This window comes from Streptomyces sp. NPDC017095 (assembly GCF_044332325.1).
Classification (GTDB): Bacteria; Actinomycetota; Actinomycetes; order Streptomycetales; family Streptomycetaceae; genus Streptomyces.
Genome location: NZ_JBIROU010000002.1, coordinates 1 through 112,248 on the forward strand (window position 1 = coordinate 1; position 112,248 = coordinate 112,248).

Sequence of the window (112,248 nt, forward strand, 5' to 3'; positions counted from 1 at the left end):
CCCAGATCAAGTGGGGCCTGGACTACATGAACTCCCGCTACGGCAGCCCGGCCCAGGCCTGGAACTTCTGGCAGGCCAACGGCTGGTACTGAGCCACGCCCGCCGTACCGAAAATCACCCTCGCCTCTTTCGGTTGCACTCCGGGAGCGCGACAAGGATCACACCGACCAGCAGGCATGGCGGCGCGTGAGCGGGCAGACGTACCTGCGTAGCCGTGCTTTCGCTGCTGTACGCACGTAAGCGCGTACAGGGCGTAGGGGGCATCTGCCGCCTATGGTCGATTTCCGGCCCGGCGTACGTCACCGCCGCCGTCTCGGGCCGTCACTGTCCCCGTCGAAAGGTAGGCGAGCCCCGTTTTGGCGTCCGTCACTGCCGTCACCCCGCACCTGAAGACCCGGCGGGCCGCCACGGCCCGCGATGTCACCGTCACCGACCCGGCACTGGTCAAGCGCGCCGTCAAGGCGGCCGCGCTCGGCAACGCGATGGAATGGTTCGACTTCGGTGTCTACAGCTACATCGCGGTCACCCTGGGCAAGGTCTTCTTCCCGTCCGGCAACCCCACCGCGCAGTTGCTGTCCACGTTCGGTGCCTTCGCGGCGGCCTTCCTGGTCCGTCCGCTGGGCGGCATGGTCTTCGGGCCGCTGGGCGACCGCGTGGGCCGCCAGAAGGTCCTCGCCGTCACCATGATCATGATGGCGGCCGGCACGTTCGCGATCGGCCTGATCCCCTCCTACGCGACGATCGGCGTCGGCGCGCCGCTGCTCCTGCTGGCCGCCCGGCTGGTGCAGGGCTTCTCCACCGGCGGCGAGTACGCGGGCGCGACCACCTTCATCGCCGAGTACGCCCCCGACAAGAAGCGCGGCTTCCTCGGCAGCTGGCTGGAGTTCGGCACGCTCGCCGGCTACATCGGCGGCGCCGGCCTGGTCACGCTGATGACCGCGCTGCTGTCCACCGACGACCTGCTCTCCTGGGGCTGGCGCATCCCGTTCCTGATCGCGGGCCCGATGGGCATCATCGGCCTGTACCTGCGGATGCGCCTGGAGGAGACCCCGGCGTTCGCGGCCGAGGTCGAGAAGGCGGAGGCCGCGCGGCCCAAGGTGCCGCTGCGCGAGATGGTCGCGGGCCAGTGGAAGGCGCTGCTGCTGTGCATGGGCCTGGTGCTGGTCTTCAACGTCACCGACTACATGCTGCTGTCGTACATGCCGAGCTACCTCACCAGTGAGCTGAAGTACGACGAGACCCACGGCCTGCTGGTCGTGCTCGGTGTGATGGCCCTGATGATGATCGTCCAGCCGTTCGCGGGCGCGCTGACCGACCGTGTCGGCCGCCGTCCGGTGATCGCGGCGGGCTGCGCGGGCTTCCTGTTCCTGTCGGTGCCCGCCCTGCTGCTGATCCGCGACGGCAGCCTGGTCGCCGTCGCCCTGGGCATGGGCGCGCTGGGCCTGCTGCTGGTCTGCTTCACGGCCGCGATGCCGGCCGCGCTGCCCGCGCTGTTCCCGACGCGCGTGCGCTACGGCTCGCTGTCCATCGGGTTCAACGTGTCCGTGTCCCTGTTCGGCGGCACGACCCCGCTGGTCGTGACCGCGCTGATCGGCGCGACCGGGAACATGATGATGCCCGCGTACTACATGATGGCCGCGGCCGTCGTGGGCGGCTTCGCGGTGTGGCGCATGTCCGAGTCGGCGGGCCGCCCGCTGCCGGGCTCCGCACCGGCCGTCGAAGGCCGCTAGACGGAACTCCGGGGCAACAGCGGAGCGGGCGGGGACCTCGGGTCCCCGCCCGCTCCGCTGTGCTGAGACCATCGAAGTGGGCGGGGCGGAACAGCCTCCGCAGGACACTCGGGAAAGGCGGCAGGCGCTATGAACGGGTCGCGGCTCTGGGACGACGTAGACGACTACTTCACCCGCCACCTCACACCGGACGACGAGGCGCTGCGCGCGGCCCTGCGGGACAGCGAGGCCGCCGGGCTCCCCGCCATCGCGGTCTCGCCCCCGCAGGGCAAGCTCCTCCAGCTGCTCGCCCAGACCCAGGGCGCCCGGCACATCCTGGAGATCGGCACCCTCGGCGGCTACAGCACGATCTGGCTGGGCCGCGCCCTGCCCGAGGACGGCAGGCTGATCTCGCTGGAGTACAGCGCCAAACACGCCGACGTGGCCGTCCGCAACATCTCCCGCGCCGGTCTGGAGCGGATCGTGGAGGTGCGCGTGGGCCCGGCCCTGGAGTCGCTGCCCAAGCTGGCCGACGAGAACCCGGCCCCGTTCGACCTGGTCTTCGTCGACGCGGACAAGGCGAACAACCGCCACTACCTCGAGTGGGCGCTGAAGCTGACCCGGGGCGGCAGCCTGATCGTGCTGGACAACGTGGTGCGCGGCGGCCGGGTGACGGACCCCGCCAGCACCGAGCCGGACGTGCTCGGGACCCGCGCCGCCGTCGAACTGATCGCCGCCCACCCGCGGCTGACCGGCACGGCGATCCAGACGGTGGGAACCAAGGGCTACGACGGATTCGTGCTGGCCCGGGTCGTGGACTGACCCACCTCGTGGAAGAAGCCGACGTTGACGCTGCGCGGCGCGGTGCGGTCCTGGATCACGATCTCGCCGGACCCGCCGCGGGGCAGCGCCACGGTCGCGCCGTAGCCGAGGGGCTGGGCGTGCGGACCGTGGGCGAGGCGGACCTCGGAGGCCGGGTCGGGCTGGGAACCGCGCCGCCAGGTCAGGTGCCAGGTGCCGTCCTGGCCGCACCGGAACTCCAGGTGCACGCGGGAGACGAACAGCCAGTCCTCGGGGGTGACCAGCCGGCACACCGCCGCGTCCCGGCCGACCCGCAGCACCGCACCGGGCTCGCTGGGCACCTCGGCCATCGACATGCCGGCCGTGGCACCCGCGTCCGCGCCGGAGACGGCGGCCATGGTGAGTTCGAGCACGAGCGCTCCCCCTGAACGTCCTGGTGCGGCGGGCGGATCGCCGTACCGCCGCCGCATGATAAAACGCCCGGCGCGGTCCCGTCCGGCACAATGGGTCCATGACCGAGCGAAAGCCACCCGGCGTGCCGTTCGACTCCTTCGTGGACAAGCAGATCCGTGACGCGCAGCAGCGCGGGGAGTTCGACGGGCTGCCGGGCGCGGGCGCGCCGCTGCCGGCCGACGTCTACTCCCCCTACGACGAACTGTGGTGGGTGAAGCGGAAACTGGCCCGGGAAGGGCTGGCCGTGCTGCCGCCCGCCCTGGCGCTGCGCAAGGAGGCGGAGGACACGCTCGCGGCGGCGTACGCGGCACCCTCGGAACGGATCGTCCGCAAGCTGATCGAGGACGTCAACGTCAAGATCCGGGACATGATGTTCAAGCCGCCGCCCGGCCCGCCGCTGGGCCGGAAGCCGTACGACGTCGAGGAGGTCGTACGGCAGTGGCGGCAGCGCAGGGCTGCCGCCGAAGGTGCCGCGGGCGCGCCGGACTCAGCCGTGTAGCAGCCGGCCTGCCAGTTCCCGGTAGTCGCGCAGGGCGAGCCGCAACTGCTCGGTGTCGGCACCGGTCCCGCGTTCCTCGCCGCCCTCCCAGGACATCCGCAGCGTGCGGCGCCGCCGCGTCACGGCCTCGCTGAACCGCGCGGCGATCTCCTCCAGGGCGCGGTCGGCCTCCTCGACAGCGGCCCGCGGCTCGTCCACGAACCCGCCGACCACATGCCGCATCCGCTGCTCCCACTCCTCCGCTTCCTCGCGCGCCATCAGGGGCGCGGCCTCGGCGGACGCCGGGCCCGAGGTGCCGCCCGGGGCGGGGGCGGCGGCTCGGCTCTGGTCCGGGGAGACGCCGGGGGCGGGTGTGCCACCGGCCTCCGCGGTACCGCCGGGCACCGGGGAACCCTCGGCGCCGTGCCCGTTGCTGCCGCCGGAGACCGGCGAGCCCTCGCCGCCCTGCCCGTAGCTGCCGCCGGAGACCGGCGAGCCCTCGCCACTCTGTCCGTAGCTGCCGCCGGAGACCGGCGAGCCCTCGGTGCCCTGCCCGTAACTGCCGCCGGAGACCGGGGAACCCTCGCCGCCCTGCCCGTAGCTGTCGCCGGACGCCGTCGCCTGGTCGGGGGCCGGGGTGCCGCCGAAGGCGATCGCGGCGTCGGAGGCCGCGGTGCCGCCGGGCGCCGCCTCGGCGCCGCGGGCCGGGGCACCGCCCGCCCCCGTCGCACCGCCCGCGGACTGCGGGCTGCCCGGGGCCGCCGGCCAGGCGTCCGGGGCCGCGGACTCCGTCGTGCTCCGTTCGCGCTGGCTGGTTTCGCCGGGAGACGGTGCTCCCAGGCCGTTCTCAGGCATCCGGTCCTCCTCCGAGATCGCCGCCCGCTCCGCCCGGTGACTGCCGGTGAATCCCTCGTCGGCAGCCGGGCCCAGGCCTTCCGTACCAGGACTCAGTCGTTCCGTACCGTGCCGCTGCCCGCCGCCCGGGGCCGTGCGCGCGGACCCGGCCGCGCCCGCCGGTCCCGGCGGCGGTGGTGGTGTGCCGTCCTGCGGGGCACGGTCGTCGCCCGTCAGTCCCTCCCGGCCGGGCCCGGCCGAGCCGGGCGGCCGGCCCCAGTGTTCTCCGGGAGCGGGCTCCCCGGGCAGCCGTTCGCCGGCCCGGGGCGCGTCCGGCGTCCGCCGCCCCGGCACCGCGTCCCCCGGCGCCCACTCGTCCCGGGAGCCGCCGCGCTCCGGGCTGCCGGGTCCGCGCTCCTCCCGCGCGGCGCGTTCCCCGGGGCCAGGCGCCCACTCGGCCTGCGTCCGGTCCTCGCCGCCTTCCGCTCGTCGGGCCGAGCGGCGGTCGTGGGACGGGTCGTCCGTTCTGTCCGGCATGACGCTCAGCTCTCCTTCGGCCGGCCGTGGTGGGCCGCCCACGGGGTGTGGGAGCGGCCGTGGGAACGGGCCGGGGTGGCGGCGGGCCGGCCGGCGCCGCCCCGCGCGCGATGGCGGCCGGACTCCGCGCTGGTCAGCTCGTCGAAGAGGGCGCGCGCGCCGAGCAGCGCCGCGCGCAGTTCCTCGGTACCGCTGCCGGTGCCGTGGGCGGCCCGGTGGACCTGCCGGTAGCCGTCGACGTGCTCGGCGTGGTGCACGGACAGCGCGGCGAGCTGCTCCTCGTACCGCCCGCCGTCCGGGTAGCCGCGCGTCGCGGCGAGTTCCGCGAGCAGCCGGTCGGCCTCGGCCACCGCCTCCCGCGGGGAGTCGACGAAGCGTTCCTGGACGGCCGTCCAGCGGTCCGCGTAGCGCTGCCGCTCGGCCCCGTCCAGCGGCCGTTCGCGCAGGTCGCCGTGGCGCTCGACCCGCTCGGCCAGCTCCCGCTCGGCGGCCTTGGTGTCGCCGTCGTGCAAGGCCACGGTCCGCTCGTACTCGGGCCCGAAGCGCCGCTTCAGGCCGGGCCCGCCGCGCCGACCGCGGCCGCGCAGGACGAGGAGGGTGGCCGCGCCGAGGACCACGACCGCCGCGATCACGATCAAAAGAATGATCAGCCCTGTGGACATGGTTGCCTTCCGGTCGGACCGGCCCCGCCGGCCGGTACTCCTGTCGGGTGACCCGGAACCCGGCCCACAAACGGTGTCCGCGCCCGCACGGCACGGGATATCCGGTTGCGGACGGCACCCGGCGGCTCCCGACAATGGCCGGCATGACGTGGACGATCAGCCCGGAGCCGTACGACTCGCCGGCCGCCGCCGCACTGTGGCGGGCGTACTACACGGAGGTCAGCGACCGCTGGTACCTGCTGCACGAGGGGCGCCGCACCGACCCGGACGAGCTGGAGCGGGAGATCGCGGCCGCGACGGGCGCGGACCTCGCCCCGCCGGCCGGGTGCCTGCTCGTCGGCCGGTACGCCGGCGCACCGGCCGGGACGGCGGGCGTACGGCTGCTGGACGCGGACACGGCCGAGCTGACCCGGGTGTTCGTGCTGCCGGGCCTGCGCGGCCGGAACGGGGCCGCGCTGCTCGTGTCCGCCGCCGAGCTGCGCGCCCGCGAGCTGGGCGCCCGGCGGATCGTCCTGGACACCCGCGCCGACCTGACCGAGGCCCGCGCCCTGTACGCCCGCCTCGGCTACACCGAGACCGCCCCGCACAACTCCGCCCCGTACGCCGACCACTGGTTCCGCAAGGAGCTGGGGACGGACGCGGCCGGGCGGCCCGGGCGCACGGAGGTTGTCAGCTGACCTTCGCCACCGTGCCGTTGTGCGGACGCTCGCGTTCCGCGCCGCACAGTTCGCCGGTGAGGTCGTGGACCAGCCGGCCCAGGTCGTCGGAGCGGCCTGGCCGCCACCAGTCGCCGAGCAGTTCGGCCAGGGACTCCTCGCGGGCCGCGGCGAGCCGCTCGGCGGTCTCCCGGCCGGTGTCGGTCAGCACGAGGTCGGGGCCGCGCCGCTCGGCCAGCCGCCGTTCCTCGACCTGGCGGGCGGCGGCCATGACCGCCTGGAGCGGGACGGAGCTGCGCTCGGCCAGCATGCCGGGTTCGACGGAGCCGTAGCGGCGGATGCGCAGCAGCAGCCAGCCGGCGGCGGGCAGCAGGTCGTACCCGGCCCGTTCGGTGATCGTCCGGTAGACCTCGCGGCGGCCCTCCCGGGTGCCGAGCAGGGACAGGGCCCGGCAGCACTCGTCGTAGGAGGAGCGTTCGACCGGGTTGGGAGGGATCGTCTCGGAGACGTCGGGCGCGGTGACCGAGCCGCGCAGCCGGTCCTCCTTCAGGAACCAGGCCAGCACGAAGGCGAGCAGGGCGACGGGCGCGGCGTAGAGGAAGACGTCGGTGATGGCGGACGCGTACGCGTGCAGGGCCGCGGGGCGCAGCGCGGGCGGCAGGGCGGCGATGCCCCGCGGGTCCGACTCCAGCGCGCCGGCGCTGACGCCGGGCGGCAGGCGTACGCCCCGGAAGGCGTCGGCCAGCTTGTCGCCGAGGCGGCTCGCGAAGACCGTGCCGAAGACGGCCACGCCGAAGGAGGCGCCGATGGAGCGGAAGAAGGTGGCGCCCGAGGTGGCGACGCCGAGGTCCTCGTAGGAGACGGCGTTCTGCACGATCAGCACCAGGACCTGCATGACCAGGCCGAGTCCGAGGCCGAAGACGAAGAAGTAGACGCTCATCGCGGCGGTGGAGCGGTGCTCGTCGAGCCGGTGCAGGAGCAGCAGGCCGAGGGTGGTGACGGCGGTGCCGGTGACCGGGAACACCTTCCAGCGGCCGGTGCGGCTGACGATCTGCCCGGAGACCGTGGAGGACAGCAGCAGACCGAACACCATGGGCAGCATGTACACGCCGGACAGGGTCGGGGAGACGCCGTGCACGACCTGGAGGAAGGTCGGCAGATAGGTCATCGCGCCGAACATGGCGAAGCCCACGATGAAGCTGATCACGGACGCCAGGGTGAAGGTGCGGACACGGAACAGCTTCAGCGGCAGCACGGGTTCGGCGGCCCGGCGCTCCACGGCGACGAACGCCACGGCGAGCAGGACGCCCAGCACCGCGAGTCCGATGATCCGCGCCGAGTCCCAGGCCCAGGTCGTCCCGCCGAGCGAGGCCACCAGCACCAGGCAGGTGGCGACGGCGGCGATCAGGAAGGTGCCCGCGTAGTCGATGGTGTGGCGGGCGGTGCGGTGCGGGATGCGCAGTGCCACGGCGATCACGGCGAGCGCGACCAGGCCCACGGGCAGATTGACGTAGAACACCCACCGCCAGCTCAGGTGCTGGGTGAGCAGCCCGCCGAGCAGCGGTCCGAGCACGCTGGTCGCGCCGAACACGGCACCGAACAGGCCCTGGTAGCGCCCGCGTTCACGCGGCGGCACGAGGTCGCCGACGATCGCCATGGACAGCACCATCAGCCCGCCGCCGCCCAGTCCCTGCAACGCCCGGAAGCCGATGAGCTGGGGCATGTCCCGGGCGGTGCCGCACAGTGCGGAGCCGATCAGGAAGAGGACGATGGCGGCCTGGAACAGCCGCTTGCGGCCGTACTGGTCGCCCAGCTTGCCCCACAGCGGCGTCGCGGCGGTCGACGCCAGCAGATAGGCGGTGACGACCCAGGAGAGGTGTTCCAGGCCGCCGAGGTCGCTCACGATCGTCGGCAGCGCGGTCGACACGATCGTCTGGTCGAGCGCGGCGAGCAGCAGCCCGAGCAGCAGCGCGCCGATCGGGACGAGCACGCTGCCCGGCACGTGTTCGCCGCCGCCGGTCTTCCGTGCCGTGCCGTGCGTGTCCAGGGCCATGCAGACCTCCCGGGGGCTCGGGTGCACCTTCCATCGTGATCGGGGTCACCACTTATGGCCTGTCGAGTCCTGCGGATCCGCGCCGAGTCCCTGCGCGGGTGGCGCCGGTCCGCCTATTCTCTTCAGTTCCCGAGGGGAGGGGGCCGTACGCGTGACCGGGAGGCAGGGCAGCACGTGCCCGGAGTGCGGGGCGCCGCGGGAGGCGGACCGCACGCCGTCGTGCGACTGCACCGAGCGGGCGGCCGAGGCGCTGCGCGAGACGCGTACGGCGGAGGCCGCGGCGGCGGAGGATTTCGACCCGCTGCGGATACGCCCGTACGTCGACGTGGTCGCGCCGCCGGCCGAGGAGCCGCCCCCGGCGGTCCCGCCCGCGTACCCGCCCCCGGCCGCGGTCGTCGCTCCCCGGAGCCCCGGGCCCCCGCCGGACGCGCCCGGGACGCCCCGGCCCCGGCGCCGCTGCCGCCGTAGCGTGCTGCTCGCGGCCGGCGGCCTGGGCGCGGCACTGGCCGTCGCGGCCGGGCTCGCGCTCTCCTCCTACCACGCGCCGGACCGGGGCCGGGCGGCCCAGGAGGTCAGGGAGAGCATCCCGGACGCGCCCACACGGACCCCCTCCTCGCCACCGCCCCCGCCGGCGGCACCGCCCGCCGCGCCGCCGCGCGCCCCGCTCTCGTCCGCCCCGGCGACACCCGGCCCGGACCCGTCGTCCCCGACGGCCTCGCCGTCGCCCAGCCCCACGCTCTCCCCCACCGCCTCGCCGTCCCCGTCGTCCGCCCCGGCCTCCGGCACCCCGGAACCCACCCCCGCCACGGCACCGGTCCTGCGCCCCGGCGACACCGGCCCGGAGGTCACCGAACTCCAGCAGCGCCTGCGTCAGCTGAACCTCTACGGCGACCGGATCGACGGCACCTACACCCGGCCCGTGGAGGACGCCGTGCGCAACTACCAGCTGGCCCGGGGCGTCAGGGGCGACACCCTGGGCGAGTACGGCCCGGCGACGAGAAAAAGCCTGGAGTCGGAAACGACCGCCCCCTGACCGGTCCCGCGAAACCACCGGCGGGCCCGCAAGGACCCCGCACCCGGCGCCCGGCCCCGCACGCACGACCGACGGCGGGCCCGCTCGCCCGGCGACCGGCGACCGCTCCGCCTATCCCCCGACCCTGCGGGCCGTCAGCCGACACACAACCACAGCAGCCCGTCGACGCCCGCACCCGGCCGCCCACCCGGCGACCAACGACCGGTCCCCACCTGCCGCCGGACCGCGACCGGTCAGCCGGCACGCAGCCGCAGCGTCCCGTCGACGCCGTCTCCACCCGCACCCGGCCCGCACCCGGCAACCAACGACCAGCGACCAGCGACCAGCCCGCCTGCCCCGACCCCGCGAGCCGACCCGTCACCCGATACGCAACCGCAGTGTCCCGTCGGTGCCCGTTTCCACCCGTACCCCCGTGAGGTCCCGTACCGCCGCGTCCGGGTCGTGGGGGACCGCTCGCGGGCCGATGCCCACCACGCGCATCCCCGCGGCGCGTCCCGCCGCGATCCCCGCGCCGGAGTCCTCGAAGACGACGCAGTCCGCCGGGTCGACGCCCAGCTCGGCCGCGCCCTTGAGGAATCCCTCGGGGTCGGGCTTGCTGGCGCCGACCGACTCCGCGGTGACCCGGACCTCCGGCAGGGGCAGCCCGGCGGCGGTCATGCGCACCGTCGCCAGGGCGAGGTCCGCCGAGGTCACCAGCGCGTGCGGCAGCCCGGCCAGGGAGGCGAGGAACGCCCCGGCGCCGGGCACCTCGACCACGCCGTCGGTGTCGGCGGTCTCTTCGGCGAGCATGCGGGCGTTCTCGGCGACGTTCTGCTCCACCGGCCGGCCGGGCAGGAGCAGGGCCATGGACGCGTGCCCCTGCCGGCCGTGGATGACCTTGAGCACCTCGTCGCCGTCCAGACCGTGCCGCGAGGCCCAGCGCCGCCAGACGCGCTCGACCACGGCGTCCGAGTTGACGAGGGTGCCGTCCATGTCGAGCAGGAGGGCGCGGGCGGTGAGGACGGTGGGCGTGGCGGTGGCGGGCATCGGCAGCTCCAGGGAGGAGGGCCCGGGTCGGGAGCGACGGCGGGAGGAACAAGGCGGCTCCGCCCGCCGGTCAGGGTAAACGGGCGGAGCCACTTTGTTTCTCCACGGTACAAAACCGGGCCGGTTCCCGCCACCACCACCGGCGAGGGTTCACGCGCCGTTCGCCCGGGCAGCCGTCCGTTTCCCCCGCGGCGGGCTCAGCCGCGCACCGCCTCCCACAGGCTCCACACGCCGAGCGCCAGCATCAGCACCGCCGCGATCTGCGTGATCAGCCGCAGCGGCACCCGCTTCATCAGCGCCTTGCCGCCGACGATGCCGAGCCCGGCGACGGCCCACAGGCCGAGCACCGCGCCGAGACCGACCGAGATCGGGTCGTCGTAGCGCGCGGCGAGGTTGGCGGTCATGATCTGGGTGAGGTCGCCGAACTCGGCGACCAGGATGAGCATGAAGCCCGTGCCCGCGACCTTCCAGAAGGACTGGTCGGCGGGCTTCTTGACCTCTTCCTCCTCCTCGCCCTTCTTCAGCAGGAGCACCGCGGCCCCGCCGAGGAAGAGGACGCCGGTGAGGGCGTGCACGATCTGCTGCGGCAGCAGGGTGAGCACGCTGCCGGCGGCCACGGCGAGCACGACGTGCAGCAGGAAGGCGGCGGCGACGCCCGCGAAGACGTACGAGGCGCGGTAGCGGGTGCCGAGGACGAGACCGGCGAGCGCGGTCTTGTCCGGCAGTTCGGCGAGGAAGATGACGCCGAAGACGAGCGCCGTCACGGTGATGCTGATCAAGGGTCCTCAATCGGTCGGGCTGCCCCGCCGAGAGTGCGGTACGTCACGCGATGACACCTCGGCACGGCAGCGCACTCGGCGCCCGTGCCGGTGGGACACGGGCGTGCACTGCTTGCCGAAGGTCTCGCTGGCGGAGCCGCGCGCGACGCGTGGCGATCCGCCTCCGGGCGCCGGCTCAGGCTCGCTGAGCAGTATGTCGACGGTCCGGCGAAGAGCTACTCCCCTTCTGCGCTCCCCATCGTACGGGATGTGAAAGTTCGGTCGTCAACCTTGTCATGACATGAACACGTCACTAGATTCTCACCGGGCGCTCACCCTCCGGCAACACCGCACCTGAAGCATTCCCTCGCCCGCACTCCAACACCCCCACCCCTCAAGGGAGTTCACGCATGTCCGGATTCTACGCGCGTCGACGGACGGGCGTTCTCGCGGCCCTCACCGCCCTGCTCGCCTCCGTCGCCCTGCTCAACGCGCCGAGCGCCTCCGCCGCCCTGCCCACGCCGGTCAGCGCCGCCACCGCGCGGACCTACCTCTCCCAGCTCACCGTGGCCACCGAGAACCGCACCGGCTACAGCCGCGACCTCTTCCCGCACTGGATCACCATCAGCGGCGCCTGCAACACCCGCGAGACGGTCCTGAAGCGGGACGGCACGAACGTCGTCACCGACTCCGCGTGCGCCGCGACCAGCGGTAGCTGGTACTCCCCGTACGACGGCGCCACCTGGACCGCCGCCTCCGACCTCGACATCGACCACCTCGTCCCGCTGGCCGAGGCCTGGGACTCCGGCGCGGGCAAGTGGACCACCGCGCAGCGGCAGGCGTTCGCCAACGACCTGACCCGGCCGCAGCTGATCGCCGTGACCGACAACGTCAACCAGGCCAAGGGCGACCAGGACCCGGCCACCTGGGTGCCGTCGCAGTCGGCATACCTGTGCACGTACGTACGCGCCTGGGTGCAGGTGAAGTACTACTACGACCTCTCGGTGGACTCCGCCGAGAAGAGCGCGCTGACGAACTACCTGGCGAGCTGCTGAGCCCGGCCGGGTCCTCAGGAAGCCGGGCGGCGGCGCATCAGACAGCCCGCCGCCGCGCCGGCGGCGAACAGCGCGGCCACCGACACCCCGGTCGCCAGCCAGGTCGCGCCCAGCCACTGGGCGCCGTAGTAGCCGAGGGCCACGCTGTAGGCGGCCCAGGACAGGCCGGCCAGGGCGGACCAGGGCAGGAAGTCGCGGGCGCGGCGGTGCGCGGCGCCCGCGCAGAAGGAGACGACCGAGCGGCCGGCCGGGGCGAAGCGGGCCAGGACGACCAGCGCGCCGCCGCCCCGGGCGAGGGCGTCGCCCAGCCGTTCCTGGGCGCTGGTCAGCCGCCGGGAGCGGGCTATCGCCCGGTCCAGCCGCGCACCGCCCCGCCAGGCCAGCCGGTAGGCGACCAGGTCGCCGAGGACCGAGGCGGTCGCGGCGGAGAGGATCAGGGCCAGGATGTCCGGCACGTCGTGCGGCACCTTGCCCGCCGCGCCGGAGCCGGCCGCGGCGGCCGTGCCGGCCGTGATGACGAGCACCCCGCTCGGCAGGACCGGCAGGAACACGTCGAGGAGCACCGACACGGCCACCACGGCATAGATCCATGGCCCGGCCGCGAGCGACCCCACGCTTTCGAACACCACGACTCCCGTCACTCCCCCGTTTGACGGCTGTACAGCGTACGCGGGGGTGTGACGGGAGTTCCGGGCGGGGTTCGCGGGACGGTCAGACCGCGACCGGGGTCTGCTCCGCGGTGGCGGCGCCGGCGGCCGGGCGCCGGCCGAGGAGCCGGTCCACGCCGAAGGCGCCGGAACCGGTGAAGACCAGCAGCAGGAACGCCCAGCAGAACAGCACCGACAGCTCGCCGCCGTTCTGTATCGGCCACAGGGCGGCCTGCTGGTGCACGTCGAAGTAGGCGTAGGCCATCGAGCCGGAGGCGATCAGCGCGGCGCCGCGCGTGCCGAGGCCGAGCAGCACCAGGGCGCCGGCGACGAGCTGGATCACGGCCGCGTACCAGCCGGGCCAGGTGCCGGTCGCGATGGTGCCGCCGTTGGTGCCGGCGGCGCCGCCGAGGACGCCGAAGAGCGAGGCGGCGCCGTGCACGGCGAAGAGCAGGCCGAAGACGATGCGGAAGAGCCCGATCGCATACGGCTGAGCGGAATTGAGGCGTGCGGACATGAGGATGACTCCTGTTCGGTGTCTGTCAGACCGGCTGGGGACGTACGAAAACCGGTCATGGGGACGGCGGTACCGAATGGAGCCACAGGTTAGGCGAACCTAAAGAGTGCTTGCAAGTTCAACATTTGGCCATAACGTGTCGCCCGCAGGGGCCGGCGGGACGCCCGCGCCGCTAGGGAACACTTCCTGAACGGTCGGCACGTCCCCGCACCTCCAGGCCGCCCAGCAGCTCCGCCGTGGCGCGGGCGACGGCGTCCACCGCCGCGTCGAAGACCTCGCGGTTGTGGGCGGCGGGGGCCCGGAAACCCGAGACCTTCCGCACGTACTGCAGCGCGGCCGCGCGGATCTCCTCGTCCGTGGCCTCGCCGGGCAGGGCGGGCGGACGCAGTGTCTTGATGCTCCGGCACATGCCCCCAGTCTCCCGCGCACCCCGTCTTCCTGGGATGATCCCCGCGAAGGCGGCCACCGATCCCCGGGGCCGACCGTCGAAGGGAACCCCTCCATGACGCACCCGCTCACCGTGGCCGTCCTCGGCCCCGGCGGCACCGGCGGCCTGCTCGCCGCCCTGCTTTCCCGCGCCGGCCACCGCGTGCTGTGCCTGGCCGGAAACAGCACCGCCGCCACCCTGCGCCGCACCGGCATCACGGTCCGCAGCGCGCAGTACGGCGACTTCACCGCCCGCGTCGAGGCGGACACCGAGCTGCGCGAGCCGGTGCACGCCTGTCTGATCACCGTCAAGCACACCGCCCTGGACGCCGCCCTCACCCGGGTGCCGCCCGCGGTCCTCGGCGACGCCCTGGCCGTACCGCTCCTGAACGGCGTCGAACACCCGGCGGCCCTCCGCGCGCGCTACCGCCCCGACCGGGTCGCCCCGGCCGTGATCCGCGTGGAGTCCACCCGGGTCGCGCCGGGCGTGATCGAACACGGCAGCCCGTTCACGGAGATCGACCTCGCCGGGGACACCGTGCCCCGGGACCGGCTGGAGGCGCTGGCCGGCGCGCTCGCGGAGTGCGGCACGACCGCCCGCGTGGCCGGGGACGAGACCGCGGCGCTCTGGGCCAAGCTGGCCTTCCTCGCCCCGTTCGCCCTGCTCACCACCCGGTACGGCGTTCCGCTCGGCACGGCCCGCACCCGGCACCGGGAGGAACTCCAGGCGCTGGTCGCCGAGGCCACCGCCGTCAGCCGCGCCTGCGGCGCCCCCGCCGACCCGGACCGGACCCTCGCCCGGTACGCCGCCTTCCCGCCCGCCGCCAAGTCCTCCATGCAGCGCGACGCCGAGGCCGGCCGCCCGCTGGAACTCGACGCGATCGGCGGCGCCCTGCTGCGCGCGGCCGCCCGGCACGGCGTGCCGGCACCGGTGACGGACCGGCTGGTGCGGGAGCTGCGTGCAGCCGGCCACTGACCCGCCCCTCCGGCCCCGGCCCCCCTCCGTACGGAGGCCGGGGCCGCCTGCGTGCGAGGGGCCGGGGCCGCCTGGCGTCCGGGGGCGTCGCCGCCTCACCCGTCCGGCTGAACCTCGCCCCTCGGAGCCGCCGGTCCTCGCTCCCGTAAATCGAACAGGCGTAGCATTGTCGTGTGGCTACGACCTATGAATTCCCCAGTGACCTCCTCGCCGGCCAGGAGGAGCTGCATCAGGTCCGGGCCGAGCTGTCGGCCCTGCTCAAGCGGCTGCCCTGGTCGGTCGAGCCCCTGGACGGCTTCAGCGACGACACCGGCTGGCGCAGGACGGAGCGGCCCGCGTCCCCCGGCTGGACGGAGGACGAGCAGGCCGAGGTGGAGAAGCTGCGGCGGCGCGAACACGAGCTGGCGGTGTTCGTCAGCACCCACCGCTTCTGGGCCGAGGTCGCGGCAGCGGACCGCGTGGAGGTCCGCAGCCGCCTGAAACACGCCCACGAGGAGCCGGCGGAGCGGAAGTAGGGACACGACGACGGCCCCCCGGAGACTCCGGGGGGCCGTCGTGATGTCCCTGAGCTGGGCCTTGCCGGCCGGTGGGCGCGGACGGTTTCGAACCGCCGACATCCTGCTTGTAAGGCAGGCGCTCTACCCCTGAGCTACGCACCCGGGACAGGTCGACAGCCTACATGGCCGCACGGGCCGCACCGCAAACAGCGGACGGAAGATCGGGGCGCCCGGAGGCGAACTGACCGGCCCGGGTGTTCGTCTTCCCCGGGTGGGGGAGGTGGGAGAATGGCACCACCCAGGGCGGACCACCACGGGAGAGGGTTGTGACGGTGACACCGGGCAGGTCAGCGGCACCGTCGTACCCGCCGCCGCCCGCCGCCCGGACCCGGCGGAGCCGCTCGGCGCTCCGTGACGCCCTCGCCCTGCTCGGACTGCCGCTGCTGGCCGCGCCCGTGCTGGCCGCCGCGTTCGCCGGCGGCGGCACCCGGCGCTGGTTCGGCGGGCGGGCGGAGAGCCAGCGGGCCGAGGCGCAGGCCGCGAAGGACGCCGCCGCGGCGGCCTTCTACGAACTGGACACCGCCCAGCGGGACCTGCGGATTTCCGTGGAGACCATCGCCGCCGTCGACGACTCCCCGGCCGCCCGGCGCGCCGTCTCCGGTTTCGAGGCCCTCGGGCAGCGCATCGACGAGGCCAGCCGGCAGTACATCGAGGCCGTCGACGCCCATGATCTGGACCGGCACGACCTGGAGCCCGGTACGGCGGCGCGGGCACGGACGGAGCTGACCGCGGCCCGGGACGAGCTGCTGCGGGCCCGGCAGGAGCTGGACCGGTTCGGCGGCTCGCTCGGGCCGCTGCTGGACAAGGCGGAGACCCGGCTGGCCCGGCTCGCGCCCGCCGTGGAGCGGGCCCGGCAGTCGCTGCTGGCCGCGAGCAACGCCCTGGACGCGGTACGGCAGCAGAACCTGCGGGCCGACGAGCTGGCCGCGCGGCTGGCGGCCCTGGCGCCCGAGCTGACCCGGCTGAACCAAGGCGCCGGACAGCACGGGGTGCCGGCGACGCTGGAGCGGGCCGAGCGGGTGCAGCGGGAGGCCGGGGCGATCCGGGCCGAGGCCGAGCGGCTGCCGCAGCGGGCGGCCGAGACCGACCACCGGCTGGTGTCGCTGCGCACCCGCGCCCAGGCGCTGACCACCCGGGCCGGACAGGTGGAGCCGGTGCTGAGCGAGCTGCGGCGCCGGTTCACGGCCGCCTGCTGGCAGGACCTCCAGCAGGTGCCCGGCCAGGCCGGAGAGAACGTCCGGCAGGCCGAGCTGAAGCTGCAGGAGGCCCAGGCGGCGCGGGACGCCCAGCGGTGGGCGGACGCCACCGCGCTGCTGGCCACCGCGCGGGCGCTGCTGAACGCCACCGACGAGGCCGTCTCGGCCGCCGGCGACCGGCTGGCCCGGCTGAACGCCGTGCAGAAGGACCCGCAGGCGGAGATCGAGCGGACCCGGTTCGCGATCCGCGACGCGCAGCGGCTGGCCATGGCGGGCCGGACCACACCCGACCCGCGGCACGCCCGGCCGCTGGACGACGCCGTGGCCCGGCTGGAGCGGGCGGTCGGCACGCTGGAGGGCCGGCACCCGGACTACTGGCACTTCCTGACCGAGACGGAAGAGGTGCGGCGGGCGGTGGCGCGGGTGGTCACGGGCATCCGCGAGGAGCGCGGGCACGCGTCCTGAGCAGGGTCCCGGGCGTGGCGCCGGCCTGGGACCGGGGCCGGCCGCGCGTGTTGCCGGGGGGCCGGGTCTGTCGGATATTGAAAACGGACGGATGGCCTCCGCTAGCGCCCGAGGGAGACGGAGATGGCCACACACGCGGTCCGCACGAGGAACGCCGGGGAGAGCCGGCGGACGCGACTGGACGACCACCTGCCCGTCGACCACAAGCTCAACCGGGTCTACCGGATCGGCGCGGGACTGATCGGCGCGTTCCTGGTGGCCTTCGGCATCCTGGGCCTGATCGACCAGATCGGTTTCTTCAGCACGGGCGGCAACACGGTCGCCGGTCTGAACAGCAACGGCGCGCTCAGTGTGCTGTCGATCTGCATCGGTGCCGTGCTGCTGGCCGGCATGGTGATCGGCGGGAACTTCGCGTCGACCCTGAACATGGTCCTCGGCGTGCTGTTCCTGCTGAACGGCTTCCTGTTCCTCGGCCTGCTGGACACCACGAGCAACTTCCTGGCGTTCAAGATCCAGAACGTGTTCTTCAGCTTCATCGTGGGCCTGCTGCTGATGACCTTCGGCATGTACGGCCGGGTCGGCCACGCCCTGCCGCACGACAATCCGTACTGGCGGGCCCGCCACCCGGAGTCCTCTCCGCCCCAGCGGCGGCACGAGCGGGAGGACGTCCAGGAGTGGCGGGGCCCGCGGCCGGACCCGGGCCGGGCCCGGTAGGGGTCCGTCAGGTGCGGTAGGCGTAGAACGCCGCCTTCGGGTACGAGGCGACGAGGCTGGCCACCGACCGGTTGTAGGTGTTGGTCGAGTGGTAGCTCACGTACGGCACGCCCCGGCTGTCCCGGTAGGTGACGATCATCGAGTGGTCCTTCGAACCATCCCGGTTGAAGTCCATCTGGAGCACGTCGCCGAGGTCCAGCTGGTAGACGTTGGCGAGGCTGGTGGCCCGCTTGGAGGACAGGGCGAACCAGGAGAACTCGTTGACGCCGACGAAGGAGTCCGACTGGATGTCGGAGTTGCCGAACCACTTGTGGAAGTCGTTCGTGTAACCCGGCACGTGCTTCCAGCCGCCCGCCTTCAGGGCCTGGCTGACGAAGTTGGTGCAGTCGCCGCCGGCGCCCTGCCCGTTGAAGTCCGGGTAGGCGGGGTTGTAGTTCTTCCAGTACTTCTGCGCGTAGGCGACCATCGCCTTGTAGTCGTAGCCGGTCGCGGAGAAGTTCTTGCGGTTGGCGGGGGCCGGCCAACTGGTGGCCGCTCGGACCGCGCTCGGCGGGCCGTCGTCCTCGGCGGTGGTCCGGGCCTTGGCCACGGACGGCGTGGCGACCTGGTTCACGGCGAGGTAGCCGTCGTCGGTGTCGCGGATGCCGGTGAGCTGCCAGCCGCCGTGCCGGCCGGCCGTGAAGGTCAGCTCGTGGTGCGCCTGGAAGCCGGTCGTCCGCGCGCCGGCGGCGGCGGCCTTGTCGTACGTCAGCGTCGTGGTCTCGGTGACGGCGACCTTGGCGTGGCGGCCCGTCACCCGCGTGGCGTCGAGCGTCACCTTGGTGCTGCCGGCGCGGTAGGTCTCGCCCAGCCGGGCCAGCCGGCCGCGGCGCTCGCGCAGCTCGTCCAGCGCCGTCCGCTGCTGCCGGTCCTGCCCGCCGGACAGGCGCACGGTCCCGGAGAAGCCGGCCGTGCGCCGGGTCTCCGTCTTCGCGGCGCCGTCCACGAGAGCCTGCGTGCGGTCGGTGAAGACCGCGTCGGCCAGCCGCTGGAAGGTCGCCTTGGTGGCCGCGTCCACCGTCGGGTCGTCGGTCACCGCCGCGCCGGCGCTCCAGTTGGGCACCAGGGCCACACCGGCGACCACCGAGGCGGCCGCGGCGGTCACTATGGCGGTACGACGCCCCTTACGGCTCAGTTTTCTTGATCTCAATGATGTTCCCCTCTACGCCGGTACACCTACCGGGCGAGGGGCATCTTCGCATGACGCGGACGCCGGTTGTGAAGAGGGTTGCACAAGTGGAACCAGCGCTGCTGACTTGTTACTTGACGACCGCCGACCAGTCCGGTGCCTGGGCCGGATCGAGGCTGCGCAGCGCGGCCAGCGTCTGCGGTTTCTGCGCGTCGAGCCAGTCGGCCAGCTCCTTGAAGGACACGCACTTGACGCCCTTCTTGGTGCAGACGTTCTTGACCACCTGGTCGATGGCCTTCATGTAGATGCCGCCGTTCCAGTCCTCGAAGTGGTTGCCCACGAACAGCGGCGCCCGGCTGCCGTAGTAGACCCGGTCGAAGCCCGCCATGTAGGAGTCGACGGTCGCCTGCTCCCAGCCCGGGAACTTGGCGGGATCGCCCTGGGTCTCACCACCGGACTGGTTGTACAGGAAGTTGAAGTCCATGGACAGTCCCTGGTACTTGCCGTCCTCGTACGGCAGCATCTGGAGCGGGAAGTCCCATACGCCCTCCTTCTTCGAGGGCCATATCTGGAAGTCGCCGGGCGAACTGGCGTCGTAGCGCCAGCCGTAGCCGTAGCGCTTGAGGGCCTTCAGCAGGTTCGGCTGTCCCTCCAGGCAGGGCGCCCGGCCGCCGACGACCTCCTTCTTGAAGTCGAACGGCAGCGGCGGCACGTCCGTCCAGCCGGTGTTGGTCTTCCAGTGCTCCGTGAAGTCGAAGAACTGGTCGATCTCGCTCTTCCACTCCTGCACGCTCCAGTCGCCGCCGCCCTTGGCCTCGCAGAAGTGGCCGTTGAAGTGGGTGCCGATCTCGTTGCCGTCCTCGTACGCCTTGCCCAGCTGCTCCAGCGTGGTGCGGATGTGGTCGTCGGTGGCGTAGTCGATCGCGGCGTCGCCCGCGGAGTGCATCGGGCCGTGGTACAGCGCCTTCTTGCTCTTGGGCAGCAGGTAGATGCCGGTGAGGAAGAAGGTCATGTGCGCGTTGTACTCCTCGGCCAGCTCCCGGTAGTGCGAGAACAGGTGGTCGCCGCCCTCCAGCGCGCCGTCCCAGGAGAAGACCACGAACTGGGGCGGCTTCTCGCCGGGCTTGAGCGGTACGGCCTTCAACTGCCCTTTCTGCGGGCCGGTGTAGGAGGTGGAACCGTCGCCGAGGACCTTGGTCCTGCCGTCCCACTCGGGCGTCGGGCCGGGCTTCGGCGGCACGGCTCTGGGCTTCTTGCCGGCCGCGGCGGCCGGCGTGCCGCTGCCCTCCGAGCCGGACAGCGCGAGGAAGCCGGCCACCAGCGAGGCCACGACGAGGAGGGCGGCCAGGGTCAGGACCTGGGGGCGGGTGGCGCGGGGCGCAGCGCGGCGGCGGGGGGCTCGACGGCGGCCTGACGACGACATCTTGCGAGGCATGCGCGGCTCATTCTGCGGGAGGGAGGGTGGGCGGGCCACGGCTCAGCCGAGACCCGTCGCGGCCGACCAGAGGGCATACGGGACGCTGTGGGCGGAGGTGCCGGCCAGTCCCTTGAGCGGCAGCGGCTCCAGGGACTCGGCCAGGTCGATCCGGTAGACGACGACCGCGGTGGAGACGGAGTCGGCGGTGCCGACGTACCAGGCGGCCGTGTCCTTGTCGGTGGTGCCGGCCTTCCCGGACACCCCGGAGCGGCCGGCCGCCGCCTCGGGGTGGGCGGCGCGGAAGGAGTCGGTGAGCGCGTCCGTGACCGCCTGGGCCGTCTGGGCGCCGACCGCCCGCTTCGGGTGCGGGGTGGCCAGCGGGACCGGGGAGCCGTTGCGGGTGATCAGGCGCACCGAGTACGGCTCGGTGTGGTCGCCCTGGGCGGCGAAGGTGGCGTAGCCGCTGGCCATCCGGATGGCGCTGGGCGTGGAGTTGCCCAGCGACAGGGCGGGCACCTGGGGGCCCATGCTGGAGGACAGCAGTCCGGACGCCTCGGCGGTCTGGCGCACCTTGTCCAGGCCGGTGTCCATGCCGAGCTGCATGAACGGCGTGTTCACCGACTTCGCCAGGGCCTCGCGCAGCGTGAGGGGCCCGTAGGACCTCCCGTCGTCGTTGTGCGCGGCGACCTTCTTGCCGCTGCGGTCCCAGTACGGCCCCTCGGGCGTGGTGACGGGCACGCCGTCGTCGCCGTCGTAGACGCTGTCCGGGGTGACGGGTGTGGCGGGTCCGCCGCGGGTCTTGCGCACGCCGTGTTCGAGTCCGGCGGCGTAGACGAACGGCAGGAAGGCGCTGCCGGCCGGGACCGTGGTCGCGTTGGACTCGTTGTAGCCCTGCCTGCGGTGGTCCGGGCCGCCGTAGACGGCGAGGATGCGGCCGTCGGCGGCCACCGAGGCGGCGCCGTAGTGGCCGTTCTCCGCCACCTTGGGATCGTTCTGCCGGGCCTCCTCGCGGGCCTTGGTGACGGCGCCGGTGACGGCCTGCTCCCGCTTGCGGTCGAAGGTCGTGTAGATCTGGTAGCCGCCCAGGTCGAACTGCTTGGCCGTCAGGTGCCCGGCCTTCTTGGCGTACTGCGAGGCCAGTTCCACCAGGTAGTCGCTCTGCTCGCCGGTGTCGTACAGCGGGTTTGTCCGCAGCGGCTCGGGGAAGTGGCGGTACGTGGCCCGTTCCTCCGGTGACAGCTTGCCGATCTTGACCATGCGGTCCAGGATCCACGACCAGCGCTCCACGGCCCGTGCGTGGTTGGCCTTGCCGAGGGTCGGGTCGTACAGGCCGGCGCCCTTGAGCAGCGAGGCGAGCATGGCCGCCTCGGAGGCGTTGAGCCTGCCGACGTCCTTGCCGTAGTAGGCCTGGGCGGCGCGCTGGATGCCGTAGGTGCCGCGGCCGAACCAGCTGGTGTTGAGATAGCCCTCCAGGATCTCGTCCTTGCTCATCTTGTTGTCCAGCTTGAGGGCGATCATCGCCTCGGTGAATTTACGGCTTATCGTCTGGTTCTGCGTGAGATAAACGTTTTTGACGTACTGCTGGGTAATAGTGGATCCGCCTTCGGTGTCCCCCTCGCCCACCGTACGGAAGAGCGCCCGGCTGATGCCTTTGACGGATATGCCCGGGTCCGAGTAGAAGCTCTCGTTCTCCGCCGCGAGCACCGCCCAGCGCACGTCCGGCGGGATGTCCTTCAGCGGCATCGCCTGCCGCTGCACCCAGCCCGTGCGGGCCATGGGCGTGCCGTCGGACCAGAAGTAGACGTTGTCCTGCTGGGTCGCGTACGCGTTCAGGTTGCTCGGTATGTCCGTCATCGCGTACGCGGTGACGAGGAACGCGCCGAGCAGGCCGCAGGAGGACAGCACCACGCCGGTCCACTGACGCCAGGAGGGCATCCAGCGCCGCCAGCCGGTGCGGCCGGGGCGCGGGTAGACGGGCTTCAGGCGGCGCGCGAGGACGGCTGTGCGGCGGGCGTACGGGGCCACGCGGCGCGCGCACGGGGCCAGCGGGCCGAGCAGCCGCCCGGCCGCGCCGCCGGCCGCGGCCCGGGCCCGCTCCCGGCCGCCGGCGCGCGCGCCGCGCCGGCGCTCGGCCCGGCCGCCGCCCGGGGCGGGCGGCTCGGGCGGCGCGGGCACGCGCAGCTGCATGGTCTCGTCCGCCCGGAGGGCGTCGACTCTCAGGTGCAGGGTCTCGTCGGCACTCGACGGCTCCTCGCCCCGGCCACCGGCCACCGGGCCGTCCTCCCCCTGCGACGCATCGGTCACGCCTGCGTCTCCCTCCGCACTCGGTCTTGCTCGCGCGGGTGAGCTGAGCATCCTCGCAACGGCGTTCACAAATTATCAGTAACGTTTTCGAATGCCCTACACATATGCCGGAGGGAAAGCAACACTCATGAAACATTGAGATGCCGCCGGTCCCCCCGCGACGGTTAACCTGGGCCCATGCCTCGCTACGAGTACCGCTGCCGGAGCTGCGGCGACACGTTCGAACTCAACCGTCCGATGGCGGAGTCCGCCGCCCCCGCGAGCTGCCCCGCGGGCCACGACGACACGGTGAAGCTGCTGTCGACGGTGGCCGTGGGCGGTGTGGCCGGCACACCGGCGCCCGCGCCCGGGGGCGGGGGCGGCGGCTGCTGCGGCGGGGGGTGCTGCGGGTAGGGCCGCGCCCCGTCAGGCCGGCTGCCGGGCCGCTGTCAGGAACTCCCGCAGGATCCGCTCCCCTGCCGCCACGCCCCGTTCGGGCAGGGCGCTGACCCGGGGCGCGGTCCAGCCGCTGTCGGCGAGTTCGCCGTGGCCCGGGCGCCAGGCGCGGTCGGCGGCCAGCAGCAGGTCGGTGTCGAGCAGGGAGTCCCCGGCGGCCAGCGTCGGTTCCGCGCCGGTGCGCCGGGCGACCTCGCGGACGGCCGCGCCCTTGGTGAGCGGCTTCGGCACCGCGTAGATCTTGCGGCCCTGGAGGGACACCGTCCAGCCCCGGCCGTCCGCCCACGCCGCCAGCTCCTCCACCCAGTCCGCGGGCAGCAGTTCGCGCTCCACCACCAGATAGGCGAACAGGTCCTCGGCGGCCCGGTGCTTGCGCACCCACACCGGGTCGGCGGAGCGCAGCAGGTGCTCCCGGACCTCCGCCAGCGGCGCGCACTCGCCGGCGAGCCGGGCCAGCACCCGCGCGTGCCAGCCGGCGTCGGTGACGCCGTCGACCAGCAGGTGCCCGCCGTTGGCGCAGATCGCGTACTTCGGCGGCGGTCCGGGCAGGCTGATGCGCTGGTACTGGGCGCGGGTGCGGGTGGTGGCCGGCACGAAGACGGCCGCGTCCCCGAGGTCGGCCAGCAGCCCGGCCGCGGTCTCCGTCATGAAGGACAGCGGCCTGGCCTCGTGCACCTCCACGCACAGCAGCCGGGGCGCCCGCGCGTCCGGCATGGTCAGCGCGAGGGCCGCCGAGGAGTAGATCAGCGTACGGTCGAGGTCGCTCGCCACCAGCACCGGCATCAGACGGTCACCGCCCTGCCGTCGGCGCCGGTGGCGCCCCGCGTGTACTTGGGGTGGATCAGCCCGACACAGGAGTACGGCAGTTCGCCGGTCTCCTCCACCGGCACCCCGCGCTGCGCGGCGAGCAGCCGCACATGGTCCAGGTCGGCGCCCGCGCCCGCCCGGGCGAGGATCTTCCACGGCACCCGGCGCAGCAGCACCCGGGTGGTCTCGCCGACGCCCGGCTTGACGAGGTTCACGTCGTGGATGCCGTACTCCTCGCTGATCCGCTCGACCGCACGCCAGCCCGCCCAGGTCGGGGTGCGGTCCGCCGCCAGGAGTTCCCTGGCCGCCTCGTCGACGGCGCCGGCGACCTCCGGGAAGCGGGCGGAGACGGCGTCGAGGAAGGCCGCGGAGAGGTCGGCTCCGGCCAGTTCACGGTAGAACTTCGCGCCGTGGTAGTCGTGCGGGCCGACCAGGTCGGCGCGCAGGACCGTGCGCGAGACCAGCCCGGACACGGTGGAGTTGAGGCAGGCGGAGGGGATGAGGAAGTCCTCGCGGGTGCCGTAGGCGCGCACGCAGGAGCCGGGGTCGGCGAGGACGGCGATCTCCGGGTCGAAGCCGGTGACGCCCTCCTGCTCCTGGAACCGCGCTATCGCCTCGGCCAGTTCGCGGGTGATGGCGCCCTTGCCGGTCCAGCCGTCGACGAAGACGACGTCCCGCGGGTCGTGGTGGGCGGCGAGCCAGCGCAGCGCGTTGGCGTCGATGCCCCGGCCGCGCACGATCGACACGGCGTAGTGCGGCAGGTCCAGACCGTGCCGGAACCCGGCCCAGCGGCGCATCAGGATGCCGACCGGGGTGCCCGCGCGGGCCAGGGAGACCAGCACCGGGCGCGGCGACCGCTCGGCGAGCACCGTCTCGGTGACCGCGCCGACCGCCCGCGCGATCCGGGCCGCCGACGTCTCCAGGGCGGCGTGGAACAGCTCCTGGTACCGCTCGCTGGGCTGGTACTCCACCGGCAGCGACTCGGCGTAGTGCGCGCCGCCGCTCTGCACGGCCTCCTCGCGCTCCTCGGTCGGCGCCTCCAGGGCGACCGCGGAGAGATCCTGGAGCAGCCAGCCGACCTCCTGGGGCGCGTAGGAGGAGAACGCGGGGCCGCGCAGGGGCTCGGGCAGCATGGCCGGCCTTTCACCAGGGTGCGGGACGTACGACGGTACGACCGCGAGCAGGACGTGCGGGACGTGCGCGGCGAGGCGGTCCAGCAGGCCGCCGGGCGCGCGCAGGGCGGGCGTGTCGGCGACGGAGTCGACCACGGCGACGACGGCGTCGAAGCCGCCGCCGGCCACGTTGTACGCGTAGCGCTCGCCGGGGCCGTCCGCCGGGTCGTCGTGGGCCGGGAAGACCAGGCGGGTGCGGATCGCGTAGCCGGGGTCGTCCACGGCGAGGACGGGCGAGCGGGTGGTGGTGGAGAAGCGCACCTCGGCGTCCGTGGCCCGCTCCAGCTCACGGGCGAGCCGCAGCGGCGCGTACATCAGCTCCTCGGAGCCGAGCACGAGCACGCGGCGCGCCCCGGCGGGCAGGGCGGCGCGGATCCGGCCGGCCATGGCGGGCAGCGCCGCGTCGAGGAGGGCCCGGTGGGCGGGGGTGAAGCCGTGCCGGCCGCCGTCGGGGAGACCGGCGGGCCAGCCGAGGCCGACCTCGGCGACACGGCCCGGCCGCGGCGCCGCGTCGGCGGCGGGAGGCACCGCGGCGGCGGACCCGCCCGGAGCGGACCCGGTGCCCTCGTGGCGGGCCACCAGCTCCCGGCCCTTGTCCAGCACGCCGTCCGGCAGGAGCACCGTGCCGGACGCCGTGGCGACCAGGTCCACCCGTGTGCCGGTCTCCTCGGCGAACCGGTCCAGGCGGGCGGCGTCCCCGGCGGCGCGCAGGTCGACCAGCGCCACCACCACGTACCGGCGGCGCGGATACCGGCCGTGCAGGTCGCGGAGGGTGTTCAGCACGGTGTTGCCGGTGGAGAACTCGTCGTCCACCAGCACCAGCGGACCCGGGCCGGACAGCAGCCCGGGGTCCTCCGGGAGCAGCAGGTGCGACGTGGCGTGGGAGTGCGACTCCTCGAACCCGCCCGCCCGGGCGACCCCGGCCACCGGCCGCCGCGTGGAGTGCAGGTACGGCACCGCGCCCAGCCCGTCGGCGACGGCGTGCCCGAGTCCCGTCGCGGTCTCCGCGTACCCGAGGACGACCGCGCCCTGCGCCTCGTCGCCGAGCAGCGCGGCGACCCGCCGGCCCAGCCGGACACCATGGTCGTAGACCACGGCCGGCGACTGCGGGACGTGCTTGCCGAGGACGTTCGAGACCAGCAGGTGGGCCCGCTTGGGGTTGCGGCGCAGGGCGAGCCCGAGCAGGGCGCGCAGCTCCTCGTCGCCCGCGAGCCCGATGCCGAGCCGCTCGGCGACCCAGGTGCCGGACCAGACCTCGTCGTTGACTGCGTTGTTCATGCGTTCCTTGGAAGAGGTGCGGACGGTTCAGCCGGGTATGCCGGCGGCGAGCAGTTCCACGAAGCCGACGTCCTCGTGCGCGACGCCGAAGACCTCGGCGCGCAGCAGGGTCCGCTCGGCCCAGGCGCGGTGCGGCTTCACCTCGTTCATCTTGTTCGTGTAGGCCGACCGGAGTACACCCCCGCCGCCGCGTTCCGGCCGCAGGATGTCCTGCGCGTCGCTGAACTCCTCGTGGCTGACCACGGAGAGCGCGTGCACGGGCAGCACGTGGGAGGGGTGGATGCAGGTCTTGCCGAGCAGGCCGTTGGCCTGGTCGAGGGTGATCTCCCGGAGCAGCCCGTCCATGGCGTGGGCGATGAGCTTCTGCCGCAGTTCGGCGGCCTGCACCTGGAGGAAGGGGCTCTGCCTGAGCTGCGGCTTGAACATGCGTTCGGAGGCGCGGAAGTACTCCCAGACCGGGCCCGTGACCGTGAAGCCGGTGCCGTCGGCGCGGCCCAGCATGTTCACCACGTCGGCGATCACGGAGGCGACCACCTGGACGTCGTAGGCGGTCATGTCGGGGGCGCGGCGCAGGCCGTAGGAGGAGCAGAAGTCGGTGACGCCGAGGCGGAGCGCGAGGACCCGGTCGCGGTACTTGTCCACCGCGCGGAAGATGCCTTCCAGGGTGTCCACGCGCGACTCGCGGTAGAGCAGCTCGGGGGATTCCAGCACCGGCATGGCGTACAGTCGCCGGCCGCAGGACCGCTCGGCTCCGGCCAGCGCCTCCAGGAACGGCATGCCGCGTTCCCCGGTGAACTTGGGCAGCACGAACCCGGACAGCAGGCGCGCGGCCGGGCCGAGGCGGTGCACCAGGTCGGGTATCTGCTCGGGGGTGCGCACCCGGATGAACAGCAGCGGCGGCTCCACGGCGGGCCGGGCGGCGAGGTCGGCGAACTGCCGGACGAGGTTCTCCTCCCCCGCCGCGACGTCCGCGTCCCCGATCGAGTCCTCCAGGCACAGCACCATCGAGACCACGCCGTTGCCCGCCTGTCTGACGATGTCGTCGGCGAGCCGCGGCCGGGTGGCCGGGCTGTACAGCGTGGCGCCCAGGGCCGCGGAGAGCAGCCGGGCCGGGGAGTCGGCGGTGAACGCGCACGGCTCCCGATGGAAGAGGCGCTGCCGCACCCCGGGGGCGATGTGCCCGAAATGACGCATAGGACTCCCTTGCGGTACGAGCCAAGCCTTTGGATTCGGTAAAGGGTGGCCGGTAATAGTACGTAGGGACCTGTGTCGAGGGTTCCCCGTGGGCGTGAATTCCCGGTAACCCGCCCATGTCGGCGGCACCGCACCGCGTTGTCGTGAGCAGGACCGAGAGGGCAGGATGGCCGCATGACGCACGCCATGCTGAAGGGGTCGAACGTCCCGCTGGAGGCCACCACGGTACGCGCCGTGCTGCGCTGGACACCCGGGCGGTCGGTCCCGGACGTGGACGTGTCGGCGCTGCTGCTGGGCCCCGACGGCCGGGTGCGCTCCGACGAGGACTTCGTCTTCTACAACCAGCCCCGCCATCCTTCCGGAACGGTGTGGCGGCTGGGCAAGAAACAGGTCGCCGAGGGGCTCACCGACACGATCCGGACAGACCTCTCCGGTGTCGAGCCGGGCATCTCCCGCATCGTCCTGGTCGCCTCCGCGGACGGGGTCGCCTTCGACCGGGTGCCGGCGCTGTGCGTCCTGCTGTACGACGCCTCGGTCGCCGGCGGGGAGCCGCTGGCCCGGTTCGAGATCACCCCGGAGACCGGCGCGGAGACGGCGCTGATCTGCGGCGAGCTGTACCGGCGCGGCGAGGGCTGGAAGTTCCGGGCGCTGGGCGAGGGCTACTCCAACGGGCTGGAGGGTCTGGCCACGGACTTCGGCATCTCCGTGGACGAGCCGGACGAGCCGGAGGAGGAGCGGCCCTCGTTCGACCCGGCGCCGGCCCAGCCGCTGCCGCCGGAGCAGCCGACGGCAGCGGTGCCGGCGCAGCCGCCCGCCTACGGCTACCCGCAGCCCATGCAGCCGCCGCTCCCGCCCGGACCGGACGGCTACTTCCGGCTGCCGCCGCAGGGCCCGCAGTTCCTCGCCCGCCGGTAGTCCGGCGCGGGCGGGCGCGGGCGGCTTCGCGGTCCCTGCGGGCCGTTACCGGTCCGCCTTGGCCTTGTAGCCCCGGCCCCACTGCAGGCCCCAGCCGTAGAGGCGGTCCAGTTCGCCCTGGAAGCCGTAGACGAACTTGACCTCACGGCGGACCAGCAGTTCGTCCTTGACGTTCTCGAGCAGCACCACCGCGCAGGAGCGGGCCTGCGGGTGGCGCTCGTCCAGGGCGATCTCTATGCGCGGGCCGTTGCCGGGGTAGAGGGTGACGACGGCGTGGGTGCGGTCGAAGGCGGGCGTCTGGTCGTAGATGTAGACGAAGACCAGCAGCCGCTTCAGGGCTTCCCGGTGGTCGAGGTTCACGTACATCGTCTCGCCGGACCCCGAGCCGAACCGGTCGTCGCCGTCGAGTTTGATGTACGGCGGCGCGTTGACGTCGCCGAGGTAGCCGCCCAGCGGCTGGACGACGCCTTTGGTGCCGTCGGCCAGCTCGTACAGGCAGCCGAGGTCGAGGTCGACGTTGACCATGCTCTGGCCGTGGCCGAGGATCTCCGGCGGCTTCAGCGCCCGGAGCGGATGCCGCAGCAGGCCCGGCCGCCGGGCGCCGAAGTCGGAGGTCCGCATCCGCCAGGACAGGTTGACCCGCAGGTGGCCGGTGGCCGCGCCCTGCTTGGTGAGCGACACCGTCGGGTGCCGCCTGGTCAGCTCGATGGCGTTGGTGGACGCGTTGCCCGAGTCGAAGTCGGCGGCGCGGCCGCCCCGCAGTCCGTCGAAGAAACCCATTCCCGCCCCCAGGTACTGATCGTGACGCCGGCGGGGCGGCCGACCGCGTCGGCCGCCCCGCTCAGAGCGTTCCTCACCGGCCGCGCCGTCACACCCCGGAGGAGACCTCGGTCTTCTCGCCGGTGCCCTCGCCCGCCGCGGCCAGCGCGCGGTTGCGGCGGACGGAGGAGAAGAAGGACCAGGCGATCAGGACGACACCCACGAGACCGGTGACGACCTCGTTGATCTCGTGCTGGATGGTGATCATGAGGATCACGGCGAGGGCGCCGATGGCGTAGTGGGCGCCGTGCTCCAGGTAGACGTAGTCGTCCAGGGTGCCCTGGCGGACGAGGTAGACCGTCAGCGAACGGACGTACATCGCGCCGATGCCGAGGCCGAGGGCCATCAGGACGATGTCGTTGGTGATGGCGAAGGCGCCGATCACGCCGTCGAAGGAGAAGGAGGCGTCCAGGACCTCCAGGTAGAGGAACATGAAGAAGGCGGCCTGGCCGGCCAGGACGACCGCCGGCTTGCGCTTGCCGCTGCGGCCGGCCTCTTCCTCCTCCTCGTGCTCGCGCTCCTCCTCTTCCTCCAGCTTGTCCTCGAAGTAGCCGGACAGGCCGCCGACGACCATGTAGGTGATCAGGCCGGCGATGCCGGCGATCAGGACGGTCTGCGCCTTGTCGACATGGACGCCGCCGTGCTGGTGGGCGTGGGTGGCGAAGGTGAAGGCGGTGATCAGCAGGACGACCAGGGCGATGCAGACCGACAGCATGTCGACCTTGCCCAGCTTGGCCAGGGGCCGCTCGATCCAGCGCAGCCACTGGATGTCCCGGTCCTCGAAGATGAAGTCGAGGAAGATCATCAGCAGGAACATGCCACCGAAGGCGGCGATCGCCGGGTGGGCGTCGGTGACGAGCTGCTGGTAGCGGTCCTTGTTGTTCAGCGCCAGGTCGACCGCTTCGATCGGGCCCATCTTGGCGCTGATCGCGACGATGACGACGGGGAAGACCAGCCGCATGCCGAACACGGCGATCAGCACGCCGACCGTGAGGAAGATCTTCTGCCAGAAGGGGCTCATCTTCTTCAGGATCCCGGCGTTGACCACCGCGTTGTCGAAGGACAGCGAGATCTCCAGGATGGCCAGGATCGCCACGACGCCGAAGGCGGTCCACCCCCCGTAGAACACCGCCGCCACCAGACCGAGCGCGGTGACCGCGAACGACCAGCCGAAGGTTTTCAGAAGCACTGGCTACCCCATCATCTGTTGGAGGGGTCCCTCCCCGATCTGGGGGAGGGTCTCCCCCGTGCCGTACGCGGCTTTACGAAACGTTGACTCCGAAGTCTAGAGCGATGCCCCGCAGACCCGACGCGTACCCCTGGCCGACCGCACGGAACTTCCACTCCCCCTGGTGCCGGTACAGCTCGCCGAAGATCATCGCGGTCTCGGTGGAGGCGTCCTCACTGAGGTCGTAGCGGGCCAGTTCCCGGCCGTCGGCCTGGTCGACGACCCGGATGAAGGCGTTGGAGACCTGCCCGAAGGTCTGGCCGCGCTCGTCCGCCATATGGATGGAGACCGGGAAGATGATCTTCTCGCACTGCGGCGGGACCTTGACGAGGTCCACCAGGATCGACTCGTCGTCCCCCTCGCCCTCACCGGTGAGATTGTCACCGGTGTGCTCCACCGAGCCGTCCGGGCTGGTGAGCTGGTTGTAGAAGACGAACCACTCGTCGCCCAGCACCCGGCTCCCGGCGCCGCACAGCAGGGCGCTGGCGTCCAGGTCGAAGGGGGCGCCGGTGGTCGAGCGCGCGTCCCAGCCGAGCCCGATCATGACGTTGGTGAGGTTCGGTGCCGCCTTGGACAGGGAGACGTTGCCCCCCTTGGCGAGCGTGACGCCCATGCTGGTCCTCCCCTGGTGGTGCCTGCCTGGTTCTCCTGCGCGTCCGGCGCCGCCCGTAAACGGTGCGGCGCCGGACACAGGGATGTCGTTCGCTCCGGATCAGACGTTCACGCCGAAGTCCTGCGCGATGCCGCGCAGCCCGGAGGCGTAGCCCTGTCCGATGGCGCGGAACTTCCACTCCGCGCCGTTGCGGTACAGCTCGCCGAAGACCATGGCCGTCTCGGTGGAGGCGTCCTCGCTGAGGTCGTAACGAGCGATCTCCTGGCCGCCGGCCTGGTTCACGACGCGGATGAAGGCGTTGCGGACCTGGCCGAAGGACTGCTGGCGGTTCTCGGCGTCGTAGATCGACACCGGGAACACGATCTTGTCGACGTCGGCCGGGACGCCGGCCAGGTCCACCTTGATCTGCTCGTCGTCGCCCTCGCCCTCACCGGTGATGTTGTCGCCGGTGTGCTCGACCGAGCCGTCGGGGCTCTTGAGGTTGTTGAAGAAGACGAAGTGCTGGTCGCTGATGACCTTGCCGGCGTTGTTCAGCAGCAGCGCGCTGGCGTCGAGGTCGAAGTCCGTGCCGGTCGTGGTGCGCACGTCCCACCCCAGACCGACGATGACCGCGGTCAGGCCCGGGGCCTCCTTCGTCAGCGATACGTTGCCGCCCTTGCTGAGGCTGACTCCCACGGGTCCTCCATGTGGTGTCCAGGGGCGGGAAGCCCCGTCGTGCTTCGGATATGGGATCAACGTGCCGATCCTAGTGACGGGTTCCCGCGCCCGCAGACCTTGGACCCGGTCAATCGCAGGTGTCGGGCGGGCGGCCCGTTCACAGGGAGTCGAGCGCCTTCACGTACTCGTTCAGGTCACGGGCGTCCGGCAGGCCGTTGACCACGGTCCACCGCACGACACCCTCCTTGTCGATGACGAAGGTGCCCCGGACGGCGCAGCCCTTGTCCTCGTCGAAGACGCCGTACGCGCGCGAGACCTCGCCGTGCGGCCAGAAATCGCTCAGCAGCGGGTACTCCAGGCCCTCCTGCTCGGCGAAGACGCGCAGGGTGTGGATGGAGTCGTTGGAGACGGCGAGGAGCTGGGTGTCGCGGTCGGCGAACTTCGGCAGGTTGTCGCGCAGCTCGCACAGCTCGCCGGTGCACACGCCCGTGAAGGCGAAGGGGTAGAAGAGCAGGACCACGTTCTTCTCGCCGCGGAAGCCGGAGAGCCTCACGGTGCGGCCGTGGTTGTCCTTGAGCTCGAAGTCGGGTGCCTTGTCGCCGACCTGGATCGCCATCGTCGTGCATCCCTTCGGTGGGCTGTTCGGGTGAGCGGGAAGCGCGCGGTACGCGCTCGGGTCCACCCTACGCAGCGGTCACCGGGGGCATGACGGCGGCCGGGCCGGGGCCATCCGGCCCCGGCCCGGCCGTCACCTGTGCGGGGTCACTTCTTGGACTTGGCGGCCTTGGGCGTCACCAGCCGGGAGCCACTCCAGTCCTTGCCCACGCTGACGCTCTTCGTCGCCGTCAGGCCGGCCGTCGTGGCGGCGTCCTGGATGTCGCTCGGCTCGACGTACCCCGGACGGCCGGTCTTCGGCGTGAGGAGCAGGATGGTGCCGCCCTCTTCGATGTACGTGGTGGCATCCACCAGCGCATCCGTCAGGTCGCCGTCGTCGTCACGGAACCACAGCACGACGGCGTCGGCCACGTCGTCGTAGTCCTCGTCCATCAGGTCGCCCTGGATGGCTTCCTCGATGGTGTCGCGGAGCTCCTGATCGACGTCGTCGTCGTAGCCGATCTCCTGGACCACCTGCCCGGGCTGGAACCCCAGCCTGGCGGCAGGGTTCGTCCGCTCCTCCGCGTGGTCCGCGGTCGCGCTCACGGGTTGCCTCCTGATCATGTCTTGGTGAGTATCTCAGCCACGCGCGTGCGCGAAGCATTGGCCGTAGTCCACACGGGCGGGGCGGATCGCGCAAGTACCCGGCCGTCGGGACCGCCGAAACGGTGACGATCCCGGCGCTGCCGCCGCAACTCCTGGCACCGTATCTCGCTTTCACGAGACCCACATCACACGGATGTGCCCGGTTTGCCCCGGTCGGAATCATCCACGGTCACGCCGCTCGAACAACTTTGCCAAACACGTCACACCCCGGGCGTATCGTTGCGTTTTGACCGGTCATGCGCCGGTCGGGAGAACAGCGGGGATGACGTACGCCTTCCCCAGGTACACGATGGGGAACGGTGTAAGCAGGTGCAAAAACAACTGGCCCTCTGACAGGTAAGGAACAGCGTGGCTTCCGGATCCGATCGCAATCCGATCATCATTGGCGGCCTTCCGAGTCAGGTTCCTGACTTCGATCCCGAAGAGACCCAGGAGTGGCTCGACTCCCTGGACGCCGCCGTCGACGAGCGCGGCCGGGAGCGGGCCCGCTATCTCATGCTGCGCCTGATCGAGCGGGCCCGCGAGAGGCGCGTGGCCGTGCCCGAGATGCGCAGCACGGACTACGTCAACACGATCCCCACCAAGAGCGAGCCGTTCTTCCCGGGCAACGAGGAGATCGAGCGCAGGATCCTCAACGCGACCCGCTGGAACGCCGCCGTGATGGTCTCGCGGGCCCAGCGCCCGGGCATCGGCGTCGGCGGCCACATCGCCACCTTCGCCTCCTCGGCCTCGCTGTACGACGTCGGCTTCAACCACTTCTTCCGGGGCAAGGACGAGGGCGACGGCGGCGACCAGGTCTTCTTCCAGGGCCACGCCTCCCCGGGCATCTACGCCCGCGCGTACCTGCTCGACCGGCTCACCCAGGAGCAGCTCGACGGCTTCCGCCAGGAGAAGTCGAAGGCCCCGCACGCGCTGTCCAGCTACCCGCACCCGCGCTCGATGCCGGACTTCTGGGAGTTCCCGACGGTCTCCATGGGCCTCGGCCCGCTCGGCGCGATCTACCAGGCGCGGATGAACCGCTATATGGAGGCGCGCGGCATCGCCGACACCTCCCGCTCGCACGTGTGGGCCTTCCTCGGCGACGGCGAGATGGACGAGCCCGAGTCGCTCGGCCAGCTCACCCTGGCCGCCCGCGAGGGCCTGGACAACCTGACCTTCGTGGTCAACTGCAACCTCCAGCGGCTGGACGGCCCGGTGCGCGGCAACGGGAAGATCATCCAGGAGCTGGAGTCGGTCTTCCGGGGCGCCGGCTGGAACGTGATCAAGCTCATCTGGGACCGCACCTGGGACCCGCTGCTCGCGCAGGACCGGGACGGCGTCCTCGTCAACAAGATGAACACGACGCCGGACGGCCAGTTCCAGACGTACGCCACCGAGTCCGGCGCCTACATCCGCGAGCACTTCTTCGGCGACGACCACCGGCTGCGCGCGATGGTGGAGAACATGACCGACGACCAGATCCTGCATCTGGGCCGCGGCGGTCACGACCACCGCAAGATCTACGCGGCGTTCAAGGCGGCCAAGGAGCACCGGGGCCAGCCGACGGTCATCCTGGCCAAGACGATCAAGGGCTGGACGCTGGGCCCCAACTTCGAGGGCCGCAACGCCACGCACCAGATGAAGAAGCTGACGGTCGACGACCTCAAGCGCTTCCGGGACCGGCTGCACCTGCCGATCTCCGACCGGGAGCTGGAGTCCGGCGTGCCGCCGTACTACCACCCGGGCCCGGACTCGGAGGAGATCCAGTACATGCACGACCGGCGCAAGGGGCTCGGCGGCTACGTCCCGACCCGCGTCGTCCGCTCGAAGCCGCTCGCCCTGCCGGACGACAAGGCGTACGCGACCGTGAAGAAGGGCACGGGCCAGCAGTCCATCGCGACGACCATGGCCTTTGTGCGCCTGCTGAAGGACCTCATGCGGGACAAGGAGATCGGCAAGCGGTTCGTGCTGATTGCGCCGGACGAGTACCGCACGTTCGGCATGGACTCCTTCTTCCCGAGCGCGAAGATCTACAACCCGCTCGGCCAGCAGTACGAGTCCGTGGACCGGGAGCTGCTCCTGGCCTACAAGGAGTCGCCGACCGGCCAGATGCTGCACGACGGCATCTCCGAGGCGGGCTGCACGGCCTCGCTGATCGCGGCGGGCTCGGCCTACGCCACGCACGGCGAGCCGCTGATCCCGGTGTACGTCTTCTACTCGATGTTCGGTTTCCAGCGCACCGGCGACCAGTTCTGGCAGATGGCCGACCAGCTCGCGCGCGGATTCGTCCTGGGCGCGACCGCCGGCCGTACGACCCTGACCGGTGAGGGTCTGCAGCACGCGGACGGCCACTCCCAGCTCCTGGCGTCCACCAACCCGGCGTGCGTGGCGTACGACCCGGCGTACGCCTACGAGATCGCGCACATCGTGCACGACGGCCTGCGCCGGATGTACGGCAGCTCGCCCGAGCACCCGCACGGCGAGGACGTCTTCTACTACCTCACCGTCTACAACGAGCCCATCCGGCACCCGGCCGAGCCGGCGGACGTGGACGTGGAGGGCATCGTCAAGGGCGTCCACCGGCTGAGCGCGGGCACCGGCGGCGCGATCCCGGCGCAGATCATGGCGTCCGGTGTCGCGGTGCCGTGGGCGCTGGAGGCGCAGCGCATCCTCGCCCAGGAGTGGAACGTCCGGGCGGACGTGTGGTCGGCGACCTCCTGGAACGAGCTGCGCCGCGAGGCCGTGGCGTGCGAGGAGCACAACCTGCTGCACCCGGAGGAGGAGCAGCGGGTGCCGTTCGTGACCCGGAAGCTCAGCGGTGCCGAGGGTCCGTTCGTGGCCGTGTCCGACTGGATGCGGTCGGTCCCGGACCAGATCGCGCGCTGGGTGCCGGGACCGTACCAGTCCCTCGGCGCCGACGGCTTCGGCTTCGCCGACACCCGGGGCGCCGCGCGCCGCTTCTTCCACATCGACGCCCAGTCGATCGTGGTGGCGGTGCTGACCGAGCTGGCGCGCGAGGGCAAGGTGGATCGGTCCGCGCTGAAGCAGGCCATCGACCGGTACCGGCTGCTGGACGTCTCGGCGGCGGACCCGGGGGCGGCGGGCGGCGACGCGTAACCACCGGCTCGGCTCCCCCGCGAAAGAGCGTGGGGAGCCGGCTGCGCTCCCACAGGCGTCCGGTTCCCGTGCCCCTGTGGGAGCGCGCGCCTTACGGTTTCTTTACGATTGCGGTCATGGAGCAGCTGTCGGCGCAGGCGCGGTGGGAGCGGCACAGCCAGCGGCCGCTGCTGGCACTCGCGGTGGCCTTCGCCGTCGCGTACGCGGTGCCCATCGTGGACGCCTCCGCCGGCCGGTCCCTGACGGACCTGTGCACGGGGGTGGAGTGGGTGGTCTGGGGCGCGTTCGCCCTCGACTACCTGGTCCGGCTGGCGCTCGCGCCGCTGCGCGCCGAGTTCGTCCGGCGGCACTGGCCGGACCTGTGCGCGGTCGTCCTGCCGATGCTCCAGCCGCTGCGGCTGCTGCGGCTGGTCTCGACGCTGATGCTGGTGGGCCGGCGGGCCAGGATGGCCCCGCAGATCCGCCTGACCACGTATGTCGTCGGGTCCGTGATCGGGCTGCTGATGTTCGGCTCGCTCGCGGTGCTCTCCGTGGAGCGGGAGTCCCCGCACGGGAACATCCGGACGCTGGGTGACGCGGTGTGGTGGTCGTTCACCACGATGACGACCGTCGGGTACGGCGATCACGCGCCCACGACCGGGCTCGGCCGGATGATCGCGGTCGGGCTGATGCTGTCCGGGATCGCGCTGCTCGGTGTCGTCACGGCGAACATCGCCGCGTGGTTCATCGCGCGCTTCGAGAAGGACGACGTGGAGGAGCGGCGGCAGACGGAGGCACTCACCGCGCTGACGGAGGAGGTCCGGCTGCTGCGCGCGGAGGTGGCGCGGCTGGCCGCGGACCGGGAGGAGCAGCGGCGCTGAAACCCGGCGGTCCGGGCGCGCCCGCCGGCGTGAGGAGAAGAAGGGAAGGCGCGCGGGAAAAGAAAGGGGCGCGGGGAACCGCGTGACCCGGTTCCCCACGCCCGGCGCCGCCTGCGTCGACGGCCAGGACGGCCTCTGGGTCGTGTCCGGCCCTTCCCGTCCGCCGCCCTCCGGGCGACGACGCGAATTGCCGGACAGGCCCTAGAGGAGCCCGTTGCCCCAGGTGGCCGCGCCCGCCAGGGCGATGACGGCCAGCAAGGTGTCGATGGCGCCCAGGATCAGGGCCACCAGCGCCGGCACGTTGCGTTCGCCCGCCCAGCTGCGGCCCATCGACTGCCAGCCGCAGAACATCGCGACGGGGCCGAGGACGATCCCCAGCGCGAAGAAGCCCGCCACCGCGCAGACGGCACCGATGATCCCGAGTGTCGCGCGGTCCGGCCCGGTCCGTTGCCACGTCCGGCTACGCGACCGGGGGTACCCGCGTGTTCCGTTTCCGAAGCCTGCCATCATCAACTCCCTGAGGCATATGGACAGTTCGGCTTCACGGTGCGGGTACCCCGGTTCCGTCGGGGCAGACCTGCGCGCGCTGTCCCCCTCCGACAGCGCGCGCCGCGGCTCGGTGGTCCGCCATGCCCTGCGCAGGGCATGACCCACTGTGACCTGCGGCGCGCGCCGGGATCCAGCGATCTTGAGGGGAGTCACCCTGATAGGCGAACTCCGCCGGGAGGGGCCGCCGGTGACGGCCCGCCGCCCGTCAGATGTGGCCCACGCCCGCGCCCGCCTCCGCGTTGACGCCCCGCTTGGTGAGCAGCGCGACCAGGACGGCGACCGCCGCGACGCCCGCCGCCACGAGGGAGGCGAGGCTCATTCCGCTGACGAAGGTGTGGTGGGCCACCTCGGTGATCTTCGCGGCGATCGGCGCCGGGGTGTTCGCGGTCACCGGGGCGACACCCTGCTGGACCGCCTCGGCCGCCTGGTGCAGCTGCTGCTCGGGCAGCTTCGGCAGGCCGGCGTCGGCCCAGTTGCCCGCCAGGGTGTGGTCGACCTTGGAGGCCATCACCGCGCCGAGGACGGCCGTGCCGAGGCTGCCGCCGATCTGCATCGCCGCCTGCTGGAGACCGCCGGCGACCCCGGACAGCTCCATGGGCGCGTTGCCGACGATGACCTCGGTGGCGCCGACCATGACGGGGGCGAGGCCGAGGCCGAGCAGGGCGAACCAGACGGACATCGTGCCGCTGCCGGTGCCCTCCTTCAGCGTGGACATGCCGTACATGGCGATCGCGGTGACGGCCATGCCGCTCGCCAGCGGGATGCGCGGGCCCAGCTTGGTGATCACCGCGCCGGCCAGCGGGGAGCCCACGATCATCATGCCGGTCAGCGGCAGCAGGTGCAGGCCGGCGTCGATCGGGCTCATGCCGTGGACGTTCTGGAGGTAGAAGGTGACGAAGAACAGGCCGCCCATGAACGCGATGGCCATGAGCACCATCAGGACGACACCCGCGGACAGGGCCACCGAGCGGAACAGCGCCAGCGGGATCAGCGGTTCGCGGACCTTCGTCTCCCAGAAGGAGAACAGCGCGAAGCCGACGACCGAGGCGATGATGAACAGCCACGTCTTGCCGTCGCCCCAGCCCCACGCGGGCGCCTTGATGAGCGCCCAGACCAGGCAGAACATCGCGCCCGAGAGCAGGGCGATGCCGAGCACGTCGAAGGAGCGCGGGGCGTTCGCGGCACGGTGGTCGAGCAGGATCAGCGAGCCGAGCAGCAGGGCGAGCGCGCCGACCGGCACGTTGATGAAGAACACCGACTGCCAGTTGACGTGCTCGACGAGGACACCGCCGAGGATCGGGCCGCCCGCGGTGGACGCGCCGATCACCATGCCCCAGATGCCGATCGCCATGTTCAGCTTCTCGGCCGGGAAGGTGGCCCGCAGCAGCCCGAGCGCGGCCGGCATCAGCAGCGCGCCGAACAGGCCCTGGAGCACGCGGAAGGCGACGACCGCGGCGATGCTGTCGGACAGGCCGATGGCGCCGGAGGCGGCGGCGAAGCCGGTGACGCCGATCAGGAAGGTCTGCCGGTGGCCGAAGCGGTCGCCCAGCTTGCCCGCGGTGATCAGGGACACCGCGAGGGCCAGGAAGTAGGCGTTGGTGATCCACTGGAGCTGGGCCCAGCTGGCGTGCAGGTCCTTGCCGATGGCCGGGTTGGCGATGGCCACGATGGTGCCGTCCAGGGCCACCATCATGACGCCCACGGCGACGGTGACGAGGGTGAGCCACGGGTGGCCGCGCAGGCCCGGGGCCGGCCGCGGCCCCGACGGTGCCGCCGACGCCTTGCCCTCCGGCCCCGTCGCATTGACGGTGGTCTGACTAGTCATACACTCAGGTTAATGACAGCCACTGACAGTTGACAAACGGATTCAGAAGTCGGTGACTGACACGAAAGCGGCGGGAGAGAGGCCATGGAGACGCTGCGCGAGCGCAAGAAGCGGCGTACACGGGAATCGCTGCTGCGGGCCGCTCTCGAACTGTTCACCACCCAGGGGTACGAGCGGACGACCATCGACGAGATAGCCGAGGCCGTCGACGTCTCGCAGCGCACCTTCTTCCGTTACTTCGCCGGCAAGGAGGACGCGGCCTTCGCGGTGCAGGAGATGACGGAGGCGGCCTTCGTGGCGGCCGTCCGCGGGCGCCCGCCGCACGAGACGCCGATGGAGGCCCTGCGGCAGGCGTTCCTGGAGAGCTTCGACGCGATCCGCGACACGGTCGAGGAGGTCGTGCCGGTCGGACTGCACCTGCGCATGTGCCGGACGGTCGAGGCCACGCCCGCGCTGCTCGCCGCCCATCTGCGCCGGTCCGCGGCGACGGAGGAGACCATCGCGCGGCTGCTGGCCGAGCGGGAGGGCGTGGACGTGGACACCGATCCGCGGCCCCGGCTGGCGGTGGCCGTGTTCGGCGGGGTGCTGCGGGTCAGCGAGCGGCAGTGGTGCCTGAGCGAGGAGTTCAGCCTGGAATCGATCCGGGCGCTCAGCGCGTCGTACCTCGATCAGGTGGGTTCGGCGCTCACGGGGAACTGGCGGGCCGTCTGAGATCGTTGGCAGACCGCCGACAACCGCACGGCAGCCGTCGAAACCGTGATCCCTGTCACTCCGTTACCCCGCGACCCGCTCGTTCTCCTAGTGTGTCCTCCCAGTGACTTCCTTCGACACCTCCCCGCAACTGAACATCTGGCGCGCCCTGCTGGCGCTGGCCGTGGTGTTCGTGATGCTCGCCACCACCGGCTGGACCGCCCTGCGCGCCCATCGGGAGACGTCGGCGCTCCAGGCCTCGCTCGCCAAGTGGCAGCACGGCCGCCTGCACGGGCACCCGCTGCCGGACCCCGGGGCCGCTCCGGCGCGCCTGGGCCGCTTCTTCGCCGCGCTCGCCCCGCACGAGCGCGACCGCCTCGCCCACCGTTTCCCGCTGGCGGTGGGCAATATGAACGGCGCCCCGGTCGCGCTGCGCTACCGGGCCAACCACATCGCGCTGGAGCAGGCCCGCACGGCGGAGCGCGGGCGCATGCACGACAGCCGGCTCAGCGCGGCGGGCCAGCAGGACGCGGGCCGCCGGATGCACCGCTACGAGTCGCTGCTCGGCCATGGCCGGCAGATCCTGGCCTTCGATCCCGCGGGCCCGGGCCGGATCGCCGAGGTGTTCGGCGCGCTGCCCTCGGCCGAGCGGATCTCGGTCGTCGTCCCCGGCGTCGACACCGACCTGCTCACCTTCCAGCGCACCCACCGCCCGTACAGCGCCCCGGTCGGCATGGCCAAGGCCCTGTACGCCGCCGAGCGGGCGGCACGCCCCGCGACCCGTACGGCCGTGATCGCCTGGGCCGACTACACCTCCCCCGACGGGCTGGGCGTGGACGCGGCCACCGGACTGCGCGCCGCCGAGGGCGCCGTACGGCTGAACGCGCTGCTGCGCGCGCTGCCCGGCCGGGCCCCGGTGTCGATGTTCTGCCACAGCTACGGCTCGGTGCTCTGCGGGGTCGCCGCGCGCGATATGCCCCGCCGGGTCGCCGACATAGCGGTGGCCGCGAGCCCCGGGATGCGCGTCGCCAGCGCCGCCCGGCTGGGCACGGCGGCCCGGGTGTGGGCGATGCGGGACGCCAGCGACTGGGTGCGCGACGTGCCGTACCTGGAGCTGGGCGGCCTCGGCCACGGCGCCGACCCGGTGTCCTCCGGGTTCGGGGCGCGGGTGCTGTCGGCGCGGGACGCCGAGGGGCACAGCGGTTACTTCCAGCCCGGCACGGACAGCCTGCGCAACCTCGCCGGGATCGGCGTCGGCGCCTACGACGAGGTGACGTGCGCACGCCAGGACGACGCGTGCCGGTCCGGTCTGTCCGGCACGACGACGGCCGGACGCGCGTAGAAACAGCGGGAAGTGCGGTCTGCGCGGGTGGCGACGGAGGAGCACGTGCCGCATACGATGAGCCGCATGGGTGACGTACTGGCGGGTTTTCATGCCGTATGGGAGTTCGAGTCCGACTCCGTGCTCATCCGTTACGAACGGGGGATTCGAACACCGAAGCTGTTCCAGGCGCTCGGCGAGCGCCGGATCCCGCTGGCCGCGGTGGAGGGCGTGACCCTCGCCCCGGGCAGACGCGGCACGGTCGTCCTGCGGCTGCGGCCCCGCCCCGGCGCCGATCCGCTGATGGAGGCGGCCGACGGCCAGCTGAAGGAGGGCTCCGACCCGTACCGGCTGGTGCTGCCGGCCGAGCGGGAGACCCTCGCCGAGTACTACGCCGAGGAGCTGACCGGGCTGCTCACCGAGTCCGGCCCCGCCGACCGGCACCTGGTCGCGGCCCCCGGGGCGCCGCTGCACTTCAAGGCGTACGACGGGAAGGCGTCCTTCGACGGGACGGCCGTGCAGTTCCGCTGGTCCTGGACGGGTGCGTCCTCGGCGAAGTGGAAGGCCGGCGACCAGAGCTTCGCGGTGGCCGAGCTGGGCGGGGTGGAGTGGCGCTCGCCGGAGGTGTTCGAGGGGCACCTGCGGCTGATCCGGCGGTCGGCCGACGCGGCGGCGCCCGTGCAGCCCGACCAGGATCCGGCGGCGGTGGTGTTCGGGCTGGGCTACGGGCCGGTGCACGAGTCGCTGCCGTTCGCGGCGGCGGTGCTGGCGGCCCTGCGCACCCGGGGGCCGGTGCCCGTGGCACCGGCCCCGGCCCGGCGCGATCCCGCCGACATCGCCGAACGGATCCGGCACCTCGGGGACCTGCACCGGGCCGGGCTCGTCACCGACGAGGAGTTCGCCGGCAAGAAGGCCGAGCTCCTGGCGGAGCTGTGAGCTACTCCCGGCCCGCCGAGGCGAAGCGCATGTCCGGGTAGCGGTCGCCGGCCACCCGGGCGGCGATCGGCTCCAGCCGGTCCAGCTCCTCCGGCGTCAGCGTGATGCGCGTCGCCGCCACGTTCTCCTCCACCCGGCCCGGCTTGCGGGTGCCCGGGATCGGGACCACCGTCAGGCCGTCGACCGCCGCCCGCTGCTGCACCCAGGCCAGGGCGATCTGGGCGAGGCCGGCGCCCCGGGCCTCGGCGATGGCGCGGACCGGCTCCAGCAGCGCCGCGTTGGCGGCCGCGTTGCCGCCGGTGAAGCGCGGGTGCCGGCGGCGGAAGTCGTCGGCGGTCAGGTCCCGTTCGGCGTCGGTGAACGAGCCGGTGAGGAAGCCGCGGCCGAGCGGCGAGTACGGCACCAGGGCGACGCCCAGGTCCCGCGCGGCCGGTACGACCCGCGCCTCGATGTCCCGGCTGAACAGGGACCACTCGGACTGCACGGCCGCGATCGGGTGCACGGCGTGCGCGGCGCGCAGTTCGTCCGCGGTGACCTCGCTGAGGCCGAGGTGCTTGACCTTGCCCTCGCGGACCAGTTCGGCCATCGTGCCGACGGTCTCCTCGATGGGGACGTTCACATCGCGGCGGTGCATGTAGTAGAGGTCGATCACGTCGACGTCGAGCCGCTTCAGGCTGGCCTCGACGGCCGCGCGGATGTAGGGCGGGTCGTTGCGGATGATCCGCTGCGTCGGGTCGTCCGGCGGGATGGACAGGGCGAACTTGGTGGCGATGACCACCTCGTCCCGGTGCGCCTTGAAGAACGGGGACAGGAACCGCTCGTTCTCCCCCTCGCCGTAGGCGTCCGCCGTGTCGTACAGCGTCACGCCCAGCTCCAGCGCCCGGTCCAGCGCGGCGCGGGCCTGGCCGGCGTCCGTCGGGCCGTAGCCGAAGTTCATGGCCATGCAGCCGAGGCCCTGCACACCGACCTCCGGCCCGTCCGTGCCGAGCCGTGCCGTCGGAATCCTGGCGTCGGTCATCGAGTGGTCCCCTCCGTGGCGTAAAAACTGATCTTGCGGTCGAGTACGGCGAGCGTGTCGCGCAGTTCGGCGATCCGGTCCAGGACGTCCCGGCGGGTCGACTCCAGCAGGGCCCGCCGCTCCCCGTAGGTGTTCTCGCCCTCCCGCACCAGCTCCGCGTAGCGGACCATGTCCGCCACCGGCATCCCGGTCAGCCGGAGCTTGGTCACGAAGTCCAGCCAGTCCAGGTCGCGGTTGCTGTAGCGGCGCTGCCCGGTGTGCGAGCGGTCGACGTGCGGCATCAGGCCGATCCGCTCGTACCAGCGCAGGGTGTGCGCGGTCAGACCGGTGAACGCGACGACCTCGCTGATGGTGTAGCGGTCCTGGCCGTCGGGCCGGGGCGGGCGCCGGGGCGGGGCGGAGCAGAGGTCGGCGGGTGTGGCCTCGGTGGCCGCTGGCGTGGTCTGCATCACCGTCATGCCCCCACGCTAGGACGTTGGAGTGCACTCCAGGCAAGCCGGTCCGGCGAGAACGTCCCCGGGCCCGGCCGGAGTGCGGGCGGCGGACCGGGACCCGTCGGTGCGGCCGCCGCCGCGCGCCGCATAGGCTCGGACGCATGTCGTTGCAGAGCCTGGCGCTGATCGAGAACTGGCCCGTCCCCACCGCCGCGGCGGGTGTCGTACGAGCCGACGGGAGCGTCCTCGGGACGCACGGCCCGGTCGGGCACCGCTTCCCGCTGGCCTCCGTCACCAAGCCGCTGGCCGCCTACACGGTGCTCGTCGCGTACGAGGAGGGCGCGGTCGAGCTGGACGAGCCGGCCGGTCCGCCCGGTGCGACGGTCCGTCACCTCCTCGCGCACACCTCGGGGCTGGCCTTCGACGAGCACCGGGTGACGGCCGCGCCCGGGGAGCGGCGGCTGTACTCCAACGCCGGGTTCGAGCAGCTCGGCGACCATGTCGCCCGGGCCACGGACATCCCGTTCGCGGAGTATCTGCGCCAGGCCGTGCTGGAGCCGCTGGGCATGACGTCGACGTCGCTCCAGGGCTCGCCGGCCAAGGACGGGGTGTCGACGGTGGCGGACCTGCTGCGGTTCGCGGCGGAGGTGCAGGCGCCGCGGCTGCTGGACCCGCGGACGGTGGCGACGGCCATGACCGTGCAGTACCCGGGCACGAAGGGCGTGCTGCCGGGGTACGGGCACCAGAACCCGAACGACTGGGGCCTGGGCTTCGAGATCCGCGACGGCAAGTCCCCGCACTGGACGGGCGGTTCGTCCTCGCCGCGCACGTTCGGGCACTTCGGGCAGTCCGGCACGTTCCTGTGGGCCGACCCCGACGCCGGGCTGGCGGCGGTCGCCCTGACGGACCGCGCGTTCGGGCCGTGGGCCGTCGAGGCGTGGCCGGCGTTCACGGACGCGGTGCTCGCGGAGGCGCGGGGCTGAAGAAGCGGCCGGGGGCGGTTGCGGAGGCGCTCGGCTGAAGAGCGGCCGGCGGCGGTTGCGGAGGTGCTCGGCTGAAGAGCGGCCGGCGCCTGTGGTTACGGCTCCATCTCCCACAGCAGCAGCTCGGCCGGGGTCACGCCCACCGCCGCCAGCCCCTGGGCGGAGGTGATCCGCGCCGCGTCGCCGGGCCCGAGCCGCTCGCCGGCCAGCAGCACCTCGCCGCGCACCACGTGCGCGTACACGTACGCGGCGGCCGGGACCGCCGCGCGCTCCCCGGGGCCCAGCCGCCGCACCCGCAGCACCGCGCCCGCCGCCGGGACGGCGTACGCCGTGCCGTCCGCGAGGCCGGGGACGAGGGTGTAGGCGGGCTCGCCGCCCGGCACACGTGGCGTCAGCCACATCTGGACGAAGGCCAGCGGGACGTCCCCGTCGTTGCGCTCGACGTGCCGGACGCCCGCCCCCGCGCCGAGGTGCTGGAGGCCGCCGGCCGGCACCCGGGTCTCGTGGCCGGCCGAGTCGCGGTGGGTCAGCTCGCCCTCGGTCACCCAGGTGACGATCTCGGTGTGGCTGTGCGGGTGCTCGTCGAAACCGGCGCCGGGGGCGAGCCGTTCCTCGTTGCAGGCGATCAGCGCGCCGAAGCGGAGGTTGTCCGGGTCGTAGTGCGGCCCGAAGGAGAAGGCGTGCCGGGTGTCGATCCCGGCCTCCGGGTCCCCGCCGCGATAGCGCTCACAGGCGCGCCGTACGTCGATCACGGACACCACGGTAACCGGACCGGCCGTCCGGGGTGGCGGGGCCGCGGGGGCCCGGAGGCGGGCGGACCGGGAAGCCGCCCCCCGCCGACGCGGGCCCGCGTCCGGATAAGGCAGTCTTGTCCCGTGCCCGAACCCGAATCCCACAGCGGCGACCCCGCAGTCCACGACGTCCACTCGCACTCCGCGACCCTGAAGCGGCTGGAGAAGTCCTCCGGGAGCCTCGCCGCGCAGGCCATCGCGCGCATGGACGAGACCCTGCCGTGGTACCGGGCCATGCCCCCGGAGAACCGTTCCTGGATCGGACTGGTCGCCCAGGCGGGCATCGCGGCCTTCACCGAGTGGTTCCGGCGCCCGGACGCGCCCCAGGCGATCTCCACGGACGTCTTCGGGACCGCGCCGCGCGAGCTGACCCGGGCCATCACGCTGCGGCAGACCGTGGAGATGGTGCGCACCACGATCGAGGTCATGGAGTCGGCCATCGACGAGGTGGCGGCCCCGGGCGACGAGAGCGTGCTGCGCGAGGCGCTGCTGGTGTACGCCCGGGAGATCGCCTTCGCCACCGCCCAGGTGTACGCCCAGGCCGCCGAGGCACGCGGTGCCTGGGACGCGCGGCTGGAGTCTCTGGTGGTGAACGCCGTACTGAGCGGGGAGGCCGACGAGGGCGCGGTCAGCCGGGCCGCCGCGCTCGGCTGGAACTCGCCCGAGCACGTGTGCGTCGTGCTCGGCACCGCGCCCGACGGCGACAGCGAGCTGACCGTGGAGGCGATCCGGCGGGCCTCCCGGCACGCCAAGGTCCAGGTGCTGACCGGGGTGCTCGGGGACCGGCTGGTGGTCATCGCGGGCGGCAGCGACAACCCGCTGGCCGTCGCCCGGTCGCTGATCGGGCCGTTCGCCGCCGGTCCGGTCGTCGCGGGTCCCGTCGTACCCGACCTGCTGGCCGCCACCCGGTCCGCGCAGGCCGCCGCCGCCGGACTGAAGGCGTGTTCCGCCTGGCCGGACGCGCCGCGGCCGGTGCTCGCGGACGATCTGCTGCCGGAGCGGGCCATGGCGGGCGATCCCGGCGCGCGCGAGCAGTTGGTGGAGGAGATCTACAGACCGCTGGAGGAGGCCGGCTCGGCGCTGCTGGAAACCCTGAGTGTGTACCTGGAGCAGGCCAGCAGTCTGGAAGGCGCGGCGAGGATGCTCTTCGTTCACCCGAACACCGTGCGCTACCGGCTGCGACGTGTGACTGACGTCACCGGCTGGTCGCCCTCGGATGTAAGATCCGCGTTCACACTGCGGATCGCGCTCATCCTGGGGCGTCTGGCCGACGGTGACCCCCAGACATAAGGTTTTGTCGGGGGCCCACAAAAGCCCTACGTGTTCTTCGTCCCTGTCCCCACGGGCGGCCCCGGCCGTCCCCAAGAGAGAGTGTGAGAGTGCTCGTACTCGTCGCTCCCGGCCAGGGCGCCCAGACGCCCGGCTTCCTGACTCCCTGGCTCGACCTCCCCGGTGCCGCGGACCGCGTCGCCGCGTGGTCCGACGCCATCGGACTGGACCTCGTCCACTACGGCACCAAGGCCGACGCCGACGCCATCCGGGACACCGCGGTGGCCCAGCCGCTGCTGGTCGCCGCCGGACTGCTGTCGGCCGCGGCACTCGGTGACATCTCCGAGATCGCGCCGGGCGCGGTCGCGGGCCACAGTGTGGGCGAGATCACCGCCGCCGCCTTCGCCGGCGTCCTGGACGACGGGGACGCCCTCGGCCTGGTCCGCAAGCGCGGCCTGGCGATGGCGGACGCCGCGGCGGTCACCGAGACCGGTATGGCGGCGCTGCTCGGCGGCGACCCCGACGTCACCGTGGAGCACCTTCAGAAGCTGGGCCTGACCCCGGCGAACATCAACGGCGCGGGCCAGGTCGTCGCCGCGGGCACGCTGGAGCAGCTGGCCGCGCTGGACGCCGACAAGCCCGAGGGCGTCCGCAAGGTCGTCGCGCTGAAGGTGGCCGGCGCCTTCCACACCTCCCACATGGCGCCCGCGGTGGAGACCCTGGCCAAGGCGGCGGCGGACCTGTCGCCGGCCGACCCGAAGGTGCCGTACGTCTCCAACAAGGACGGCGCGGTCGTCGCGTCCGGCGCCGAGGTGCTGCAGCGGCTGGTCGGCCAGGTCGCCAGCCCGGTCCGCTGGGACCTGTGCATGGAGACGTTCAAGGAGCTGGGCGCCACCGCGCTCATCGAGGTGTGCCCGGGCGGCACCCTGACCGGCCTGGCCAAGCGGGCCCTGCGCGGCGTCGCCACGCTGGCGCTGAAGACCCCCGACGACCTCGACGCGGCCCGCGCTCTGCTCGCAGAGCACGCCGGCGCCTAAGGAGCCGCACATGGCGAAGATCAAGCCCAGCAAGGGCGCCCCGTACGCACGCATCCTCGGTGTCGGCGGCTACCGGCCGACCCGGGTGGTGCCCAACGAGGTGATCCTGGAGAAGATCGACTCCTCCGACGAGTGGATCCGCTCCCGTTCCGGCATCGAGACCCGGCACTGGGCGGGTCCGGACGAGACCGTGGCCGCGATGGCGATCGAGGCCTCCGGCAAGGCGATCGCGGACGCCGGAATCGGCGCCGAGCGGATCGGCGCGGTGGTCGTCTCCACCGTCTCGCACTTCAGCCAGACCCCGGCCGTCGCCACCGAGATCGCCGACAAGCTGGGCACCGACAAGGCCGCCGCCTTCGACATCTCGGCCGGCTGCGCGGGCTTCGGCTACGGCCTCACCCTGGCCAAGGGCATGGTGGTGGAAGGTTCCGCCGAGTACGTGCTCGTCATCGGCGTGGAGCGGCTGAGCGACCTCACCGACCTGGAGGACCGGGCCACGGCCTTCCTGTTCGGCGACGGCGCCGGCGCGGTCGTCGTCGGCCCCTCGGCCGAGCCGGCGATCGGTCCGACCGTGTGGGGCTCCGAGGGCGACAAGTCGGAGACGATCAAGCAGACCGTCTCCTGGGACCGTTTCTTCCCCCAGTCCCGGCTCCAGTCGGGGGCCGCCGGCGACCCGGTGGAGCTGCCCGTCGACAGCGCGGGCACGGTCAAGTTCCCTGCGATCACGCAGGAGGGCCAGGCGGTGTTCCGCTGGGCCGTGTTCGAGATGGCGAAGGTCGCCCAGCAGGCGCTGGACGCGGCCGGAATCACCGCGGACGACCTGGACGTCTTCATCCCGCACCAGGCCAATGTGCGGATCATCGACTCGATGGTGAAGACACTGAAACTGCCGGAGCACGTCACGGTCGCCCGTGACATCCGCACCACCGGCAACACCTCGGCCGCCTCGATCCCGCTCGCGATGGAGCGGCTCCTGGCGACCGGGGAGGCGAAGAGCGGCGACACCGCGCTCGTCATCGGATTCGGGGCGGGTCTCGTCTACGCCGCCACGGTCGTTACCCTCCCCTAGGCACTCCGTGCCGGATCATGCGGTCCGGGACGGATACAAATGCCACAAACCGTCTGGTATATCGAAGAAGGAGCGCCTGACATGGCCGCCACTCAGGAAGAGATCGTCGCCGGTCTCGCCGAGATCGTGAACGAGATCGCCGGGATCCCCACCGAGGACGTCCAGCTGGACAAGTCCTTCACCGACGACCTGGACGTCGACTCGCTGTCCATGGTCGAGGTCGTCGTCGCCGCCGAGGAGCGCTTCGACGTGAAGATCCCGGACGACGACGTCAAGAACCTCAAGACCGTCGGCGACGCGACCTCGTACATCCTCAAGCACCAGGGCTGAGCCGAGCGCTAGGCCCGAGGCTGCAAGGCCCCGCCACCCGGCGGTGGCGCCGTAGATCCCCGTGAACACGGGGTAGTCCTCCTGTATCCGTTGGAGAAAGAATTCCCGTGAGCCCGACCAATCGCACCGTGGTCGTCACCGGTATCGGCGCAACCACACCGCTGGGTGGCGACGCAGCCTCGACCTGGGAGGCCCTCGTCGCCGGACAGTCCGGTGTCAGCCTGCTGGAGCAGGAGTGGGCGGCTCAGCTGCCGGTCCGGATCGCCGCGCAGATCGCCGTGGAGCCGGGCGAGATCATCCCCCGGCCGCAGGCCCGCAAGCTGGACCGGTCCGCGCAGTTCGCGCTGATCGCCGCTCAGGAGGCCTGGAAGGACGCCGGTTTCACCGCCAAGGCCGGTGTGGATGCGTCCGTGAACCCCGACCGGCTCGGTGCGGTCATCGCCTCCGGCATCGGCGGTGTGACGACCCTGCTGGACCAGTACGACGTACTCAAGGAGAAGGGCGTACGCCGCGTCTCCCCGCACACCGTGCCGATGCTGATGCCCAACTCCCCGGCGGCCAACGTCGGGATCGAGCTGGGTGCCCGCGCCGGTGTGCACACCCCGGTCTCGGCCTGCGCCTCGGGCGCGGAGGCCATCGGGTACGCGATCGAGATGATCCGCACCGGGCGTGCGGACGTGGTCGTGGCCGGTGGCACCGAGGCCGCCATCCACCCGCTGCCGATCGCCGCGTTCGGCAACATGATGGCGATGTCCAAGAACAACGACGACCCGCAGGGCGCCTCGCGGCCCTACGACGCGGGCCGGGACGGCTTCGTGCTCGGCGAGGGCGCCGGTGTGATCGTCCTGGAGTCCGAGGAGCACGCGAAGGCCCGCGGCGCCCGGATCTACGTGGAGGCGGTCGGGCAGGGCATCTCCGCCGACGCCCACCACATCACGCAGCCGGAGCCGTCCGGCAACGGCATCGCGCACGCGCTGCAGAACCTGCTGGACAACACGGATCTGAAGCCGGCCGAGATCCTGCACGTCAACGCGCACGCCACGTCCACGCCGCAGGGCGACGTGGCCGAGGTCAAGGCGCTGCGGAAGGTCTTCGGCGACGACGTCGACCACATGGCGATCTCCGCGACGAAGTCGATGACCGGGCACCTGCTCGGCGGCGCCGGCGGGGTGGAGACCGTCGCGTCGATCCTGGCGCTGGTGAACCGCACGGCTCCGCCGACCATCAACATCGACGAGCTGGACCCCGAGGTCAACGCGGACGTCGTGCGCGGCGCGGCGCGGGCGCTGCCCGAGGGCCGGATCGCCGCGCTGAACGACTCGTTCGGCTTCGGCGGGCACAACGTGGTGCTGGCCTTCCGGACCTTCTGAGCAACGTGTGAAGGGCCCTCACCCGCGGGTGAGGGCCCTTCGGCGTACCGGGAGCGCGCCGGCTCACACCACCTGGTGCAGCCAGCGCACCGGGGCGCCCTCGCCGGCGTACCGGAACGGCTCCAGTTCGTCGTCCCAGGGCTTGCCCAGCAGCTTGGCGATCTCCGCCGCCAGGTCGGTCTCACCGTGCCGGGCGCGGACCAGGGCCGCGCGGAGGCGGTCCTCCGGGATCAGGATGTCGCCGTGCAGGCCGGTGACGGCGTGGAAGATGCCGAGGTCGGGCGTGCAGCTGTAGCGCTCGCCCTCGGCGGTCGGGCACGGCTCGGCGGTGACCTCGAAGCGCAGCAGCTTCCAGCCGCGCAGGGCGGAGGCGAGCTGGGAGGCGATGCCGGCCGCGCCCTGCCAGGAGAACTCCGAGCGCCAGGTGCCGGGGGCCGCGGGCTGCCGGATCCAGTCGAGGCCGACGCGCGTGCCGAGCACCCCGGCGACGGCCCACTCGACGTGCGGGCACAGCGCGCGCGGCGCGGAGTGCACGTACAGAACTCCACGTGTCGTCACCGGAACCTCCGGGCAGAGCGGGACATCTTGCGGACTGACTGGCGGCAGTGGCACGACGGCCGCGCTGATGGCGAGGCTACCTTGCGGCGGGGCAAGGAGTGTGACGTACCGTCGGTCCCGGTGCCAGGAAACCGCCGCCATTCACCCGGGGGGACGCTTGTGCGGGGGTCTGCCGTTCCCGGACGCCCGGGCGGGAACCCTCGCGCGTTGTCTCGGGTGAGGGAGTGCGTCGTCCCGCGGGAGTGCCGGCCGTCGAGCGAGGGGAACAGCAGGGATGCGGAAGCGAAGCAGCCGTGTGCGGGCCGCTCTCGGGGCCGTGACGGCCGGGGTGCTGGCCGTGGCCGGGTGCCAGGCCGGGGCCGGCGGCGCGCCGCGGCCGGCGGGCACGGCGGCGGGCGCGGCCCGGGCCCCGCTGTGGGACGTCAGCCCCGACTCGATCGCCGCGGTGGGCGACTCCATCACGCGCGGTTTCGACGCCTGCACGGTGCTGTCGGACTGCCCGGAGGCGTCCTGGGCGACGGGCGGCGACGCGGCGGTCGACAGCCTGGCGGTGCGGCTGCTCGGCGCGCCGGGCGCGGCGGAGCGCAGCTGGAACTACGCGGTGACCGGCGCCCGCGTGGCCGACCTGCCCGCGCAGTTGGAGCGGGCGGCGGCCCGGCGCCCGGAGCTGGTGACGGTGATGGTCGGCGGGAACGACGCCTGCCGGTCCTCGGCGGCGGCGATGACGCCGGTGGCCGACTTCCGCGCGGACTTCGGCAAGGCGATGCGCACGCTGCGCGCGAAGCTGCCGAAGACGCAGGTGTACGTGGCGAGCGTGCCGAACCTGAAGCGGCTGTGGGCCGAGGGCCGGACGAACGCGCTGGGCCGGCAGGTGTGGAAGCTGGGCATCTGCCCGTCGATGCTGGCCGACGCGGACGATCTGACCGCCGCGGCGACGCTGCGCCGGGACACGGTGCAGCGGCGGGTGGTGGAGTACAACAAGGTGCTGGCACAGGTCTGCGCCGAGGACCGCCGCTGCCGCTTCGACGGCAACGAGGTGTACGACTACCGCTTCGGCACCGGTCAGCTCAGCCAGTGGGACTGGTTCCACCCCAGCAAGGACGGTCAGGCGCGGCTGGCGGAGATCGCGTACCGGAGGATCACGGCGCGCACCCCGTGACCTAGGGTTTCCCGCATGAACGAACTTTTCGGCACACTTTCCGACGGAACCCCGGTGCACCGCTGGACGCTGGAGCGCGCCGGAGTGCGGGTGCGGGTGCTGTCGTACGGCGGGATCGTGCAGTCGGCCGAGGTCCCGGACCGGGCCGGGCGGACGGCGGACGTGGTGCTGGGGTTCCCGGACCTGGACGGCTATCTGAAGCACCCGGAGCCGTACTTGGGCGCCGTGATCGGCCGGTACGCGAACCGGATCGCGGGCGGCCGGTTCACGCTGGACGGCCGCACGTACGCGCTGGCGCGCAACGAAGGCCGGAACTCGCTGCACGGCGGCGAGCGCGGTTTCGACCGGCGGGTGTGGGACGTGACGCCGGTGGAGCACGGGCTGCGGCTGAGCCGGGTCAGCCCGCACGGCGAGGAAGGGTTCCCGGGGCGGCTGGCGGTGACGGTGACGTACACACTGACGGCGTCCGGGGCACTGGAGATCGCCTACGAGGCGGTCACCGACGCGCCGACGATCGTGAACCTGACCAACCACACGTACTGGAACCTGGGCGGCGCCGGTTCCGGTACGGCGGGCGGGCACGAGCTGCGGCTGGCGGCGTCCCGGTACACACCGGTGGACGCGGACCTGATCCCGGCCGGCCCGCCGGCGGACGTGACCGGCTCCCGCCTCGACTTCCGCACGGCCCGCCGGACCGGTTCCGGGTACGACCACAACTTCGTGCTGGACAAGGGGCGGACCGAGGCGGCCGAGGAGGTGGCCGAGCTGCACGACCCGGTCTCCGGCCGCACCCTGACGGTGGCCACGACCGAGCCGGGCCTCCAGCTGTACACCGGCGACCACCTCCCCGCCCCGTTCGCCCCGTGCGCCGGCCTGGCCCTGGAGACCCAGCACTTCCCGGACTCCCCCAACCGCCCGGACTTCCCCAGCCCGGCACTCCGCCCCGGCGAGACCTACCGCTCCCGCACGGTGTACGGGTTCGGAGTGCGGGACGGAGACCATCCAGCGGGCTGACGCCCGCTGGATGGTCCGAGAGAACCTCAGTAGCGGGCCATGACCTGTCGGACGGGGTGCCCGAGCGCTTCACCGACGGTGTTCAGTTCGCTGTCGGTCAGCCATGACCGGCCTGGGTTCCACACCGAGATGTCGAACCGGGCGAACCCACACGGGTCGCGGTAGACCAAATCGTTCAAGGACAGGCCGGTGCCACAGCAAGGAAGGACGACGGCCAGCGTTCCGGCCCCGGCGACGTCACTCACCCGGTCACGCAGCCACGTCCGGTCGAGGACCGAGTCACACCGCGGACAGGCGACCTGCTCGAGATTGCCGCCGCAGTCGACGAACGTCATCTCGTCATGCCACGTCGCCTTGGTTCCGTCGTCCTCGGGTGTCAGCGCGGCCAGGGCCCGGACGGCCCGGCCAGCGGCGTCCTGACCCGGCTGCCACTGCGGATCCACCGGAACGACCGTCAGAATGATGTCGCTCAAGTCCGCTCCCTACTGCATCGGCGTATGTACGACCTTGATACCGGTAACGCCGTTGTCAGCGAACAGATTCCTGATCGCCAGAGCGGCGTCCTCCTCGGCCACATGCCATGTGATGGGCGTGTTCGCACCGACGGCCCTGACGGCCGCAAGCTGACGTTTCGCCTGATCGACCATGCTTTGAGCGCCCCTGTAGCTCGGGATGAACCTGCCGTCCTTGACGGCCCATGCGTAGTTCTCACCCTTGGCATCCAGCAGTACACCGTTCTTGAATCCGTCGAACTTGACGAATCCCCTCGCATTCGGTGTCCCGTGGATGACGTAGCCGAAGCCTACCGGAATGCCGGTGATTTGTTCCTCGTATGCGACGGCGGCGGGCTTGTCCTTCGCTTCGTCCTTCACCCACTGCCAGACGCCAGGACCTCCCTTTTCTACCCAGCACTGCTTGGCTGCCAGCCTGCTGGTCGAAACGCCAGCCGACTGGCAGGCTTCTTGCAACTGCTGAAGCACCCTGCTGCCGATGCCGGCAACGGCCTCTTCCGCCAGGCCGAGGGTGCGCAGGGCCCTCCAGGCGTCCGCGAATGCGACACCCGTTTTCGCGGCCGCGTCCGCTGCCTTGATGGCTTCTGCGAGGGGCCTGAGGATCTTGCCCGCGAACAGACTCGTGACATCCAGAGCCGCCCAGGCGCATCCGCTCCAGCTTCCTTGTGCCCCGCCAGGGGCGAGCTTCTGAGCGCATTCGATCCAGCTCCCGAAAAGGATGTCGATCGGGTCGATGTCCTTTTGGTATTCCGCGATCGTGATGGTGTGCGTAACCTCGCTGGAAAGTTCCTTGGTCGGGTACTCGCCCAGGTACTCCGTCACGCTGGCCGGGCACATGTACTTCTGCGGGTCCAGATCCTCGGCAGTGCACAGGTACAGGTCGAGGACGGCCGTGAACCGGATCTGCACGGTGATCGTGCAGTCGCCTTGGTAGTAGAGCTTGCTCAGCCAGTCGTCGCAGCTGGACGACCGTTTCACAACCTCCGGCTCGCCGACCCTGTCGATGCGGTCGACGACGTAGAACATGTTGCCGATGAAAGCGCCGTTCTCGTCGGGAACAGTTCCGGTTTCGATCTGCTTGGTCTTCTTGGCCTTCTCGGCTCTGTCGGCGGCTTCCTGGGCTTCCTTGGCGTACTTGTCGGCGTCTTTGGCTGCCTGTTCGGCCTCGGTCGCGGCGGCGTCGGCCGCGTCGGCTGCGGTTCGGGCGTCCTTGGCGTCCTGTTCGGCCTGGGTGGCGGCGGAGCGGGCGGCTTCGGCGTCGAGTTCGGCGGCGTCGGCGGAGTCGCGGGCGTCCTTGGCGTAGCCCTCGGCCTTGCCGGCGGCCTTGTCGGCGGCTTCGGCGTCCTCGGTGGCCTGTTTGTCGTACTCGACGGTGCGGGCCAGTGACGAGGCGGCGGCTGAGGCGGCCTTGGCGGCGTCGGCGGCGTAGCCGAGGGCCTCCTTGGAGTAGGTACGGGCGTCGAATGCGTACTGGGCGGCGTTTGCCGCGTGCTGGTAGGCCTCCTTGGCGTCGCCCTTGGCCTGGTCGGCGAGGTTCTTGGCGGCCGCTGCCTCGGTAGCGGCGTTCTTGGCGTGCGCGTCGGCGACGGCCTGTTGCTGCTCGGCGATCGTCTTCGACGCCTGTCCGGTCAGGACGACCAGTCCGGCGGCGGAGTCGGTGTCGACGTAACGGGAGCCGAGCTGGATCGCGTCGTTGGCGGGAGCGGCGACCTGCATGGCCGCCCTATGGGCGTCCGCGGCCGCCTGGGCGGTGACATGGGCGAAGCCGGCAGCCTTCGCCGCGGCCGCCACTGCCTTGCCGGCCTCCTGGTTGGCGGTGTTCGCCTGTGTCTTGGCGTCCTTGGCGTGCGCGTCGGCCTCGTTGGCCAGTTTGACGGCCGTCTTGGCCTCGGCGGAGGCATGCTGGGCGGCCTTGATGGCGTCCGCGACGGCGCTGGTGGCGGTCTTCACGGCCGCGTCGGCCTTGAGTTTGGAGGCCTGGGCTGCGTCCGCTTCGGAGCGGGCCCGCTTGGCCGCCGCCTCTGCCCGGGTGGCCGCGGCATCGGCATCGGCCGCCGCCTGGGTGGCGGCATCCGCTTCGGACCGGGATCGCTGCGCCGCGGCCTCGGCGTCGTCGGCGGCCTTGTCCGCCGCGTTCGCGGCGGTGCGGGCCGCTTCGGCGGCGTCACCGGAGTCGAGCGAGTCGGCGTATGCCTCCTTTGCGTAGGCCTTGGCACGGGCGGCCTCGGCCTTCTGCTCGGCGTCCCAGGCGTCATCGCGCAGGTCCTGGGCGCGGTCGCGTGCCTTGACAGCGGCGTCCCGCTTGCTTGCGGCGGTCTTCTCCGCCGCCTCGGCCTTGTCCTTCGCGTCCTTCGCCTTCGTCGCCTCGGACTCGGCGTTCTTCTTGTGGTCGGCGGCCTCGGCCCGCTTGGCCGCGGCCTTCTCCTTCTCCGCCTTGGCCGTTTTCTCCTCGGCCTCGGCCGCGAGCCGCTTGGCGTGCGCGTCGGCGGCGGCCGCCTTGGCGTCACCCTCGGCCCTGAGCGCGTCGGTCAGCTTGGTCTGCGCTGTTTCCTTGTCCTTCTTGGCGTTGTCCCGGTGCACCTTGGCGGCATCCGCGGCAGCCTTGGCCTGCCACTCGGCCGCCTTCGCCGCCTCCTTGCGGAACTCCGCTTTCACCTGTGCGGCTTGTGCCAGCGCACGCTGGGCGATGGTCGCACTGTCCTCGGCGGAAGCCCGGGTCGCGGCCTCGGCCGTCTCACCGGCCTTGTCCAGAGCCTGTAACGCGGCTACCGCACCCTTGGTGACCTGAGCCTTCTGCTGTCCCACAAGGAGCCCGCGGCCTCGCGGAGCCCCGCCTGCGTCAGCGATGCCGTACGCGGCCTCGATCGCCTTGTCCGACGCCGCCGCGGCCTGCTGCGCGGCCAGAAGCTGGCTCCTGATCACGACACGCTGCTGCCTGGCACCCGTCCGGGCGGCGATGACTCCCGCCTTCGCCTTGTCGAACTGCGCCTTGTCCGGGTACCCCAGTGCCTCGGTGCCGTTGTGGCCCAGCGGCGTGATGTCGAACTGCTGCGCATCAGTGCCGTTGCAGGTGTAGAGCTGGGCGTCGTTGCCGTTGTCGAAGGTGTGCAGGTCCAGGCACTTTCCGGTGCCGACGCTCTTCAGACTGGTGGCCCCGCGCACGGAGGACTCCCAGGTCTGCGCCGGAGAGTCCTTGCACGTCCAGATACGGATCTTCGTGCCGTTCGCCGGGGTGTTCCCGTCGACGTCCAGGCACTTGAAGGCATTGACGTTCTGCAGACGGAGGCTGCCTTCGCTGCCGTAGAGCACCCACTTCTGCGCTGCCGATCCATTGCACGTATAGACCTGGACCGGCGTCCCGTTGTCCTTCTTACCGCCCTGGACATCGAGACACTTGTCCTTCGCGGCGTGCACCTCGATCACGGTCGGGCTGTCACCGACCCAGCCGAGCCCGCCCGGCAGCCAGTAGTCCTGCCAGCGCGTGAGGTGGTCCGCGGTCCAGGAGTGGCCCAGCATGTCACCGAGGGCCTTCGCCCCCTTCGCGAGGGCGTCGACGGCGGTCTTGTTGGAGTCGAGGATCTGGTTGCGCTGGGTGGTCTGCGAGGCGATCTCCTGCTGCCACTCGCCGGCAGCGGCGGACGTGATGTCGCCCAGCACGTTGTCCGGGTCCAGCGGGTCACGCCAGCCGCATGCGGTGAAGCGGGACTTCATGTCCTCCACGGCAATACGGAACTCCGGCGTTCCCGGCTGCGGAGCGGTGCGCGGGAAACCACCCGAGGAGAGGAAGATGCGGGCATCGTCCGCACCCGCGTTGTTGCCGGAGCCGAGCATCCATTCGAAGGCCTGGTGCTCGTCGTACGCGCGGCTCCAGTCCGCCTGGCTCGGATCGGGCGCGTTCGCGTACCGCGGGTTGCCGATCTCCGCGACAGCCTTGCGGGTCTTGTCGTCGGCCTTCGGAGTGGCGTCCTCGTAGAAGTCGTAGTCGTTCTTCCAGAACCGGGAGGAGATCCACGAGGACAGGCCCGTCTGGTTGTAGAAGCCCTTCTCGCCGTCAGGCGGCCAGTGGAAGTCCGTGTCGGTGAACCCGCCGGGAGTCTGCAGCCCGCCGAGGGGCTTTCCCCAGCCCTCCTGCAGAGTGGCGAGGTCACGCAGTTCCTTGTCGGCGGCGTCCCGGTCCTTCTGGAACGCGACAGCGAGCGGGGTCTTCTCCCAGTGTTGCCGATCGGCCAGAACATGCAGCTGGTCGGCGGGCTGGTTCAGTCCGTCCTGCGCGGTCGCGGCCATCGACGGGCCACCCAGCCGCAGCACCTCGCTCATCAGGCACTGGTCCTGCCGTAACTGCTCCGCGGCGGTGTCCTCGAACCAAGGAGAGGAACCACCTGCCGGCTCGGCGGACAACCGGACCGAACCCGGCTGCACCGCCACACCGGCCACCACGGCCAGCGCGGCGACAGAGGTGACGGCGGAGGTCAGGACGCGTGATATCCGTCTACCGCCCGGCTGTAAGTCTGGTCTGGAACGCACAGAAAAACATCCCTTTCATCCAACAGGAGGTGGACCGCAAGACCACCGAGAAACGGCACAGGCGGTGCTGCACTGAGAGGCGTCTCAGGCGCGTACGGGCCTTTAGGAACCCGCGCATGCGGGCAGCCGGTATGTCGGCTTGGCGAAGCGGTCCTTCCCCCGAGACGGTGTGCCCGGCCGCTGATCGGTGCGCGGCTGCGGGCTGGTCAGGCCGGCTGAGCGCGGCGACACCTTAGGCACACCCAGCAGCAGTCGTACAGGCGTTCGCTTCGCGGGCGGATCAGGTATGGCCTGTTGCTTTCGCCGATCAACCCGTCGGAAGAAGCACGCGATCCCCGTGAACACGCAGAGAAGCCGGGGTGATCCTGTTCGGTTGCGGTGTACGGCACCGACGGGGATGTGGTGTGGGAGCCGTGAAGAGGCGGCTGGTTTTGGGAGGCGGGTGAAGGGTGATTGCCCCGGTCCAGGGGTCAGGTCCCGGACCGGGGCCGTTTGCGGGGGCCCGGTCAGACGTTAATCTCCGCGGTCAGTCCGCGGTCGCCGATCGAGCGGGCGGCCGTGATGTCGTACGAACCCTTCACACATGTCCACGTCTTCGCCGTCTCGTCCCAGATCTCGAACGCTCGGCGGGGCAGTGCGACGGTGACCTCGGCGCTCTCGCCGGGGCCGGCCTCGACGGTCGCGAAGGCGGCCAGGCGGCGGGCCGGGCGGGCGGGGCCGGGGCCGGGGCCGGCCGGGGAGACGTAGAGCTGGACGGTCTCGCGGCCGGGGCGCTCGCCGGTGTTGCGGACGCGGACGCGGGCGGTGGTGCCGTCGGTGGTCAGGGACTCGTAGGCCCAGTCGGTGTAGCCAAGGCCGTGGCCGAACGGGTAGGCCGGGGTGCGTCCGGCCCGCTCCCAGGCGGAGTAACCGATGAACAGGTCCTCGCTGTACGGCAGTTCGCCGTCGACCGGGACGACCTGGGTGACCGGGGCGTCGGCCAGGGCGCCCCAGGTGGTGGGCAGCCGGCCGCCGGGCTCGTGGGCGCCGGTGAGGACGTCGGCGAGGGCGGCGCCGCCCTCCTGGCCCGGGAACCAGGTGAGCAGGACCGCCGCAACCTCGTCGCGCCAGGGCAGCTCCACCGGGGAACCGGCGTTGACGACCACGACGGTGCGCGGGTTGACGGCGGCGACCGCGTGCACCAGGTCGTCCTGACGGCCGGGCAGCCGCAGGTCACGGCGGTCGAAGCCCTCGGACTCCACGCGGTCGGTGGTGGCGACCACGACGACGGCGGTGTCGGCGTGCCGCGCGGCCTCGACGGCCTCGGCGATCAGCTCGTCCGGGTCGCGCCGCGGCCCGCGGTGGGCGAGCGCGAAGGTGACGACCTTCATGGCCAGGTCCTCGGGGAGCCGGACGACGTGGGTGAGGGAGATCTCGACCGGTTTCCCCGCGATGAGTCCGGGCTCGGCGCGGGCCACGGGGGCGCCGAAGAAGGCCGCGAAGGGGTCACCCTCGGCGGGGAGCTGGACGTCGTCGTAGTACGTCGTGCCGTCGACGGTGAGGGTGAAGGCGCCGACGCCCTTGATGCCGAAGGTGTGCGGGCCGGACTCGCGCGGGGTGAAGGTGCCGGTCAGCTCCACGCTGTGCAGGGTGTCGTGGGTGACGCCGTCGGGCAGGTCGGAGCCCATCCACTGGACGAGGCCGCCGGGCGCGGAGCGGGTGCCGATGATGTCACCGGCGGCGTCGCGGCAGACGGCCCGCAGGGTGAGGCCCCGGCCGTCGACGCCCAGTTCGGTGGCCGGGTCGGCGCCGACGGCGTAGGTGAGGGCGCCCTCGGGCAGGGCGGCGGTGAGGCCGTCGAGCGGGGAGACGGTCCGGGCCGGGAAGACGGTGGCGGAGCCGCCGCCGAGGACGCGGGCGTCACGGGCGGCGGCGCCGATCAGGGCCACGGTGCCGTGCGGCTTCAGCGGCAGGACCCGGTTCTCGTTGCGGACCAGGACGAAGGAGCGGCGGGCGATCTCGCGGGCCAGCTCCGGGCCGTCGACCGGCGCGGGCGGCTCGGTGACGGCCGGTTCGGCGCCGGCCAGGGCGCCGACGCGGGCGGCCAGGCGCAGCACCCGGCGGACGGCCGCGTCGACGGTGGCCTCGGGGACCGCGCCCTCCCGCACGGCCCGGGCGAGCGCGGGGCCGTAGACGGTGCGCGGGCCGGGCATGGCGAGGTCCAGGCCGCCGTGGGCGGCCCCCACGGTGTCCCGGGCGGCCGTCCAGTCGGAGACGTTGCAGCCGTCGAAGCCCCATTCGCCGCGCAGCACTTCGTTCACCAGGTGGTGGTGCTCGGTCATCGTGGTGCCGTTGACGGAGTTGTAGGCGGTCATGACGCCCCACGGGCGGGCCTGCGCCACGATGGTCTCGAACGGGGCCAGGTACAGCTCGCGCAGGGCCCGTTCGGAGATCACGTTGTTCACGGTGAGGCGGTCGGTCTCGGCGTCGTTGGCGACGAAGTGCTTGACCGTGGTGCCGACCCCGCCGGACTGGACACCGGTCACATAGCCGGTGCCGATGGCTCCGGTCAGGTACGGGTCCTCGCTGTAGCACTCGAAGTGGCGGCCGCCGAGCGGGGAGCGGTGCAGGTTGACCGTGGGCGCGAGCAGGACGTGGACGCCCTTGCGGCGGGCCTCCTGGGCCAGCAGCACACCGGCGCGGCGGGCGAGGCCCGGGTCCCAGGTGGCGGCGAGCGCGGTCGGCGAGGGCAGGGCCACGGACGGGTCGTCGGCGGTCCAGTGCACGCCCCGCACACCGATCGGGCCGTCGGACATGACGAGCGACGCGAGCCCGATCTCGGGCAGCGCGGGCAGGGTCCACATGTCCTGGCCGGCCAGCAGCCGGGTCTTGGTGTCGAGGCCGAGCCGTTGCAGGGCGGCCTCCACGACCGCCTCGCGGGCCTGGTCGGCCGGGGTGAGCCGGTCTGCCGCCATCGGGGTCCTCCTCGTCGAGTCCGTGCCGGAGTAGCCATCGTGCCCGAGTTACCTGTAACACGGTAGGTTCCGTTACCTCTACGTTATAAATGCCGAGCGGGCATGTCGTACGGTGACGTCATGAACGCGAGGGCCAGGAGCGCGGAGCGGCGCGCGGAGATCGTCGGGGCCGCCCTGGAGGTGATCGCCGAGCGTGGTTACCGGGGGGCGAGCCTGGCAGCGGTCGCCGAGCGCGTCGGTCTCACCCAGCAGGGCCTGCTGCACCACTTCCCCACCAAGGACGCCCTGCTGGTGGCCGTGCTCCAGGAGCGGGACCGGTGGGACGCGGTGCCGGACACGCGGTGGCGGATGGATCTGCTGGCCTCGCTGGTCGAGTACAACGCGATGCGTCCGGCGATCATCCAGACCTTCTGCGCGCTGCTCGGCGAGAGCGTGACGGAGGGGCATCCGGCGCGGGGGTACTTCACGGAGCGGTACGCGCGGGTCCGGGAGACCATGGCCGGGGCGCTGCGGGCCGGGTACGGGGACCGGCTGCCGAACGGGCTCACCCCCGAGCGGGCCGCCCCGCTGCTGGTGGCGGTGATGGACGGGCTGCAGTACCAGTGGCTCCTGGACCCCGGGTCGGTGGACATGCCGGGGGCGTTCCGGGACTTCCTGCGGCTGCTGGGCGAACCCGTGGACTGAGGACGCCCGGGAACGGCCCGGCCGTCAGGGCCGGTACGAAGGCCGGGGCGGCGGGTGTACGGGGCGGCGGTGGCGGACGGTCACCGGGAAGCCGGCGCCGGGAACGCCGGCCACCGGACGGTGCGGGCGGTCACGGCGAGCGCTTCCGTCACGGCGAGCGTCTCGGTCACCGCGCGGCGTTCGCCGCTTCGGCCGTGTCCGTGCCGTCGCCGGCGTTCTCCTCGCCCAGCAGGTCACGGGCGAGGAGCGTGGCGCCCGCGACCGCGCCCGGCATCAGGAACACCGCGACGAACGGGACCAGGAAGGCCAGGCCCAGGGGTGTGCCGAAGCCCCAGACCAGGGTCTTGCGGGAGCGGAGCAGGGCGAGACGGGCGCGCAGGTCGACGCCCCGGCGCTGGAGGGCCACGGCGGCCAGTTCCTCGGCGAGGAAGAAGCCGGTGACGAAGAAGCCGGCCACGGGGACGACGGTCTGCCCGGCGAACGGCAGGAACCCGAGGGCGAAGAGCAGGACGCCCCACAGGCCGGCCCGGACCAGGATGCGCAGGCTGTCCCGGGCCGAGATCCACAGCTCGCGCCAGAGCGGCAGGCCGGACTCGGGAGCGGTGCCGTCGGGCGAGACGTCGGCGTCGACCCGCTCCGAGAGGGCCTCGTAGAACGGCTGGCCTATCAGCAGGGTGACGGCCGTGAACGTCAGGACGGCCAGCAGCAGGCCGAGGGCGAACAGGACGGCGGTCAGGAAGCCCCGGAACAGACCCTGCCAGGGGCTGGACCAGTCGTCCGCGAACGGGGTCGCCCAGCCGACCGCGTCCTCGCCCCACAGGGCGAGGGCGACCAGCGCGGCGGCGTACAGCACCAGCGTGATCAGGCCGGGCAGCAGCCCGAAGCCGTACCGGCGGCCGCGGCGGGCCACCCATCGCTGGCCCTTCAGCAGATAACCGAACCCCACCCCGAGATCGCGCATGCGAGGACTTTACCGGCCCGGCGGCACCACGCCGGAGCCCGGCCCGGCCACCGCCGAGCCCCCGGTCCCCGTGGGCGGTCAGGCTTCCAGCATGCGGCGCAGCAGGTCCCGCAGGGAGCGCCGCTCCTCCTCGGAGAGGCCGGCGAGGGGTTCGCGGGCGAAGTGCAGGCCCTCGCGCAGGTCCCGGGCCACCCGGCGGCCCTCCTCCGTGGCGGCGGCCACCTTCACCCGGCGGTCGGCCGGGTCGGGGCGGCGCTCCACCAGGCCGCGGGACTCCAGCCGGTCCACGATCCCGGTCACGTTCGACGGCTCGCACTTCAGCTTCTGCGCCAGCTTGCGCATGGGCAGCGGCTCCAAGGAGAGCAGGCTGAGCAGCCGGGCCTGCGGGCCGGTCAGCGTGTGCTCGGCCGCCGCCTCTTCGTAGTCCGCGTAGAACCGGGCCACGACCTCACCGATCAGCTCGACGACCTCCATGGTGAGGGCGTCGGGGCGGCGGAGCTTCGATGGAGTGGACATGCCCACCAGAATACCCGCTTACTTGACATCCTGAAATATTCAGACGCATCGTTGTTTCAGGTAGTGAAGCACCATCGAAAGGCACCGTCATGATCAACCGCGAGTGGCACCTCCTCAGCCGTCCCGTCGGCTGGCCGAAGCCCGAGGACTTCGCACTCGTCGAGACGCCCGTCCCGGCCGTGGGCGAGGGCCAGGTGCTGGTGCGGAACAAGTACCTCTCGGTCGATCCGTATATGCGCGGCCGGATGAGTGCCGCGAAGTCGTACGTCGCCCCGTTCGAGCTGGGCGAGGTCATGCAGGGCGGCGCGGTCGGCGAGGTGGTCGAGTCCCGCGCCGAGGGCATCGCGGCCGGCGACCACGTGCTGCACTTCTTCGGCTGGCGCGAGTACGCGGTCGTGGACGCGCGCCACGCCGTCAAGGTGGGCCCCGCGGCCGTGCCCGCCGTCAAGGTGGAGGCGGGCGCCTTGGACGTGCCGCTGTCGACGTACCTCGGCGTCCTCGGCATGACCGGCCTGACCGCCTACGTCGGCCTGCTGCGCACCGCCTCCTTCAAGGAGGGCGACAGCGTGTTCGTCTCCGGCGCGGCCGGGGCCGTGGGCAGCCAGGTGGGCCAGATCGCCAAGCTGAAGGGCGCCTCCCGGGTCATCGGCTCGGCCGGCTCCGACGAGAAGGTCAAGCTGCTGGTGGACGAGTACGGCTTCGACGCCGCGTTCAACTACAAGAACGGCCCGGTCGACGAGCAGGTGCGGCAGGCCGCGCCGGACGGCGTGGACGTGTACTTCGACAACGTCGGCGGCGACCACCTGGAGGCGGCCCTCGGCTCGCTGAACGAGGGCGGCCGGATCGCGGTCTGCGGCATGATCTCCGTCTACAACAACACCCGGCCCGCTCCCGGCCCGCGGAACCTCGCCCGGCTGATCCAGACCCGCGGCCGGATCGAGGGCTTCCTGGTCAGCGACCACTACGACCTCCAACCCCAATTCGTCGAGGAGGTCGGCCCGTGGGTCGCCTCGGGCGCGCTGAAGTACCGCGAGACCGTGGTCCGGGGCATCGAGAACACCCTGGAGGCGTTCCTTGGGGTCCTGCGCGGCGACAACATCGGGAAGATGGTCGTCGAGCTGTAGGGCGTCCGCCGACGGGCTCCGGGCTACCCGGAGTTTTCGGTATGCGGTAACTTCTTTCCGAAATCCATCGCGATCGTGGGCGCGAGTCGCGGTGGACCGAGGAGGAGGACCACCGCATGCCCATCACGCAGTCCGACGTGCTGTACACCGCCGTCGCCACCGCCGAGAACGGCCGCGACGGGCGGGTCGCCACCGACGACGGCAGGCTGGACGTCGTCGTGAACCCGCCGAAGGAGATGGGCGGCAGCGGCGCCGGCACCAATCCGGAGCAGCTGTTCGCCGCCGGGTACAGCGCCTGCTTCCAGGGCGCGCTCGGCGTGGTCGCCCGGCAGGAGGGCGCCGACATCACCGGCTCGACCGTCACCGCCAAGGTCGGCATCGGCAAGAACGACGACGGTTTCGGGATCATCGTGGAGATCTCCGCGCACCTCCCGAACGCCGACGCGGCCACCGCCCGGGAGCTGCTGGAGAAGGCGCACCAGGTGTGCCCGTACTCCAAGGCGACGCGCGGCGACGTCACCGTGACGCTGGTCTGACCCGCGTCACCGGCACAGCGGCAGCCGCATCCCCGGACACGGGGGTGCGGCTGCGGCGTCGTGTCCGCCTGAGGGCGGCCCGTACCGCACCGTGTCCGCCGGAGGCGGCCCGCACCATCCCGCCGGTGCACGGCTCAGCCGGCCGTGGCCGCCCGGTGCACCGCCGCCGCCAGCCGGCCGTTCTCGGGGGCCGCGCCGCCCGGGAAGGCGAAGCGGCGCCTGGTGTAGCCGTAGGCGAGGCCGGCGCGCGGGTCCGCGAAGGACTGCACGCCGTTCGCGCCGCTGTGGCCGAGCGCGCCGGCCCCCAGGAACGGGTGCCAGGTGTCGGCGGTGGCCTGGAAGCCGAGGCCGTACGACTTGTGGGCGCGGGCCACCAGGTCGTACCCCACGGAGTGGATCTGGGCGAACTCCGCCAGGGTGTCCCCTTTCAGCAGCGGCGTTCTGCCGTCCCTCTCGCTGATCATCGCCGCGTACATGCCCGCCAGGCCGCGGGCCGAGGCGACGCCGCCCGCCGACGCCGGGCCCTTCTCCCGGATCAGCCGCTCGTTCGGCAGGCCCGCCAGGTCCGTGGGCTCCTCCCCGTGCCGGTTGTAGGCGATCGCCGCGAGGGTGTGCGGGCCGGCCGGCACCGCGTCCAGCTCCGCCTGCTGCGCGGGGGTCGGCAGCATCGGCCGGACCGTGCGGAAGCGGGGTTCGTGCGCGGCCGGCAGGCCCAGGTGGAAGTCGAGGCCGTACGGGGCGCGGACGCGTTCCTCGTAGACCTCCTGGAGTGTGCGGCCCGTCGCGCGGCGGACGACCTCGCCGGTCAGCGCGCCGATCACCAGCGCGTGGTAGCCGAAGGCCGCGCCCGGCCGCCAGAACGGCCGCTGGTCGGCCAGGCGTTCGGCGATCATCCGGTCGTCGGCCAGCTCGGCGAGCGTGAACCCGGTGTCGGCGCCGATCAGTCCGGCCCGGTGCGCGAGCAGGTCGCGCAGGGTCAGCGCGCCCTTGCCCTCGGCGGCGAACTCGGGCCAGTAGTAGGTGACTTTGCGGTCCAGTTCCAGTGTGCCGTCCTGGACGAGCAGCGCCGCGACCAGGTGGGGCGCTCCCTTCGTGGCCGAGTACACGCCGTACAGCGAGTCACCCGTCACCTCGGCGCCCGCCCACAGGTCCACGACCCGGCGGCCGTGGACGTAGGCGCACAACTGGCCCTCGTAGTCGTCCCGTTCCTCGGCGACGACGGCGGCGAACTCCTCGCGCACCGCCTCGAAGCCCTCGGCGACCGTGCCCTGGACGGTGATTCCCTGCGTCATCCACTCTCCTCGGCTGACCCGCTGCTCGCTGCCCCCTCGGCACGACGTCCCCGCCGTCCCGGGGGCGTTCCGCGGACCGGTACGGCGAGAGGTGCCTGTTCGACTCAACCGTCAAGAGGGCCGCCGGGTGTCACGGTTGCCCCGGATGGCCGATGCGACGGGGCGCACTGAGGTGCACTGGGTGCGCCCGGCGTGCTTCGGATGCGCCGCGGGTGCGCTCAGGTGCACCACCACAGGAAGCGGTCGCAGGACTTGACGGGCGAGGGGTCGGCCGTGGGCTCGGCCGTCGTCGGGGCGGCCGTGGGGCTGGTGGCGGGCGCGCTGGGCGGCGGGGCGGCGGGGCTCGTCGCCGTCGTGGCGGAAGACGCCGGAGCGGAGTCCCCCGGGGCGGAGCCCGACGTGGCCGGCGCCCCCGAGGCGCCGGTGTCCCGGGCGGAGGGAGAGCCGGAGTCCCGCGCGGAGGACGAGGCGGAGGCGGACGAGGAGGAGGCGGCGGACGAGGCGTCCGACGCCGTGGAGCCGGCCGCGCCCGGGGAGGCGGCGGAGGTGACGGCGCCCGGCCCGGCCGTGCGACCGGGCGCGGTGGAGGAGGCGCCGTCCGCCGAGGTGTCGCCGGCCGGGGTCCGGGTGTCGCCGGCGAACGGCGAGAAGGGCGCGTCCGTGCCGAGTTCGGCGAGGCTGAGCCCGCCGGCGGCGAGGACGAAGCCGGCCGCGACCAGCAGGACGCGGCGCCGGCGGCGCCGGTGCACGGCGGCCTTGCGGTCCCGCCGGCTCCCCGCGACGACCGGTCCGCCCGGCTCGCCCGAGTCGTACGACGACGATATGGACGACCGCCCGTCAGGCGGCGTGCCAGGCGGCGAGGGCGACGACTGGTCAGGGTGGTCCGCGTGGTCCTCGTACCCTCCGGAGATCCGCCGGCCCTCCTGCCCGTACCCCGCGTCCGGTCCGTGCCCCGCGTCCGGGCCGGCACCGGGCCCGGCCGGTGCCGTCGGGGTGGAGGCGAGGCGGTCGGCCGGGGTGCCGCACCCGGGGCAGGCCAGGGCGCCGTTCAGGTGCCGTCGGCACGGGGGGCAGTAGTCCATGACGCGGGAAGACTAGAGTCCGCGCGGGCCCGGTTCCAGGTGTGCTCGTGAAGGTTTGGTGCGGGACCGAAAGAGTTCTCGAAAGCCGTGCCGAAACCGTTACCTGTTCGACCCATTGACACCCCTGCCGCACCATCCTTACTGTCACGCCAGCATTTCGAACGCGTGACGAAATCTCGAACAGCTGAGGGGCAACAGCCGTGCGCATCACCGGAATCAGCACACACGTGGTCGGCACGCCGTGGCGCAACCTGACCTACGTCCAGGTGCACACCGACGAGGGGATCACGGGAGTCGGCGAGACCAGGATGCTCGGTCACACCGACGCGCTCATCGGCTACCTGCGGGAAGCAGAGGCCAACCACATTCTGGGGTCGGATCCGTTCGCCGTCGAGGACCTGGCGCGCCGGATGAAGTACGGCGACTACGGCCGCGCCGGCGAGATCGTCATGTCCGGCATCGCCGTCGTGGAGATGGCGTGCTGGGACATCAAGGGCAAGGCGCTGGGCGTACCGGTGTGGCAGCTGCTCGGCGGCAAGGTCACCGACAAGGTCAAGGCGTACGCCAACGGCTGGTACACCACCGAGCGGACCCCGGAGGCGTACCACAAGGCCGCGCAGGGCGTCATGGAGCGCGGCTACAAGGCGTTGAAGATCGACCCCTTCGGCACCGGCCACTTCGAGCTGGACCACCAGGAGACGCTGTACGCCGTCTCGCTCATCGAGGCCGTACGGGACGCCATCGGCCCCGACGCCGAGCTGATGCTGGAGATGCACGGCCGCTTCTCCCCCGCCACCGCCGTCCGGCTGGCCAAGGAGATGGCGCCCTTCAAGCCGGCCTGGCTGGAGGAGCCGGTGCCGCCGGAGAACCTCAAGGCGCTGGAGAAGGTCGCCGCCAAGGTCGACATCCCGGTCGCCACCGGTGAGCGCATCCACGACCGGATCGAGTTCCGCGAGCTGTTCGACAGCCAGGCCGTGGACATCATCCAGCCCGACGTCGGCCACATCGGCGGCATCTGGGAGACCCGGAAGCTGGCCGCGACCGCCGAGACGCACTACATGCTCGTCGCCCCGCACAACGTGGGCGGGTCCGTGCTCACCGCCGCCTCCCTCCAGGTCGGCTTCACCTCCCCGAACTTCAAGATTCTTGAGCACTTCAACGACTTCGCCGACGCGGAGATCAAGAAGGTGGTCAAGGGGGCGCCCCAGGTGGACCCGGAGGACGGCTGCTTCCACCTGTCCGACGCGCCGGGTCTCGGGGTCGAGCTGGACGTGGACGCGGCGGCCGAGTTCCCGCAGCAGCAGGCGCGGTTCGACCTGTGGGCCGAGGGCTGGGAGCAGCGTAAGCCGAAGGGCACCAAGTGAGTTCGCAGATCCTGGTCGAGGCACCGGGGGCGCACCGGGTGGAGACCCACACGCCGCGCGCGCCCGGGCCCGGCGAGGCGCTGGTCGCGGTGCACGCGGTCGGCATCTGCGGCAGCGACCGCGAGGTGTACCAGGGCAACCGGCCCGAAGGCTATGTGACGTACCCGCTCACCCCCGGCCACGAGTGGTCGGGGACGGTCTCGGCGGTGGGTGCCGGGGTGCCCGGCTCGCTCACCGGCCGCAAGGTGGTCGGCGAGGGCTTCCACAACTGCCAGGTCTGCGACCGCTGTCACGCGGGCGAGACCACGCTGTGCACGGCCGGGTACGAGGAGACCGGGTTCACCCGGCCCGGTGCCATGGCGGCCACGCTCACCCTGCCCGCCCGGCTGCTGCACGTCCTGCCGGACACCGCCGACCTCACCGCCGCCGCGCTGCTGGAGCCGGCCGCCTGTATCGCGGCCGCCGCGCTGAAGGCGAACGCCCGGCCGGGCGAGCGGGTCGCGGTGGTCGGCACGGGCACGCTCGGGATGCTCGCCGTGCAGTTCCTGGCGGCCGTCTCGCCGGCCGAGCTGCTGGTGGTGGGCACCCGGGGCGACCGGGAGCCGCTGTCCCGGCGGTTCGGGGCGAGCGACTTCCGGCTGCGGGACCAGGAGCTGCCCGAGGACATCGACGTGGTGATCGAGACCGCCGGGTCCGCGTCCGCCGCGCGCACCGCCGCCGGGCTGCTGCGGCGCGGCGGGCGGCTGGTCCTCACCGGCATCCCGGCGCCGGGCGCGGACGGGCTCGACCCGGCCGCCCTCGTCGTACGGCAGTTGGAGGTGCACACCGTCTTCGGGGCGCCGCCGGACGCCTGGTCGTATGCCGTGCGGGTGTTCGGCGCCGGGCTGCTGGACCCGCTGCCGCTGGTCACGCACGAGTTGCCGCTGACCGGGTTCCCGCAGGCCATCGAACTGGTGGGCGCCGGTGACCCGAAGGTGGGCAAGGTGCTGCTCCGCCCCTGACCGTACGCCGGCCGGGGCGGACCTGACGGCGCCCCGGCCGGTGTACTCCGGCGCTTTGCCCTCCCCTGAGCCGCGAACCTCGTCCGATATACCGAACACGAAGGACAGCTTGTGACCGACGCTTCCGCCCCGGCAGCCCGCAGGCCCGGCGAGCAGGTGCTCGCCGCACTCGGCCTCGGCGCGCCCGCCCTCGACCCCGCCGACGCCTCCGCCCACACCTTCCCCGGCGGCGGCCGCTGGCGCACCGAGATCCCCTCGTGCGAGGGTCCCGAAGCCCTGGCGGTCGTCCTCAAGGAGGCCTCGCGCCTGGATGTGCCGATCCACCGGATCAGCCAGGGCAGCGGTGTGTGGATGCTCACCGACGCCGAGATCACCGAGATGGTGGAGGCCGCCGGCGAACGCGACATCGAACTCTGCCTCTTCACCGGCCCGCGCGGCACCTGGGACATCGGCGGCTCGGTGCGGTCCGACTCGCGGGGGGCCGGACTGCGCGCCCGGGGCCACGACGCGGTCGCCGGCTGCTTGGAGGACGCCGTCCGGGCCACCGAACTCGGCGTCAAGTGCCTGCTCGTCGCGGACGAGGGCGTGCTGTGGACCCTGCACCGGGCGCGCACGGCCGGGATCATCCCGGCCGACACCACGCTGAAGGTCTCCGCGCTGATCGGCCCGGTCAACCCCGCCTCGTACGCCGTGTACGAGCGGCTGGGCGCGGACTCCGTCAACGTGCCCAGCGATCTGACGCTGGACCACCTCACCGAGATCCGGCGGGTGTCCGGCGCCCCGATGGACATGTACATCGAGGCGCCGGACGACCTCGGCGGCTACATCCGGATGTACGAGGTCGCCGAGCTGATCCGGCGCGGCGCGCCGCTCTACCTGAAGTTCGGCCTGTCCAAGGCGCCCGGCATCTACCCGTGGGGCACGCATCTGCGGGACCTGACGCTGGACACCGCCCGGGAGCGGGTGCGGCGCGGCCGGCTCGCCCTGGATTTGCTCGCCCGGCACGGCGCGGACGGTGACATGGCGCCGCTCGGCACCCGGCTGCCCGGGCCGCTCCACCGCTTCCCCGCCGAAGTGCCCGCTCCTCTCCCCGACCAGAACGACAAGGACTGATCCCCATGCCCCACCGCAGAACCGCACTCGCCGCGACCGCCATGGCCGCCTCCCTCGCGCTCGCCCTGTCCGCCTGCGGGCGGGACAGCGCGGGCGGCAGCGAGGAGAAGCCGGGTGACGTCAAGGGCGCCACCATCGGCATCGCCATGCCGACCAAGTCCTCCGAACGCTGGATCTCCGACGGCAAGAACGTCGTCAAGGACCTCGAGGCCAAGGGCTACAAGACGAAGCTGGTCTACGGCGAGGACGACCCGGACACCCAGGTCTCGCAGATCGAGAACCTGATCACGCAGGGCGTGAAGGGCCTGATCGTCGCGGCGATCGACAACAAGTCGCTGAACAACGTGCTCCAGGAGGCGGCGGACGCGCACATCCCCGTCATCTCCTACGACCGGCTGATCCTCGGCACCAAGAACGTCGACTACTACGCCTCGTTCGACAACGAGAAGGTCGGCACGCTCCAGGGCCAGTACATCGTGGACAAGCTGGGGCTGGGCAAGGGGGAGAAGGGCCCGTTCAACATCGAGCTGTTCGCCGGCTCCAACGACGACAACAACACCAAGTACTTCTTCGGCGGCGCCATGAAGGTGCTCCAGCCGTACATCGACAAGAAGCAGCTCGTGGTGAAGTCCGGGCAGACCCGGCTGAACCAGGTCACCACCCTGCGCTGGGACGGCACCACCGCGCAGAAGCGGATGGAGGACCTGCTCACCTCGTCGTACAAGAGCGGCCGGGTCGACGCGGTGCTCTCGCCGTACGACGGCATCTCCATCGGCATCCTGTCCGCGCTGAAGTCCGACGGCTACGGCTCGGCCGGCAAGCCGCTGCCGGTCCTCACCGGCCAGGACGCCGAGCTGGCCTCGGTGAAGTCGATCATCGCCGGGCAGCAGACGCAGACCGTCTACAAGGACCTGCGCAAGCTGGCGGAGATCGCCGCCACCATGATGGACGACTCCCTCAAGGGCAAGAAGCCGCAGGTCAACGACGCCAAGACCTACGACAACGGGGCCAAGGTCGTGCCCGCCTATCTGCTCCAGCCGGTGAGCGTCGACAAGAGCAACTACCGCAAGGTGCTGGTCGACGGCGGTTACTACACCGAGGCCGACCTGAAGTGACCCGCCCTTTTCCTACGGAGTGAAAGGCACGACCATGGCGGGACCCGTCCTGGAAATGCGCTCGATCGTCAAGACCTTTCCCGGTGTCAAGGCACTGGCGGACGTCACCCTGACCGTCCGGCAGGGCGAGGTCCACGCCATCTGCGGGGAGAACGGCGCCGGCAAGTCCACCCTGATGAAGGTGCTCTCCGGCGTCCACCCGTACGGCAGTTACGAGGGAGACATCCTCTTCGAGGGCGACCTCTGCCGGTTCCGGGACATCCGGGCGAGCGAGCAGCACGGCATCGTCATCATCCACCAGGAACTGGCGCTGGTGCCGCAGCTGTCCATCGCGGAGAACCTGTTCCTCGGCAACGAGCACGCCCGGCGCGGACGCATCGACTGGCGCGAGACCCTGCGCCACGCCACCGCGCTGCTGCGCCGGGTCGGTCTGGACGAGCACCCGGAGACCCGGGTGGCCGACATCGGCGTGGGCAAGCAGCAGCTCGTGGAGATCGCCAAGGCGCTGTCCAAGGAGGTGAAGCTGCTGATCCTCGACGAGCCGACGGCGGCTCTGAACGACGAGGACAGCGACAAGCTGCTCGGCCTGATCCTGGAGCTGAAGCACCAGGGCATCACCTCCATCATCATCTCCCACAAGCTGAACGAGATCCGCAAGGTCGCCGACTCGGTGACGATCATCCGGGACGGCCGGTCCATCGAGACCCTGGACGTGCGGGCGCCCGGGACCACCGAGGAGCGGATCATCGCCGGCATGGTCGGCCGCGACCTCGACCACCGCTTCCCCGAACGCACCCCGCACCAACCCGAGGAGGGCGCGGCACCGGCCCTGGAGATCCGCGGCTGGACCGTGTTCCACCCGGTCGACCAGGAGCGCAAGGTCGTGGACGACGTGTCCGTCCAGGTCCGCCGCGGGGAGATCGTCGGCATCGCGGGCCTGATGGGCGCCGGCCGCACCGAGCTGGCGATGAGCGTGTTCGGGCGGGCCTACGGCCGGTACGCGGGCGGCACGGTCCTCAAGGACGGCCGGGAGATCCGCACCAAGACCGTGGCGGAGGCCGTCCGGCACGGCATCGCCTACGTCACCGAGGACCGCAAGCACTACGGCCTGAACCTCATCGACACCATCAACCGGAACATCTCGCTGGCCGCGCTGCACAAGGTCGCCCGCCGGGGCGTGGTGGACGAGCACGCGGAACGGCGGGTCTCCGAGGGCTTCCGCACCTCCATGAACATCAAGGCGCCCACGGTGTTCGAGTCGGTGGGCAAGCTGTCGGGCGGCAACCAGCAGAAGGTCGTCCTCAGCAAGTGGATCTTCGCCGGGCCGGACGTGCTGATCCTCGACGAGCCGACCCGCGGCATCGACGTGGGCGCCAAGTACGAGATCTACACGGTCATCGACCGGCTGGCGGCCGAGGGCAAGGCGGTCGTCTTCATCTCCTCGGAACTGCCCGAACTGCTCGGCATGTGCGACCGCATCTACACGATGGCCGCCGGGCGGCTGACCGGTGAGGTGCCACGGTCCGAGGCCACGCAGGAAGTGCTGATGCGCCATATGACGAAAGACAAGGCGAAGGACGAAGAGGTAACACCATGAGCACGGATGTGACCGCCAAGAACCCGGCCCCCGCGCCGCCGGGCGGCAGCGGACCGGCCGCCGGCGGCGGACTGCTCGGCCTCGTGCTGACCGGTCTGCGCCGCAACATGCGCCAGTACGGCATGCTGATCGCGCTCGGCCTGATCGTGGCCCTCTTCGCGGTCTGGACCGACGGGGACCTGCTGCTGCCGCGCAACGTCTCCAACCTGGTGCTCCAGAACAGCTACATCCTGATCCTCGCGATCGGCATGATGCTGGTGATCATCGCCGGGCACATCGACCTGTCGGTCGGCTCGCTCACGGCGTTCACCGGGGCCTTCTCGGCCGTGCTGACCGTGCAGCACGGGGTGTCCTGGCCGGTCGCGCTGGTGCTGTGCCTGCTGGTGGGCGCCGTCGCGGGCGCCGTCCAGGGCTATCTGATCGCCTACCTCGGCATACCGTCCTTCATCGTCACCCTCGCCGGGATGCTGATCTTCCGCGGTCTGACCGAGATCCTGCTCAAGGGCCAGACGCTCGGCCCGTTCCCGGAGGGCCTGCAGAAGATCGGCAACGGCTTCCTGCCCGAGGCCGGTCCGAACACCAACTACCACAACCTCACCCTGCTGCTCGGACTCGTCCTGATCGCGGCCGTGGTGTGGCAGGAGTTCCAGAACCGCCGGCGCCAGCAGGAGTTCTCCCTGCACGTCGTCCCGGTCCGGCTGTTCCTGCTGAAGCTGACGGCCATGGTGGCGGCGATCCTCGTCCTCACCCTGCTGCTCGCCAGCTACAAGGGCGCCCCGATCGTGCTGATCATCCTGGGCGCGCTGGTCGTCGGCTACGGCTACGTCATGCGCAACGCGGTCTTCGGCCGGCACGTCTACGCCATCGGCGGCAACCTCCCGGCGGCCAAGCTGTCCGGTGTGAAGGACAAGCGGGTCACCTTCTACGTCTTCCTCAACATGGGCGTGCTCGCGGCCCTGGCGGGTCTGGTGGTCGCCGCCCGGCTGAACGCGGCCTCGCCGAAGGCGGGCGTCAACTTCGAACTGGAGGCGATCGCCTCCTCGTTCATCGGCGGCGCGTCCATGAGCGGCGGTGTCGGCACCGTCCTCGGCGCCATCATCGGCGGTCTCGTCCTCGGCGTGCTGAACAACGGCATGAACCTCCTCAGCGTCGGCACCGAGTGGCAGCAGGTCATCAAGGGCCTGGCCCTGCTGCTGGCGGTCGGGTTCGACGTGTGGAACAAGCGCAAGTCCGGTTCGTAGAGCGTCCAGGAAACGGAGCCGCACCCATGGAACTGAACAGACGCACGGTCATCGCGGGAGCCGCGGCGGCGGGACTCGCCGCCACCGCCCTCGGCGGTACGGCCGAGGCCGCTTCCCGCCGGGGGCCGGTCCGGGAACCCTTCGGCACGCTCGCCGACGGCACGAAGGTCCACCGCTGGTCGCTGGAGAACGGCGGCACCCGGCTGAAGGTGCTGGAGTACGGCGGTGTGGTCCAGCGGCTGGAGCTGCCCGACCGGCACGGCCGGTACGCCAACGTGGTCGCCGGCTTCGCCGACCTCGCCGACTACACGGCGAAGAGCCCCTACTTCGGGGCCCTGATCGGCCGGTACGGCAACCGCATCGGCAAGGGCCGCTTCACCCTGGACGGCACGGCCTACCAGCTGTCCGTGAACGACGGCGACAACAGCCTGCACGGCGGCGCCCAGGGCTTCGACAAGCGCGTGTGGCAGGCCGAGCCGTTCACCCACGGCACGGACGTCGGCCTGCGCCTGCACTACACCAGCGCCGACGGCGAGATGGGCTACCCGGGCACGCTGCGCGCGACGGTGACGTACACCCTGACCCGGCACGGCCAGTGGCGCATCGACTACACGGCCACCACCGACAAGGCCACCATCGTCAACCTCACCAGCCACGTCTACTGGAACCTGGCCGGCGAGGGCAGCGGCACCATCGAGGACCACGAACTGTCGATCGCCGCGTCCCGCTACACGCCCACCGACTCCGGTCTGATCCCCACCGGTGAGCTGGCCCCGGTCGCGGGCACGCCGTTCGACTTCCGGCGCGCCAAGCCGATCGGCCGGGACCTGCGGGCCGGCCACGAGCAACTGGTGGCGGCCAAGGGCTACGACCACAACTGGGTGCTGGACAAGGGGACCACGGCCGGGCCCGAGCACATCGCGACGCTGCGCGACCCGCGCTCCGGCCGCACCCTGGAGATCGCCACCGACCGGCCGGGACTGCAGTTCTACTCCGGCAACTTCCTCGACGGGACGCTCACCGGCACCGGTGGCCGCACCTACCGGCAGGGCGACGCCCTGTGCCTGGAGACGCAGTCCTTCCCGGACTCGCCGAACCACCCGCAGTTCCCGTCGACGGTGCTCCGGCCGGGGCAGACGTACCGGACGACGACGCTCCACACGTTCGGCGCGTGAGACCGCCCGCCGCACCGGCGGGCTGAACACCGCGGCCGTCACCTCCGTATCCCAGGGCGGCCCGTGCTCCCCCGCACGGGCCGCCCCGAACGGAGGTCCCCTTGGCCGGCAGCGTCACCTCGTTGTTCCGCGGCGGCACCGCGCACCGCCTCCCCCGGGCGGCGCCGGCGCGGGAGGACGGCGACGGGAGCGGGCCGGTGGACTTCCGCGTCCCGGGCAACCCGTACTTCCCCACGCCCGCCCTGTTCGAGGAACTGGCGGGCCGGCTGCGCGAGATCGTCACCTGCCGCCCGGACGACACCGGTACCGTCACCGGTGAGCTGTGCTCGCTGCTGGGCCTGCCGCCGGGGTGCGTGGCCCTGGGCAACGGCTGCACCGAGCTGATCACCTGGATCGACCACCTCCTCGTCCGCCGGTCCCTGGCCGTCCCGGTCCCCTCCTTCGGCCGCTGGGCCGGCCAGGCGATGGGGACGGGCAAGCGGGTCGACATGTTCCCGCTCCAGGAGGCGAACGGCTTCGGCCTGGACCTCGCCCGGTACGCCGCTTTCCTGCGCGCCCGCGGCACCCGGGCGGCCGTGCTCTGCAACCCGAACGACCCCGACGGCGGCTTCCTGCGCCGCCGTCAGGTGGTGCGCTTCCTGGACGCCATGGCGGACCTGGACCTGGTGGTCGTCGACGAGTCGTTCCTGGAGTTCGCCGACGCCGAGGACGAGCCGAGCGTCGTCCGGGAGGCCGTACTCCGCCCCAATGTCGTCGTCCTGCGCAGCCTGGGCGAGAACCTCGGCCTGCACGGCGTCCGCTTCGGCTACCTCGCCGCCAACCCGGCGCTCGCCGGGCAGGTCCGCTCGATGCTGCCGGAGGGGAACCTCAACTCCTTCGCCGGGCCCGTGGTGGCGATGCTGAGGGAGCACGGGGCCGAGTACGCGCACAGCCTGACGCGGGTCCGCGGCGACCGCCGGGACATGACGGGCCGGCTGTCCGCGCTGCCCGGCCTCACCGTCTACCCCTCCCAGGGCAACTTCCTCTTCGTGCGCCTGCCCGTGGGCGCCGAGGGCCCGGTGGTCCGCGACCGGCTGCTCGCCGAGCACCGCGTCCTGGTCCGCGAGTGCGGCGACACGCTCGGTTCCTCCAGCCGCTTCCTGCGGCTCGCGGTGCGCCCCGGGGCCGACGTGCGCCGCCTGGTGTCCGGCCTGGGACAGGTGCTCTACGGGTCCGCGGGAAAGGCCGCCGCAGCCGCGCCGGGCACCGGCTACAGCTCGGGCACGGCGGCGGTGGACCGGCTGGTCGGCGAGACCGACGGGGCCGGGCTGCGGCTCCCCCCGACCGGTCCCGCCCCGTCCACCGGCACCGGCGCGCCGCTCCCCGCCGAGGTGCCCCCCGCGCCCGTGCCCCCGGCGGCCGGCGGGACGCCCCTGCCCGCGGCCCGGCCGTCTCCCGCACCGGCCTGCCCGCCGCTCGCCCCGGTCCCCCTGCCACCGCCGCCTGCGGTGGCCGCGGCCCCCACGCCGCCCGGGGTGCCGGCCCGGGGCGGGCTCACCGCCGCCCAGGTCCGCGGCAGGACGGCCCCGGCCCCCGCTCCGGCCCCCGCGACGGGCTGGCCCGGCGCCCGGAGCTGGCCGGACACGGCCGGCCCGAGCCGGGCGGCCGGCTGAGGAACGCTCCGGACGGGCGGCCGAGGAACGCTCCCGGCCCGTGGCCGGGGCACGGTCCGGGCGGGCGGGCGGGGACGGTCCGGCGCGGACTCGGGCCGAAGCGGTCTCCGGGCTCGCTCAGTAGGCCACCGGCCAGCCCGTCGACCAGTCCAGCAGGTTGACGCCCAGCTTCGGGGTGCCGCCGTCGCCGCCGTCGTAGTAGTGGTAGACGATCAGGTCGCCGTCGCTGTCGTGCAGGACGGACTGCCCGCCGGGTCCGATGACGCTGCCGTGGGACTCCAGGACCGGCGTGCCGCCGTTGTCCGTCAGGGCCACGCCGTTCTTGTCGCGGTACGGGCCGGTGACGGAGGAGGACCGGCCGACCTTCACCTTGTACGTCGAGCCGGTGCCCTGGCAGCAGACGTCGTAGGAGGCGAAGAGGTAGTAGTAGCCGCCCCGCTTGACGAGGTACGGCGCCTCGACCGCCTTGCTGCCGGTGGGCCGGGAGGCGAGCGAGTAGCGGGTGGTGTCGCCGGCGTAGCCCTTCCCGGTGGACGGGTCGATGCGGATCATCTTGATCCCGGACCACCAGCTGCCGAAGGTCAGCCACCACGTGCCGTCGTCGTCCACGAAGAGGTTCGGGTCGATGGCGTTGTAGTCGCTGGCGGAGGTGGAGGTGTAGACGACGCCGTAGTCGGTCCAGGAGCCGGGCAGTCCGGTCGTCGAGCCGGCCAGTCCGATCGCGGAGGTGTTCTCCCCGAACCGGGAGACGGCGTAGTACATCAGGTACTTCCCACCGTGGTACGAGATGTCCGGCGCCCACGCCTCGGACGCGTACGAGGACCACCAGGCCGGCTTGACCGTGAACGCGTCGGCCCCGGCGGTGAAGGAGACGCGGTCGGTGGAGGTCTTGTAGGCGAGGCCGCCGCCGGTGCCGTAGAGCAGGTAGCGGCCGGCGGAGGTGCGGATCATCGTCGGGTCGTGGACGACGACGCTGCCGGTGACCCTGCCCGGACCGGGGTACGCGGAGGCGGTGCCCGGGACGAGGGCGAGCAGGACGGCGGCGGGGACGGCGAGGAGTGCGGTGCGCTTCATTGCGGGCTCCCTCGATCTGGGTCGGTCCGAACGGTGGAAAGCGCCGAGTCTGTACGAGATTTCGGACAGTGCTCGTGACTTCGGACGGACCGTAGGAGCGAACGGTTCACCAGTCAACGGTTCTCACACGAACTCACCGGCGTCCCCGCCCACGGCGGCCGGCGTTCAGCCGCCCTGGACACCCGTGGGGAGCAGGGCGTTCAGGGAGGTGGCCGGGTTGCCCGCCTCCAGCGAGCCGAGGAGACCCGCCAGCAGCGCCGCACCGGGCGCGCCGGTGGACGGGACGGGCGGCGGGGCGGCGGCTTCGGCGGCCTCGGCGGCGGGGGCGGCGGCCAGCAGCGCGGCGGCCAGGACGGAGACACGGGCGAGCTTCTTGATCATGCTCGCCTTAACGACCGGCGCCCGCCGGGGGCACGCGCCGGTCCCCCGGCCGGCCGAGCACCGCCCGCCGAGCGCCGCCCGCCGGGGCTCGCTACGGGTTCTCCCAGGCCGCGGGCTCCGCCGCCAGGGCCCGGACCGGTCCGGGCAGCGCGTCCGCCGCGAGATCGGCGAGGGTGACGCCCTCCAGGATGCGGCGGACGTTCGCCCGCAGGGCGATCCACAGGGGCAGCAGCGGCCGGGCCGTGCCCGTGTAGGCGAGGCCGGTGGGGCGTTCGCCGCGCACCGACACGATGGGACCGTCGACGGCCCGGATGACGTCCGCCACGGTGACCGAGGGCGCCGGCCGCGCCAGCCGGTAGCCGCCGCCCCCGCCACGCCGGCTGTCCACGATCCCGGCCCGCCTGAGGTCGCCCAGGATGCCTTCCAGGAACTTGTGCGGGATGTCCTGCGCGGCGGCGATTTCCTCTGCCTTCACCGGGCCGTTACCCTGCCGTACGGCCAGCTCCAGTACCGCCCGTACCGCGTAATCCGCCCGTGCCGAGATCCTCATGGGTCCATTGTGGGGCGTTCCGCCATGGAGAATGGCCGGACCCGCGCCCCGTAAGCTCGCCCGGGAGGATCCACCTTGGCGCTCAGCAGACGTACCTTCAGTGCCCTGACCGGCTCCGCCGCGCTCGGGCTCGCCCTGGGCGGCAGCGGCGGCCCCGGCGCCCCTTCCGCGTACGCGGGCGGCAGCGCGCCGACCGGTCCGGCACCCGGCCCGCCGAGCGCCGACGGCGCCCGGCATACGGTCGGCTACGACCGCTACTCGCTGCTCGTGGACGGGCGGCGCCTGGTGCTGTGGTCCGGCGAGCTGCACCCCTTCCGGCTGCCGAGCCCGTCGCTGTGGCGGGACGTGCTGCAGAAGATGCGGGCGCACGGCTACAACGCCGTCAGCATCTACGTGGCCTGGAACTACCACTCCCCCGCCCCCGGCCGGTACGACTTCTCCGGCGTCCGGGACCTCGGACTCTTCCTGCGCATGGCCGCCGAGACCGGTCTGTACGTCATCCTGCGGCCGGGCCCGTACATCAACGCCGAGGTCGACGGCGGCGGCTTCCCCGGCTGGCTGACCGCGACGCGGGGCACCGCGCGGACCGACGACCCGGACTATCTGGCGCACGTCGACGAGTGGCTGACCCAGGTCGACCGCATCGCCCGCCGCCACCTGTTCACGCGCGGCGACGGCACGGTCCTGCTGTACCAGATCGAGAACGAGTACGACGCCCACGCCGGCGACGCGACCGGCCGCGCCTACATGTCCCACCTGTACCAGAAGGTCCGGTCCGACGGGATCGACGTCCCGCTGTTCCACAACGACAAGGGGCGCAACGGCTACTGGGTGCCCGGCTCGTTCGGCACCGGCGGCGAGAAGGGCGGCTGGCTCTACGGGTTCGACGGCTACCCCTCGCCGTCCCAGACCCCGCCGGACTGGGGTCACTACGGCCCCGGCGGGCCCCGGGGCGGGGCCACCGCCTCGCCGGACACGCCCGGGTTCGTGCCCGAGTTCGGCGGCGGCTGGTTCGACCCGTGGGGCGGGGCCTGGTTCGACGGCAAGGGGTACGCCGAGTCGCGGCGCACCCGGGACGCGGCCTACGAGCGCCGGTTCTACCTGACCAACCTGGCCAACGGGCTCACCCTGCACAACGTGTACATGACGTTCGGCGGGACCTCGTGGGGCTGGCTGCCCGCGCCGGTCGTCTACACGTCGTACGACTACGGCGCCGCGATCGACGAGGCCCGCAACGTCACCGACAAGATCGCCCCGATGCACCAGCTCGGCCATCTGCTCCAGCGGGTGCCCGACTTCGCCAAGCTGGACCGGGCGGCGGACGTGCGGGCCGAGGGGCTGAAGGTCTACCACCTGACCAACCCGGACACCGGCGCGCATGTGTACATCGCCCGCAACGACGGCACCGATGCGGTCACCACCAGCCTGCCGACCGAGGCCGGCCCGCTGCGCGTCACCGTGCCCGGCAAGGACGCCAAACTGCTGACCACCGGGCTGTCGCTGGGCAGGCGGACGCTGAAGTACTCCACCGCCTCGCCCATGCTGTGCGTGAACGCGGGCCGGCAGGACATCGCCGTGTTCACGGGCCGCCGCGGCGAGATGGCGGAACTGGTGCTGGACTGCCCGGCCGAGCCGTTCGTGCAGCGGCTGGACCCGGAGGGCGGCTGGGCCTACGACCGGGGCGAGCTGCATGTGAACGCGCCGCTCGGCGAGGCCGGGCTGACCCGGGTGCTGGTGCAGAAGGGCGAGTCCGACACCCCGCTGCTGCTGCTCTTCGCCGACGACGCCACCTCCGTGCGCCTCTTCCCGTACGACACCCCGTCCGGGACCCTCCTGGTGTACGGCCCGGCGCTGCTGCGCCACGTGGAGCTGCGCGGCTCGGAGGCGCACCTGACCGGTGACCTGAAGGAGGAGACGGGGCTGGAGGTGTGGGCGCCGCGCGGGATCGACACCCTGGTGTGGAACGGGCGCCGGCTGGCCACCCGGGTCACCCTCTCGGGCAGTCTGATGACCACCGGCATGCTGCCCGGGGTGCCCGAGGTGCGGCTGCCGGAGCTGGGCGGCTGGCGGACGCGGCGGGAGAACCCGGAGGCGGGCCCGGGCTTCGACGACTCGGCGTGGAAAAAGGCCGACAAGACCTCCTCGTTCAGCACCACGGCCGTCCCCGCCGGCCGGCCGGTGCTGTTCGCCGACGACTACGGCTTCCACTACGGCGACGTCTGGTACCGCGGCAGCTTCACCGGCGCGGCCGGGCTGGAGTCGGTCTCGCTCGCCTACAGCACCGGCACCCAGGGTCTGCTGATGGCCTGGCTGGACGGCGAGCCGCTGGGCACGCACCGGATGCCGGTGCCGGACAAGGACACCACGGTCCGTCAGGGCACCTGGGCGGCGACGGCCGTCTTCCCGGTCCGCGAGCGGCTGCGCTCGCCCGGCCGGCATGTGCTGTCCGTGCTGGTCCGGCGCATGCAGCACGACCAGGACGGCAAGGCGCTGGACACGCACAAGGCGGCCCGCGGGCTGACGTCGGTCGCCTTCGGGGGCGCCTCGCCGCAGGTGCGGTGGCGCATCCAGGGCGAGGGCCCCGCCGATCCGGTGCGCGGGCCGCTGAACAACGGCGGCCTGTACGGCGAGCGGCACGGCTGGCACCTGCCCGGCTTCCGGGACCGGGACTGGGAGCGGGCGGACTTCCCGCGCGCGGAGCGGTACCAGGGCGTGACGTGGTACCGGACCACGTTCCGGCTGTCGGTGCCGGCCGACGTCGACGCCTCGGTCGGGCTGACCCTGGACGACGACCCGTACCGTGCCTACCGCGCCCAGATCTTCCTCAACGGCTGGAACCTGGGCCAGTACATCAACGACGTCGGTCCGCAGCACACCTTCGTGCTGCCGAACGGCATCCTGCGCACCCGGGGCACCAACACCCTGGCACTGGCGGTCCTGTCGGAGTTCACCACGCTGTCGGGCCCCGGGTCGGTCCGGCTGGCGCTGCTCGGCACGGCGGCCGGCGGGGTGCCGGTCCGGCCGGTGTGATCAGGCGAGCCGGATCACGTTCCAGGACAGCGGCTCCAGTACGGCGGTGAGGGTGCCGTCCGCCAGGGCGGTGCCCTCGACCGGGTGCGGGGTGACGCGTGCGGGGTCGGCCAGGGTGTTGCGGGCGTCGGGGTCGGCGTCCGCGAGGGCGGTGTGCTCGGTGACGGCGGTCAGCTCCAGTCCGTGGAGCGCGACTTCGAGGGGCAGCGGTTCGGTGCGGCCGCGGTTGACCGCGAACACGGTGACCGTGCCGTCGGCGGCGCGCACGGCGGTGGCGTGCAGCAGGTCCGTCTCGCCGTACTTCTGCGTCTGGTACGTCGGCGAGTCCACGCGGACGTCCAGCACCTGGCCCCGGCCGTACCGGGACGCCTGCGCGAACGGGTAGAACGTGGTCTGCCGCCAGGCCGGGCCGCCCGGCTCGGTCATGATCGGGGCGATGACGTTGACGAGCTGGGCGAGGCAGGCGACGGTGACCCGGTCGGCGTGGCGCAGCAGGGCGATGAGGAGCGAGCCGAAGACGACCGCGTCCGTGACGCTGTAGCTGTCCTCCAGCAGCCGCGGGGCCTCGGGCCAGTCGGCGCGCTCCAGGGTGCGGGCGTACTCCTCCCAGCGGGAGAGGTACCAGACGTTCCACTCGTCGAAGGAGAGGTTGATCTTCTTGTCGGACTTCAGCCTCGCGCCCACGTGGTCGGCGGTCGCGACCACGTTCTCGATGAAGGACTCCATGTCGACGGCCGAGGCGAGGAAGGAGTCCACGTCGCCGTCGACGGGCTCGTAGTAGGCGTGCAGCGAGATGTAGTCGACCAGGTCGTACGCCTCCCGCAGGACCGTCGCCTCCCACTCGGCGAAGGTGGGCATGGCCTGGCTGGAGGAGCCGCAGGCGACCAGTTCGACGGACGGGTCGATCTGCCGCATGGCGCGGGCGGTCTCGGCGGCGATCCGGCCGTACTCCTCGGCCGTCTTGTGGCCGGTCTGCCAGGGCCCGTCCATCTCGTTGCCGAGGCACCAGAGCCTGATCCCGTAGGGCTCCTTGTCGCCGTGGGCGGCACGCAGGTCGGACAGGGCGGTGCCGGCCGGGTGGTTGGCGTACTCCTGGAGTTCCAGGGCCTCCGCGACGCCCCGCGTACCGAGGTTGACGGCCATCATGGGTTCGGCCTCGGGGCCGATCTTCTTCAGGAACGCGAGGTACTCGGACAGGCCGAAGCGGTTGGACTCCGTCGAGTGCCAGGCGAGGTCGAGGCGGCGGGGACGCTCCTGGACCGGGCCGACCGAGTCCTCCCACTTGTAGCCGGAGACGAAGTTGCCGCCGGGGTAGCGGATGGCGGTGACGCCGAGTTCGCGGACCAGTTCCAGGACGTCGGTGCGCAGTCCCTCGGCATCCGCCGCGGGGTGGCCGGGCTCGAAGATCCCGGTGTAGACGCAGCGGCCGAGGTGTTCCACGAAGGAACCGAAGAGGCGGGGGTTCACCTCGCCCACGGTGAAGGCGGGGTCGAGGGTGAAGCGGGCGGTGCTCTTGCTCATGAAATCCTTCCGGGTCAGTTCAGGACGGGCCGGCCCGCGCGCCACCGGAGCTGGTCGAGGCCCAGCTTCGGGGTGCCGCCGTCGGCCTTGTCGTAGTAGTGGTAGGCGAGCCAGGTCGTGCCGTGGGCGCGGAAGACGGATTCGCCGCCGGGGCCCGCGAAGCGGCCGTGGCCGGCCAGGAGGAGGTCGCCGCCGCCGTCGGGCATCGGGGTGCCGGTGCTGTCGGTGTACGGGCCCGTCACCGAGGCCGAGCGGCCCACGCGGATCTTGTAGGTGGAGTCCGCGCCGGCGCAGCAGGCGTCGTAGGAGGCGAAGAGGTAGTAGTAGCCGCCGTGGCGGACGATCGCGGGGCCCTCCACGGCGTACGGGGCGTCCGGGCGGGTCGCCAGGTGGTGGACCGGGGCGCCGGGGAGCGCCTTGCCGGTCCTCGGGTCCAGTTCGGTCATGCGGATGCCCGTCCAGTACGAGCCGAACGCCAGCCACAGTCTGCCGTCGGCCCGGATGACCGCGGGGTCGATGGCGTTCCAGGGATCGCTGGTGCCGGAGGTGAACGCCGGGCCGTGGTCGGTCCAGGTGCCGGGCAGGCCGGTGGGCGAGGTGGCGACGCCGATCGCGGAGTGGTTGGTGCCCCAGGAGGAGACGGCGTAGTAGAGCCAGTAGCGGCCGTCGCGGTAGCCGAGGTCGGGGGCCCAGGGGTCGGCGGTGGCGCTGTAGTCGTACCACCAGGCGGGCGGGGTGGCGAAGGCGTCGCCCGCGTCCGTCCAGTGGCGCAGGTCGGTGGAGAGGCGGGCGCCGAGGACGCCGCCGGTGGAGTAGGCGACGTACCGGCCGTCCCCCAGCCGGTGGACGGTGGGATCGTGGACGATCTGCTGGCCGGTCAGGGGCAGCGGGTCGGGGTAGGCGGTGTCCGCCGACGCGGTGGCCGGGAGCAGGGCCAGGGCGGCGGCAGCCAGGATCGCGGCGAGTCTGCGCGGCACGCGGTGGTCTCCTCGGGTCACTGGCCGGCCAGACCGGTGTGGGCGACGCCCCGCACGATGTGGCTCTGGAAGAAGACGAAGACGATGATCAGCGGCAGTCCGGCGACGAGGCCGCCGGCCATGAGCTGGGGCCAGACGATGCCGAAGGCGTTCTGCACGGTGGCGATGCCGTTGGGCATGGTCATCAGGTCCGGGTTGTTGGTCACCATGTACGGCCACAGGAAGTTGTTCCAGGACGCGATGAAGGTGAAGATCCCGACCGCGGAGAGCGAGGGCTTGGACAGCGGCAGGACGATGGTGAAGAAGATGCGCCAGCGGCCGGCGCCGTCGATGAACGCGGCCTCCTCCAGCTCCCGGGGCAGGCCCTGGAAGAACTTGTAGAGGATGTAGACCATCGCGGCCGGGGCGCACTGCGGCAGGATCATGCCCCAGTAGGTGTCGACCATGCCGAGCGACTGCACGGTGGTGAACAGCGGCACGCCGAGGATCGCCGGGGAGAACATCAGGCCGGCCATGGTCAGGCCCAGGAGGGCGTTCTTGCCGCGGAACTCCGTGCGGGCGAAGCCGTATCCGGCGAGGGAGGCGACCAGCAGGACGATCACCGTGACGCAGACGGAGACGACCACGGAGTTGACGAACCAGTTGGGGATGTTCCCCGCCTCGATCACCTTCTTCCACGCGTCGAAGGTGACGTGGCGGGGGATCCAGTGCGGCGAGGTGACGGATTCCGCCGGGGTCTTCAGGGAGGTGGACAGGGCCCAGGCCAGGGGGGCGATCCAGAGCAGGGACAGAGCCGCGGCCACGGCCGTGAGGGCGATCTGGGCGGGGGTCCAGCGGCGGTCGGAGCGGGTGGTCATCGGGTGGCCTCCTCGCGGTTCTTGAGCAGCCACATCCGGGCGAGGGCCACGGCGGCGACGATGACGAACAGGACGAAGGAGATCGCGGAGGCGTAGCCCACGCGGCAGCTGGTGAAGCCCTCTTCGAGGGTGTACTGCACGAAGGTGCGGGTCGACTCCTCCGGGCCCGGGCCGAACTGGTACATCACCACCGCCTGGTCGAAGACCTGGAGCGAGGCGAGGACCTGGAGGGCGATCACCAGGCCGGTGATGGAGCGCAGGTGGGGCACGGTGATGTGCAGCATCCGCTGGAAGGCGTTGGCGCCGTCCAGCTGGGCGGCCTCGTAGAGGTGCTGCGGGATGTTCTGGAGGGCGGCCAGGTAGAGCAGGAAGGAGAAGCCGACCGTCCACCACAGGGTGGCGACGACGACGGCGAGCAGGGCCGTGGACTTCTGGGTGAGCCAGGGGGTGTCGAGGCCGAGGACGTGGTTGACCATGCCGTTGGTGGGCTGGAACAACCAGTACCACAGGTTGCCGACGACGGCCGAGGGCAGCAGGAACGGCGCGAAGAAGCACAGCCGCCACAGCCAGGTGAAGTGCACGGTGTGGTGGGCGATGAGCGCCATCAGCAGGGCCGCCACGACGATGAGCGGGACGACCCAGAGCGTGAACTGCGCGCTGTGCCACAGCGAGTCCCACACCAGCGGGTCCCGCAGGGCCTCGCGGTAGTTGGCCAGGCCGACGAAGCCGGTGTGGTCGCCGGAGATGTTGGCGTCGGTGAAGCTCAGGTACAGGCCGCGGACCACGGGCAGCAGGACGAAGAGCCCGTAGAGCACGAAGAACGGGGCGACGAACCAGCCGCCGTGCTCCAGGCGGCGGCTCCAGCGCAGCCGGGCGGAGCCGGCGTCGGTGGCGGCGCGCGGGCGGGCCGTGCCGGCCGTGGTGAGGGCGGTGCTGCTCATGCGGCGGCTCCCGTCAGTTCCTGGGCGGCGGTGCGGCCGGTCATCGGGTTCTTCGCCGCGAGCAGCCGCTCCAGCTTGGACTTCATCCGGCGGGCGGCCCGGGCCGGGGCGGTGGAGCCGAGGTTGGAGGAGGCGATGACGGGGCCGAGGCGCTGGGCGAGGATGCCGGTGGAGCCGGCGAACCAGATGTGCGGCTCGTTGGCCTGGTGGTCCATGGCGGGCCGGGAGTACTCGTTCTGCGGGGCCAGTCCGAGGTAGGCCGGGTCCTTGAAGGTGGGCAGGTAGGCGGGGACGTGGCCGCCGTGGGCCCAGGTGGTGGCGTGGGTGACCATGTAGGCGGCGAGCCGGTACGCGCCCTCGTCGGCGGCGCCGCCCCGGCCGGCCTGGTGGGGCAGGACGAAGGAGTGGGACTCGGCGTGGGTGGCCGGGGTGCCGAACACCGGGGGCAGCGGCTGGGCGCCGTAGTCGATCTTCTCGCCGTTGAAGTAGGGCACCGACCAGTTGCCCTCCCAGGTGAAGGGCGAGCCGGCGAGGAAGGCCTCGGAGTCGCTCTCGCCCGGTTTCACGTAGCCGTCGGTGACGTGCTTGCGGAAGAACTCCAGCACCTCGGTGGCCTTGCCGGTGTCGAAGGTGACGCGGGTCTGGCCGGCGTCGAAGTAGGTGCCGCCGAGCTGGTGGTAGAAGGCGACGAAGAACCACCAGCAGAAGTTCTGGTCGTTGGTGTGCAGGCCGAGGGTCTGCCGGCCGTCCCCGAGCCGCTTCTTCGCCTCTTTCAGCAGGGCGAACCAGTCGTCGGTGGAGGTGGCGGCGGGCAGCCGGCCGGCGGAGTCGAGCAGTCCGGCCTTCGCGCAGACGTCCTTGCGGTAGAAGCAGAGCTGGACGTGGATGTCCAGGGGCAGGGCGTAGAGCTTGCCGTCGACGATGCCGCGCTTCCAGAGCACCGGGTTGAAGTCGGCCTCGCGGACACCGTACTTGGCGAGCAGCCCGGTGTCCCACGGGTCGAGGAGGCGGCCGGGCGCGAAGCCGGGGATGCGGCCCTGGTGCATGACGGCGAGGTCGGGGGCGCGGTTGCCGGCGGCGGCCATGGCCAGCTTGGTGTAGTACGGGCCGCCCCAGGTGAGGGTGGAGTCCTTCACGGCGATGCCGGGGTGCTCCGCACGGAAGGCGTCGACCATGGCGACCTGGTTGGCGCCGTCACCGCCCTGGAAGAGGTTCCAGTAGCGCACCCGGGTGCGGGCGCCGGCGGCGAGCGCGTCGGCCCCGCTGCCGAGGGCCGCGAAGCCGAAGGCGGCCGCCGTCGCCAATCCGCCCGCGGCCCCGAGAAGTTGCCTGCGATTCAGGCCAGGTCGTCCCATCCCTTGCCCCCACGTTCGGTATCTCGAATGCTGCTCGTAACTTCGAACGGGACCGTAGATTCGAAGCGCCCGCGCGTCAATGGGTTGGACGAAGTCCGTAGATCGTTTTCCGTTGAACGACGCCCGGATAAGGCATGACGCGGGCACGTGCGGACGCGTACCCTCGGACCCAGCCGTGACCGGGCGGGACCAGGCGGAGAAGAGGGTGCGGATGGGCATCGCGGGCGTGCGACAGCGGGCTTCCGGGCTCGCCTCACGACTGCTGCGGCCCCGCCCCGGCCCGGCGATGCGCTCGCTGTCCGACCGGCTCGCCGCCGCCGTCCGCGCCCGGCCCGAACCGCCCGACGGCGTACGGCAGTTGTGCCACGCGCTGTGCGAGGAGATGACCGCGCTGCGCGCCGGGCGGCCGGTGGAGCTGCGGTTCGAGCGGTTCCCGGACGAGATCGAGGTCACCGGGCTGTGGGTCGAGTTCGCCGACTTCGACCTGGTCATCGTGGAGGAGCGGGCCGAGGCCGTGCAGCAACTGGTCATCCTGGGACACGAACTGTGGCACCTGCACGCCGGGCACCGGCACCACCACCTCGCCGGTGACGCGGCGGCCCGCGCCCTCGCCGACGCGCCCGGCTGGCGGGAGGCGGCCCTGACCGTGGCCGCCCGCGACGGCTCCCGGGAGACCGACGAGGCCGAGGCCGACGACTTCGGGCACCGGCTGGCCACCCTGTTCCGCGGCCACCTGGACACCCCCCGGAGCGGCCCGCCGGACCCCGTGCAGCGCTCCCTGGGCTACCGCGGACGCGAACGGGCGGACCGGCCGGGCGGGCGCGGCACACCGGCGGCCGGCGGCCCCGCGGCACACCGGCCGTCCGGGCGGGAGGGAGCCGAGCGGTGACCCCGCCGGCGCACAGCCCCCCGGCCTTCCTCGGCGGGTTCCACGTCTCCTTCTGGATCCCCACCGCCGTGCTCGCCGCCGCCCTGGCGATCAAGCTGCCCTCGATCATCCGGCTGTGGCGGGACCCGCTGCTGCGCGCGGTCGGGGCGCTGCTGCTGCTCGCCTGCGCGGTGTTCGTCTCCTGCGCCCCGTCCGCCATCGCCCTGGCCAACCGGCTGACCGGCGTGCCCAACCTCGCGGCGCCCTGGTGCTACTCGCTGGTCACCGCGTTCGGCGGCTGCTCCCTGGTGCTCATCATCACCTGGCGCAACGGCCCCTCCGGTCACCCGGCCGGCACCCGCCGCGCCCGGCGCTGGGTGATCTCGGTGTACTCCGCCGTGATCGTCGCCCTGTGGGTGCTGTTCGCGCTCGCCGACGCGCCCGTGGAGCGGCTGCGGGACCTGGACACCTACTACGCCGGCACGCCGTTCATGCGCGAGGAGATCCTGCTCTACCTCGTGGCGCACGCCGCGGCCTGCCTGCTCACCTTCCGGCTGATCCGCGCCTGGGTGCGCGCCGGGCACCTGGACGCCTGGCTGCGCCGGGGGCTGCGGCTGCTGGGCGCGGGCTACGCGCTGAGCCTGGGCTTCGCCGCGGCCAAGCTGGCCGCCGTCACCGCGCGCTGGTGCGGGCGGGACGCGGACTGGCTGAGCACCGGCCTCGCGCCGCCCGTCGCCGCCCTCGCCGCCGTCCTGCTGGCCGCCGGCTTCATCCTGCCGCACGCCGGCCAGTACCTGCGCGACCGCTGGCGGGTCCGGCTCGCCCTGCGGGAACTGCGGCCGCTGTACCGGCTGTTGCGCGGCGCGTGCGGCGGGGGGCCGCCGTTCGCGCTGCGCGCCACGCCCGAACTGCGGCTCACCCGGCGCGAGACGTTCATCCGGGACGTGCTGCTGCCGCTGGCCCGGCGCATGGACACCGGGCTGTGCGGACGCGCCTACGACGCCGCGCTCGGCCTCGGCCATCCGCCCGAGCGGGCCCGGGCGCTGGCCGGCGCGGTGTGCGTGCTGGAGGCGGTGGAGACGGCGTGCCGCACGCCGGGTGCCGCCGCGCTCGGCGCCGGGGCCGACACCACGGATCTGCTCCGCGAGATCGGCCCGGTGTCGCGGGCGCTGCGCCGGGCGGCCGACGTCGAGGCGGTGCGGGCGCGGGTGGGCAGGGTGCCGGCGGAGGTGCGGGGCTGACCCCCGCGCCCCGGCCGGCGGCCGGTCAGCCCGCGAACGCCGGTTGCGGCAGGCCCTTGCCGGCGCCCGGCACCACCAGCAGGGAGCCCGCCAGGGGGTCGGGTGCGGCCAGGCCGGTGCGGGCCGTGGTGATGTAGAGGTCGGTCAGGTCCGGCCCGCCGAACGCGCAGGCCGTCGTGCGCGGGGTGGGCAGGGCGATCACCCGGTCCAGCTCGCCGTCGGGCGTGTAGCGGCGGACCGCCCCGCCGTCCCACAGCGCCACCCACACACAGCCGTCCGCGTCGACCGTCAGACCGTCCGGATAGCCCGCGCCCTCCTCGATCTCCACCAGCGGGCGGCGGTCGCGGACGGCGCCGGCGTCGTGGTCGAAGACGTCCACGCGGCGCGTCGGGGTGTCGGTGTAGTACATGAGGCGGCCGTCGGGGCTCCAGCCGGTGCCGTTGCTGACCGTGACGTCGGACAGCACCGTCCGCGCGGTGCCGTCCCCGGTCAGCCGGGCCAGCGTGCCGCCGCCGGCCGCCTCGTCGTAGCGCATGGTGCCCGCCCACAGGGAGCCGTCCGGGGCCACCGCGGCGTCGTTCCCGCGGCGGCCCGCGACCGGCTCGTGGCGCAGCCAGCGGAACGTGCCGTCCGGGTCCAGCAGGCCGACGCCGTCCCGCAGGTTCAGCACCAGGCCGCCGCCGGCGCGGGGCTTGGCCGCGCCGACGTGCTGGGGTGTGGTGCGGACCGTGCGGCGGCCGGTCACCGGGTCGTAGGTGTGCAGCCGCATGCCCAGGATGTCGAGCCAGAGCAGCCGGCCCGTCGCCGGGTCCCAGGTCGGGCCCTCGCCGAGCGTCGCCTCCGCCCGCACCGCCACCTCGTACGCCGTCATGCCGCGCTCCTGTATCCCAGCCGCTCCGACAGGTCCGCCGCGCCCTTCGCCGCCAGTTGTTCCAGCTCGGCCCGGCGCTCCTCGCTCCAGCGAATCATAGGGACGGAGATGGACAGCGCGGCCACGACCCGGCCGGTGCGGTCGCGGACCGGAGCGGCGACGCAGGAGACGTCGGGGTTGGACTCGCGGTTCTCGACCGCGATCCCGCGCTGCCGAATCTCCGTCAGGGCCTCGCGCAGCCTGGCGGGCGTGGTGATGCTGTTCGGGGTCATCGCGGCCAGCTCGCTGCCGTCGGGGATCCGGGCGGTCAGCTCGGTCTCGGGCAGCGAGGCCAGCAGCATCTTGCCGACCGAGGTGCAGTGGGCGGGCAGCCGGCGGCCGGCCGCGGAGACCATGCGGACGGCGTGGGTGGAGTCCACCTTGGCGATGTAGATGACGTCGGTGCCCTCCAGGATCGCCACGTGGACGGTCTCGTCGCAGGTCTCGGCGACCGAGCGGGCCACCTGCTGGCCCTCGGCGGCGAGGTCGAGCTGCTCGGCGTAGCGGCTGCCGAGCTGGTACGGGCGCACGCCGAGCCGGTACCGTCCGGGCTGGCCGGGCACCTGCACGATGTACGACCGTGCGGCGAGCGTGGTGACCAGCTCGTGCACGGTGGTGCGCGGCAGCCGGAGCCTGCGCACGATGTCCGGGGCGGAGAGCGTCCCGTCCCCGTCGAGGAACAGCTCCAGAATGTCGAGAGCCCGGGTCACGGCAGGCACGAGGCGTCCCACGTCCGGCCCCCTCCCTTGGGTTAGGCGCCCGTTCGCGATCCCGGCCGTCGAGACGTTCGAGATTTCAACAGGCGATCGGCATGACGAACACAGGCTAGTCAGGGAAGGTGACGCGGGCAATGGCCGGGGCCGGCCGGGCACCATGGACGCCATGGACCTGGACTTCCAGCTGGTGCTGCTGCGCCGCATGGCCGACCACAACGCGGACCTCGTCGAGGACGCCCGGCGCCGGCTCGGCGCGTCGGCCGCGGACCTGCGGGAGGCCAACAAGCGCTGGCAGGCGATGGTCCGCTCGCCGCGGGCCCGGGGGGCCGCCGCGCGGTACCGGGCCGTCCTCGGCGCACCGGAGTCCGTCGTGCCCCGGCGCCTGGGCGACCTGGACTGCGAGGCCCGGTACTGGGCGCTGCCGCTCTGGCCGGACCTGCGCCTGGAGGTGCTGGCCGGGCCGGACGGCGGGGTGTGGAACGCGTGGCTGGTGCGGGCGCCGGGCGCGCCGGCCCCGCGCCTGCGCACCCTGGAGGACCTGACCCCCTGGTCCTGCACGGTGGACGAGGCCGCCCGCGCCTTCGCCCCCGCCCGGCCGCTCCAGGGCACCGCGCCCACCCGGTGGGGGCTGGCCCTGACCGCGCCGGACCGGGACGGCGTACGGCGCGAGGTGGTCGCCGAGTTCACCTGGGGGCTGCTCCAGCGGACGGCCGTCGTCGGCTGAGCCGGGCCCGCGGGGCGCCGGACGCCCGCGCCCCGCGCCCGCGGTCACGGCCGGGTGGTCCGCACGGCCGTCAGGATCGCCTCCACGACCCGCGGCAGGGAGTCCGGGTGCAGCCACAGGAACAGGTTCGGCTCGACCAGTTCCAGTTCCATCAGGCGGGGTGCGCCGTCGCCGCCGTCGACCAGGTCCACGCGCGCGTACAGCAGCCCGGAGGAGCCCGGCACGGCCGCCAACGCCTTCTCGGCGACCGCGAGTTCGTCCTCCGTCGGCTGCCAGGGCGCCAAGGCGGGATGGGCGACCTTCGGGGCGTCGTACGGCGTGCCGGGGGTCAGGACGGCGCCCTTGCGGCTGGCGTGCAGCAGCCGGCCGCCGAAGAACTGCAGCGCCCGCTCGCCGCGCACGTCGACGCCCGGCAGGTACGGCTGCACCATCGCGGTGAGGCCCTCGGCGTGCATCCGGGCGAGCTGCCGTAGCGCGGTGGCGTGTTCGGCGGGCGTGTAGCGGGCCGCGAACCGGGCGCCCGCGCCCGAGGCCGGCTTGACGACGAACTCGTGACCGGCGGGCAGCACGGCCGCCTCGCCGGGCGCTATGTAGCGGGTCGGGACCGTGGGCACGCCGGCCGCCGCCAGCTCGCCGAGGTAGCGCTTGTCGGCGTTCCAGCGCACCACGGAGGCCGGGTTGGCCAGCCGGGTCAGCGTCCCGGTCCGCTCCACCCAGGCGGTGAACTCGGCGGCCCGCCAGCTGTAGTCCCAGGTGGAGCGGATGACCACGAGGTCGTATCCGCCCCAGTCCGCCGCCGGGTCGTCCCAGTACCGGGCCTCCGCCTCGGCGCCGGCCTCCCCGAGCGCCCGCACCAGCAGCGGCAGATCGGTGTCCTTGCTCGGCCCGGAGCCGGGATCGTAGGTGGCGAGGGCGATACGGGGCACGGCGGACTCCCTGCTAGTACGCGGGTTCGATGGGCGGTGCGGGGCGAGGCTAACAAGCGCGGCGCCGGCCGCCGCGCCGTGGCCGCCCCCGGCGCCGCCCGCCGCGGTCCCGCCGCCGGGCGGGGAGCCCCGGCCGCGGCCCGCACGGCGGCCCGCTCCTGGTGTAGGAAGGTGCTGTCGTCCCGGCGGCCGGCGTCGTCGACAGTAAGGAGTGCACCGCGTGTCCTCTCTCTTCCCCGCCCTGGCGGACGGTTCCGGCGAGCGGGTCGCCCTGCGGTTCGGCGCCCGGACCCTGACCTACGGCGACCTCGCGGGCGCCGCCGGCGCGCTCGCCGCCCGGATCGCGGCGGCGGGCCGCGTCGCGGTGTGGGCCACCCCCGAACCGGAGACCGCCGTCGCGGTGACCGGCGCGCTGCTCGCCGGGGTGGCCGCGGTGCCGCTGAACCCGAAGTCGGGCGAGAAGGAACTCGCGCACATCCTCGCCGACAGCGCGCCCGCCCTGGTCCTCGCCGCCCCCGGCGCCCCGCTGCCGCCCGTCCTCGGCGGCCTGCCCCGCATCGACGTCGACACCCGGGCCGCCGGGTCCGTGCCCGAGGAGCGGGCGGCCGACGGCGACCCGGCGCTGGTCGTCTACACCTCCGGCACCACCGGCCCGCCCAAGGGCGCGGTCCTGCCCCGCCGGGCCCTGGCCGCCACCCTGGACGCGCTCGCCGACGCCTGGCAGTGGACCGGCGACGACGTGCTGGTGCACGGGCTGCCGCTGTTCCACGTGCACGGGCTGGTGCTCGGCGTCCTCGGCCCGCTGCGGCGCGGCGGCTCGGTACGGCACCTGGGGCGGTTCTCGCCCGAGGGCGTGGCCCGGGAGCTGGAGACGGGCGCCACCATGCTGTTCGGGGTGCCGACCATGTACCACCGGATCGCCGAGGCGCTGCCCGGCGACCCGGGGCTGGCCCGGGCGCTCGGCCGGGCCCGGCTGCTGGTGTCCGGTTCGGCCGCGCTGCCGGTCCACGACCACGAGCGGATCGCGGCGGCGACCGGCCGGCGGGTGATCGAGCGGTACGGCATGACCGAGACGCTGATGAACACCAGCGTGCGGGCCGACGGCGAAGCCCGGGCCGGCACGGTCGGGGTGCCGCTGCCGGGCGTGGAGCTGCGGCTGGCGGAGGAGGACGGCACGGAGATCACCGCGTACGACGGGGAGCGCGTCGGCGAGATCCAGGTGCGCGGCCCGAACCTGTTCACCGAGTACCTGAACCGGCCCGACGCCACCGCCGCCGCGTTCACCGCCGACGGCTTCTTCCGCACCGGCGACATGGCGGTGCGGGAACCCGACGGCTACGTCCGCATCGTCGGGCGCAAGGCCACCGACCTGATCAAGAGCGGCGGTTACAAGATCGGCGCCGGGGAGATCGAGAACGCGCTGCTGGAGCACCCGGCGGTGCGGGAGGCCGCGGTCACCGGGGAACCGGACGCCGACCTCGGCGAGCGGATCGTGGCCTGGATCGTCCCGGCCGACCCCCAGTCCCCGCCGGCCGCTGAGGACCTGGCGGACCACGTGGCCCGCCGTCTGGCCCCGCACAAGCGGCCCCGGGTCGTCCGCTACCTGGACGCGCTGCCCCGCAACGAGATGGGGAAGATCATGAAGCGGGCCCTGGCCGATGTCTGACCGGCTCTCGGCACGGCAGCTCCTGGCCCTGCTGGCGGACGCCGGCAGCTTCCGCGAACTCCCCGCGCCGCCCGGCCGGTCCGCACCGGACGGCCCGCTGGGCTGGCAGGGCTACGACGCCGCGCGCGCCCGCGCCGCCGCCCGCACCGGCGAGCGGGAGTCGGTCGTCTGCGGCACCGCCGAGGTCGACGGGACCCGGGCCGTGCTGATCGCCTTCGAGTTCGGCTTCCTGGGCGGCTCGCTGGGCGAACGCACCGGGGACCGGCTGGTCGCGGCCTACGCCCACGCCCGGGAACAGCGGCTTCCCGTGGTGCCGCTGGTGGCGACCGGGGGCAGCCGGATGCAGGAGGGCATGCGCGCGCTGACCCAGCTCCAGCGGGTGGCCCGCGAGTCCGTGCGCACCCGGGAGGCCGGGCTGCCGCAGATCGCGGTCCTGCGGGACCCGACGACCGGCGGCGGCTGGGCCACGCTCGGCGCGGGCGCGGACGTGGTGCTGGCCCTGCCCGGCGCCCAGGTGGGCTTCGCCGGCTCCCGGGTCCGCCCGCCGGCCGCCGACCCGGCCGCGTACACGGCCGAGGCCCAGGTCGCCGCGGGTTCGGCGGACGCGGTGGTGGCGCCGGACCGGCTGAAGGAAGTGCTCGGCACCTGGCTGCGGCTGCTCACCCGGCCGGCCGCCGCGGCGCCCCTGCCGCCGGCCCTGGGCGGGGCCGCGCCGTCCGCCACCGGCTGGGACGCCGTCGTCCGGGCCCGGGCCGCCGGACGGCCGCGGGCCGGCGCCTATCTGGACGCCTGCTTCACCCGCCGGGTCGCGGTCAGCGGCGACCGGTGCGGCGGCGCCGATCCCGACGGGATGCTGTGCGGGTTCGGGGAGCGGGACGGCCGCGGCGTGGCCTTCGCGGCGCAGACCGGCACGGCGGCCCGGCCCGCCGGGTACCGCACCGCCGCCCGGCTGATCCGGCTCGCGGACCGGCTCGGCATACCGGTGCTGACGCTGGTGGACACCCCGGGCGCCGCCAACGACGCGGCGGCCGAACGGGAGGGCGCCGGGGCCGCGATCGCGGAGGTGTTCGGCGCGGTGGCCGCGGCCCGGGTGCCGGTCACCACGCTGGTCATCGGCGAGGGCGGCTCCGGAGGGGCGCTCGCGCTGGCCGCGCCGGACAACACCTGGGCCACACCGGACAGTTACTTCTCGGTGATCGCCCCGGAGCTCGCGGCGGCGATCCTCAAGCGGCCGCCCGAGGCCGCGCGGGCGACGGCCGACCAGCTCCGGCTGCGGCCGCAGGACCTGGTGGAGCTGGGCGTGGTCCGGGGCATCGTCGCGCCCGCGGACCACCCCCTCCCCCGGTCTACCGGACGCCGGCCGCCCGGATGATCTCCTGGGTCACCGAGCCGCCCCTGTCGTCGTGGGCCGAGGCCCGCAGACCGAGGTGGGCGGCGCCGCGCGGCACGCTCAGCGTGCCGCGCCAGGAGGCACCCGGACCGGCGGTCAGCGCCACCGGCCGCCAGGTCGCGCCGTCGTCGTAGGACACCTCCAGACGGCCGCCGCCGAGCGTCCCGGTGCCGGTCGCCCCCGCCACGTAGGCGGCGCTGACCGTGACCGGTGTCCGCCGGCCGCCCGGCACCCGGCCGGCCAGGTCGGTGCCGAGGCCGTAGGCGAGGTTGACGAGCGGCAGCCGGGTCCAGCGGTCCTCCGGGGTGGCCGCGGAGCGGAAGGTCCACACGGTGTGGCCCCGCGTGGCGGGCTGCCACCGCCCGGCGTCCAGGGCGGTGTCGGTGACCACCGTGTAGGTGTGCTCGCCGGCGGGCGCGTCCTGGACGGAGACGGCCGGGCCCGTGCTCCGCTCGACGAGGGTGCCGTCCAGGCGGACCTCGGTGGTCTGGCTCATCCCGCCGTCCCCGCTCCACACGTCGCCGAACCCGGTGTGGTCGGGCCCGGAGTCGCCCCAGCCCGGGGTGTTCAGCCGGATGACGCCGCCGGACCGCTCCTGGCCCCAGCCCAGCCCGGTGCCCAGCCACGGGTGCCACACCGGGCCGAACCAGTCCAGCACCGGCCGCGACCCGCCGGCGTACCGCACCAGCCCGCCGCGCTCCTCCAGCGCGCCGTCGCGTACGGTGACGGACTCGTGCCAGAGCTGGCCGGGGCCGGTGGAGACGTAGTCGGTGCGCTCGGCGGGCAGGGCGACGCTCTCCTGGAAACCGAGGCCGAGGGGGAACGTGCCGGTGAGGGAGTAGCGGAACTCGGCGCCGGGCACCGGCACGGCCGCGTGGAACCGCACGTGCACGGCGGCCAGCCGGCGGGGGCCGGGCGCGTAGGTGAGGTCCCGGTCGGGGATCGCGCCCGGGTGCCCCTCGGACAGGTCGTACACGTACGGCGAGTCGGGGGTGCCGGTCATGTCGGCGTGGCCGGCCGCCCGCAGCCGGGCCGCGTCCGCCCGGTTCACCGTGGCGATCACCAGCGGCCGGGCGGCGTTGTCGTCCGTGCCCCACCAGGCCATCAGCCGGCCGGGCGCGTCGTCCGTGACGAACAGCGCCCGGGCGCCGGCGTCCTGGGCGGCCTGGGCGAGCGCGGCCGGGTCGGCGCCGGCGGGCAGCCGGGCCAGCACCGCCTTGCCGGCCACGCCGGTCGGCGGCCCGTCGCCGACGTCGGCCAGCGCCAGCCTGGTGCGGCCCGCGGCCAGGGTGGAGCCCGGCTGCACGGTCGCCTCGCCGACGCCCTCCACCTCCAGCCGGGGTTTGGCCAGCCGCCACACGGTCCGGTACTCGAAGGTGCCGTGGGTGACCTTCGCGGTGGGCGCGGCGAAGACGCTGTCGTAGGCGAGCGGCACCTGCACCGCGCCGAACAGGTCGGCGCCGTCCGCCTGCCGGTCGTACTCCATCAGCAGTTGCCGGGTCTCGGTGCGCCGGTCCACGGCGGCCCTGATCTCGCGCAGCTCCCGGCCGTCCAGCGTGATCTCGCGGTCGCGGTCCAGGCCGACGTCGGGGGCCGCGAGGAAGCCGAGGCCGAGCGAGTCGGCGCCGTGGCCGCCGCGCACGTCGAGGAAGGTGGCGAGGCTGTAGGTGCCGGGCCGCAGGCGCAGCCGCAGGGTGCCGGAACCGTCGACGTGGGCGGGCTGGGCGTCCTCGCCCGCCGCGAGCCGCTGCACGCTGAGGTCGGCGGCCGCGGGCGCGCCGGCGCGGTCGGTCACATGGACGGTCAGCGTGTACCGCTCCTCCTCCTTGACCAGGCCGAACGCCGTGTGCGCGAGGACCGTGCCGTCCGGGGCGGCGGCCACGATCCGGCCGCTCGTCTCGCCGACGGGCGCCCGGGCCGCGTCGGAGGTGACGGTGGTGGACGCGGTGCCGTGCGCGGGCACGGTGAGGGTGTCGCGGGCGAGGACGGCGGCACCCTCCGGCGCGCCCTGGACGGTCAGCTCCAGCGGGATGTCCTCGGCGGACGCGTTGCGGTAGGTGAGGGTCCGGGTGACCGGCCGGTCGGTGCCGTAGGGCCAGCGGTGGTAGCCGAGGTCGGCGCTGCCGGTGGCGGTGAGCCGGGCCCCGACCGCGCCGGAGACGCTCAGCCGTCCGGCGCCCAGCACGTAGGCGGACGTGTCCAGCCGCTCCGAGGTGGACAGCAGCGCGTCCTTCAGACGGGCGCCGGTCCAGTCGGGATGTTCCTCGGCGAGCAGCGCGGCCGCCCCCGCGACCTGCGGAGTCGCCATGGAGGTGCCGCTCATGGAGGTGTAGGCACCGCTGCCGGGGGCCAGGTGCGAGCGGGCGGCCAGGATGTCGACCCCGGGGGCGGCCAGGTCGGGCTTCAGGGCGTTGTCGCCGTGGCGGGGCCCGGCGGAGGTGAACGGCGCCGGCTGGTCGGCAAAGTCCACCGCGCCGACGGTGAGCGCGGCGTCGGCGGCGCCGGGCGAGCCGATGGAGGAGGGCGCACCGGTGTTGCCGGCGGCGACCACGAACAGCGCGCCGGTCTCGGCGGAGAGGGTGTCGACGGCCCGCGCCATCGGATCGGTGCCGTCGCTCGGCTCCGCCGAGCCGAGGCTCATGGAGACGACGCGGGCCCGCACGTCCCGCGCCGCCCACTCCATCCCGGCGATGATCTGCGACTCGCTGCCCGAGCCCTGGTCACCGAGCACCTTGCCGACGGCGAGCGTGGCGCCCGGCGCGACGCCCCGCTCCCTGCCGCCGGAGGCCGCGCCGCTGCCGCCGACGGTGGAGGTGACGTGGGTGCCGTGTCCGTTGCGGTCGGCGACCTCCTCGCCGTCGACGAAGCTCCTGGCGACGCTCACCCGGTCCGCCAGGTCGGGGTGGGCGAGGTCGGCGCCGGTGTCCAGGACGGCGACGGTGACGCCCTTGCCGGTCAGTCCCGCGTCCCAGGCCGCCGGCACGCCGATCCGGGCGTTGCTCTCGGCCAGGTCCACCGTGACCCGCCCGTCCAGCCACACCCGGCCGATGCCGGGCGTCCGGGTGAAGGACCGCCAGAACGTCCGGCCCCGGGCGGCCCGGAGCGCGGCTCCGCGCAGGCTGGGCAGCGCGCGGGTCCGCTCGGCGCCGGCCGGGGTCGCGGCCCGGGCGCCCCGGTCGTAGCTCACGATCAGCGGCAGCGCGCCGGCCCGGGCGTCGGTGAGCCCCTGCCGGATCAGCCCGGTGACGTCGAACAGCCGCCGGTCCAGGGTCCCGGCCCGCAGGTACGGCAGCGCCTCGTCCGGTACGACGGTGAGGTGCCCGTCGGCGCGCTGCGTGCGGACGGCGCCGGTCGCGCCGGGGGGCCGCCGCACGGTGACGGTCTGTCTGCCCTGTCCGAGGCCGGTGACGGTCACCTTGTCGCCGGTGACGAGGGTGACGGTCGTGGCGGAGGGGGCCGGGGCGCCGGCGGTGGTCGCGGCGGAGGAGGCGGCCGGGGCGGAGGGGGCGCGGGCCGGGGCGCCGGCGGTCGCCGGGCCGGCCGGGAGGAGGGCGCCCGCCAGCACCGCCGCCAGCAGTGCCGTCCCGCGTCCGACGGGTCCTGTGCTCATCCACGCCTCTTCTCGTCCGGGTCGAGCGTGCCGCGTGCTGGGACGAGTGTGAGGGGGCGTGTCCGCCGCCGGAGCCGACCGGAGCCGACGGGAAGACGCCCTGGCGGGTTCCCGCCAGGAACACCGGCGGTACGCCACGCCGTTGGGCGAGGTGACGTGCCAGGCACCGTCCGTACCATAGGGGTTGTCACGGGTCACGGACGAGGGGGACGGGCGGCGCCATGGACGGACTGGTCGAGTTCAGGACCGAGGAGGGCGCGCTCGTCGTGGTGGAGGGCGTCGGCACCAGATCGGGCGCCCGCCTCGTCTCGCGCGGCGACGGACCGGCGCTGGCCGCGCGCACTTTCGAAGGAGCGCTGGACGGGGTACGGGCGGCAGCGGCGGCGGCGCTGCGGGTCTTCCGGGACGGCAGCCTGCGCCCCGACACGGTCGAGATCGAGTTCGGGGTACGGCTGTCCGCGGAGGCCGGTGCCGTCATCGCGAAGGGCTCCACGGAAGGCCATCTGGTCGTGAAGCTCTCCTGGGCCCCGGAACGGACTCCGGGCGGACAGACCACGGACGGACAGACCGCGAACGGGCAGGCAGCGGATGGGCAGACCGCGTCTGTGGCAGCGCCCGCCGTGCCGGGCCAGGCCGCGGCGGGCCCGGAGCCGGCCGAGCGGTGATGGGCAGCGCCGCCTGGCACGCCCGGATCGCCTGCGGCGACGAGGTGGGGGCCGGCTTCCTGGTGACCGGCCGCCGGGTGCTCACCTGCGCCCACGTCGTCCGGTGCCGCGACCGGGCCGCCGTCACCGTCACCTTCCCGCACGCCAGGGAGCTGGGCGAGCTGTCCGCCACGGTGGTCCGGCACGGCGGCTGGGCGGGCGAGGTCACCGACCCCGGCGACATGGCCGTACTCGAACTGGACGTGGCCGACGACCTCCCGCTGGCCCCGGCCCGGTTCGCCCCGCCCGACACCGTCTACACCGAGCCGTACCCCCGGCTGGTCGCCTACGGCTTCCCCCTCGGCTACGACGAGGGCACGCTCGCCGAGTACCAGGCCGTCTCCGGTCAGCTGATCGCCGGCGAGTGGCTGGAACTGGTGGCGTGGCACGGGCACGGCCAGCCGATCGTGGAGGGGTTCAGCGGGGCCGCGGTGACCCTGCCGGACGGCAGGGTGGCCGGCATGGTCACCGCCGCCCTCGGCACCTCGCCGGACGTGCGCAAGGGCCGGATGCTGCCGCTGGACGTGCTGGCCCGGTACTGGCCCGAACTGGGCGAACTGGTGCCCGCGCCGGGCCTGGACGACGACGTCCGGCAGCGGCTGTACGCCCTGCTGCGCCGGGCCACGGCCGAGGGCGGCGGGCGGTGCGATCCGAACCGGCTGTACGTGGACGCGGTGGGCCCCTTCGGACCGCCCCTGCCCGCGGGCGGCTTCCCCTCCCTGTGGCACGCGGCCGGCTATGTGCGCTGGGAGGTCCCGGACCCGGACGCGGCCCGCCGGTTCACCGGCCGCCTCGGCGAACTGCTGGACGGGGGAACGGCGTTACGGACCCCGACGGTGCTCCACGCGGCGGCCCCGCAGGCTCCCCCGGCGTTCCCGGCCGCCCCGGCCCCGGCCCCGCAGGTTCCCCTGCCCGCGCCGGACGCCCCCGCCTGGTCCCCGGTCGTCGTGGAGATCGACCACAGCGGCGCCGGACCCGACCAGGTGACCGTGGAGGTGTCCGCGTACCGTGACGGGCGGCGCCGGCCGGTGGGCGCCCGCCGGCTGCCGCGCACGGGTGTGCGGGCCTACGTGCAGAACCGCATCGACGAGGCCGTCGCCCACCTCGCCCCGGACGCCGACGAACTCGTGGCGTTCGTCCTGCCGCGCGAGTGGCTCAACGAGGCGGTGGCGCAGTGGGAGTGCGGCGCGGACGACAGCACACCGCTCGGCTGCGCCTACCCGCTCGTGGTCACCGACCGCGCCCGCCACCACAGCGGGCGGCTGCGCCACCAGTTGCGCAAGAAGTGGCAGAAACTGGACACCGGCGGCGGCGCCGAGGTGCACCGGGTCGAGTGCGGCACCCGGGAGCGTCCGCCGAGCCTGCGCAAGCGGCTGTGGGACGGCGACGCGGGCCTCGCGGGCTTCGCCGCCCCGCCCACCGTGGCCCGCCGGCACTTCGAGGTCGGCCTCAACGTGCCCGTGCCCATCCTGCTGTGGCCCCGGACCGGGACGCCGTGCGCCGTGCACGAGGACGCGCCCTGCCCGGACACCGCGCGCCCGGACGCGCCCTGCCCCGGCACCGTGTTCCTGGACCAGCTCGGCGCGGCCGTCGCCGGCGTACCGCCGGCCGAACTCCCGCGGCACGTGCTGTCGTTGCGGCTGACGGCGGAGGCCGCCGAGGAGCCGGGCGGGCACTGGGCGTCGGACCTGCAACTGCTCTGGGACGATCCGCGCTGCTTCCCCGAGACCACCGCGAGCCTGCACTCGCCCGTCGCCTGACCGACCGTCCCCACGACCACCGACCGTCCCCACGGCCCACCGTCCACACGACCGACCGTCCACACGACCGACCGTCCCCACATCCGTTCCTACGACCCGCCGTACGGCCGACCACCCGCACCGCCGACCGCCCTCACGGAGAAGAAGAGCCCATGCCCCTGTGGCCCGTCTACACCGGTACGAACGCGCCGCACGACGGCATCGCCGAGCTGCCCGCGCCGCCGCCCTGGCGGGCCTTCGACGGCGGGCCGGTACTCCCGGCGCCGGACGCCTCCGCCGACGTCTCCGCCGTCTCGCCCGACCGCACGCACCGCGCCGAGACGTACCAGGCCACGCCGGAGACGGTCCAGCTCGTCAACGCGGCCCTGTATCTGCGCCGTCCGCTGCTGGTCACCGGCCCGCCCGGCACCGGCAAGTCCTCGCTGGTGTACGCGGTCGCCCGGGAGCTGCGGCTCGGCCCGGTGCTGCGCTGGAACGTCACCAGCCGCAGCACGCTGCACGACGGCCTCTACCAGTACGACCCGCTGTCCCGGCTCTACGCGGCCCGGCAGGAGGCCGCCCGGCGGGACCGGACGGACGGCGCGGACGGCACGGGAGACCCGCGGGGCGCGGAGGACCGGTCCGGGATCGAGCACCATCTGCGGCTCGGTCCGCTCGGCACCGCGCTCCTGCCCTACGAACGGCCGCGCGCGCTGCTCATCGACGAGATCGACAAGAGCGACCTCGACCTGCCCAACGACCTGCTGAACGTGCTGGAGGAGGGCCAGTACGAGATCCCCGAGCTGGTGCGCGCCTCCCGGCTGGCCCCGGACGGCGTCACCGAGGTGCTGGCCGACGGCACCGACGAGCGGGTCCCGGTGGCCCGCGGCCGGGTCCGCTGCCGGGCCTTCCCGTTCGTCGTCCTCACCAGCAACGGCGAACGCGAGTTCCCGCCCGCCTTCCTGCGCCGCTGTGTCACGCTGCACCTGCGGCAGCCGGACGACCGGCACCTCGCCGAGATCGTCCGCGCCCACCTGGGCGAACCCGACGCCTACGCGCGCACCCTGATCGAGCGGTTCCTGTCCCGGTCCGGCGTCGGCGACCTGGCCACGGACCAGCTCCTGAACGCGATCTACCTGGCCCGCTCCGCCGACCTGGACGCCGAGTCCCTGGACCGGCTGGCCGAACAGCTCATGCCGTACCTGGGACAGACCGCGCAGTCCGATGTCTTCTGAGGCCGCCGGTTCCCCGGATCCCCTGGTCCGCCTCGCCGACGTGCTGGCCGGGGCGGCCCACGGGGTGCGTCCGACCCCGCTCGAACTGGCCGAAGTGCTCTGGCTGGCCCGGCACACGGGCCCGGCGGCCGACGCCGTCGACGACACCGCCGGCTCCGCCGGACCCGCCCTTCCCGCGCAGCCGCCACCGCTCCCGGAGCCGCCACCTCTCCCTGAGCCGTCCCCGCCGTCCCCGCCCGAGCCGCGGCAGGCGGCGCCCGCCCCACCGCCCGCCCGGCCGCCGGCGCCGCCCGCCCGCGTGCCCCTGCACCTGCCCTCCCGGCGGCCCGGCCCGGCGGCGGACCGTCCGCACACCACGCTCCTCGCCCCGGCGCCCCCGATGCTGTCCCACCCGCTCGCGTTGCAGCGCGCGCTGCGCCCGCTGGCCCGCCGGACCGACGCGCCCGTGGGCCACGAGCTGGACGAGCGGGCGACCGCCGACCGCATCGCCCGGCTGGGCGCCGACCCCGCGTGGTGGCTGCCGGTGCTGCGCCCGGCCCGCGAGCGCTGGCTGCGCCTGAACCTGGTGTACGACGCCGGTCCCACCATGCCGGTCTGGCGGCCCCTGGTCCGCGAACTGCACACGGTGCTGGCCCAGTCGGGCATGTTCCGCACGGTCGCCCTGTACCGGGCCGGCGCCGACGGCACGGTGCGCGGCCCCGGCCCGCTCACCGCCGCCGACGGCCGTACCGTCACACTGCTGGTCAGCGACTGCATGGGCCCGCAGTGGCGGGAGGGCCCCGCCGGGACGCGCTGGTACGCCACCCTGCACCGCTGGGTCCGCTGGATGCCCCTGGCCGTCCTCCAGCCGCTCCCGGAGCACCTGTGGCGGGACACCGCCCTGCCCGCTGCTCCCGGCACCCTCTCCGCCCCGCACCCGGCGGCTCCCGCGGCGGCCTACGCCTTCACGCCGTACGAGCGGTACGACGCGCACGACGCGCACGAGACGCACGGGCCGGGCGCGCCGGGCGGGTTCCCCGGCACCGGCGGTGCCGTGCCCGTACCCGTACCCGTGCCCGTGCTGGAACCGGAGCCGCGGTGGCTGGCGCACTGGGCCGGGCTGCTGACGACGCCGGGCGGCACGGAGTTCCCCGGCGCGGCCGCCGGTCTGGGCCGCCCGCTGCCGGCGGACGCCGAGGACCGCACGGACGTCGGGCTGCTGTCCGCCGAGGAACTGGTGCTGCGGTTCCGGGCGACCGCCTCGCCCGAGGCGGTCCGGCTGGCCGGGCACCTCGCGGTGGGCCGCCCGGACCTGCCGGTGATGCGCCTGGTCCAGGCCGCGGTGGAACCGGACCCGCGGCCCCAGCACCTGGCCGAGGTCGTCCTCAGCGGCATGCTCACCACCGTGCCGGGCGCCCCGCCCGGTTCCTACGCGTTCCGGGACGGCGTCCGCGAGCTGCTGCTGCTCGGACTGCCCCGCACCGAACGCCACCGCACCACCGGACTGCTCGGCCGGATCGGGGAGTTCATCGACCGCAGGGCGGGCCGGGCGCCGGGCGAGTTCCGGGCGTCGGTGCCGTCCGCGCGGGGCGCGGGAACCGCCGTGGAGGGCGATCCGTTCGCCACGGTCCGCGAGGACAGCGTGCGACGGCTGTCGGCGGACGGGGCCGGGGCCGGGGCCGGGGAAGACGCCGGGGCCGGCGGGCTGTTCGCGGGGCGGTACCGGCTGGTGCGGCCGGCCGGGGGCACGGGCTGGTTCGCCCGGGACACGCGCGAGGGTGACGCCCTCGTCGTGCTGCACCGGTACCCGCCGGGGCCGTCCCCGGCCGCCTTCACGGAGCTGGGCCGGGCCCTCGGCGAGCTGCGCCACCCCGGGATCGCCCGGTACCTCGGCCACGGGTTCGCCGACGGCGTCCCCTACCTGGCCCGGGAGTCCGTCGCCGGCCACACGCTGCGCCGGCGTCTCGACGAGGCCCCGGACGGGCTGCCCGCCGGCGAGGCCGTCGCGCTGCTCCCGAAGCTGACCGAGGCGGTGCTCGCCCTGCACGTCGCGGAAGGGCCGCGCGGTCTGCCGGACCTGGACACCGTCGTCCTCACACCGGACGGTCCGGTCCTGACCTGCCCGGACACCGCGCCCCTCACGCCCGGGAGCCGCGAGGAGTCCCTCGCGGCGCTCGGCCGGATCGCGCGGGCCGTCCACGGCCGCTCCGACGCGCTCGGGGCGGAGCTGGTCACGGCCGCCGCCGGCCTGCTCTCCGGCACCCCGGAGGGCCGGCGCGACGGCGTCGAGCGGCTGCTGCGCCTCGGTGAACGCCACGGACCGCTCCGCCTCTCGCTGCTCGGCCCGCTGCGGGCCGCGCGCGGCGGCCGCCGGCTCGACGTCGACGACCCCTGTGACCAGGCCGTCCTGTGCATGCTGCTGCTGCGGGAGGGCCGGCCCGTCACCGCGCGGGAACTGGCCGCCGGACTCGCGGACGGCCCCCGGGACGACGGCGCCCCCTCGCTCCAGGCGTGTGTCGACCGCCTCCGCGAGGCCCTCGGACCCGACCTCCTCACCACCGGCGACGGCTACGCCCTCCGCCTCGGCGAGGCCACCACGCCCGACGACATCGACGTCTTCCGCTTCCGCCGGCTGGCCGCCGAGGCCGAGGAGGCCCAAGCCGCCGGGGAGCCGGACCGCGCCCGCGAACTGGCCGGGAGCGCCCTGGCGCTGTGGCGCGGCGAACCGCTGCACGGCGTGCCGGGCCGGGCCGCCCGGGAGACCCGGGCCGGCCTGGAGGAGCTGCGCCGCGGGCTCGGGGTCCTGGCCGGGGAGCCCGCCCGGGACCGCGCCCCGGAGATCCGCTTCTCGGCGGGCGCGCTGGCCGGCCGCCCGGAGGCCCGCGTCACCCTGGAAGCCGCGGTGCACGACGTCCTCGCGCGCGGCCTCGTCCGGCCCCACCAGTACGAGGTCGCCGTCCGCCCGGACGGCTACCTGGTGCGGACCGCGCCCGGCGCCTACCTGCTGCCCGTCCTCGCCGCCGTCCTGCGCACCCTCCCGCAGGCGCTCGCCCGGCTGAGCGATCCGCCGCGGGTCACGGTGACGTTCGCGGAACCGTCCGCGCCGCCGCCGGACACCGCCGCGGACGTCACGGTCGTCGTACCGCCCGCGCTGTACGACGAGTTCGCCGCCAGTTCCGCCGCCCAGCGCTCCCAGCGCTTCCGGCCGCTCTTCGCCGACAGCAGCCCCAGCAGCCCGCCGGCCGCCTGGTACTGCCTGCTCGGACCGAAGGCCGCCGAGCCGGAACCCGACCTCGTGCAGGGCCCGTTCCTCACCGCCGACCTGCGCACCCTGGGCGTGCCCACCCCGGGCCGCACGGCCGTCGTCCACACCCGCGCCGACGGCCCGCTGACCCTGCTCGACCCGATCCAGCCGTACGGCACCCGGCCGCCGCGCCCGGAGACGTACTACTCGGTCGACCTCGCCCTCCACACGGCCCGGCACATCGTGTCCCTGCCGAGTTCCGGCAAGGGCGCGTTCAAGGCCGCGGTGCTGCTGTCCTGGCGGGTGGCGGACCCGGTCGCCTTCGTCCGCGCCGGGACCACCGGGGTGCCGGGGCTGCTGCTGGACCACCTGTGCGCCGCGGCGGCCCCGATCACCCGCCGCCACCCGCTGCGCCGCGCGGGCGCCGCCCAGCGGGCGGTGAACGCGGAGGTGGCCGACTGGCCGGTGCCGGGGCTGACGGTGTCGTACACCGTGCAGCTGGCGCCCGAGTGGGCGCCCGTGCCTGCGGAGGAGCCGCCCGTGCCGTCCCGGCGGCGGCTGTCCGCCCTGCTGGACGACGCCGACGTGGTGCTGGTCGGCTTCGAGGGGCCGCTCGCCCGGCTGTTCACCGCGCACACCGCGCGGGAGGCCGTACTGGACCTGCTGTCGGTCGTGGCCGACCACCGCGACCCGCAGGACGCGCTGGCGGGCCGGCCGCTGCCCGTGGCGAGCGCCACCGGTCCGGGCGCGTTCGCCCATCCGCTGGACCTGCTGCGGGCGTTCGCACACGACCGGCTCGGCCCGCTGCTGCGGGCCCGGCTCGACGCGCTGGAGCTGCGGGCCGTGCCCGACGCGCCCACCACCCACCACTCCCCCGCGCTGGTGCGCGCCCTGCACCGGTCCGGCCGCCGGGTCAGCGTGGTGACGGACGTGTCCACCGGTGCCGTCCACCGCTATCTGGCGCCCTACCGGCTGCCCCTCGCCGGTCTGTACGGCCGCCGCGAGGACCTCGGCCTGCTGACCCCGCACCCCGACTGTCTGCTGCGCGCCCTGGACGCCCTCGGCACGCCGGCCCGCGGCGGTGTGCTGATCAGCTCCTCGGTCGCCGAACTCACCGCCGCCCAGCAGCTCGGTGTCCGCTTCATCGGCTACGCGCCCACCCCGGCCGGCCGCCGGCGGCTGCGCGAGGGGGGCAGCGAGGTCACCGTCTCCTCCCTCGACCCGCTGCTGGAGGCCGCCCACGCGCTGTGAGGCGGGCGACACTCCGGCAGGGCCCGGGAATTACGCCCGTTCAGCGGCGCCCCGCCCGGCGGCGCACAGCGGGCGCCCGGTTCCGGCCCCGCGCAGGATGCGAGTTAAGCCCGCCGCACCGACGGGGCCCGCAAGGCCCGCGCACTCGGGAGGATCCGCCGTGACCGTCAGCCTGGAGCAGTTGCGCCGCTGCCACTTCGCCGTCGACCTGGGCGCGGCGCGTACCCGGGTGTATGTGAAGGGCGCCGGTCTGGTCGTGGACCAGCCCTCGGCGGCCGCCGTGAACACCCGCACCGGCGCGCTCATCGCCGTGGGCGAGTTCGCGGAGAAGATGACGGGCCGCACCCCGGACTTCATCAAGGTGGTCCGGCCCGTCGCCGGCGGCACGGTGGTCGACATCGAGATGGCCCAGCGCATGCTGCGGCATCTGCTGGGCGACAAGATGCGCCGTATGCTGCGCCGCAAACCCCGGCTGCGCGCGGCGGCCTGCGCCCCGCACGACGCCGACCCGCTGGCCCAGCGGGCGACGATCGAGACGCTGGTCGGGCTCGGGGCGCGCCGGGTGGAGCTGGTGGACACGCTGATCGCCGCCGCGGTGGGCTGCGGGCTGCCGGTGGAGCGGCCCGAGGCCACCATGATCATGGTGTGCGGGGCGGCGGCCACCCAGGTGGCGGTGCTCTCGCTGGGCTCCCTGGTCGCCGCCGAGCGGATTCCGGTGGGCGGCCAGGCCGTGGACCACGCGATCGTGCAGCACCTGCGGCACCAGCACGGGCTGATGCTGCCCACCCAGTCGGTACGGCCGCTGCAACTGGCCCTGTCCGGCAACGGTCTCACCCCGCACGGCCCGGCGTCGGCCGAGATCCACGGCCGGGACGTGGTCACCGGACTGGCCCGCAGCGTACGGGTGGACACCGCCGCCGTGCGCGGCGCGATCCAGACCCCGCTCACCGCCGTCCTGGACGGCATCGGACAGGTGCTGCGCGACTGCCCGCCCGATCTGGTGGCCGACCTCGCCGACCGCGGGATCATGATGGTCGGCGGTTCGGCCCTGCTGCCGGGCTTCGACCAGATGCTGCGCCAGGCCACCCGGATGCCGGTGCACATCGCCGACCGCCCCGACATCTGCGCGGCCCAGGGCCTCGGCGCCATGCTGGAGGGCCGCATCGAACCGCTGGTCCTGAACCCGCTGGCGGCCTGAACCGGGACCGTCACCACCGCCCGGCGGACGGGACGGCACCCCGCGGCGGCGGCAGGAGCGGCCCGGTCCGGCGCGCACGCCGTACCGGCACCCGCGTCGCCGCGCACCCCCGCTCCCGCCGGGCCGCGCGGCGCCGGCTCACCGGGCCAGGTAGCTCCGGATGGTCGTGCCCTCCACTCCCGCGTGGACGCGCACCAGGTCGGAGACCAGGTTGACCAGCAGCAGTCCGCGTCCGCCGCGCTGGTCGCGGCTTGCCGGGCGGCGCCCGGCCAGCGGGTCGGCGAGGCGGCCCTTGTCGCGGACCTCGCACAGCACGTACCCGTCCTCGGACCACACCGTGAGCGTGCCCGTGCCGCCGCCGTGGACCACGCTGTTCGTGGTCAGCTCGGCGGTGATCAGCGCCAGGTTCTCCAGGCCCAGGCCGGTCAGGCCCAGCCCGGCGCCGTGGTCGGTGGCCAGATGGCGCACGGCGGACAGGGACGACTCGTCGAAGGCGACGGCGAGCACGCCGGGACCGGGCCCGGGGGCCGACGGCAGCGCCGTGTTGTAGCGGGCGACGACGCCGTCCGGGTCGTAGACCGCGCTGGCGCGCTCGGCGGCGGAGCCGGCCGGGATGACCACCGGGTGGGTGGCGTAGGCGTCGGCGAGCACCCCCTCGTCCAGGCGCACGGTGTCGTACGGGCACAGGATGGTGACCTCGCGGCCCTGGAAGGCCGCGTTGATCAGCGCCTCGTGCTGGACGCAGGCCGGATACTCGGCCGGACTGCGGCCCGCCCAGATCGGCTCGCCGATGATCCGCACCCGGCGGCCGGGCGGCTGCCGGTCGGCGAAGGCGCGCAGCACGCCGGGGATGATCCGGCCGGGATTGCGCCCGGCCTCCCGCATGTCCAGGAAGTGCACGCCGGCGCCGTCGGCGCCCAGCTCGTCCCGGATGAGCCGCAGGTTCTCCTCCGGGACGGCGACGGCGACCGGCTCGTCGGCCGCCAGCGCCTCGCGGACGAAGGGCACGGTGCCGGCCAGGTACTCCGCCGCGTCGCCGTAGAACAGCGCGGGGTGCACGAACGGGTCCACGGTTTCGGCCGTCACGGTCACGACGCCGTCACCTCGATCCCGGGCAGGCCGGGCCACAGCAGGTCCAGTATCCGTGGCAGCGCGTCCGGTGGCCGGTCGAGCACCAGGCGGCGCCGGCCGTCCAGGCTCCGGGCGGCGTCCGCCAGCGCGCCGGCACCCGCCACATCGACGAATGTCACCGCGGAAAGCTCCAAGTAGTACACGTCCTCGCCCTCGCCGTCGTCGCCCTCGCGTACGGCCCGCTCCAGCGCACGCTCCCAGACGCCGCGGGTGGGCAGGCTCACCTCACCCGCCGCGCGGAATCCGGTCCGCTCGGTCAGCGGGTACACGTCGAGCCGCGGCACCACGGACTTGGGCACGGCGGCCGACAGCAGCCGCGCCGGCTCCGAGCCGCTCATGCCACCTCCCGGTTGCACAGGTATACGACTGCCCAGTATGCGCCCTCGTCCGGCCGGCGGGTGTGGGCGGTGGCGCACCGGGCAGGCGGGGAAGGACGGGGGGACCGGCGAAGCGGGACGGAAGAGCATGACCACAGCGGCACGCGCACCGCGGGACGGACGGCCGGAGCCCCTCACCGTCGACGCCCGCGCGGAGGGCGGCCGGACCCTGCTGCGCGCGCGGGGCGAACTGGTCCAGGGCTGTACGGACCTCCTCGCCGCGGCCCTGGCCGCGCTGCCGCCGGACACCGCCCGGGTCGACCTGGACGTCACCGGGGTGGTCTTCGTGGACACGGCGGGCCTGGCGGTGCTGGACACCCTGCGCGCGTACGGCCGCCGGCGGGGCGTACCGGTCGCCGCCACCGGCTGGCGGGGGCAGCCGCGCCGGGTGCTGGAGCTGACGGGTCTGGACGCCGTGGACCCGCTGCGCGGCGGTCTGCCCGCGGACCTGCCCGCCCGCACGGCCGGCGCGGTGGCCCGGGAACGCGCCGAGCAACTGGACGTGCTGCGCCTGGAGATAGCGCAGCTGCGCCAGGCGCTGGACTCGCGTCCGGTCATCGACCAGGCCCGCGGCGTCCTGATGGCGGCTCACGCGTGCACCGCGGAGCAGGCGTGGGAGATCCTGCGGGAGGCGTCCCAGCGGACCAACACCAAGCTGCGGCAGGTCGCGGCGGCGGTCACGCGGAGCGCGGTGCCCGGCGGCGCGGCCCCGCCGGAACCGCTGCGGTCCGCCCTGGCCGCCGCGGTCCGCCGGGTCAGTACGGCAGCACGCGACCCGAGGGAGTCCTGCGATCGATCTCCTGCCCGCGCGGGGCGGAGGGCCGCCGGCTGACACGTACCCGGATGCGACGGTCCATGACGCCCTCCTTGTCGCCGGCACCACCCGGCTGCGCACATCGGTAGGAGGTCCGTGCCCAGGACGTGACCGGTTCACGCCTGGACGCGGTCAAGTCATGACATCGATACGAACGTTGACGGACGATTCGGCCAAAACGACAGCGCAGGCGTAGTGGACGCTCGTCGTCTTCCGGACGCACGGCGTCCGTGATCAGTGTCACGCCGAGACCCCGCGGGCGTCCGC

96 protein-coding genes, 1 tRNA gene and 1 pseudogene are annotated in these 112,248 nt (G+C 73.3%); 49 read left to right on the forward strand and 49 right to left on the reverse strand.

Annotation, left to right across the window (positions count from 1 at the left end):
• The 3 genes and pseudogenes from ACH4OA_RS03030 to ACH4OA_RS03040 all read left to right on the forward strand — a co-directional run.
• Nucleotides 1–92, forward strand: a pseudogene (locus ACH4OA_RS03030) (lytic transglycosylase domain-containing protein); the annotation flags it as partial.
• Between the two features lie 264 nt (nt 93–356).
• The gene (gene proP / locus ACH4OA_RS03035; RefSeq protein WP_397942425.1) at nt 357–1,730 is read left to right on the forward strand and encodes a glycine betaine/L-proline transporter ProP; all 1,374 of its coding nucleotides are present in this window, start codon (nt 357–359) and stop codon (nt 1,728–1,730) included.
• 129 nt (nt 1,731–1,859) lie between these two features.
• Nucleotides 1,860–2,531, forward strand: coding sequence for an O-methyltransferase (locus ACH4OA_RS03040; protein ID WP_397942423.1), 672 nt, complete (start codon nt 1,860–1,862; stop codon nt 2,529–2,531).
• On the opposite strand, the gene ACH4OA_RS03045 is transcribed toward ACH4OA_RS03040, so the two are convergent.
• Nucleotides 2,495–2,923 carry a hypothetical protein gene (locus ACH4OA_RS03045; RefSeq protein ID WP_397942421.1) on the reverse strand — a complete coding sequence of 143 codons (429 nt, stop codon included), beginning with the start codon at nt 2,921–2,923 and terminating at the stop codon, nt 2,495–2,497. The two genes, ACH4OA_RS03040 and ACH4OA_RS03045, sit on opposite strands and share 37 nt — an antisense overlap.
• 98 nt (nt 2,924–3,021) lie before the next feature.
• On the opposite strand from ACH4OA_RS03045, the gene ACH4OA_RS03050 reads away from it, so the two are divergent.
• Entirely contained in the window at nt 3,022–3,462 is a 441-nt protein-coding gene (locus ACH4OA_RS03050) for a DUF1992 domain-containing protein (RefSeq protein ID WP_397967384.1), read from the forward strand.
• Here ACH4OA_RS03050 and ACH4OA_RS03055 read toward each other — a convergent pair.
• Together ACH4OA_RS03055 and ACH4OA_RS03060 are read right to left on the reverse strand one after the other, a co-directional pair.
• Nucleotides 3,451–4,812 carry a hypothetical protein gene (locus ACH4OA_RS03055; protein WP_397967386.1) on the reverse strand — a complete coding sequence of 454 codons (1,362 nt, stop codon included), beginning with the start codon at nt 4,810–4,812 and terminating at the stop codon, nt 3,451–3,453. The two genes, ACH4OA_RS03050 and ACH4OA_RS03055, sit on opposite strands and share 12 nt — an antisense overlap.
• Nucleotides 4,813–4,817: 5 nt before the next feature.
• Nucleotides 4,818–5,474, reverse strand: a complete 657-nt coding sequence (locus ACH4OA_RS03060; protein WP_397942415.1) for a hypothetical protein — start codon at nt 5,472–5,474, stop codon at nt 4,818–4,820.
• A gap of 143 nt (nt 5,475–5,617) precedes the next feature.
• Here ACH4OA_RS03060 and ACH4OA_RS03065 point away from each other — a divergent pair, with 143 nt between their 5' ends.
• Nucleotides 5,618–6,151 (forward strand): GNAT family N-acetyltransferase, encoded by a 534-nt coding sequence (locus ACH4OA_RS03065; protein WP_397942413.1) that lies wholly within the window; start codon nt 5,618–5,620, stop codon nt 6,149–6,151.
• On the opposite strand, the gene ACH4OA_RS03070 is transcribed toward ACH4OA_RS03065, so the two are convergent.
• Nucleotides 6,144–8,183: a DHA2 family efflux MFS transporter permease subunit gene (locus ACH4OA_RS03070; RefSeq protein WP_397967387.1), complete on the reverse strand. Its 2,040-nt coding sequence runs from the start codon at nt 8,181–8,183 to the stop codon at nt 6,144–6,146. The two genes, ACH4OA_RS03065 and ACH4OA_RS03070, sit on opposite strands and share 8 nt — an antisense overlap.
• Nucleotides 8,184–8,334: 151 nt before the next feature.
• Between ACH4OA_RS03070 and ACH4OA_RS03075 the strand changes: the two genes are divergently transcribed.
• A complete protein-coding gene (locus ACH4OA_RS03075; RefSeq protein WP_397942409.1) occupies nt 8,335–9,216 on the forward strand; it encodes a peptidoglycan-binding protein in 882 nt (293 codons plus the stop codon).
• A 357-nt stretch (nt 9,217–9,573) separates the two neighbouring features.
• On the opposite strand, the gene ACH4OA_RS03080 is transcribed toward ACH4OA_RS03075, so the two are convergent.
• Nucleotides 9,574–10,242 carry an HAD-IA family hydrolase gene (locus ACH4OA_RS03080; protein WP_397967389.1) on the reverse strand — a complete coding sequence of 223 codons (669 nt, stop codon included), beginning with the start codon at nt 10,240–10,242 and terminating at the stop codon, nt 9,574–9,576.
• A 197-nt stretch (nt 10,243–10,439) separates the two neighbouring features.
• Nucleotides 10,440–11,021 carry a TMEM165/GDT1 family protein gene (locus ACH4OA_RS03085; protein WP_365881533.1) on the reverse strand — a complete coding sequence of 194 codons (582 nt, stop codon included), beginning with the start codon at nt 11,019–11,021 and terminating at the stop codon, nt 10,440–10,442.
• A 389-nt stretch (nt 11,022–11,410) separates the two neighbouring features.
• Between ACH4OA_RS03085 and ACH4OA_RS03090 the strand changes: the two genes are divergently transcribed.
• A complete protein-coding gene (locus ACH4OA_RS03090; RefSeq protein ID WP_397942405.1) occupies nt 11,411–12,055 on the forward strand; it encodes an HNH endonuclease family protein in 645 nt (214 codons plus the stop codon).
• 14 nt (nt 12,056–12,069) lie between these two features.
• On the opposite strand, the gene ACH4OA_RS03095 is transcribed toward ACH4OA_RS03090, so the two are convergent.
• The 3 genes from ACH4OA_RS03095 to ACH4OA_RS03105 form a co-directional block, all read right to left on the reverse strand.
• Complete coding sequence (locus ACH4OA_RS03095; protein WP_397942429.1) at nt 12,070–12,681, reverse strand: DedA family protein; 612 nt, start codon at nt 12,679–12,681, stop codon at nt 12,070–12,072.
• 85 nt (nt 12,682–12,766) lie between these two features.
• Entirely contained in the window at nt 12,767–13,219 is a 453-nt protein-coding gene (locus tag ACH4OA_RS03100) for a DoxX family protein (protein ID WP_365881529.1), read from the reverse strand.
• A gap of 172 nt (nt 13,220–13,391) precedes the next feature.
• Entirely contained in the window at nt 13,392–13,628 is a 237-nt protein-coding gene (locus ACH4OA_RS03105; protein ID WP_365881527.1) for a DUF2277 domain-containing protein, read from the reverse strand.
• Nucleotides 13,629–13,721: 93 nt separating this feature from the next.
• On the opposite strand from ACH4OA_RS03105, the gene ACH4OA_RS03110 reads away from it, so the two are divergent.
• On the forward strand, nt 13,722–14,621 hold the full coding sequence (locus tag ACH4OA_RS03110; protein WP_365941825.1) for a 2-dehydropantoate 2-reductase: 900 nt from the start codon (nt 13,722–13,724) through the stop codon (nt 14,619–14,621).
• Between the two features lie 173 nt (nt 14,622–14,794).
• On the forward strand, nt 14,795–15,136 hold the full coding sequence (locus tag ACH4OA_RS03115) for a hypothetical protein (protein WP_397967391.1): 342 nt from the start codon (nt 14,795–14,797) through the stop codon (nt 15,134–15,136).
• A 72-nt stretch (nt 15,137–15,208) separates the two neighbouring features.
• Here ACH4OA_RS03115 and ACH4OA_RS03120 read toward each other — a convergent pair.
• Nucleotides 15,209–15,280: transfer RNA gene (locus ACH4OA_RS03120), tRNA-Val, on the reverse strand.
• Nucleotides 15,281–15,444: 164 nt separating this feature from the next.
• On the opposite strand from ACH4OA_RS03120, the gene ACH4OA_RS03125 reads away from it, so the two are divergent.
• Together ACH4OA_RS03125 and ACH4OA_RS03130 are read left to right on the forward strand one after the other, a co-directional pair.
• Nucleotides 15,445–16,839: a hypothetical protein gene (locus ACH4OA_RS03125; protein WP_397949433.1), complete on the forward strand. Its 1,395-nt coding sequence runs from the start codon at nt 15,445–15,447 to the stop codon at nt 16,837–16,839.
• A gap of 123 nt (nt 16,840–16,962) precedes the next feature.
• A complete protein-coding gene (locus tag ACH4OA_RS03130; protein WP_365882915.1) occupies nt 16,963–17,553 on the forward strand; it encodes a DUF4383 domain-containing protein in 591 nt (196 codons plus the stop codon).
• Nucleotides 17,554–17,560: 7 nt separating this feature from the next.
• On the opposite strand, the gene ACH4OA_RS03135 is transcribed toward ACH4OA_RS03130, so the two are convergent.
• From ACH4OA_RS03135 to ACH4OA_RS03145, 3 genes are all read right to left on the reverse strand, one after another.
• Complete coding sequence (locus tag ACH4OA_RS03135) at nt 17,561–18,697, reverse strand: amidase domain-containing protein (RefSeq protein WP_397967393.1); 1,137 nt, start codon at nt 18,695–18,697, stop codon at nt 17,561–17,563.
• A gap of 154 nt (nt 18,698–18,851) precedes the next feature.
• A complete protein-coding gene (locus ACH4OA_RS03140) occupies nt 18,852–20,156 on the reverse strand; it encodes a hypothetical protein (RefSeq protein WP_397942391.1) in 1,305 nt (434 codons plus the stop codon).
• A 42-nt stretch (nt 20,157–20,198) separates the two neighbouring features.
• Entirely contained in the window at nt 20,199–22,442 is a 2,244-nt protein-coding gene (locus ACH4OA_RS03145) for a transglycosylase domain-containing protein (RefSeq protein WP_397967395.1), read from the reverse strand.
• A gap of 177 nt (nt 22,443–22,619) precedes the next feature.
• On the opposite strand from ACH4OA_RS03145, the gene ACH4OA_RS03150 reads away from it, so the two are divergent.
• Complete coding sequence (locus tag ACH4OA_RS03150; protein ID WP_365879008.1) at nt 22,620–22,835, forward strand: zinc ribbon domain-containing protein; 216 nt, start codon at nt 22,620–22,622, stop codon at nt 22,833–22,835.
• 12 nt (nt 22,836–22,847) lie between these two features.
• Here ACH4OA_RS03150 and ACH4OA_RS03155 read toward each other — a convergent pair whose 3' ends face one another.
• From ACH4OA_RS03155 to ACH4OA_RS03165, 3 genes are read right to left on the reverse strand one after another with little or no spacing between them, the layout of a single operon-like run.
• Entirely contained in the window at nt 22,848–23,660 is an 813-nt protein-coding gene (locus ACH4OA_RS03155) for an HAD family hydrolase (RefSeq protein ID WP_397967397.1), read from the reverse strand.
• Nucleotides 23,660–26,134, reverse strand: coding sequence for a phosphoribosyltransferase (locus ACH4OA_RS03160; protein WP_397967400.1), 2,475 nt, complete (start codon nt 26,132–26,134; stop codon nt 23,660–23,662). The genes ACH4OA_RS03155 and ACH4OA_RS03160 overlap by 1 nt, the downstream gene beginning before the upstream one ends.
• Before the next feature lie 27 nt (nt 26,135–26,161).
• The gene (locus ACH4OA_RS03165) at nt 26,162–27,328 is read right to left on the reverse strand and encodes an HpcH/HpaI aldolase/citrate lyase family protein (RefSeq protein ID WP_397967403.1); all 1,167 of its coding nucleotides are present in this window, start codon (nt 27,326–27,328) and stop codon (nt 26,162–26,164) included.
• Nucleotides 27,329–27,502: 174 nt separating this feature from the next.
• Here ACH4OA_RS03165 and ACH4OA_RS03170 point away from each other — a divergent pair, with 174 nt between their 5' ends.
• Nucleotides 27,503–28,243, forward strand: coding sequence for a TerD family protein (locus ACH4OA_RS03170; protein WP_397942381.1), 741 nt, complete (start codon nt 27,503–27,505; stop codon nt 28,241–28,243).
• 45 nt (nt 28,244–28,288) lie between these two features.
• On the opposite strand, the gene ACH4OA_RS03175 is transcribed toward ACH4OA_RS03170, so the two are convergent.
• The 6 genes from ACH4OA_RS03175 to ACH4OA_RS03200 form a co-directional block, all read right to left on the reverse strand.
• On the reverse strand, nt 28,289–29,023 hold the full coding sequence (locus ACH4OA_RS03175) for a Tellurium resistance (protein WP_365878997.1): 735 nt from the start codon (nt 29,021–29,023) through the stop codon (nt 28,289–28,291).
• 88 nt (nt 29,024–29,111) lie between these two features.
• The gene (locus ACH4OA_RS03180) at nt 29,112–30,251 is read right to left on the reverse strand and encodes a DUF475 domain-containing protein (RefSeq protein ID WP_365878995.1); all 1,140 of its coding nucleotides are present in this window, start codon (nt 30,249–30,251) and stop codon (nt 29,112–29,114) included.
• A 73-nt stretch (nt 30,252–30,324) separates the two neighbouring features.
• Nucleotides 30,325–30,903, reverse strand: a complete 579-nt coding sequence (locus ACH4OA_RS03185) for a TerD family protein (protein WP_397942377.1) — start codon at nt 30,901–30,903, stop codon at nt 30,325–30,327.
• 99 nt (nt 30,904–31,002) lie between these two features.
• Nucleotides 31,003–31,578, reverse strand: a complete 576-nt coding sequence (locus tag ACH4OA_RS03190) for a TerD family protein (protein ID WP_365878991.1) — start codon at nt 31,576–31,578, stop codon at nt 31,003–31,005.
• 139 nt (nt 31,579–31,717) lie between these two features.
• Nucleotides 31,718–32,176, reverse strand: a complete 459-nt coding sequence (locus ACH4OA_RS03195) for a peroxiredoxin (RefSeq protein WP_365878989.1) — start codon at nt 32,174–32,176, stop codon at nt 31,718–31,720.
• Between the two features lie 146 nt (nt 32,177–32,322).
• Nucleotides 32,323–32,760: a DUF3052 domain-containing protein gene (locus ACH4OA_RS03200; RefSeq protein WP_365879476.1), complete on the reverse strand. Its 438-nt coding sequence runs from the start codon at nt 32,758–32,760 to the stop codon at nt 32,323–32,325.
• Between the two features lie 408 nt (nt 32,761–33,168).
• On the opposite strand from ACH4OA_RS03200, the gene aceE reads away from it, so the two are divergent.
• Nucleotides 33,169–35,916, forward strand: a complete 2,748-nt coding sequence (aceE, locus tag ACH4OA_RS03205) for a pyruvate dehydrogenase (acetyl-transferring), homodimeric type (RefSeq protein WP_397967405.1) — start codon at nt 33,169–33,171, stop codon at nt 35,914–35,916.
• A 116-nt stretch (nt 35,917–36,032) separates the two neighbouring features.
• Nucleotides 36,033–36,776: a potassium channel family protein gene (locus tag ACH4OA_RS03210; RefSeq protein ID WP_365879472.1), complete on the forward strand. Its 744-nt coding sequence runs from the start codon at nt 36,033–36,035 to the stop codon at nt 36,774–36,776.
• Between the two features lie 201 nt (nt 36,777–36,977).
• Here ACH4OA_RS03210 and ACH4OA_RS03215 read toward each other — a convergent pair whose 3' ends face one another.
• Nucleotides 36,978–37,283: a small hydrophobic protein gene (locus ACH4OA_RS03215; protein WP_365879470.1), complete on the reverse strand. Its 306-nt coding sequence runs from the start codon at nt 37,281–37,283 to the stop codon at nt 36,978–36,980.
• A 247-nt stretch (nt 37,284–37,530) separates the two neighbouring features.
• On the reverse strand, nt 37,531–39,150 hold the full coding sequence (locus ACH4OA_RS03220) for an MFS transporter (protein ID WP_397942373.1): 1,620 nt from the start codon (nt 39,148–39,150) through the stop codon (nt 37,531–37,533).
• An 84-nt stretch (nt 39,151–39,234) separates the two neighbouring features.
• Here ACH4OA_RS03220 and ACH4OA_RS03225 point away from each other — a divergent pair, with 84 nt between their 5' ends.
• The 3 genes from ACH4OA_RS03225 (at nt 39,235) to ACH4OA_RS03235 (ending at nt 42,097) form a co-directional block, all read left to right on the forward strand.
• A complete protein-coding gene (locus tag ACH4OA_RS03225) occupies nt 39,235–39,861 on the forward strand; it encodes a TetR family transcriptional regulator (RefSeq protein WP_397942371.1) in 627 nt (208 codons plus the stop codon).
• Nucleotides 39,862–39,964: 103 nt separating this feature from the next.
• Nucleotides 39,965–41,182, forward strand: a complete 1,218-nt coding sequence (locus ACH4OA_RS03230; RefSeq protein WP_397967407.1) for an alpha/beta hydrolase — start codon at nt 39,965–39,967, stop codon at nt 41,180–41,182.
• A gap of 66 nt (nt 41,183–41,248) precedes the next feature.
• Nucleotides 41,249–42,097: a DUF4429 domain-containing protein gene (locus ACH4OA_RS03235; protein WP_397942367.1), complete on the forward strand. Its 849-nt coding sequence runs from the start codon at nt 41,249–41,251 to the stop codon at nt 42,095–42,097.
• Nucleotide 42,098: 1 nt separating this feature from the next.
• Here the strand turns inward: ACH4OA_RS03235 and ACH4OA_RS03240 are convergent, their stop codons facing one another.
• Both ACH4OA_RS03240 and ACH4OA_RS03245 read right to left on the reverse strand, forming a co-directional pair.
• Nucleotides 42,099–43,115 carry an aldo/keto reductase gene (locus ACH4OA_RS03240; protein ID WP_397942365.1) on the reverse strand — a complete coding sequence of 339 codons (1,017 nt, stop codon included), beginning with the start codon at nt 43,113–43,115 and terminating at the stop codon, nt 42,099–42,101.
• On the reverse strand, nt 43,112–43,573 hold the full coding sequence (locus tag ACH4OA_RS03245; RefSeq protein WP_365879458.1) for a MerR family transcriptional regulator: 462 nt from the start codon (nt 43,571–43,573) through the stop codon (nt 43,112–43,114). Before ACH4OA_RS03245 ends, ACH4OA_RS03240 begins: the two co-directional genes overlap by 4 nt.
• Before the next feature lie 137 nt (nt 43,574–43,710).
• Between ACH4OA_RS03245 and ACH4OA_RS03250 the strand changes: the two genes are divergently transcribed.
• Nucleotides 43,711–44,532, forward strand: coding sequence for a serine hydrolase domain-containing protein (locus ACH4OA_RS03250; RefSeq protein WP_397967409.1), 822 nt, complete (start codon nt 43,711–43,713; stop codon nt 44,530–44,532).
• A gap of 95 nt (nt 44,533–44,627) precedes the next feature.
• Here the strand turns inward: ACH4OA_RS03250 and ACH4OA_RS03255 are convergent, their stop codons facing one another.
• On the reverse strand, nt 44,628–45,293 hold the full coding sequence (locus tag ACH4OA_RS03255) for a pirin family protein (protein WP_397967412.1): 666 nt from the start codon (nt 45,291–45,293) through the stop codon (nt 44,628–44,630).
• A gap of 114 nt (nt 45,294–45,407) precedes the next feature.
• Here ACH4OA_RS03255 and ACH4OA_RS03260 point away from each other — a divergent pair, with 114 nt between their 5' ends.
• The 5 genes from ACH4OA_RS03260 to fabF all read left to right on the forward strand — a co-directional run bounded on the left by ACH4OA_RS03260 (nt 45,408) and on the right by fabF (nt 50,398).
• Nucleotides 45,408–46,613 carry a helix-turn-helix domain-containing protein gene (locus ACH4OA_RS03260; protein ID WP_365874260.1) on the forward strand — a complete coding sequence of 402 codons (1,206 nt, stop codon included), beginning with the start codon at nt 45,408–45,410 and terminating at the stop codon, nt 46,611–46,613.
• A gap of 89 nt (nt 46,614–46,702) precedes the next feature.
• Nucleotides 46,703–47,629: an ACP S-malonyltransferase gene (locus ACH4OA_RS03265; RefSeq protein ID WP_365874262.1), complete on the forward strand. Its 927-nt coding sequence runs from the start codon at nt 46,703–46,705 to the stop codon at nt 47,627–47,629.
• Between the two features lie 10 nt (nt 47,630–47,639).
• The gene (locus ACH4OA_RS03270) at nt 47,640–48,698 is read left to right on the forward strand and encodes a ketoacyl-ACP synthase III (protein ID WP_397942356.1); all 1,059 of its coding nucleotides are present in this window, start codon (nt 47,640–47,642) and stop codon (nt 48,696–48,698) included.
• Between the two features lie 81 nt (nt 48,699–48,779).
• Nucleotides 48,780–49,028, forward strand: coding sequence for an acyl carrier protein (locus ACH4OA_RS03275; protein ID WP_365874265.1), 249 nt, complete (start codon nt 48,780–48,782; stop codon nt 49,026–49,028).
• Between the two features lie 107 nt (nt 49,029–49,135).
• Entirely contained in the window at nt 49,136–50,398 is a 1,263-nt protein-coding gene (fabF, locus tag ACH4OA_RS03280) for a beta-ketoacyl-ACP synthase II (RefSeq protein ID WP_397942353.1), read from the forward strand.
• Between the two features lie 63 nt (nt 50,399–50,461).
• On the opposite strand, the gene ACH4OA_RS03285 is transcribed toward fabF, so the two are convergent.
• On the reverse strand, nt 50,462–50,956 hold the full coding sequence (locus ACH4OA_RS03285; RefSeq protein ID WP_397942351.1) for a DUF3145 domain-containing protein: 495 nt from the start codon (nt 50,954–50,956) through the stop codon (nt 50,462–50,464).
• Nucleotides 50,957–51,230: 274 nt separating this feature from the next.
• Between ACH4OA_RS03285 and ACH4OA_RS03290 the strand changes: the two genes are divergently transcribed.
• Together ACH4OA_RS03290 and ACH4OA_RS03295 are read left to right on the forward strand one after the other, a co-directional pair.
• On the forward strand, nt 51,231–52,115 hold the full coding sequence (locus ACH4OA_RS03290; RefSeq protein WP_397948843.1) for an SGNH/GDSL hydrolase family protein: 885 nt from the start codon (nt 51,231–51,233) through the stop codon (nt 52,113–52,115).
• A 15-nt stretch (nt 52,116–52,130) separates the two neighbouring features.
• Complete coding sequence (locus ACH4OA_RS03295; RefSeq protein WP_397948844.1) at nt 52,131–53,129, forward strand: aldose epimerase family protein; 999 nt, start codon at nt 52,131–52,133, stop codon at nt 53,127–53,129.
• Between the two features lie 26 nt (nt 53,130–53,155).
• On the opposite strand, the gene ACH4OA_RS03300 is transcribed toward ACH4OA_RS03295, so the two are convergent.
• The 3 genes from ACH4OA_RS03300 to ACH4OA_RS03310 all read right to left on the reverse strand — a co-directional run bounded on the left by ACH4OA_RS03300 (nt 53,156) and on the right by ACH4OA_RS03310 (nt 61,119).
• Nucleotides 53,156–53,602 (reverse strand): hypothetical protein, encoded by a 447-nt coding sequence (locus ACH4OA_RS03300; protein WP_397942346.1) that lies wholly within the window; start codon nt 53,600–53,602, stop codon nt 53,156–53,158.
• Nucleotides 53,603–53,611: 9 nt separating this feature from the next.
• Complete coding sequence (locus ACH4OA_RS03305; protein ID WP_397967413.1) at nt 53,612–57,958, reverse strand: RICIN domain-containing protein; 4,347 nt, start codon at nt 57,956–57,958, stop codon at nt 53,612–53,614.
• A gap of 713 nt (nt 57,959–58,671) precedes the next feature.
• Complete coding sequence (locus ACH4OA_RS03310) at nt 58,672–61,119, reverse strand: glycoside hydrolase family 3 protein (RefSeq protein ID WP_397967414.1); 2,448 nt, start codon at nt 61,117–61,119, stop codon at nt 58,672–58,674.
• Between the two features lie 102 nt (nt 61,120–61,221).
• On the opposite strand from ACH4OA_RS03310, the gene ACH4OA_RS03315 reads away from it, so the two are divergent.
• The gene (locus ACH4OA_RS03315) at nt 61,222–61,803 is read left to right on the forward strand and encodes a TetR/AcrR family transcriptional regulator (protein ID WP_365874277.1); all 582 of its coding nucleotides are present in this window, start codon (nt 61,222–61,224) and stop codon (nt 61,801–61,803) included.
• 166 nt (nt 61,804–61,969) lie between these two features.
• Here ACH4OA_RS03315 and ACH4OA_RS03320 read toward each other — a convergent pair whose 3' ends face one another.
• A complete protein-coding gene (locus tag ACH4OA_RS03320; RefSeq protein WP_397967416.1) occupies nt 61,970–62,764 on the reverse strand; it encodes an EI24 domain-containing protein in 795 nt (264 codons plus the stop codon).
• Nucleotides 62,765–62,842: 78 nt separating this feature from the next.
• Entirely contained in the window at nt 62,843–63,280 is a 438-nt protein-coding gene (locus ACH4OA_RS03325) for a MarR family transcriptional regulator (protein WP_365874281.1), read from the reverse strand.
• A gap of 89 nt (nt 63,281–63,369) precedes the next feature.
• On the opposite strand from ACH4OA_RS03325, the gene ACH4OA_RS03330 reads away from it, so the two are divergent.
• Together ACH4OA_RS03330 and ACH4OA_RS03335 are read left to right on the forward strand one after the other, a co-directional pair.
• Nucleotides 63,370–64,404 carry an NADP-dependent oxidoreductase gene (locus tag ACH4OA_RS03330; protein WP_397942338.1) on the forward strand — a complete coding sequence of 345 codons (1,035 nt, stop codon included), beginning with the start codon at nt 63,370–63,372 and terminating at the stop codon, nt 64,402–64,404.
• 116 nt (nt 64,405–64,520) lie between these two features.
• Nucleotides 64,521–64,940 (forward strand): organic hydroperoxide resistance protein, encoded by a 420-nt coding sequence (locus ACH4OA_RS03335; protein WP_365874285.1) that lies wholly within the window; start codon nt 64,521–64,523, stop codon nt 64,938–64,940.
• 134 nt (nt 64,941–65,074) lie between these two features.
• On the opposite strand, the gene ACH4OA_RS03340 is transcribed toward ACH4OA_RS03335, so the two are convergent.
• A complete protein-coding gene (locus ACH4OA_RS03340) occupies nt 65,075–66,232 on the reverse strand; it encodes a serine hydrolase domain-containing protein (RefSeq protein ID WP_397967418.1) in 1,158 nt (385 codons plus the stop codon).
• A gap of 218 nt (nt 66,233–66,450) precedes the next feature.
• On the reverse strand, nt 66,451–67,314 hold the full coding sequence (locus tag ACH4OA_RS03345) for a hypothetical protein (RefSeq protein ID WP_397967420.1): 864 nt from the start codon (nt 67,312–67,314) through the stop codon (nt 66,451–66,453).
• Nucleotides 67,315–67,514: 200 nt separating this feature from the next.
• Between ACH4OA_RS03345 and ACH4OA_RS03350 the strand changes: the two genes are divergently transcribed.
• The 8 genes from ACH4OA_RS03350 to ACH4OA_RS03385 all read left to right on the forward strand — a co-directional run bounded on the left by ACH4OA_RS03350 (nt 67,515) and on the right by ACH4OA_RS03385 (nt 77,572).
• The gene (locus ACH4OA_RS03350) at nt 67,515–68,678 is read left to right on the forward strand and encodes a mandelate racemase/muconate lactonizing enzyme family protein (RefSeq protein WP_397942334.1); all 1,164 of its coding nucleotides are present in this window, start codon (nt 67,515–67,517) and stop codon (nt 68,676–68,678) included.
• Entirely contained in the window at nt 68,675–69,679 is a 1,005-nt protein-coding gene (locus ACH4OA_RS03355; protein WP_365874293.1) for an alcohol dehydrogenase catalytic domain-containing protein, read from the forward strand. Before ACH4OA_RS03350 ends, ACH4OA_RS03355 begins: the two co-directional genes overlap by 4 nt.
• Nucleotides 69,680–69,790: 111 nt before the next feature.
• Entirely contained in the window at nt 69,791–70,792 is a 1,002-nt protein-coding gene (locus ACH4OA_RS03360; RefSeq protein WP_397942330.1) for a hypothetical protein, read from the forward strand.
• Nucleotides 70,793–70,797: 5 nt separating this feature from the next.
• A complete protein-coding gene (gene chvE / locus ACH4OA_RS03365; RefSeq protein WP_397967422.1) occupies nt 70,798–71,907 on the forward strand; it encodes a multiple monosaccharide ABC transporter substrate-binding protein in 1,110 nt (369 codons plus the stop codon).
• A 34-nt stretch (nt 71,908–71,941) separates the two neighbouring features.
• On the forward strand, nt 71,942–73,504 hold the full coding sequence (mmsA, locus tag ACH4OA_RS03370; RefSeq protein WP_397967425.1) for a multiple monosaccharide ABC transporter ATP-binding protein: 1,563 nt from the start codon (nt 71,942–71,944) through the stop codon (nt 73,502–73,504).
• Nucleotides 73,501–74,745: a multiple monosaccharide ABC transporter permease gene (mmsB, locus tag ACH4OA_RS03375; protein WP_365874301.1), complete on the forward strand. Its 1,245-nt coding sequence runs from the start codon at nt 73,501–73,503 to the stop codon at nt 74,743–74,745. The genes mmsA and mmsB overlap by 4 nt, the downstream gene beginning before the upstream one ends.
• 26 nt (nt 74,746–74,771) lie before the next feature.
• A complete protein-coding gene (locus tag ACH4OA_RS03380) occupies nt 74,772–75,920 on the forward strand; it encodes an aldose epimerase family protein (protein ID WP_397942328.1) in 1,149 nt (382 codons plus the stop codon).
• Nucleotides 75,921–76,021: 101 nt separating this feature from the next.
• A complete protein-coding gene (locus tag ACH4OA_RS03385) occupies nt 76,022–77,572 on the forward strand; it encodes a pyridoxal phosphate-dependent aminotransferase (RefSeq protein ID WP_397967427.1) in 1,551 nt (516 codons plus the stop codon).
• 117 nt (nt 77,573–77,689) lie between these two features.
• On the opposite strand, the gene ACH4OA_RS03390 is transcribed toward ACH4OA_RS03385, so the two are convergent.
• The 3 genes from ACH4OA_RS03390 to ACH4OA_RS03400 form a co-directional block, all read right to left on the reverse strand.
• A complete protein-coding gene (locus ACH4OA_RS03390; RefSeq protein ID WP_397942325.1) occupies nt 77,690–78,646 on the reverse strand; it encodes an arabinan endo-1,5-alpha-L-arabinosidase in 957 nt (318 codons plus the stop codon).
• Between the two features lie 165 nt (nt 78,647–78,811).
• Nucleotides 78,812–79,027 (reverse strand): hypothetical protein, encoded by a 216-nt coding sequence (locus ACH4OA_RS03395; protein ID WP_397942323.1) that lies wholly within the window; start codon nt 79,025–79,027, stop codon nt 78,812–78,814.
• A gap of 91 nt (nt 79,028–79,118) precedes the next feature.
• Entirely contained in the window at nt 79,119–79,577 is a 459-nt protein-coding gene (locus tag ACH4OA_RS03400) for an Rrf2 family transcriptional regulator (RefSeq protein ID WP_365874311.1), read from the reverse strand.
• A 75-nt stretch (nt 79,578–79,652) separates the two neighbouring features.
• Here ACH4OA_RS03400 and ACH4OA_RS03405 point away from each other — a divergent pair, with 75 nt between their 5' ends.
• Nucleotides 79,653–82,607, forward strand: a complete 2,955-nt coding sequence (locus ACH4OA_RS03405; protein WP_397967430.1) for a beta-galactosidase — start codon at nt 79,653–79,655, stop codon at nt 82,605–82,607.
• On the opposite strand, the gene ACH4OA_RS03410 is transcribed toward ACH4OA_RS03405, so the two are convergent.
• From ACH4OA_RS03410 to ACH4OA_RS03430, 5 genes are read right to left on the reverse strand one after another with little or no spacing between them, the layout of a single operon-like run.
• Nucleotides 82,608–84,128, reverse strand: coding sequence for an alpha-N-arabinofuranosidase (locus ACH4OA_RS03410; protein ID WP_365879254.1), 1,521 nt, complete (start codon nt 84,126–84,128; stop codon nt 82,608–82,610).
• Between the two features lie 14 nt (nt 84,129–84,142).
• A complete protein-coding gene (locus ACH4OA_RS03415) occupies nt 84,143–85,105 on the reverse strand; it encodes an arabinan endo-1,5-alpha-L-arabinosidase (RefSeq protein WP_397967432.1) in 963 nt (320 codons plus the stop codon).
• 17 nt (nt 85,106–85,122) lie between these two features.
• On the reverse strand, nt 85,123–85,962 hold the full coding sequence (locus ACH4OA_RS03420) for a carbohydrate ABC transporter permease (RefSeq protein WP_397942314.1): 840 nt from the start codon (nt 85,960–85,962) through the stop codon (nt 85,123–85,125).
• Nucleotides 85,959–86,903: a carbohydrate ABC transporter permease gene (locus tag ACH4OA_RS03425; RefSeq protein ID WP_397967435.1), complete on the reverse strand. Its 945-nt coding sequence runs from the start codon at nt 86,901–86,903 to the stop codon at nt 85,959–85,961. The genes ACH4OA_RS03420 and ACH4OA_RS03425 overlap by 4 nt, the downstream gene beginning before the upstream one ends.
• A complete protein-coding gene (locus ACH4OA_RS03430) occupies nt 86,900–88,258 on the reverse strand; it encodes an extracellular solute-binding protein (RefSeq protein ID WP_397967437.1) in 1,359 nt (452 codons plus the stop codon). Before ACH4OA_RS03430 ends, ACH4OA_RS03425 begins: the two co-directional genes overlap by 4 nt.
• 211 nt (nt 88,259–88,469) lie before the next feature.
• Here ACH4OA_RS03430 and ACH4OA_RS03435 point away from each other — a divergent pair, with 211 nt between their 5' ends.
• Both ACH4OA_RS03435 and ACH4OA_RS03440 read left to right on the forward strand, forming a co-directional pair.
• Complete coding sequence (locus ACH4OA_RS03435; RefSeq protein WP_397967850.1) at nt 88,470–89,147, forward strand: toxin-antitoxin system, toxin component family protein; 678 nt, start codon at nt 88,470–88,472, stop codon at nt 89,145–89,147.
• On the forward strand, nt 89,144–90,367 hold the full coding sequence (locus ACH4OA_RS03440; RefSeq protein WP_365879264.1) for an MAB_1171c family putative transporter: 1,224 nt from the start codon (nt 89,144–89,146) through the stop codon (nt 90,365–90,367). Before ACH4OA_RS03435 ends, ACH4OA_RS03440 begins: the two co-directional genes overlap by 4 nt.
• 25 nt (nt 90,368–90,392) lie before the next feature.
• Here the strand turns inward: ACH4OA_RS03440 and ACH4OA_RS03445 are convergent, their stop codons facing one another.
• Both ACH4OA_RS03445 and ACH4OA_RS03450 read right to left on the reverse strand, forming a co-directional pair.
• Complete coding sequence (locus ACH4OA_RS03445; protein ID WP_365879266.1) at nt 90,393–91,238, reverse strand: SMP-30/gluconolactonase/LRE family protein; 846 nt, start codon at nt 91,236–91,238, stop codon at nt 90,393–90,395.
• The gene (locus ACH4OA_RS03450) at nt 91,235–92,008 is read right to left on the reverse strand and encodes an IclR family transcriptional regulator (RefSeq protein ID WP_397942308.1); all 774 of its coding nucleotides are present in this window, start codon (nt 92,006–92,008) and stop codon (nt 91,235–91,237) included. Before ACH4OA_RS03450 ends, ACH4OA_RS03445 begins: the two co-directional genes overlap by 4 nt.
• A 142-nt stretch (nt 92,009–92,150) precedes the next feature.
• Here ACH4OA_RS03450 and ACH4OA_RS03455 point away from each other — a divergent pair, with 142 nt between their 5' ends.
• On the forward strand, nt 92,151–92,717 hold the full coding sequence (locus ACH4OA_RS03455) for a hypothetical protein (protein ID WP_397967439.1): 567 nt from the start codon (nt 92,151–92,153) through the stop codon (nt 92,715–92,717).
• A 44-nt stretch (nt 92,718–92,761) separates the two neighbouring features.
• Here the strand turns inward: ACH4OA_RS03455 and ACH4OA_RS03460 are convergent, their stop codons facing one another.
• Nucleotides 92,762–93,643, reverse strand: a complete 882-nt coding sequence (locus tag ACH4OA_RS03460; RefSeq protein ID WP_397967441.1) for a RimK family alpha-L-glutamate ligase — start codon at nt 93,641–93,643, stop codon at nt 92,762–92,764.
• Between the two features lie 220 nt (nt 93,644–93,863).
• On the opposite strand from ACH4OA_RS03460, the gene ACH4OA_RS03465 reads away from it, so the two are divergent.
• The gene (locus ACH4OA_RS03465; RefSeq protein ID WP_397967442.1) at nt 93,864–95,309 is read left to right on the forward strand and encodes an acyl-CoA synthetase; all 1,446 of its coding nucleotides are present in this window, start codon (nt 93,864–93,866) and stop codon (nt 95,307–95,309) included.
• Complete coding sequence (locus tag ACH4OA_RS03470) at nt 95,302–96,681, forward strand: carboxyl transferase domain-containing protein (RefSeq protein WP_397967443.1); 1,380 nt, start codon at nt 95,302–95,304, stop codon at nt 96,679–96,681. The genes ACH4OA_RS03465 and ACH4OA_RS03470 overlap by 8 nt, the downstream gene beginning before the upstream one ends.
• Here ACH4OA_RS03470 and ACH4OA_RS03475 read toward each other — a convergent pair.
• On the reverse strand, nt 96,656–100,309 hold the full coding sequence (locus tag ACH4OA_RS03475; protein WP_397967446.1) for a S8 family serine peptidase: 3,654 nt from the start codon (nt 100,307–100,309) through the stop codon (nt 96,656–96,658). The two genes, ACH4OA_RS03470 and ACH4OA_RS03475, sit on opposite strands and share 26 nt — an antisense overlap.
• A gap of 221 nt (nt 100,310–100,530) precedes the next feature.
• Here ACH4OA_RS03475 and ACH4OA_RS03480 point away from each other — a divergent pair, with 221 nt between their 5' ends.
• The 5 genes from ACH4OA_RS03480 (at nt 100,531) to ACH4OA_RS03500 (ending at nt 109,659) form a co-directional block, all read left to right on the forward strand.
• Nucleotides 100,531–100,974 carry a CU044_2847 family protein gene (locus tag ACH4OA_RS03480; RefSeq protein WP_397967449.1) on the forward strand — a complete coding sequence of 148 codons (444 nt, stop codon included), beginning with the start codon at nt 100,531–100,533 and terminating at the stop codon, nt 100,972–100,974.
• Nucleotides 100,974–102,773 (forward strand): trypsin-like peptidase domain-containing protein, encoded by a 1,800-nt coding sequence (locus tag ACH4OA_RS03485; protein ID WP_397967852.1) that lies wholly within the window; start codon nt 100,974–100,976, stop codon nt 102,771–102,773. The genes ACH4OA_RS03480 and ACH4OA_RS03485 overlap by 1 nt, the downstream gene beginning before the upstream one ends.
• Before the next feature lie 152 nt (nt 102,774–102,925).
• On the forward strand, nt 102,926–103,987 hold the full coding sequence (locus tag ACH4OA_RS03490) for an AAA family ATPase (RefSeq protein WP_397942296.1): 1,062 nt from the start codon (nt 102,926–102,928) through the stop codon (nt 103,985–103,987).
• On the forward strand, nt 103,977–108,461 hold the full coding sequence (locus ACH4OA_RS03495; RefSeq protein ID WP_397967450.1) for an SAV_2336 N-terminal domain-related protein: 4,485 nt from the start codon (nt 103,977–103,979) through the stop codon (nt 108,459–108,461). Before ACH4OA_RS03490 ends, ACH4OA_RS03495 begins: the two co-directional genes overlap by 11 nt.
• A 160-nt stretch (nt 108,462–108,621) precedes the next feature.
• On the forward strand, nt 108,622–109,659 hold the full coding sequence (locus ACH4OA_RS03500; RefSeq protein ID WP_365942080.1) for a rod shape-determining protein: 1,038 nt from the start codon (nt 108,622–108,624) through the stop codon (nt 109,657–109,659).
• A 138-nt stretch (nt 109,660–109,797) separates the two neighbouring features.
• Here the strand turns inward: ACH4OA_RS03500 and ACH4OA_RS03505 are convergent, their stop codons facing one another.
• Together ACH4OA_RS03505 and ACH4OA_RS03510 are read right to left on the reverse strand one after the other, a co-directional pair.
• Nucleotides 109,798–110,751: an anti-sigma factor RsbA family regulatory protein gene (locus ACH4OA_RS03505; RefSeq protein WP_397942292.1), complete on the reverse strand. Its 954-nt coding sequence runs from the start codon at nt 110,749–110,751 to the stop codon at nt 109,798–109,800.
• On the reverse strand, nt 110,748–111,128 hold the full coding sequence (locus tag ACH4OA_RS03510) for an STAS domain-containing protein (protein ID WP_397942290.1): 381 nt from the start codon (nt 111,126–111,128) through the stop codon (nt 110,748–110,750). Before ACH4OA_RS03510 ends, ACH4OA_RS03505 begins: the two co-directional genes overlap by 4 nt.
• Before the next feature lie 127 nt (nt 111,129–111,255).
• Between ACH4OA_RS03510 and ACH4OA_RS03515 the strand changes: the two genes are divergently transcribed.
• Nucleotides 111,256–111,999 (forward strand): ANTAR domain-containing protein, encoded by a 744-nt coding sequence (locus ACH4OA_RS03515; protein ID WP_397967452.1) that lies wholly within the window; start codon nt 111,256–111,258, stop codon nt 111,997–111,999.
• The last annotated feature ends 249 nt before the right edge of the window (nt 112,000–112,248 follow it).

Excerpts from the sequence above, each read along its gene's own strand:
- ACH4OA_RS03040 (WP_397942423.1), top strand. The coding sequence starts at position 1,860 with ATGAACGGGTCGCGGCTCTGGGACGACGTAGACGACTACTTCACCCGC.
- ACH4OA_RS03050 (WP_397967384.1), top strand. The coding sequence starts at position 3,022 with ATGACCGAGCGAAAGCCACCCGGCGTGCCGTTCGACTCCTTCGTGGAC.
- ACH4OA_RS03055 (WP_397967386.1), bottom strand. The coding sequence starts at position 4,812 with ATGCCGGACAGAACGGACGACCCGTCCCACGACCGCCGCTCGGCCCGA.
- ACH4OA_RS03060 (WP_397942415.1), bottom strand. The coding sequence starts at position 5,474 with ATGTCCACAGGGCTGATCATTCTTTTGATCGTGATCGCGGCGGTCGTG.
- ACH4OA_RS03065 (WP_397942413.1), top strand. The coding sequence starts at position 5,618 with ATGACGTGGACGATCAGCCCGGAGCCGTACGACTCGCCGGCCGCCGCC.
- ACH4OA_RS03070 (WP_397967387.1), bottom strand. The coding sequence starts at position 8,183 with ATGGCCCTGGACACGCACGGCACGGCACGGAAGACCGGCGGCGGCGAA.
- ACH4OA_RS03080 (WP_397967389.1), bottom strand. The coding sequence starts at position 10,242 with ATGCCCGCCACCGCCACGCCCACCGTCCTCACCGCCCGCGCCCTCCTG.
- ACH4OA_RS03090 (WP_397942405.1), top strand. The coding sequence starts at position 11,411 with ATGTCCGGATTCTACGCGCGTCGACGGACGGGCGTTCTCGCGGCCCTC.
- ACH4OA_RS03100 (WP_365881529.1), bottom strand. The coding sequence starts at position 13,219 with ATGTCCGCACGCCTCAATTCCGCTCAGCCGTATGCGATCGGGCTCTTC.
- ACH4OA_RS03105 (WP_365881527.1), bottom strand. The coding sequence starts at position 13,628 with ATGTGCCGGAGCATCAAGACACTGCGTCCGCCCGCCCTGCCCGGCGAG.
- ACH4OA_RS03110 (WP_365941825.1), top strand. The coding sequence starts at position 13,722 with ATGACGCACCCGCTCACCGTGGCCGTCCTCGGCCCCGGCGGCACCGGC.
- ACH4OA_RS03130 (WP_365882915.1), top strand. The coding sequence starts at position 16,963 with ATGGCCACACACGCGGTCCGCACGAGGAACGCCGGGGAGAGCCGGCGG.
- ACH4OA_RS03140 (WP_397942391.1), bottom strand. The coding sequence starts at position 20,156 with ATGCCTCGCAAGATGTCGTCGTCAGGCCGCCGTCGAGCCCCCCGCCGC.
- ACH4OA_RS03150 (WP_365879008.1), top strand. The coding sequence starts at position 22,620 with ATGCCTCGCTACGAGTACCGCTGCCGGAGCTGCGGCGACACGTTCGAA.
- ACH4OA_RS03155 (WP_397967397.1), bottom strand. The coding sequence starts at position 23,660 with ATGCCGGTGCTGGTGGCGAGCGACCTCGACCGTACGCTGATCTACTCC.
- ACH4OA_RS03160 (WP_397967400.1), bottom strand. The coding sequence starts at position 26,134 with ATGAACAACGCAGTCAACGACGAGGTCTGGTCCGGCACCTGGGTCGCC.
- ACH4OA_RS03165 (WP_397967403.1), bottom strand. The coding sequence starts at position 27,328 with ATGCGTCATTTCGGGCACATCGCCCCCGGGGTGCGGCAGCGCCTCTTC.
- ACH4OA_RS03170 (WP_397942381.1), top strand. The coding sequence starts at position 27,503 with ATGACGCACGCCATGCTGAAGGGGTCGAACGTCCCGCTGGAGGCCACC.
- ACH4OA_RS03175 (WP_365878997.1), bottom strand. The coding sequence starts at position 29,023 with ATGGGTTTCTTCGACGGACTGCGGGGCGGCCGCGCCGCCGACTTCGAC.
- ACH4OA_RS03185 (WP_397942377.1), bottom strand. The coding sequence starts at position 30,903 with ATGGGCGTCACGCTCGCCAAGGGGGGCAACGTCTCCCTGTCCAAGGCG.
- ACH4OA_RS03195 (WP_365878989.1), bottom strand. The coding sequence starts at position 32,176 with ATGGCGATCCAGGTCGGCGACAAGGCACCCGACTTCGAGCTCAAGGAC.
- ACH4OA_RS03210 (WP_365879472.1), top strand. The coding sequence starts at position 36,033 with ATGGAGCAGCTGTCGGCGCAGGCGCGGTGGGAGCGGCACAGCCAGCGG.
- ACH4OA_RS03215 (WP_365879470.1), bottom strand. The coding sequence starts at position 37,283 with ATGGCAGGCTTCGGAAACGGAACACGCGGGTACCCCCGGTCGCGTAGC.
- ACH4OA_RS03220 (WP_397942373.1), bottom strand. The coding sequence starts at position 39,150 with ATGACTAGTCAGACCACCGTCAATGCGACGGGGCCGGAGGGCAAGGCG.
- ACH4OA_RS03225 (WP_397942371.1), top strand. The coding sequence starts at position 39,235 with ATGGAGACGCTGCGCGAGCGCAAGAAGCGGCGTACACGGGAATCGCTG.
- ACH4OA_RS03235 (WP_397942367.1), top strand. The coding sequence starts at position 41,249 with ATGGGTGACGTACTGGCGGGTTTTCATGCCGTATGGGAGTTCGAGTCC.
- ACH4OA_RS03240 (WP_397942365.1), bottom strand. The coding sequence starts at position 43,115 with ATGACCGACGCCAGGATTCCGACGGCACGGCTCGGCACGGACGGGCCG.
- ACH4OA_RS03245 (WP_365879458.1), bottom strand. The coding sequence starts at position 43,573 with ATGACGGTGATGCAGACCACGCCAGCGGCCACCGAGGCCACACCCGCC.
- ACH4OA_RS03250 (WP_397967409.1), top strand. The coding sequence starts at position 43,711 with ATGTCGTTGCAGAGCCTGGCGCTGATCGAGAACTGGCCCGTCCCCACC.
- ACH4OA_RS03270 (WP_397942356.1), top strand. The coding sequence starts at position 47,640 with ATGGCGAAGATCAAGCCCAGCAAGGGCGCCCCGTACGCACGCATCCTC.
- ACH4OA_RS03275 (WP_365874265.1), top strand. The coding sequence starts at position 48,780 with ATGGCCGCCACTCAGGAAGAGATCGTCGCCGGTCTCGCCGAGATCGTG.
- ACH4OA_RS03290 (WP_397948843.1), top strand. The coding sequence starts at position 51,231 with ATGCGGAAGCGAAGCAGCCGTGTGCGGGCCGCTCTCGGGGCCGTGACG.
- ACH4OA_RS03295 (WP_397948844.1), top strand. The coding sequence starts at position 52,131 with ATGAACGAACTTTTCGGCACACTTTCCGACGGAACCCCGGTGCACCGC.
- ACH4OA_RS03305 (WP_397967413.1), bottom strand. The coding sequence starts at position 57,958 with ATGAGCGAGGTGCTGCGGCTGGGTGGCCCGTCGATGGCCGCGACCGCG.
- ACH4OA_RS03310 (WP_397967414.1), bottom strand. The coding sequence starts at position 61,119 with ATGGCGGCAGACCGGCTCACCCCGGCCGACCAGGCCCGCGAGGCGGTC.
- ACH4OA_RS03315 (WP_365874277.1), top strand. The coding sequence starts at position 61,222 with ATGTCGTACGGTGACGTCATGAACGCGAGGGCCAGGAGCGCGGAGCGG.
- ACH4OA_RS03320 (WP_397967416.1), bottom strand. The coding sequence starts at position 62,764 with ATGCGCGATCTCGGGGTGGGGTTCGGTTATCTGCTGAAGGGCCAGCGA.
- ACH4OA_RS03325 (WP_365874281.1), bottom strand. The coding sequence starts at position 63,280 with ATGTCCACTCCATCGAAGCTCCGCCGCCCCGACGCCCTCACCATGGAG.
- ACH4OA_RS03330 (WP_397942338.1), top strand. The coding sequence starts at position 63,370 with ATGATCAACCGCGAGTGGCACCTCCTCAGCCGTCCCGTCGGCTGGCCG.
- ACH4OA_RS03335 (WP_365874285.1), top strand. The coding sequence starts at position 64,521 with ATGCCCATCACGCAGTCCGACGTGCTGTACACCGCCGTCGCCACCGCC.
- ACH4OA_RS03340 (WP_397967418.1), bottom strand. The coding sequence starts at position 66,232 with ATGACGCAGGGAATCACCGTCCAGGGCACGGTCGCCGAGGGCTTCGAG.
- ACH4OA_RS03345 (WP_397967420.1), bottom strand. The coding sequence starts at position 67,314 with ATGGACTACTGCCCCCCGTGCCGACGGCACCTGAACGGCGCCCTGGCC.
- chvE (WP_397967422.1), top strand. The coding sequence starts at position 70,798 with ATGCCCCACCGCAGAACCGCACTCGCCGCGACCGCCATGGCCGCCTCC.
- mmsA (WP_397967425.1), top strand. The coding sequence starts at position 71,942 with ATGGCGGGACCCGTCCTGGAAATGCGCTCGATCGTCAAGACCTTTCCC.
- mmsB (WP_365874301.1), top strand. The coding sequence starts at position 73,501 with ATGAGCACGGATGTGACCGCCAAGAACCCGGCCCCCGCGCCGCCGGGC.
- ACH4OA_RS03380 (WP_397942328.1), top strand. The coding sequence starts at position 74,772 with ATGGAACTGAACAGACGCACGGTCATCGCGGGAGCCGCGGCGGCGGGA.
- ACH4OA_RS03390 (WP_397942325.1), bottom strand. The coding sequence starts at position 78,646 with ATGAAGCGCACCGCACTCCTCGCCGTCCCCGCCGCCGTCCTGCTCGCC.
- ACH4OA_RS03395 (WP_397942323.1), bottom strand. The coding sequence starts at position 79,027 with ATGATCAAGAAGCTCGCCCGTGTCTCCGTCCTGGCCGCCGCGCTGCTG.
- ACH4OA_RS03400 (WP_365874311.1), bottom strand. The coding sequence starts at position 79,577 with ATGAGGATCTCGGCACGGGCGGATTACGCGGTACGGGCGGTACTGGAG.
- ACH4OA_RS03410 (WP_365879254.1), bottom strand. The coding sequence starts at position 84,128 with ATGAGCAAGAGCACCGCCCGCTTCACCCTCGACCCCGCCTTCACCGTG.
- ACH4OA_RS03420 (WP_397942314.1), bottom strand. The coding sequence starts at position 85,962 with ATGACCACCCGCTCCGACCGCCGCTGGACCCCCGCCCAGATCGCCCTC.
- ACH4OA_RS03425 (WP_397967435.1), bottom strand. The coding sequence starts at position 86,903 with ATGAGCAGCACCGCCCTCACCACGGCCGGCACGGCCCGCCCGCGCGCC.
- ACH4OA_RS03430 (WP_397967437.1), bottom strand. The coding sequence starts at position 88,258 with ATGGGACGACCTGGCCTGAATCGCAGGCAACTTCTCGGGGCCGCGGGC.
- ACH4OA_RS03435 (WP_397967850.1), top strand. The coding sequence starts at position 88,470 with ATGGGCATCGCGGGCGTGCGACAGCGGGCTTCCGGGCTCGCCTCACGA.
- ACH4OA_RS03445 (WP_365879266.1), bottom strand. The coding sequence starts at position 91,238 with ATGACGGCGTACGAGGTGGCGGTGCGGGCGGAGGCGACGCTCGGCGAG.
- ACH4OA_RS03455 (WP_397967439.1), top strand. The coding sequence starts at position 92,151 with ATGGACGCCATGGACCTGGACTTCCAGCTGGTGCTGCTGCGCCGCATG.
- ACH4OA_RS03470 (WP_397967443.1), top strand. The coding sequence starts at position 95,302 with ATGTCTGACCGGCTCTCGGCACGGCAGCTCCTGGCCCTGCTGGCGGAC.
- ACH4OA_RS03475 (WP_397967446.1), bottom strand. The coding sequence starts at position 100,309 with ATGAGCACAGGACCCGTCGGACGCGGGACGGCACTGCTGGCGGCGGTG.
- ACH4OA_RS03480 (WP_397967449.1), top strand. The coding sequence starts at position 100,531 with ATGGACGGACTGGTCGAGTTCAGGACCGAGGAGGGCGCGCTCGTCGTG.
- ACH4OA_RS03485 (WP_397967852.1), top strand. The coding sequence starts at position 100,974 with ATGGGCAGCGCCGCCTGGCACGCCCGGATCGCCTGCGGCGACGAGGTG.
- ACH4OA_RS03490 (WP_397942296.1), top strand. The coding sequence starts at position 102,926 with ATGCCCCTGTGGCCCGTCTACACCGGTACGAACGCGCCGCACGACGGC.
- ACH4OA_RS03495 (WP_397967450.1), top strand. The coding sequence starts at position 103,977 with ATGTCTTCTGAGGCCGCCGGTTCCCCGGATCCCCTGGTCCGCCTCGCC.
- ACH4OA_RS03510 (WP_397942290.1), bottom strand. The coding sequence starts at position 111,128 with ATGAGCGGCTCGGAGCCGGCGCGGCTGCTGTCGGCCGCCGTGCCCAAG.
- ACH4OA_RS03515 (WP_397967452.1), top strand. The coding sequence starts at position 111,256 with ATGACCACAGCGGCACGCGCACCGCGGGACGGACGGCCGGAGCCCCTC.